This is a genomic window from Enterococcus raffinosus, assembly GCF_019175485.1.
Classification (GTDB): domain Bacteria; phylum Bacillota; class Bacilli; order Lactobacillales; family Enterococcaceae; genus Enterococcus_A; species Enterococcus_A raffinosus.
The window spans coordinates 1,615,413-1,730,755 of record NZ_CP072888.1 but is presented as its reverse complement, the minus strand read 5'-3'; the positions used below and the strand labels follow the sequence as shown (position 1 = coordinate 1,730,755).

General features: G+C 38.3%; 99 protein-coding genes, 1 pseudogene and 2 riboswitches (2 of these 102 cut by a window edge). Of the genes and pseudogenes, 86 read left to right on the top strand and 14 right to left on the bottom strand.

Going from position 1 to position 115,343, the window contains the following annotated elements; translation table 11 throughout:
- The 3 genes in view from J9537_RS08460 to J9537_RS08450 are tightly spaced (at most 52 nt apart) and all read right to left on the bottom strand, a layout consistent with a single transcriptional unit that may run on beyond the window.
- A protein-coding gene (locus tag J9537_RS08460) for a PTS fructose transporter subunit IIABC (protein WP_218255691.1) crosses the window boundary here: on the bottom strand, positions 1-329 show its start. The gene continues 1,594 nt to the left of window position 1, outside the view; only the first 329 of its 1,923 coding nucleotides appear in the window; its start codon is at positions 327-329; its stop codon lies off the left edge, out of view.
- 52 nt (positions 330-381) lie between these two features.
- Positions 382-1,302, bottom strand: coding sequence for a 1-phosphofructokinase (pfkB, locus tag J9537_RS08455; protein WP_218255689.1), 921 nt, complete (start codon positions 1,300-1,302; stop codon positions 382-384).
- A complete protein-coding gene (locus J9537_RS08450) occupies positions 1,299-2,051 on the bottom strand; it encodes a DeoR/GlpR family DNA-binding transcription regulator (RefSeq protein ID WP_218255687.1) in 753 nt (250 codons plus the stop codon). Before J9537_RS08450 ends, pfkB begins: the two co-directional genes overlap by 4 nt.
- Before the next feature lie 157 nt (positions 2,052-2,208).
- Here J9537_RS08450 and J9537_RS08445 point away from each other — a divergent pair, with 157 nt between their 5' ends.
- On the top strand, positions 2,209-3,669 hold the full coding sequence (locus J9537_RS08445; protein WP_218255685.1) for an alpha-amylase: 1,461 nt from the start codon (positions 2,209-2,211) through the stop codon (positions 3,667-3,669).
- An 8-nt stretch (positions 3,670-3,677) separates the two neighbouring features.
- Here the strand turns inward: J9537_RS08445 and J9537_RS08440 are convergent, their stop codons facing one another.
- A complete protein-coding gene (locus J9537_RS08440) occupies positions 3,678-5,252 on the bottom strand; it encodes a ClC family H(+)/Cl(-) exchange transporter (protein WP_218255684.1) in 1,575 nt (524 codons plus the stop codon).
- Between the two features lie 151 nt (positions 5,253-5,403).
- Between J9537_RS08440 and pcrA the strand changes: the two genes are divergently transcribed.
- The 19 genes from pcrA to murC all read left to right on the top strand — a co-directional run bounded on the left by pcrA (position 5,404) and on the right by murC (position 26,171).
- On the top strand, positions 5,404-7,653 hold the full coding sequence (gene pcrA, locus J9537_RS08435) for a DNA helicase PcrA (RefSeq protein ID WP_218255682.1): 2,250 nt from the start codon (positions 5,404-5,406) through the stop codon (positions 7,651-7,653).
- Between the two features lie 31 nt (positions 7,654-7,684).
- On the top strand, positions 7,685-9,703 hold the full coding sequence (gene ligA / locus J9537_RS08430; RefSeq protein ID WP_218257354.1) for an NAD-dependent DNA ligase LigA: 2,019 nt from the start codon (positions 7,685-7,687) through the stop codon (positions 9,701-9,703).
- 191 nt (positions 9,704-9,894) lie between these two features.
- A complete protein-coding gene (gene gatC, locus J9537_RS08425) occupies positions 9,895-10,200 on the top strand; it encodes an Asp-tRNA(Asn)/Glu-tRNA(Gln) amidotransferase subunit GatC (RefSeq protein ID WP_010744987.1) in 306 nt (101 codons plus the stop codon).
- On the top strand, positions 10,200-11,669 hold the full coding sequence (gene gatA / locus J9537_RS08420; protein ID WP_218255680.1) for an Asp-tRNA(Asn)/Glu-tRNA(Gln) amidotransferase subunit GatA: 1,470 nt from the start codon (positions 10,200-10,202) through the stop codon (positions 11,667-11,669). Before gatC ends, gatA begins: the two co-directional genes overlap by 1 nt.
- Positions 11,669-13,099 (top strand): Asp-tRNA(Asn)/Glu-tRNA(Gln) amidotransferase subunit GatB, encoded by a 1,431-nt coding sequence (gene gatB / locus J9537_RS08415; RefSeq protein WP_218255678.1) that lies wholly within the window; start codon positions 11,669-11,671, stop codon positions 13,097-13,099. Before gatA ends, gatB begins: the two co-directional genes overlap by 1 nt.
- A 12-nt stretch (positions 13,100-13,111) precedes the next feature.
- A complete protein-coding gene (locus tag J9537_RS08410; RefSeq protein ID WP_218255677.1) occupies positions 13,112-14,122 on the top strand; it encodes a diacylglycerol kinase in 1,011 nt (336 codons plus the stop codon).
- Between the two features lie 171 nt (positions 14,123-14,293).
- Positions 14,294-15,658, top strand: coding sequence for a 23S rRNA (uracil(1939)-C(5))-methyltransferase RlmD (rlmD, locus tag J9537_RS08405; RefSeq protein ID WP_218255675.1), 1,365 nt, complete (start codon positions 14,294-14,296; stop codon positions 15,656-15,658).
- Positions 15,659-15,660: 2 nt separating this feature from the next.
- Complete coding sequence (locus J9537_RS20790; RefSeq protein ID WP_010744982.1) at positions 15,661-15,789, top strand: hypothetical protein; 129 nt, start codon at positions 15,661-15,663, stop codon at positions 15,787-15,789.
- A 39-nt stretch (positions 15,790-15,828) separates the two neighbouring features.
- Positions 15,829-16,227 (top strand): hypothetical protein, encoded by a 399-nt coding sequence (locus J9537_RS08400; protein WP_218257353.1) that lies wholly within the window; start codon positions 15,829-15,831, stop codon positions 16,225-16,227.
- A 50-nt stretch (positions 16,228-16,277) separates the two neighbouring features.
- The gene (locus J9537_RS08395) at positions 16,278-16,946 is read left to right on the top strand and encodes a 2,3-bisphosphoglycerate-dependent phosphoglycerate mutase (RefSeq protein ID WP_218255673.1); all 669 of its coding nucleotides are present in this window, start codon (positions 16,278-16,280) and stop codon (positions 16,944-16,946) included.
- 21 nt (positions 16,947-16,967) lie between these two features.
- Positions 16,968-17,573 (top strand): HAD-IA family hydrolase, encoded by a 606-nt coding sequence (locus J9537_RS08390; protein WP_218255671.1) that lies wholly within the window; start codon positions 16,968-16,970, stop codon positions 17,571-17,573.
- 114 nt (positions 17,574-17,687) lie between these two features.
- Complete coding sequence (locus J9537_RS08385) at positions 17,688-18,071, top strand: DUF1149 family protein (RefSeq protein ID WP_207109222.1); 384 nt, start codon at positions 17,688-17,690, stop codon at positions 18,069-18,071.
- A gap of 277 nt (positions 18,072-18,348) precedes the next feature.
- Complete coding sequence (locus J9537_RS08380) at positions 18,349-19,740, top strand: L-cystine transporter (protein WP_218255669.1); 1,392 nt, start codon at positions 18,349-18,351, stop codon at positions 19,738-19,740.
- 126 nt (positions 19,741-19,866) lie between these two features.
- Positions 19,867-20,238, top strand: a complete 372-nt coding sequence (locus J9537_RS08375) for a VOC family protein (protein ID WP_218255668.1) — start codon at positions 19,867-19,869, stop codon at positions 20,236-20,238.
- A 31-nt stretch (positions 20,239-20,269) separates the two neighbouring features.
- Complete coding sequence (locus tag J9537_RS08370; protein ID WP_218255666.1) at positions 20,270-20,998, top strand: metallophosphoesterase family protein; 729 nt, start codon at positions 20,270-20,272, stop codon at positions 20,996-20,998.
- 135 nt (positions 20,999-21,133) lie between these two features.
- Positions 21,134-22,033, top strand: coding sequence for a DMT family transporter (locus tag J9537_RS08365; protein WP_218255664.1), 900 nt, complete (start codon positions 21,134-21,136; stop codon positions 22,031-22,033).
- Between the two features lie 79 nt (positions 22,034-22,112).
- Entirely contained in the window at positions 22,113-24,293 is a 2,181-nt protein-coding gene (locus J9537_RS08360) for a Tex family protein (RefSeq protein WP_218255662.1), read from the top strand.
- Positions 24,286-24,735 carry a SprT family protein gene (locus J9537_RS08355; protein ID WP_218255660.1) on the top strand — a complete coding sequence of 150 codons (450 nt, stop codon included), beginning with the start codon at positions 24,286-24,288 and terminating at the stop codon, positions 24,733-24,735. Before J9537_RS08360 ends, J9537_RS08355 begins: the two co-directional genes overlap by 8 nt.
- A 101-nt stretch (positions 24,736-24,836) precedes the next feature.
- Complete coding sequence (gene murC, locus J9537_RS08350) at positions 24,837-26,171, top strand: UDP-N-acetylmuramate--L-alanine ligase (protein ID WP_010744971.1); 1,335 nt, start codon at positions 24,837-24,839, stop codon at positions 26,169-26,171.
- 34 nt (positions 26,172-26,205) lie between these two features.
- Here murC and J9537_RS08345 read toward each other — a convergent pair.
- Positions 26,206-26,367, bottom strand: a pseudogene (locus J9537_RS08345) (IS5/IS1182 family transposase); the annotation flags it as partial.
- 157 nt (positions 26,368-26,524) lie between these two features.
- Here J9537_RS08345 and J9537_RS08340 point away from each other — a divergent pair.
- From J9537_RS08340 to J9537_RS08285, 12 genes are all read left to right on the top strand, one after another.
- Positions 26,525-26,989, top strand: coding sequence for a MaoC family dehydratase (locus J9537_RS08340; RefSeq protein ID WP_371086069.1), 465 nt, complete (start codon positions 26,525-26,527; stop codon positions 26,987-26,989).
- Positions 26,982-27,665 (top strand): Bax inhibitor-1/YccA family protein, encoded by a 684-nt coding sequence (locus tag J9537_RS08335; RefSeq protein ID WP_010744969.1) that lies wholly within the window; start codon positions 26,982-26,984, stop codon positions 27,663-27,665. Before J9537_RS08340 ends, J9537_RS08335 begins: the two co-directional genes overlap by 8 nt.
- 188 nt (positions 27,666-27,853) lie before the next feature.
- Positions 27,854-30,493: a DNA polymerase I gene (gene polA / locus J9537_RS08330; protein ID WP_218255658.1), complete on the top strand. Its 2,640-nt coding sequence runs from the start codon at positions 27,854-27,856 to the stop codon at positions 30,491-30,493.
- 246 nt (positions 30,494-30,739) lie between these two features.
- Positions 30,740-31,573 (top strand): DNA-formamidopyrimidine glycosylase, encoded by an 834-nt coding sequence (gene mutM, locus J9537_RS08325; RefSeq protein WP_218255656.1) that lies wholly within the window; start codon positions 30,740-30,742, stop codon positions 31,571-31,573.
- A gap of 2 nt (positions 31,574-31,575) precedes the next feature.
- A complete protein-coding gene (gene coaE, locus J9537_RS08320; protein WP_218255654.1) occupies positions 31,576-32,175 on the top strand; it encodes a dephospho-CoA kinase in 600 nt (199 codons plus the stop codon).
- A gap of 186 nt (positions 32,176-32,361) precedes the next feature.
- Entirely contained in the window at positions 32,362-32,835 is a 474-nt protein-coding gene (nrdR, locus tag J9537_RS08315; RefSeq protein ID WP_010744965.1) for a transcriptional regulator NrdR, read from the top strand.
- Between the two features lie 11 nt (positions 32,836-32,846).
- Positions 32,847-34,157: a DnaD domain protein gene (locus J9537_RS08310; protein ID WP_218255653.1), complete on the top strand. Its 1,311-nt coding sequence runs from the start codon at positions 32,847-32,849 to the stop codon at positions 34,155-34,157.
- The gene (gene dnaI / locus J9537_RS08305; RefSeq protein ID WP_010744963.1) at positions 34,157-35,083 is read left to right on the top strand and encodes a primosomal protein DnaI; all 927 of its coding nucleotides are present in this window, start codon (positions 34,157-34,159) and stop codon (positions 35,081-35,083) included. Before J9537_RS08310 ends, dnaI begins: the two co-directional genes overlap by 1 nt.
- Before the next feature lie 118 nt (positions 35,084-35,201).
- Entirely contained in the window at positions 35,202-35,915 is a 714-nt protein-coding gene (locus tag J9537_RS08300) for a tRNA (adenine(22)-N(1))-methyltransferase (RefSeq protein WP_218255651.1), read from the top strand.
- Complete coding sequence (locus tag J9537_RS08295) at positions 35,896-37,017, top strand: Nif3-like dinuclear metal center hexameric protein (protein WP_425333169.1); 1,122 nt, start codon at positions 35,896-35,898, stop codon at positions 37,015-37,017. Before J9537_RS08300 ends, J9537_RS08295 begins: the two co-directional genes overlap by 20 nt.
- Before the next feature lie 23 nt (positions 37,018-37,040).
- Positions 37,041-38,270, top strand: coding sequence for a peptidase T (gene pepT / locus J9537_RS08290; protein ID WP_218255649.1), 1,230 nt, complete (start codon positions 37,041-37,043; stop codon positions 38,268-38,270).
- Between the two features lie 99 nt (positions 38,271-38,369).
- Complete coding sequence (locus J9537_RS08285) at positions 38,370-39,404, top strand: lysylphosphatidylglycerol synthase transmembrane domain-containing protein (protein ID WP_218255647.1); 1,035 nt, start codon at positions 38,370-38,372, stop codon at positions 39,402-39,404.
- Positions 39,405-39,464: 60 nt separating this feature from the next.
- Here the strand turns inward: J9537_RS08285 and J9537_RS08280 are convergent, their stop codons facing one another.
- Entirely contained in the window at positions 39,465-40,475 is a 1,011-nt protein-coding gene (locus J9537_RS08280; RefSeq protein ID WP_218255645.1) for a zinc-binding alcohol dehydrogenase family protein, read from the bottom strand.
- 302 nt (positions 40,476-40,777) lie between these two features.
- Here J9537_RS08280 and clpB point away from each other — a divergent pair, with 302 nt between their 5' ends.
- The 6 genes from clpB to tdcB all read left to right on the top strand — a co-directional run bounded on the left by clpB (position 40,778) and on the right by tdcB (position 48,640).
- Positions 40,778-43,381, top strand: coding sequence for an ATP-dependent chaperone ClpB (gene clpB, locus J9537_RS08275; protein ID WP_218255643.1), 2,604 nt, complete (start codon positions 40,778-40,780; stop codon positions 43,379-43,381).
- A 265-nt stretch (positions 43,382-43,646) separates the two neighbouring features.
- Entirely contained in the window at positions 43,647-44,495 is an 849-nt protein-coding gene (locus J9537_RS08270; RefSeq protein ID WP_218255642.1) for a glucosaminidase domain-containing protein, read from the top strand.
- Between the two features lie 230 nt (positions 44,496-44,725).
- Positions 44,726-45,655, top strand: a complete 930-nt coding sequence (cysK, locus tag J9537_RS08265; protein ID WP_218255640.1) for a cysteine synthase A — start codon at positions 44,726-44,728, stop codon at positions 45,653-45,655.
- Positions 45,656-45,748: 93 nt separating this feature from the next.
- The gene (locus tag J9537_RS08260; protein WP_010744954.1) at positions 45,749-46,186 is read left to right on the top strand and encodes a Fur family transcriptional regulator; all 438 of its coding nucleotides are present in this window, start codon (positions 45,749-45,751) and stop codon (positions 46,184-46,186) included.
- 337 nt (positions 46,187-46,523) lie between these two features.
- Positions 46,524-47,633 (top strand): alanine dehydrogenase, encoded by a 1,110-nt coding sequence (ald, locus tag J9537_RS08255; RefSeq protein ID WP_218255638.1) that lies wholly within the window; start codon positions 46,524-46,526, stop codon positions 47,631-47,633.
- A complete protein-coding gene (tdcB, locus tag J9537_RS08250; RefSeq protein WP_218255636.1) occupies positions 47,633-48,640 on the top strand; it encodes a bifunctional threonine ammonia-lyase/L-serine ammonia-lyase TdcB in 1,008 nt (335 codons plus the stop codon). Before ald ends, tdcB begins: the two co-directional genes overlap by 1 nt.
- Positions 48,641-48,747: 107 nt before the next feature.
- Here the strand turns inward: tdcB and J9537_RS08245 are convergent, their stop codons facing one another.
- The gene (locus tag J9537_RS08245) at positions 48,748-49,665 is read right to left on the bottom strand and encodes a CorA family divalent cation transporter (protein ID WP_218255635.1); all 918 of its coding nucleotides are present in this window, start codon (positions 49,663-49,665) and stop codon (positions 48,748-48,750) included.
- A 246-nt stretch (positions 49,666-49,911) separates the two neighbouring features.
- Positions 49,912-50,009, top strand: a riboswitch (purine riboswitch).
- Positions 50,010-50,091: 82 nt separating this feature from the next.
- Here J9537_RS08245 and J9537_RS08240 point away from each other — a divergent pair.
- The 5 genes from J9537_RS08240 to purB all read left to right on the top strand — a co-directional run bounded on the left by J9537_RS08240 (position 50,092) and on the right by purB (position 55,110).
- On the top strand, positions 50,092-50,673 hold the full coding sequence (locus J9537_RS08240) for a xanthine phosphoribosyltransferase (RefSeq protein ID WP_218255633.1): 582 nt from the start codon (positions 50,092-50,094) through the stop codon (positions 50,671-50,673).
- Between the two features lies 1 nt (position 50,674).
- Positions 50,675-51,958: a nucleobase:cation symporter-2 family protein gene (locus J9537_RS08235; protein ID WP_218255631.1), complete on the top strand. Its 1,284-nt coding sequence runs from the start codon at positions 50,675-50,677 to the stop codon at positions 51,956-51,958.
- Positions 51,959-52,163: 205 nt separating this feature from the next.
- Positions 52,164-52,652 (top strand): 5-(carboxyamino)imidazole ribonucleotide mutase, encoded by a 489-nt coding sequence (purE, locus tag J9537_RS08230; RefSeq protein ID WP_218255629.1) that lies wholly within the window; start codon positions 52,164-52,166, stop codon positions 52,650-52,652.
- A complete protein-coding gene (gene purK, locus J9537_RS08225) occupies positions 52,645-53,766 on the top strand; it encodes a 5-(carboxyamino)imidazole ribonucleotide synthase (protein ID WP_218255627.1) in 1,122 nt (373 codons plus the stop codon). Before purE ends, purK begins: the two co-directional genes overlap by 8 nt.
- Before the next feature lie 48 nt (positions 53,767-53,814).
- The gene (gene purB / locus J9537_RS08220; RefSeq protein WP_218255625.1) at positions 53,815-55,110 is read left to right on the top strand and encodes an adenylosuccinate lyase; all 1,296 of its coding nucleotides are present in this window, start codon (positions 53,815-53,817) and stop codon (positions 55,108-55,110) included.
- Between the two features lie 38 nt (positions 55,111-55,148).
- On the opposite strand, the gene J9537_RS08215 is transcribed toward purB, so the two are convergent.
- Positions 55,149-55,520 carry a hypothetical protein gene (locus J9537_RS08215; protein ID WP_218255623.1) on the bottom strand — a complete coding sequence of 124 codons (372 nt, stop codon included), beginning with the start codon at positions 55,518-55,520 and terminating at the stop codon, positions 55,149-55,151.
- A gap of 256 nt (positions 55,521-55,776) precedes the next feature.
- On the opposite strand from J9537_RS08215, the gene purC reads away from it, so the two are divergent.
- From purC to guaC, 11 genes are all read left to right on the top strand, one after another.
- Positions 55,777-56,493 carry a phosphoribosylaminoimidazolesuccinocarboxamide synthase gene (gene purC, locus J9537_RS08210; protein ID WP_218255621.1) on the top strand — a complete coding sequence of 239 codons (717 nt, stop codon included), beginning with the start codon at positions 55,777-55,779 and terminating at the stop codon, positions 56,491-56,493.
- A gap of 2 nt (positions 56,494-56,495) precedes the next feature.
- Positions 56,496-56,750 (top strand): phosphoribosylformylglycinamidine synthase subunit PurS, encoded by a 255-nt coding sequence (gene purS, locus J9537_RS08205; protein WP_010744943.1) that lies wholly within the window; start codon positions 56,496-56,498, stop codon positions 56,748-56,750.
- A 1-nt stretch (position 56,751) separates the two neighbouring features.
- Positions 56,752-57,432: a phosphoribosylformylglycinamidine synthase subunit PurQ gene (gene purQ / locus J9537_RS08200; RefSeq protein ID WP_218255619.1), complete on the top strand. Its 681-nt coding sequence runs from the start codon at positions 56,752-56,754 to the stop codon at positions 57,430-57,432.
- Positions 57,432-59,651, top strand: coding sequence for a phosphoribosylformylglycinamidine synthase subunit PurL (purL, locus tag J9537_RS08195; RefSeq protein ID WP_218255617.1), 2,220 nt, complete (start codon positions 57,432-57,434; stop codon positions 59,649-59,651). The genes purQ and purL overlap by 1 nt, the downstream gene beginning before the upstream one ends.
- Positions 59,636-61,075 carry an amidophosphoribosyltransferase gene (purF, locus tag J9537_RS08190; protein WP_218255615.1) on the top strand — a complete coding sequence of 480 codons (1,440 nt, stop codon included), beginning with the start codon at positions 59,636-59,638 and terminating at the stop codon, positions 61,073-61,075. Before purL ends, purF begins: the two co-directional genes overlap by 16 nt.
- A gap of 147 nt (positions 61,076-61,222) precedes the next feature.
- Positions 61,223-62,266 (top strand): phosphoribosylformylglycinamidine cyclo-ligase, encoded by a 1,044-nt coding sequence (purM, locus tag J9537_RS08185; protein ID WP_218255614.1) that lies wholly within the window; start codon positions 61,223-61,225, stop codon positions 62,264-62,266.
- Positions 62,263-62,832: a phosphoribosylglycinamide formyltransferase gene (gene purN, locus J9537_RS08180; RefSeq protein ID WP_218255613.1), complete on the top strand. Its 570-nt coding sequence runs from the start codon at positions 62,263-62,265 to the stop codon at positions 62,830-62,832. Before purM ends, purN begins: the two co-directional genes overlap by 4 nt.
- Before the next feature lie 56 nt (positions 62,833-62,888).
- On the top strand, positions 62,889-64,421 hold the full coding sequence (gene purH / locus J9537_RS08175) for a bifunctional phosphoribosylaminoimidazolecarboxamide formyltransferase/IMP cyclohydrolase (protein ID WP_218255611.1): 1,533 nt from the start codon (positions 62,889-62,891) through the stop codon (positions 64,419-64,421).
- Positions 64,422-64,436: 15 nt separating this feature from the next.
- A complete protein-coding gene (gene purD / locus J9537_RS08170) occupies positions 64,437-65,687 on the top strand; it encodes a phosphoribosylamine--glycine ligase (RefSeq protein WP_218255609.1) in 1,251 nt (416 codons plus the stop codon).
- Between the two features lie 257 nt (positions 65,688-65,944).
- Entirely contained in the window at positions 65,945-66,373 is a 429-nt protein-coding gene (locus tag J9537_RS08165; protein ID WP_218255607.1) for a DUF3788 family protein, read from the top strand.
- A gap of 181 nt (positions 66,374-66,554) precedes the next feature.
- Positions 66,555-67,532, top strand: a complete 978-nt coding sequence (guaC, locus tag J9537_RS08160; RefSeq protein ID WP_010744934.1) for a GMP reductase — start codon at positions 66,555-66,557, stop codon at positions 67,530-67,532.
- Between the two features lie 110 nt (positions 67,533-67,642).
- Here the strand turns inward: guaC and J9537_RS08155 are convergent, their stop codons facing one another.
- A complete protein-coding gene (locus J9537_RS08155; protein ID WP_218255606.1) occupies positions 67,643-69,013 on the bottom strand; it encodes an IS1182 family transposase in 1,371 nt (456 codons plus the stop codon).
- Between the two features lie 189 nt (positions 69,014-69,202).
- Here J9537_RS08155 and J9537_RS08150 point away from each other — a divergent pair, with 189 nt between their 5' ends.
- From J9537_RS08150 to nifJ, 31 genes are all read left to right on the top strand, one after another.
- Positions 69,203-70,624 carry an aminotransferase-like domain-containing protein gene (locus J9537_RS08150; protein WP_218255604.1) on the top strand — a complete coding sequence of 474 codons (1,422 nt, stop codon included), beginning with the start codon at positions 69,203-69,205 and terminating at the stop codon, positions 70,622-70,624.
- Positions 70,625-71,356, top strand: a complete 732-nt coding sequence (locus J9537_RS08145; protein ID WP_218255602.1) for a nitroreductase family protein — start codon at positions 70,625-70,627, stop codon at positions 71,354-71,356.
- Positions 71,357-71,393: 37 nt separating this feature from the next.
- Positions 71,394-71,558: riboswitch (M-box (ykoK) riboswitch) on the top strand.
- 194 nt (positions 71,559-71,752) lie between these two features.
- Complete coding sequence (mgtA, locus tag J9537_RS08140; RefSeq protein ID WP_218257351.1) at positions 71,753-74,359, top strand: magnesium-translocating P-type ATPase; 2,607 nt, start codon at positions 71,753-71,755, stop codon at positions 74,357-74,359.
- A 391-nt stretch (positions 74,360-74,750) separates the two neighbouring features.
- A complete protein-coding gene (gene pdhA / locus J9537_RS08135; protein WP_218255601.1) occupies positions 74,751-75,860 on the top strand; it encodes a pyruvate dehydrogenase (acetyl-transferring) E1 component subunit alpha in 1,110 nt (369 codons plus the stop codon).
- A gap of 2 nt (positions 75,861-75,862) precedes the next feature.
- Positions 75,863-76,840: an alpha-ketoacid dehydrogenase subunit beta gene (locus J9537_RS08130; RefSeq protein ID WP_010744927.1), complete on the top strand. Its 978-nt coding sequence runs from the start codon at positions 75,863-75,865 to the stop codon at positions 76,838-76,840.
- A 21-nt stretch (positions 76,841-76,861) separates the two neighbouring features.
- Positions 76,862-78,517 carry a dihydrolipoyllysine-residue acetyltransferase gene (locus tag J9537_RS08125; RefSeq protein ID WP_218255600.1) on the top strand — a complete coding sequence of 552 codons (1,656 nt, stop codon included), beginning with the start codon at positions 76,862-76,864 and terminating at the stop codon, positions 78,515-78,517.
- Positions 78,518-78,524: 7 nt separating this feature from the next.
- A complete protein-coding gene (gene lpdA, locus J9537_RS08120) occupies positions 78,525-79,931 on the top strand; it encodes a dihydrolipoyl dehydrogenase (RefSeq protein ID WP_218255599.1) in 1,407 nt (468 codons plus the stop codon).
- A gap of 625 nt (positions 79,932-80,556) precedes the next feature.
- Positions 80,557-81,420, top strand: coding sequence for an Rgg/GadR/MutR family transcriptional regulator (locus tag J9537_RS08115; RefSeq protein WP_218255598.1), 864 nt, complete (start codon positions 80,557-80,559; stop codon positions 81,418-81,420).
- A gap of 82 nt (positions 81,421-81,502) precedes the next feature.
- Positions 81,503-81,772: a UPF0223 family protein gene (locus J9537_RS08110; protein ID WP_218255597.1), complete on the top strand. Its 270-nt coding sequence runs from the start codon at positions 81,503-81,505 to the stop codon at positions 81,770-81,772.
- 62 nt (positions 81,773-81,834) lie between these two features.
- Positions 81,835-82,599 carry an inositol monophosphatase family protein gene (locus J9537_RS08105; RefSeq protein ID WP_218255596.1) on the top strand — a complete coding sequence of 255 codons (765 nt, stop codon included), beginning with the start codon at positions 81,835-81,837 and terminating at the stop codon, positions 82,597-82,599.
- Positions 82,600-82,710: 111 nt separating this feature from the next.
- On the top strand, positions 82,711-84,552 hold the full coding sequence (gene typA, locus J9537_RS08100) for a translational GTPase TypA (RefSeq protein ID WP_218255595.1): 1,842 nt from the start codon (positions 82,711-82,713) through the stop codon (positions 84,550-84,552).
- Positions 84,553-84,819: 267 nt separating this feature from the next.
- Positions 84,820-85,206, top strand: a complete 387-nt coding sequence (locus tag J9537_RS08095; RefSeq protein ID WP_376713206.1) for a hypothetical protein — start codon at positions 84,820-84,822, stop codon at positions 85,204-85,206.
- Positions 85,207-85,254: 48 nt separating this feature from the next.
- Complete coding sequence (locus J9537_RS08090) at positions 85,255-85,881, top strand: DUF2922 domain-containing protein (protein ID WP_218255594.1); 627 nt, start codon at positions 85,255-85,257, stop codon at positions 85,879-85,881.
- A gap of 467 nt (positions 85,882-86,348) precedes the next feature.
- Positions 86,349-86,651 carry an Fpa/YlaN family protein gene (locus tag J9537_RS08085; protein WP_010744919.1) on the top strand — a complete coding sequence of 101 codons (303 nt, stop codon included), beginning with the start codon at positions 86,349-86,351 and terminating at the stop codon, positions 86,649-86,651.
- Between the two features lie 3 nt (positions 86,652-86,654).
- Positions 86,655-87,845 (top strand): FtsW/RodA/SpoVE family cell cycle protein, encoded by a 1,191-nt coding sequence (locus tag J9537_RS08080; protein WP_218255593.1) that lies wholly within the window; start codon positions 86,655-86,657, stop codon positions 87,843-87,845.
- Between the two features lie 5 nt (positions 87,846-87,850).
- The gene (locus tag J9537_RS08075; RefSeq protein ID WP_218255592.1) at positions 87,851-91,273 is read left to right on the top strand and encodes a pyruvate carboxylase; all 3,423 of its coding nucleotides are present in this window, start codon (positions 87,851-87,853) and stop codon (positions 91,271-91,273) included.
- Positions 91,274-91,310: 37 nt separating this feature from the next.
- Positions 91,311-92,417 carry a CAP-associated domain-containing protein gene (locus tag J9537_RS08070; protein WP_218255591.1) on the top strand — a complete coding sequence of 369 codons (1,107 nt, stop codon included), beginning with the start codon at positions 91,311-91,313 and terminating at the stop codon, positions 92,415-92,417.
- Between the two features lies 1 nt (position 92,418).
- Positions 92,419-92,844 (top strand): YlbF/YmcA family competence regulator, encoded by a 426-nt coding sequence (locus J9537_RS08065; protein WP_218255590.1) that lies wholly within the window; start codon positions 92,419-92,421, stop codon positions 92,842-92,844.
- The gene (locus J9537_RS08060) at positions 92,831-93,178 is read left to right on the top strand and encodes a YlbG family protein (RefSeq protein WP_028020682.1); all 348 of its coding nucleotides are present in this window, start codon (positions 92,831-92,833) and stop codon (positions 93,176-93,178) included. The genes J9537_RS08065 and J9537_RS08060 overlap by 14 nt, the downstream gene beginning before the upstream one ends.
- A gap of 159 nt (positions 93,179-93,337) precedes the next feature.
- Positions 93,338-93,892, top strand: coding sequence for a 16S rRNA (guanine(966)-N(2))-methyltransferase RsmD (gene rsmD / locus J9537_RS08055; protein WP_218255589.1), 555 nt, complete (start codon positions 93,338-93,340; stop codon positions 93,890-93,892).
- A gap of 1 nt (position 93,893) precedes the next feature.
- Positions 93,894-94,388: a pantetheine-phosphate adenylyltransferase gene (gene coaD, locus J9537_RS08050; RefSeq protein ID WP_010744912.1), complete on the top strand. Its 495-nt coding sequence runs from the start codon at positions 93,894-93,896 to the stop codon at positions 94,386-94,388.
- On the top strand, positions 94,378-95,421 hold the full coding sequence (locus J9537_RS08045) for a SepM family pheromone-processing serine protease (protein ID WP_218257349.1): 1,044 nt from the start codon (positions 94,378-94,380) through the stop codon (positions 95,419-95,421). Before coaD ends, J9537_RS08045 begins: the two co-directional genes overlap by 11 nt.
- A gap of 92 nt (positions 95,422-95,513) precedes the next feature.
- The gene (locus J9537_RS08040) at positions 95,514-96,119 is read left to right on the top strand and encodes a helix-hairpin-helix domain-containing protein (RefSeq protein WP_218255588.1); all 606 of its coding nucleotides are present in this window, start codon (positions 95,514-95,516) and stop codon (positions 96,117-96,119) included.
- A gap of 160 nt (positions 96,120-96,279) precedes the next feature.
- Positions 96,280-97,464, top strand: coding sequence for an MFS transporter (locus tag J9537_RS08035; protein WP_218255587.1), 1,185 nt, complete (start codon positions 96,280-96,282; stop codon positions 97,462-97,464).
- Positions 97,465-97,832: 368 nt separating this feature from the next.
- The gene (locus J9537_RS08030) at positions 97,833-98,324 is read left to right on the top strand and encodes a ComE operon protein 2 (protein WP_218255586.1); all 492 of its coding nucleotides are present in this window, start codon (positions 97,833-97,835) and stop codon (positions 98,322-98,324) included.
- Between the two features lie 137 nt (positions 98,325-98,461).
- The gene (locus J9537_RS08025) at positions 98,462-100,549 is read left to right on the top strand and encodes a DNA internalization-related competence protein ComEC/Rec2 (RefSeq protein ID WP_245001247.1); all 2,088 of its coding nucleotides are present in this window, start codon (positions 98,462-98,464) and stop codon (positions 100,547-100,549) included.
- 96 nt (positions 100,550-100,645) lie between these two features.
- Positions 100,646-101,674 carry a DNA polymerase III subunit delta gene (holA, locus tag J9537_RS08020; RefSeq protein WP_218255583.1) on the top strand — a complete coding sequence of 343 codons (1,029 nt, stop codon included), beginning with the start codon at positions 100,646-100,648 and terminating at the stop codon, positions 101,672-101,674.
- 467 nt (positions 101,675-102,141) lie between these two features.
- Positions 102,142-102,591 carry a flavodoxin gene (locus tag J9537_RS08015; RefSeq protein WP_010744904.1) on the top strand — a complete coding sequence of 150 codons (450 nt, stop codon included), beginning with the start codon at positions 102,142-102,144 and terminating at the stop codon, positions 102,589-102,591.
- A 29-nt stretch (positions 102,592-102,620) separates the two neighbouring features.
- Entirely contained in the window at positions 102,621-103,457 is an 837-nt protein-coding gene (locus J9537_RS08010) for a sulfide/dihydroorotate dehydrogenase-like FAD/NAD-binding protein (protein WP_218255581.1), read from the top strand.
- Positions 103,450-104,859, top strand: coding sequence for an NADPH-dependent glutamate synthase (gltA, locus tag J9537_RS08005; protein ID WP_218255579.1), 1,410 nt, complete (start codon positions 103,450-103,452; stop codon positions 104,857-104,859). The genes J9537_RS08010 and gltA overlap by 8 nt, the downstream gene beginning before the upstream one ends.
- Before the next feature lie 11 nt (positions 104,860-104,870).
- A complete protein-coding gene (gene nifJ, locus J9537_RS08000) occupies positions 104,871-108,404 on the top strand; it encodes a pyruvate:ferredoxin (flavodoxin) oxidoreductase (RefSeq protein ID WP_218255578.1) in 3,534 nt (1,177 codons plus the stop codon).
- A gap of 85 nt (positions 108,405-108,489) precedes the next feature.
- Here the strand turns inward: nifJ and rpsT are convergent, their stop codons facing one another.
- From rpsT to J9537_RS07975, 5 genes are all read right to left on the bottom strand, one after another.
- Positions 108,490-108,744 (bottom strand): 30S ribosomal protein S20, encoded by a 255-nt coding sequence (rpsT, locus tag J9537_RS07995; protein WP_010744899.1) that lies wholly within the window; start codon positions 108,742-108,744, stop codon positions 108,490-108,492.
- A 263-nt stretch (positions 108,745-109,007) separates the two neighbouring features.
- Entirely contained in the window at positions 109,008-110,891 is a 1,884-nt protein-coding gene (locus J9537_RS07990; RefSeq protein WP_218255576.1) for a heavy metal translocating P-type ATPase, read from the bottom strand.
- A gap of 289 nt (positions 110,892-111,180) precedes the next feature.
- Positions 111,181-112,014: an undecaprenyl-diphosphate phosphatase gene (locus tag J9537_RS07985; protein WP_010744897.1), complete on the bottom strand. Its 834-nt coding sequence runs from the start codon at positions 112,012-112,014 to the stop codon at positions 111,181-111,183.
- A 126-nt stretch (positions 112,015-112,140) separates the two neighbouring features.
- Positions 112,141-112,845 carry a histidine phosphatase family protein gene (locus J9537_RS07980; RefSeq protein WP_010744896.1) on the bottom strand — a complete coding sequence of 235 codons (705 nt, stop codon included), beginning with the start codon at positions 112,843-112,845 and terminating at the stop codon, positions 112,141-112,143.
- 23 nt (positions 112,846-112,868) lie between these two features.
- A complete protein-coding gene (locus J9537_RS07975) occupies positions 112,869-113,495 on the bottom strand; it encodes an MBL fold metallo-hydrolase (RefSeq protein WP_218255575.1) in 627 nt (208 codons plus the stop codon).
- Positions 113,496-113,793: 298 nt separating this feature from the next.
- On the opposite strand from J9537_RS07975, the gene J9537_RS07970 reads away from it, so the two are divergent.
- Positions 113,794-115,343, top strand: the 5' portion of a protein-coding gene (locus J9537_RS07970; protein WP_218255574.1) for a helicase C-terminal domain-containing protein. Its footprint extends 793 nt past the window's final position; only the first 1,550 of its 2,343 coding nucleotides appear in the window; it begins with the start codon at positions 113,794-113,796; its stop codon lies beyond the right edge, outside the window.

Here is a 115,343-nt window from a genome sequence, read left to right as displayed (position 1 = left end):
TTTGCACCTTCTGGAGCGGCAATCATAAAGAATAGGAACGTAGGTTGACCATCTAGAGATTCATAGTCAACACCTGTTTTGCTTTTAGCGAAAAGAACGGTTGCCTCTTTAACGGCACTGTTCTTAGCATGGGGCATTGCGATCCCGTCACCTAAGCCTGTTGATGTCTGGGCTTCGCGTGCCAAAATCCCATCTTTATAAACATCAATATCTGAGATTCGACCAGCATCATACATTTTTTGAACCATTTCATCAATTGCAGCTTTTTTAGTGGTTGCCTGCAAATCCATGATCATGGCATCTTTGATCAATAAATCTTTAATGTCCATTATAATTCCTCCAAATTTTAAATTAATACATATTTTTTAACAGAAGGGCAAATCAAGATTCCTTTACTTTTGTGATCTGTACTTCTGGTAATAATTCTTGGATAAATTCAGCAGTTGCTAAATCATCTGAAAAAGTAGTTGCACTGCCACATGCGACCCCCCACTTGAAGGCTTCGACAGGATCTTTCGTTTTAGTAAAGTTTCCTACAAAACCGGCGATCATCGAATCTCCTGCGCCAACAGAATTTTTGACTGGGCGTTTTAAGACATTGGAACGGTAAATCCCGTCCTTAGTAAATAATAAAGCCCCATCACCAGCCATTGAAACTAGTGCATGTTGAGCTCCTTCATCTAATAAGCGTTGACCGAATGGGAAAATATCTTCAACGGAACTAAAGGTTGTTTGATATAAATCCGCCAATTCGTGATTATTTGGCTTAACTAGTAAAGGTTGTTTCTCCAAAGCATCCATCAAGTCAGCACCAGTAGTATCAATGACAAATGAGGCACCTTGGGCCTTGATGATTTCAATTAATTCTTGATAAAAACCAGTTGGAATGCTTGCGGGTTTACTTCCAGATAACACCACAATATCTTCTGAAGTTAAATGCTCTAAAACTTTTTTCAATGCAGTCATCTCTTCAATAGAGACTTTTGGACCTTGACCGTTGATTTCAGTTTCTTCATTTGCTTTTAGTTTGATATTAATGCGCGTGTCATCAGCTACAGGTGTAAATTTCGTTTTAATTGTTTCGCGTTCCATCCACTCGTTGATAAAGCGTCCGGTAAATCCGCCAAGAAAACCCAGAGCCGTAGAATCATTGTTAATTCGTTTCAAAATTCGTGATACGTTGATTCCTTTACCTCCAGGTAATTTCAAGTCGCTTTTCATGCGATTGACGTCACCAATTGCCAGTTGATTGACATGGACAATATAATCGATTGATGGGTTTAGTGTTACTGTATAAATCATACAGAAACCTCCTTTAGGGTAGTTTGCTCTGTGATTTGATCATGAATAACCAAAGGACAGGTATCTGTGAGAATTGAAGCAGCTGACAAAGGTGCGACACTGACAAAACTAGTTTGGTTGAATTTGCTATGATCAACTAGTACGAATGCTTCTTCGGCTTGTTGGATAGCCGCTCTTTTAAGAATCGCTTCTTCTGGATCAGGTGTAGAGTATCCGCTATCAATGTGCACACCATTCATTCCCATGAAGGCCTTATTAAAACGATACTGTTTTAACTGTTCTAAAGCTTGTGAACCAACAACTGCATCCGTTGTTAATTTAATACGTCCACCTAATACAATTGTGGCTATCTTCGCTTCAACTAGGCGAGCAGCAAGACCAACGGAATTTGTCACAACAGTAACAGTACACTCTTTCAAAAAAGGAATCATTTCCGAAGTGGTAGTACCAGCGTCTAAATAAATGACGTCGCCTTCAGCGATGCATTCAACGGCATACTTAGCAACTAATTTTTTTTGTTGAACGTTTTTGGATGATTTTTCGAACATACCTAATTCTTGTTCTAAATGTTGAGGTCGTTTTGCTCCGCCATGTACACGTTCTAGGATTCCCAAATCTTCTAGCTCTTGCAAATCTCTTCGGACAGTCGATTCAGAAGAGTCTAACCACTGTACTAAATCCTGTGACTTTACTAATCCATCACGTTCAAGCCGCTCAATAATTTTTCTATGTCGTTCTTCTGTAAGCATTTTCAATCCCCCTTCATTTGAAATAATACCATAAGTATTTTTGTGTTTCAACCATAAACAGTCAAAATCAGTCAAAAACATTTAAAGAGTGTGTTTTGATTCGTCATATTATGAAAGAACTCTCATTTTTTGTATGATAGAAGTAGAGGTGAAGGTTATGGGAAAACAAACAATTTTACAAGGATTTGAATGGTATCTTCCGGCGGACGGAAACCATTGGAAAACATTGACTGAGCGAGCAGAAGAATTACGTCATTTGGGAATCAATGCGATCTGGATGCCACCGGCCTACAAAGGCTCTGAAGGGGCGAACGATGTCGGGTATGGCACTTATGATCTATACGATCTAGGTGAGTTTGATCAAAAAGGAAGCATTGCAACAAAGTATGGCACGAAAGAAGAGTATTTGAGCAGTATTACTGCATTGAAAAAGGCTGGTTTGAAGATTTACGCAGATATCGTTTTTGATCACTTCATGGGTGCGGATGAAACGGAAGTTGTTTCAGCTGTTGCTTATCAGTTTGACGACCGAACTAAACCAAGTTCGGGAGAGGAAGAAATAGAAGCTTGGACAAAATTTATTTTTCCCGGAAGACAAGGTAAATACAATGATTATCAGTGGACTTGGAAAAACTTTTCGGGTGTTGATTATGATGCGCGTGAAAAAGACCATGCAATCTTTAATTTTGCCGATAAAGGCTGGGAACCAAAAGTTGACGATGAAAATGGCAACTTTGACTATTTGATGGGATGTAACTTGGACATGGAAAACCCTGAAACCATTGATCAGTTAGATAAGTGGGGGAAGTGGTATCAGGCGTTAACAGATGTTGATGGATATCGGTTAGATGCAGTGAAGCACATTCGATTTGACCTATTTGTTGACTGGCTGTTACATCGCCGTGAAGAAAAAGGGGAGCAGCTTTTCGTTGTCGGTGAATATTGGTCTGATGAGTTGGATAAATTGCAGGAATATCTGGATTCATCCGGCAATTTGATTTCATTGTTCGATGTTCCCTTGCACTTTAATTTATTTCAAGCAGCTTCTACAATGGGCGAGTTTGATATGCGACAAATTTTTACTGGTACTTTGATTGAAACGCGTCCTGATTGGGCTGTTACATTTGTGGACAACCATGATACGCAGCATGGACAAAGCTTAGAATCGTGGGTAGAAGGTTGGTTTAAATTACATGCCTATAGCTTAATTTTAATGAGAAATGAAGGAACACCAGTAGTTTTTTGGGGAGATCTTTACGGAACAGAAAATGCAGATGCTGTTGGTGAAGGATTGAATGCGTTGATTAAATTAAGAGAAGAATTGAACTTTGGCAACCAAGCGGACTATTTTGATGACCCAAACGTTATTGGCTGGACTTTAACAGGTGGATTTGATGATACTGAGTCTGGAGCTGCAATCATTATGACCAATGCCAATGGTGGAGAAAAAGAAATGACTATTAGTGCCATTCATGAAGGGGAAACCTTTGTTGATCTACTCGGAAATAATGAAGCAAAAATTGTCCTTGATGAGAATGGTCAAGGAATATTTCCAGTAAATGATGGACAAGTATCTGTCTATGTAAACGAAAAATTAGCTAATAAAATACGAGGATGAGCTTAAGCTCATCCTCGTATTGCTTTGTCTTGTTTTTTTGCTATTGCTGCATCTGACCGTTCACGAATCTGTTTTTTAATTTTTTGTGTATAGCCTTCATCTGTTAAGATCATCAAAAGATCACCAACCTTCATCACAGTATCACCGTGTGTTAAGATTTCTGTTGATCCTCGTCTAATTGAAATCAACAACATTTCTTTCGGCCAATTAAAATCTCGAACCATTGTGCCATCCAACGTACTTTCAGCCGTAACAGGAAATTCAATGATTGTTTTGTTTCCAGTAATACTTGGAAGATGACCGTTAAGTAAACGTTCAAGTAAAGATTCGTAGATTGGATTGCCACCTAATAAATCGTTCACAACGTAGGCTGTCAGTGAGCAAACCGCTAACGGCATTAAGTGTGTAATATTTCCCACCATTTCAGTGACCAAAATAATGGCTGTTAACGGGGCTTTACCAATTGCGGTGAAATATCCAGCCATAGCAAAAATTGCAAAGTCTCGAATCAAGAGGGAATCTAAACCAAACCACTGATGTAAGATAGTTCCATAAATCCCACCGATCAATGCTCCTAAAGTCAAGATTGGTAAGAAAATTCCTCCTGGAAGGTTCGCTCCATAAGAGATCATAGAAAAAAGAAACCGTAAGAAAAATAGAAAGATCAATACAGTTATGGGAAAGCTATTTTCTCCAATAGCTAAAACAATTTGATTCCCGCCACCCAAATAATAGGGGAAAAAGTAAGCAATAGGAATAATCAATAGGAACGGGATAAGCCCGTAAAGATGCTCGGGCAAATGAGTTTTTTTGTAAATTTGAGGCAATGCCAAAAGTACAATTTGATACACATAACCAAGTACCCCTAATATAATTCCAAGAAGAATCAGCAGTCCGTAATATTTTAACGGCAATGAAGGAACGTCCGCGATGAATAAGACTGGTTTTAAACCAAAAAAGTTTAATGAAACTAAGTTTGCAGTCAATGCTGCTGTTAACGAGGTTAACCAAATCAAAGGGGAGAAGTGATGATGAACTTCCTCAATTACAAATAATAGGCCGGCGATAGGAGCATTGAAGGCAGCGCCTAGCCCAGCCGCTGCACCGCTAGAAATAAATATTTTCTTTTCAGAAGTAGAGGCTTTTGTATATTCACCGAACCCCTGACCTACCATTGCCCCTAACTGGATAGAAGGACCTTCTCGTCCAAGGAAAAGGCCTGATCCTACAGATAGGACGCCACCAACAAATTTTTTCCAAAGAATTGAAAACCAATTTAGTTTGATTTCTCCTTGCAAAGTTCCTTCAACCTGTGGGATTCCGCTCCCTTTAATATTTGGTTCTGATTTTATCAAGAATCCTACGACAACGGCGAATATAATCATTACAAGAGTCCAAGGAATCAACCCTATTGGATTGATACGGAACCACAAATAAAGAGCCACTAGATGATTCATCATTTCCTCAATGAGTAGACGGAATAAGCTAACAATAATTCCGGCAATCGCTCCGATTAGGATTCCTTTTAAGATGAAAATAACTTTCGTACTATCTAAACGTTTGATTTCATGTTCGTTCTTCATGTTTTCCCTCCATACCATTATTAAATTTAGCGCGAATCTATGAGAAAAACAAGGATGAATCAATGAATTCGCTTTTTTAAATGTTGCTGGTGTCGCGAAACTTTCTGAGATGCTATAATAAAAAAGATTGAATATAGAAAGGACGTTTTGCATGCCAAACAAACAAGAGTTGTTAGCAGGACTTAACCCTAAACAAAAAGAAGCGGTACTTCATACCGAAGGTCCATTACTGATTATGGCAGGAGCAGGAAGTGGTAAAACGAGAGTTTTAACCCACCGTATTGCTTATTTAATAGAAGAAAAAAATGTTAACCCGTGGAATATTTTAGCAATTACGTTTACGAATAAAGCCGCCAGAGAAATGAAGGAACGTGTCAATGGCATTTTAGGACAGGGTGGCAACGACGTGTGGGTTTCGACCTTCCATTCGATGTGTGTGCGGATTTTACGCCGTGATGTAGATGCGATTGGCTATGATCGAAATTTTACAATTTTGGATGGGTCAGATCAACTAACGCTAATGAAACGGATATTGAAAGAGTTAAACGTTGATCCAAAGAAATATGATCCTCGATCGATTCTAGGAACAATCAGCAATGCAAAAAATGAATTATTGACTCCGGAAACTTATGCAGAGCGTCAAGGGTCTTTTTTTGAGGAAATCGTTGCTCGCTGTTATGATGCCTACCAAAAAGCACTTCGAAACAATCAAAGTATGGATTTCGACGATTTGATCATGAACACGATTCGTTTATTTGAAGAGAACGAGGAAGTATTGACTTATTATCAAAATAAATTTCATTATCTGCATGTAGATGAATATCAAGATACCAACCATGCACAATACACTTTAGTAAATATGTTGGCAGCACGTTTCCGTAATTTATGTGTCGTGGGAGATGCAGATCAAAGTATTTACGGCTGGCGTGGAGCGGATATGCAGAATATCTTGGATTTTGAAAAAGACTATAACGATGCTACGGTTATTTTGTTAGAACAGAATTATCGTTCAACCAAAAGTATTCTAGACGCCGCCAATCAGGTTATTAAAAACAATAGCAATCGCCGAGATAAAAATCTTTGGACAGACAATCAGACGGGTGAACAAATTACTTACTATCGTGCAGATAGCGAGCGAGATGAAGCTCAGTTCGTTGTAGGAAAGATTAAAGAAGAAATTCAAAGCAATAATCGTAGCTATAATGATTTCGCAGTATTGTATCGAACCAATGCCCAATCACGCGTGATTGAAGACACTTTAGTTAAATCAAATGTTCCTTATACTATGGTAGGTGGCCATAAATTCTATGATCGTAAAGAAATCAAGGATATTATTGCTTACTTGAACATCATCAATAACCCAAGAGATGGCGTTAGTTTTGAACGTGTAATTAACACGCCAAAACGGGGAATTGGTGCAGCTTCAGTTGAGAAATTACGAAATTTTGCTGCAATGCATGATTGGTCTATGGTAGAAGCGGCACAAAATGTTGATCTAGCCAATATTTCTGGTAAAGCAAGTCGAATGATTGGTGAATTTGGAACTATGATTTCACAGTTTCAGGAGATGATTGCTTATCTTCCAGTAACTGATTTAGTTGATCAAGTTTTAGAAAGAACGGGGTACTTAGATGATCTAAAAAATCAGAGAACCTTAGAAGCGGAATCACGGTTAGAAAATTTAGAGGAATTCCGCACAGTTACGAAAGAGTTTGATAAAAGAAATGAAGCTCAAAATGAGGAGGAAGCTGATGCGCCAGAAGAAAAACTCGCTGTTTTCTTAAATGATTTGGCTTTGGTATCAGATTTAGATGATTATCAAGAAGAGAGCGCACAAGTAACGTTAATGACGTTACACGCTGCAAAAGGATTGGAATTTCCAATCGTTTTCTTGATTGGCATGGAAGAAAAGATATTCCCGCTCTCTCGTTCATTAATGGAAGAAGCAGAGTTAGAGGAAGAACGTCGTTTGGCTTATGTAGGTATTACGCGTGCAGAAGAGAATTTGTATTTAACGAATGCTTTCTCTCGAACACTTTATGGGAAAACGCAGTATAATCAACCTTCACGTTTTGTTGCAGAAATTGATGAAAGCCTGTTAAACTCAGTTGGTATGCAGCCACAAGCAAAAACGGCTTTCAATAATCCATTTACCTCAAATCCAAATACTATGAAGCCTAAATACCAACATGCTACTCGCGAACCAGTGATGAACAAAACGGCTTCTGGCGGTGAAAATGAAAACTGGAATCCTGGTGATAAGGTTCAACATAAAAAATGGGGTGTTGGGACTGTGGTAAAAGTTAGCGGCAACGCCAAAGATGTGGAGTTAGATATTGCTTTTCCTCAACAAGGAGTTAAGCGTTTATTAGCCGCCTTTGCACCAATAGAAAAAATTTAAGCAAAAATTAGGAGGGATTTTCTTGGAACCAATGACGTTTCAAGCGGCAGAAAAGCGTTCTGCAGAGCTCCGCAATGAGCTGAATCAATATTCGTATGAGTACTACGTACAAGATCAACCCTCGGTGGAAGATTTTGTTTATGATAAAAAATATCAAGAACTAGTTGAAATTGAGACGGAATATCCTGACTTAATTACGCCAGAATCACCTACCCAACGTGTTGGCGGAAAAGTGCTGGAGGGCTTTGAAAAGGTTGTACACGACATTCCTTTATATAGCTTAAACGACGTTTTCAGTAAAGAGGAATTAATCGCTTTTGATGAGCGGGTAAAAAAGGCGATAGGACATGCCGTTTCTTATTGTTGCGAATTAAAAATTGATGGATTGTCCATTTCCCTTAAATATGAAAATGGTGTTTTTGTTCAAGGGGCTACACGTGGAGACGGAACAGTCGGAGAGAATATTACTGAGAATTTGAAAACTGTTAAGTCAATCCCATTACGTTTAAAGGAGCCTCTTTCGATTGAAGTTCGCGGAGAATGCTATATGCCAAAATCTTCCTTTGTTAAGTTAAACCATCAAAGAGAAGAGGAAGGAAAAGAAGTTTTTGCTAATCCGAGGAATGCTGCAGCTGGAAGTTTACGTCAATTGGACACACGCATTGCGGCTAAGCGGAATTTGAGCACATTTTTGTATACGCTGGCTGATTTCGGTCCGTTGGAATCCACTACACAAGATCACGCACTCAATGAAATGTCACGATTAGGCTTTAGAACAAATCCTGAACATCGTGTTTGTGAGACGATTGATGAAGTGTGGGCCTACATCGAGACCTTTCATGAAACAAGAGATCAATTGCCTTATGAAATTGATGGTATTGTTGTTAAAGTAAATGAGTTTGAGTTACAAGATGAATTAGGCTTTACAGTGAAAGCTCCTCGCTGGGCGACCGCATATAAATTTCCTCCTGAAGAAGCTCAAACAACTCTCTTAGATATTGATTGGACAGTTGGGCGTACGGGTGTGTTGACCCCAACGGCGATTATGGAACCGGTTAGACTGGCAGGAACAACGGTTGGTCGCGCCAGTCTTCATAATAGCGATTATATTGAAAAGAAAGATATTCGCTTGAAAGATACAATCCTTGTATACAAAGCTGGAGATATTATTCCAGAAGTAGCACAGGTCATTCTGGAAAAAAGACCTGAGGATAGTGAGCCATATCCTGTGCCTACACATTGTCCAATTTGTGATAGCGAACTGGTTCATTTAGATGAAGAAGTTGCTCTTCGATGCATCAATCCCAAATGTCCAGCACAAATAAAAGAAGGATTAAGTCATTTTGTTTCTCGCAACGCAATGAATATTGATGGATTAGGTCCACGTGTGCTAGCTCAAATGTTCGATAAAGGACTGGTTTCTGATGTAGCGGATCTTTATGGATTAGAAAAGGACCAACTTGTAACGTTAGACAAAATTAAAGATAAATCTGCTGAAAATATCCTAAAGGCAATTGACGCGAGCCGTGAGAACTCCGTCGAACGACTAATTTTTGGTTTGGGAATTCGCCATGTAGGAGCAAAAGCAGCTGGAATTTTGGCAGAGCATTTTGGAAGTTTGGAAGCGATCAGCAAGGCTAGCAAAGAAGAAATCATTGATCTAAACACTATTGGAGAAACGATTGCTGACAGTTTGGTGACTTACTTCGAGAATGAAGAAGTTCATGTGCTAATGCAAGAATTAGCGGAACGTGGTGTGAATCTTGAGTACAAGGGAATTCGTGCAAGCCAATTGGCTGAAGTGGAGTCGCCATTCAAGGACAAAACCGTTGTTTTAACAGGGAAACTTATTGATTATACACGCGAAGATGCGAAAGAGAAGATTCAAAATCTTGGTGGGAAAGTTACTGGCAGTGTTTCGAAAAAAACGGACATTGTTGTTGCGGGAGAAGATGCTGGAAGTAAATTGACTAAAGCTCAAAATTTAGGGATCGAAGTCTGGGATGAAAAAAAAATGATCCAAGCAATTGAAGAAAGTCATACTGAGTAAGTCTACCCATATGATTGTTGACGACACTATTAACGAACGAGTATTATAAAAAGGCGTCAAGTCTGTTATAAAGCGTCTATTTTGGAATTGTTTGAATTGAATTATTTTTCAAAAAATTTCAAGAAAAAAACGTGAATTCTAACAGAGATATGATAAAATGATTGAAAATTGACAAAAGAAAGAGGGATATTATGGCAATCAATGAAGAACAAGTGAAACATGTCGCAAAACTTGCGAAGCTTTCTTTTTCAGATGATGAATTGACGGGCTTTACCGATCAATTAGGTAAAATAATCGACATGGTCGAACAACTTGGAGAAGTTGATACAGAAGGTGTGCCATTTACTTCCAATGTATTAGAGACGATCAACGTTATGCGTGAAGACGTGGCGGATGAAGGCTGGTCGCGTGATGAGTTAATGAAAAACGTTCCGGAAAGCGAAGATGGCTTTATTAAAGTTCCGGCAATCATTGACAACGGAGAGGCTGGTGCATAATGGAAAAATTATATGATAAATCAATTGAAGAATTACACAATTTATTAGTAACAAAAGAAATTACAGCAACTGATTTAACTGCTGAAACCTTCGACCGCATAAAAGAGACGGAAAAAGATATTGACGCTTTTATTACCTTAAATGAAGAAAAAGCAATGGAATTGGCAAAAGCAATCGATGCAAAAGGAATCACTGAAGAAAATGCTTTAGCTGGTATTCCAATTGGAATTAAGGATAACATTGTTACAAAAGGAATCTTAACGACTGCAGCATCCAAAATCTTATCAAACTTTGATCCTATTTACGATGCAACTGTTATGGAAAAAGTCTACAGTTCAGATTTAATTCCAGTTGGAAAATTAAATATGGACGAATTTGCTATGGGTAGTTCAAGTGAAACTTCATATTTCAAGAAAACAAAAAATGCTTGGGATCAAACGAAAGTCCCTGGCGGTTCTTCAGGAGGTTCTGCAGCAGCAGTTGCCGCAGGTGAAGTTCCGGTTTCTTTAGGTAGTGATACGGGGGGCAGTATTCGCCAACCGGCAGCATTTAACGGGGTTGTTGGTTTGAAACCCACGTATGGACGTGTATCTCGGTTTGGTTTGATTGCTTTTGCGTCATCTCTAGACCAAATTGGACCATTCACACGCACAGTAAAGGATAATGCGTTAGCCTTAAATGCAATTAGTGGTTTTGATCCTAAGGACGGGACTTCGGCTGGTGTTTCTGTACCAGATTTTGCTGCAGGTTTAACAGGCGATATAAAAGGCATGAAGATTGCATTACCAAAAGAGTTCATGGCTGAGGGGATTGAACCAGGTGTTAAAGCAGCAATTACAAAAGCTGTGGATACATTTAAAGCGTTGGGAGCGACAGTTGAAGAAGTGAGTTTACCACACTCTAAATATGGGGTAGAAGTGTATTACATTATTGCATCATCTGAAGCAAGTTCAAACCTGCAGCGTTTTGACGGTATTCGTTACGGGTTCCGTTCCGAAGATGTTCAAAACTTGGAAGACGTATACGTGAATACTCGTACTGAAGGATTTGGTGACGAAGTAAAACGCCGAATCATGTTAGGAACCTTTTCTCTTTCTGCGGGATATTATGATGCTTACTTCAAAAAGGCTGGACAGGTTCGCACGCTGATCAAACAAGATTTTGATAAGGTATTTGCTGATTACGATTTGATCATTGGTCCAACGTCGCCAACTGTTGCCTTTGGTATTGGTGAAAACATTGATGATCCAATTACGATGTATTTAAATGATATCTTAACGATTCCAGTGAACCTAGCTGGTTTACCAGGCATGTCTGTTCCTGCTGGCTTCTCAGAAGGATTACCAGTAGGCTTGCAAATTATTGGAAAGCATTTCGATGAGCCTACTATGTATAAAGCAGCGTATGCTTTTGAACAAGCAACGGATTTTCATAAGCAAAAACCTGTGATTTTAGGGGGGGGAAAATAATGAACTTAGAGACAGTCATCGGACTTGAAGTCCATGTTGAATTAAAAACAAACTCTAAAATCTTTTCACCTGCACCTGCCCATTTTGGTGCAGAAGCAAATACGAATACAAATATTATTGACTGGGGCTATCCAGGTGTCTTGCCAGTTATGAATAAAGCGGCAATTGAATTTGGGATGAAAGCTGCTCTTGCGCTAAACTGTGAAATTTCGAAAAATATGCATTTTGATCGTAAGAATTATTTCTATCCAGATAATCCGAAAGCTTATCAAATCTCTCAATTTGATGAACCGATTGGTCATGACGGTTGGATTGAAATTGATGTCAATGGCAAAAAGAAAAAGATACGCATTGAACGTGTTCACTTAGAAGAAGATGCAGGGAAAAATATGCATGGTATCGGCGGCTATTCATATGTCGATTTGAACCGTCAAGGAACACCTTTGATCGAGATCGTTTCTGAAGCAGACATGCGTTCGCCTGAAGAAGCGAATGCTTATCTAGAAGCATTACGATCAATTATCCAGTTCACAGGTGTCAGTGATGTGAAGATGGAAGAAGGCTCTATGCGTTGTGATGCGAACATTTCTTTACGACCTTATGGACAAGAAGAGTTCGGAACGAAAACCGAATTGAAAAACTTAAACTCTATTAGTTTTGTAAAAAAAGGATTGACCTTTGAAGTGCAACGTCAAACAAAAGTGTTGCTTTCTGGTGGAACAATCCAACAAGAAACACGTCGTTATGACGAAGGAACCAATAAAACGATCTTAATGCGTGTTAAAGAAGGTTCGAGCGATTATCGTTACTTCCCAGAGCCAGATATTCCTCGTTTTGAAATTGATGATGTTTGGATTGATAAGGTACGGCAAACATTACCTGAAATGCCTGCATATCGTCGTGAGCGGTATGTAAATGAACTTGGTTTGCCAGAATATGATTCAATGGTTCTAACCTTGAGTCGCGAAATGTCTGACTTTTTTGAAGATACATTAAAAGAAGGTGCAGATGCCAAACAGGCTTCTAACTGGCTAATGGGTGAGGTCTCCGCTTATTTGAATAGTGAAAAATTAGAATTGGCTGAGACGAAATTAACCCCAAATAATTTGGCGGGCATGATTACATTGATTGCAGATGGGACTATCAGTTCGAAAATTGCGAAAAAAGTTTTCCGTGAATTGATTCAAAACGGTGGAAATGCTAAAGAGGTTGTTGAAGCAAAAGGACTTGTCCAATTGTCAGATCCAGCACAATTGTTGCCAATGATCAACGAAGTACTTGATAATAATGAACAGTCTGTCGAAGACTTCAAAAATGGTAAAGATCGGGCGGTCGGCTTCTTAGTTGGTCAAATTATGAAAGCGACCAAAGGAAAAGCAAATCCAGGTGTTGTAAATAAACTACTTCAAGAGGAATTAGCGAAACGTTAGAGGAGCTCGATCATGAGAAAAGCACGACTGATTTATAATCCAGTATCTGGAAAAGAGATTATGCGTAATAATCTAGCAGATATTTTAGAAGCCATCGAAAAAGCAGGTTATGAAGCAAGTGCCTTCGCTACGACTCCTGAACCTGATTCAGCAAAAAATGAAGCAACCCGTGCGTCAAAGGCTGGTTTTGAACTAGTAGTTGCAGCGGGTGGCGATGGAACAATCAATGAAGTAGTAAATGGAATTGCAGGATTAAAGAAACGCCCTAAAATGGCGATTATTCCAGCGGGGACGACAAATGACTATGCTCGAGCATTGAAAATCCCACGCAATAACGTCAAAGCAGCTGCTGAGGTCATTCAGAAACAACAAACAGTCAAGATGGATATCGGTAAAGCTGCAGACACGTACTTTATCAACATCGCGGCTGGTGGTTCGTTAACTGAATTGACGTATGAGGTGCCTTCAGAATTGAAGAGCATTTTCGGGTATTTAGCCTATCTAGCCAAAGGGGCAGAAATGCTTCCACGAATCAAACCGACGAAAATGCGATTGATATATGAAGGTGGCGAGTATGAAGGCAATGCTTCAATGTTCTTCTTAGGTTTAACAAATTCTATTGGCGGTTTTGAAACTATCGCACCCGATGCTAAGTTAGATGACGGGAAATTTTCGTTGATAGTAGTTAAGACTGCGAATCTATTTGAAATTGTTCGGCTAATTACTTTAGTATTAAATGGTGGAAAGCATGTCAATGACTCAAAGGTTTTGTATGTGAAAACAAGCTTCTTGGATGCAAGCCTAATTGATACCGATAAGAAAATGATGATTAATTTAGATGGAGAATATGGTGGCGATGCTCCAATGCGTTTTGACAATCTTCATCAGCATATCGAATTCTATGCTAACACGGATGAAATCAATGATGATGCGATTTTGGGTCCAGATGATCAAAAGCGAGAAGCTGGAATAGAGTTAGTTAAGGAATACGAAAAAATCCAAGAAGAAGATTTAGAAGAGTAAAATAAAACGTTTCTGTTCGAGAACAGAAACGTTTTTTATGCGTCCGTTCAAAAATTGCATATAGCAAGTAGTTATTCTTATGGAACTCTTAAAAGTATAAAACTTAGTGTTACCTTGCTTTTTCAAGTAGAATTCATTAGAATAGATAAATCAGCCTTGAAGGAGAATAAAATGACCTCAGTAGAGAAAAACAAAACATATACAGTGACGATCGATGATTTGTCACATGAAGGATTGGGTGTTGCCCACATTGATGGCTATCCGCTATTTATTGAAAATGCTTTGCCAGAAGAAGAGATAAAAATTAAAGCAGTTAAAGTTGGAAAAAAATTTGGCTATGGAAAAGTCATGGAACGATTTAATTCCAATCCTGAACGGCAAGAAGTTAAAGACTTAGATCTTTTAAGAAGCGGTATTGCTCCTTTAAGTCATATGACTTATGAGTACCAACTGCGATTTAAACAGCAGCAAGTTGAAAAAGTTTTGAAGACAATTGCTAAATTACCAGATTTGTCTGTTGCTGCAACCTTGGGAATGGAGCACCCGTTTGAGTATCGTAATAAAGCACAAATTCCCGTTCAAAAAGTTGATAATCAGTTAATGACTGGTTTTTATCGTAAAAATTCACATGACTTGCTTCCAATTGAGGATTACTTGATCCAAGATCCTAAAATTGATCAAGCAATTACGACAGTTCGCGATATCTTACAACGCTTCAAGGTGAAAGCCTATAATGAAAGAGAAAATACAGGTTTTATCCGTCACATCGTTATTCGTCGTGGTCATTATAGCCATGAAATGATGATCATACTTGTTACTAGAGCAGAACGTTTCTTTAAGGGTGGCGAAATTGCTGAAACAATTAAGGCTGAATTACCAGAAGTTGTTTCAGTGATTCAGAATATTAATTCTGAAAAAACAAATGTAATTATGGGGCGAGATGAGAAAATTCTTTATGGTAAAGCAACAATTAATGACACTTTACTAGGGAAGACCTATCAAATTTCTCCTCAATCATTTTACCAGGTAAATACTGAACAAACAGAAGTACTTTATCAGACAGCAATAGAGTTTGCTGATTTGAATTCAGAGGATATCGTTGTAGATGCTTATTGTGGAATAGGAACTATTGGTTTGTCACTAGCGGAAAAAGTCAAGCACGTTTATGGAGTTGAGATAGTGCCTCAAGCAATCGAGGATGCTAAAGCAAATGCAAAAAATAATGGCATAAAAAATGCTAATTACGAGATAGGAAAAGCTGAAAAAATTATGCCTCGTTGGGCTCGTGAAGGCATTGAACCTTCAGTAGTTTTTGTTGATCCACCGAGAAAAGGGTTAGATGAAAAATTCATTGAGGCATCTGTAGTGGTAAATCCTAATAAAATTATTTACATTTCATGTAATCCAGCTACACTTGCCAGAGACTTGAGAAGATACGAGGACCTTGGCTATCGTGCAGTGAAAGTACAGCCGGTGGATTTATTCCCACAAACTCACCACGTTGAATCTGTAACCTTATTGGTAAAGGCGGTGTAATAGTGAATCAAAAAGAGAAAATGTTAGAGCTAATCAAGAAAAAACAAGGTGGCGGACGTTCGAAAAAAATGGAGACACCGAAAAATGATCGAAAGAATATGCGTAAAGGGCCAAAAATTTATAACAAGTAAAGTCATTGAAAGGGGATAATTTCAGTGGGAAACATTTGGATGCAACGATTGACCAAATTTTATCAAAAGTATACACATGTAATGCGTGGACGTTATGGCAGGCTAGATCAAGTGAATAAAGCATTATTGATTTTTTGGGCAGTGATGATGATTTTTGATCGTTGGATTCCATTTTATATTGGTAATATTTTGGCGATAGCAGCTTTCGTAATAGTTTTATATCGTTTTTGTTCGAAAAAAATTTATCCAAGAAGTAATGAAAACCAAAAGTTCATCCAATGGATCGCCCAAATCAAAGATTTTTTCAAGGGTAAAAAGGGAACATATCGTTACTTTAAATGCCCTGAATGTAAACAAAAGATGCGTGCCCCAAAAGGTCGAGGGAAAATCAAAGTGACTTGTAAGACTTGCCATAAGCAATTTATAAAAAAGGTCTAGTTTTTAAAACTAGGCTTTTTCTGATATTCTTACAACGAGAAGGTGAAAAGATGAAACTAATTTTAGTTCGACACGGCGAAAGTGAAGCCAATTTTCAAAATTATTGGACCGGTTGGCTCGATGTGGACTTAACTGAAAAAGGAATTCAACAAGCTAGGGATGCAGGGAATAAAATTAAGCAAGCAGGTTTGACGATTGATTTAGCATATGAGTCTGTACTTAAGCGTTCGATTAAAACGGCCAAGATGATTTTGCAAGAAGCAGGCGCATATTTTGTTCCTGAATATAAAACTTGGCGATTAAATGAGCGACATTATGGTGCATTAGTTGGAAAGAATAAGGAATTGATGACACAGCATTTTGGGGCTGATCAAGTTAAAAAATGGCGAAGAGGGTTTGATGAAGTTCCTCCTTTAACCAAAGATAATCATTTTGATCGTCGATATGATCAATTAGATTCGAGATTAATTCCCAAAGGAGAGAGCCTACATATGACTTCGCGGCGGGTTGTCCCGCTTTGGCAGGACCAGTTAGCACCAAACCTTCTAAATAGAAAAACTATTCTGGTATGTGGACATGGAAATAGTTTGCGAGCCTTGGTACAATTTCTTGAAGAAATTCCGATTGATCAAGTTGACAAAATTGACATTCCTAACGCGACTCCTATGGTTTACACTTTCAATTCACAATTAGAAATTATTAAAAAGGAAATTTTATAAAATTATTTGGAAAGGGTTAGCATGAATTTTATATGGGATTTTGATGGTACGTTATACGATACGTATCCAATTATGTTAATGTCGCTCATGAGAACTTTTGAAGAGTTTGGTATTGAGAAAGATGAAAAAGTTGTTTATAGGAAAATAAAAGAAGAGTCCATTCGTCAAATGATTACTGATTGGCAGTTGCCCACTCCAGAATTTGATGAAAAATATCATGTACTCGAGGCTTTGGACAACAAGGATTCCTATCCTTTTAATGAAACAAAAGAGACCTTGAAAATATTACGAGAAAGAGGCGGGCAACATTTTATTTTGACTCATCGTACTGTTGAATCAACCTGGAACTTGTTGAAGAGAGATGGTTTAGAAACGATGATTACAGATATTATTGGCAGTGATTCAAAGTTTCCAAGAAAACCGGATCCCTCAGCAATTCAGTATTTTATCGAAAAATATCATTTAGATGCTGAAAAAACGGTAATGATCGGGGATCGCAAGTTGGATATTGATGCTGGAAATAATGCAGGAGTTCAGACAGTATTCTTTGATTTGGATTACTTCAAACAGAATATTTGCGCTACTTATTTTATAAATAATTTAAAAGAAATGGTACAAATTTTCTGACCAGAAAGTTATAATTGGGATAAGGAAATAGTTGGAAGAATTGACAATAATAGAAATATTAAAAATTATATTTTAAATCTATTTAATTAAACGTTTATAATGAGGAGGTGCGAAATGGAATTACAACGCGATCAGGAAGTCGTGGAATCATTTAATTACGGACTTCCCCCGAAAGACCAAGTAGTAAAACAAAAATTGCTGATTAATTTCAGTCCGCTAGAAGCTGTGGATCCGGGATATCCAGCCGAAAATAGTATCATGGGTGTACGGATTGAGTTCGTGCTTCCTTTCGAAGAATTTATTATTGGCGGCGTTTTATCTCAGGTTATCCATGTGATTGGACGTCAGGTGAAACAGCAGAATGATTTGACTGAGGCTGAAGCAAACGAGATGATTCGTCCTATCTTAAGATTAATCGAACGAATGGTTTATGAAATCACAGAAATTGCGTTAGATAAGCCTGGGGTTAAAATCAATTTTTCTTCTAACACTATTTAAAATAACTATATATCCTCCATTTGATTTGCGAGCTGTTTCTTTTTTTCAGTGCGTATTCAGAATGGAGGATTTTTAATGAATAAAATTATGAAAGTTTCTTTGTAACAATGCAAATTATAAGACAGATTATTTTATCTGAGTTATAATTTATTAGTCACTAAAATTTAGGAGTAGCGCAGCTATATTTTAGGGTAGTTCGTTGAAGAACGAATACCGGGAACCTTTACTTCCTTTGACAGACTTGTCATTATAGAAAGTTATTTTAAGGAGGAATACAATGACAACTCTGTTCACTGTATTAGTGATCTTAGTGTTCGTTGCGTTGCTTGTAGCTTTCTACCAAATGCAAAGAAGACATGTGAAATTTTCAAATCGTGTATTTGCAGGATTAGGTGCCGGAATTATTTTCGGTGGAGTTTTACAGTTGCTTTTAGGCAATGGTAGCAAAGTCATTTCACAAGCGATGGAATGGATCGGGATCGTTGGTAATGGTTATATTTCATTATTACAAATGCTTGTTATGCCATTAGTATTTATTTCTATCGTCGGTGCCTTTACCAAAATGAAATCAAGCAAAAAGCTTGGTAAAATCAGCGCGAATGTTTTAGTTACTTTATTGGCTACGACAGCGATTGCGGCCTTAATCGGAATTTTGGCGGTTATGGTCTTTGGACTTGATGGTGCCACGTTTACTAAAGGGGCAGCCGAAACTGCTCGTATCAAAGAGTTAGCTGACCGTCAATCTATGGTTCAGAACTTTTCAATTCCGCAACAAATTTTATCCTTTATTCCTACCAATGTTTTTGCTGACTTTGCTGGAACACGTCCAACAAGTACAATTGGTGTGGTAATTTTTGCGGCCTTTGTTGGTATTGCCTTTTTAGGAGTGCGTCGCAAAGCACCGAAGGAAGCAGAATTTTTTGCTAATTTGGTTGAGAGTCTATACAAAATTATTATGCGCATTGTAACCTTGGTATTGCGTTTAACGCCATATGGTGTTTTTGCACTAATGACGAATGTATTAGCTACAAGTGATTTTGAGGCAATTGTTAACTTAGGAAAATTCATTTTAGCCTCATATAGTGCATTGATTGTTGTTCTTTTAGTGCATTCTGTAATTCTATTAGGTGTTAAAGTGAATCCAATCAATTTCTTCAAGAAAGCATTTCCAGCGTTAAGCTTTGCGTTTACATCACGTTCGAGTGCGGGAACTTTACCTATGAATATCGAGACACAAACCAAAGCGTTAGGTGTCGATGAAGCAACCGCAAACTTTGCTGGAAGCTTTGGAATCTCAATTGGGCAAAACGGCTGTGCGGGTGTTTATCCAGCGATGCTTGCCACAATTGTAGCGCCTACAGTAGGTATAAATGTTTTTGACTTAAAATTTATTGTTATGTTAATCGCTATTGTTACGATCAGCTCATTTGGTGTGGCTGGCGTCGGTGGCGGAGCGACATTTGCTTCATTGATCGTGTTAGGTGCCATGAACTTACCCGTTGCAATTGTTGGGTTAGTTATTTCCGTTGAACCGATGATTGATATGGCTCGTACAGCGGTGAATGTGAGTGGAAGTATGGTAGCTGGAGTTGTTACAAGCGAACGCATCCATGAATTGAATCGCGATATTCTACATGATGAGAATGCTTCAATCGAAGTGAACTCTTAATTATTTAAATGGCTTGACTAGCGCGGTCAAGCCTTTTTTGATACACTTTTTTTGATATATACAACTATAATCAGAATACAACACTGTGAATGCCACAAGAGAAAATTGATTAGGGAGCGAAATAATTTGTTTAACGAACAAGTAAAAGTAATTTTATATGCGAATGATGTGAAAAAGGCCAGTTCATTTTGGCAGGGGTTAGGTTTTGTGGAGCTTAGTTTTGAAGAATTAGATGGTTCACAAGTTTCTGAAGTAGCAATGAGTGAAAATAGTACGACTCATTTAGTCATCTATGATCGTGAATTTATTGAAAAAAATGATGATGAAGCAACCGAGCCATCGCCAGCTTTAATTTTTGGTAGTGATGATGTAGTGACGCTATATAAAAAATTACAAGAAGCAGCTGTACAATTAGGAGATTTAGCCCAAATAGGTGAAGAATATGTGTTCAATTTTGTTGATGAAGATGGAAATTACTTTGTGGTGTCAGGAAGATAGTCACGATCCTTAGTGAAAGGAGCGAAGGGAAATGGAGCAAGTTTTCGCGATTGGTGATATACATGGCGAGTACGAGATGTTTCTAAAGATATTAAAGAATTTTCGACCAGATACACAGCGGCTGATATTGATTGGCGATTTAAACGACCGCGGTCCTAAAAGTAAGGATTGCTGGTTTTTAGGAATGGAATTGGTTCAGAAATATCAAGCGATCTATTTGCGAGGAAATCATGAACAATATTTTCTAGAATTTATGGATAATCCAGAGGATTGGTTTCCTAGCTATTTATACAATGGTGGTAAAGAAACAATTGAAAGTTTACTTCACAAAGGTGCTACGGAAGAGTACTCTCCAACAGAAATTGCGATGATGATTCGAAGCCGTTATAAGGAACTATTAGATTTTTTAAAGGAGCGTCCTTTTTATTGTGAGTGGGGGGATTATCTATTCGTTCATGCTGGTGTAGACTTAACCAAAACTTGGCAGGATACTTCTTTACAGGATTTTTTATGGATAAGGGAACCTTTCCATGAAGGAAAGAATAATACAGGGAAGACGATTGTTTTTGGACATACCATTACCCCTATGTTGTATGGAGATATGCAGACTACTGCACTTTGGCGATCGGATGGTAAGATTGGGATTGATGGTGGTGCTGTATTTGGCGGAAGTTTACATGGCGTAGTTTTTGATAGGGATGGCATTGTCCACGATTACGAACTGCCTAATACAAACGGCCCTTGGCAGCCTGATTTTTAATTGTTTAGTGGGATTCATCTTGAATCTCACTTTTTTGTAGATTTTATTGCACAATTATTCACAGAGTGGCATAGTGATTTAGAAGCTTTCGATAGAATTGTTTATGAGAAAAGAAAAACATGAAAGGAGAGCCACATGTCTGATACTGTTAAAGGTCACTTGTCTGCGAGTCTAACTGTCCTTATTTGGGCGTTAACTTTTATTTCTACAAAGATACTATTAAAAGATTTTTTACCAATTGAGATATTATTTATACGTTTTTTAATAGGTTTTATTGTATTGTCTGCTATTTCACGAAAAATACTTCCCTTCAAGGGGTGGCATGAAGAAGGATACTATATAATAGCTGGTTTGTTTGGTGTATTTCTTTATTACTATTTGGAAAATGTAGCTTTGACTTTCACTCTAGCGATGAACGTTGGAATTATCGGCTCGGTTAGTCCTTTTATGACAGCGTTAATTAGTCGATTTATTTTAAAACAAGGAAAGATTCCAAGAGTATTTGTTTTAGGGTTTATTTGCTCCATGATCGGGATAGCTATGATAAGTTTTTCAGGAACATTGAATGTAAATCCAATTGGAGATGGATTAGCATTGATTGCTACAATATGTTGGGCCTCGTACTCCTTGACTATAAAAAAAATCAGCGATTTTGGGTTCAGTACAATTGCTACAACACAGCGAATCTTTTTCTATGGGTTGCTATTCATGATTCCTGTCTTATTCGTCACTCTAGACTCAGTTGATTTTTCTCGCTTTACACAGGTACAGAACGTTGGAAATTTCGTTTTCTTAGGTATCGGTGCGTCTGCCTTATGCTTTGTTACTTGGAATTTTTCAGTGAAAAATCTTGGAGCAGTTCGCGCAACGGTATACATTTATACGATCCCTATGTTGACCACTTTAGCCTCAGTTTTTATTCTAGGAGAAATGTTAACAATGAAAGCATCTATCGGTATTTTACTAACGCTAGCTGGTTTAATTTTATCGGAAATGCCAAATTTTTTATACAAACGGAAAATACATACTGATTAGTGTTTCTTTTAACACAAGAAGCAATCTTAGTGGAAGTGTGATAAAATAAATAGGATTTTGGATGAAATGAGGAATTAAAATGGCAGAAGGTTTAAATCAGGATATTATTCAATTGTTGAATAAGGAATTGACAGAATATCGTCCCCAGCAAATTAAAGTTGTACTTAACTTATTAACCGAAGGCAATACTGTTCCATTTATTGCTCGTTATCGTAAAGAAATGACTGGGACCTTAGATGAAGTTCAGATCCGTGAAATAGAGGAGCGCTACAATTATTTAGAAAATTTGGAAAAGCGTAAGCAAGAAGTTTTGCGCTTAATTGATGAGCAAGGAAAGCTTACTGAGGAACTAGCACAAAAAATTCAGCAGTCTGCAAAGGTACAAAAAGTAGAAGATCTTTATCGTCCATACAAACAAAAACGTCGAACCAAAGCTACAATCGCTAAAGAAAATGGTCTAGAGCCATTAGCAGATTATTTAATGAGTTTTCCGCAATCAGGAGATGTTTATGCGAAGGCTGAGGAATTTATTAGCGAAGCTGTAACAACTCCTGAAGAAGCATTACAGGGTGCGCATGAAATTGTGGCAGAACAAATCAGTGATAACCCAGACTTTAGGACATGGATTCGTACGTTTACAAAAAATAAAGGTGTCTATCAAAGTAAGGTGAAGGATGCTGAAAAAGATGAGAAAGACGTTTACGAGATGTATTATGACTTTGCCGAACCAATCAATAAAATGGTTTCACATCGTGTCTTAGCATCTAATCGTGGCGAAAAGGAAGAGATTCTAAAGGTTTCCATTGTAGTTGAGGAAGAAAAAATATTTGATTATCTGGAACGGCACTTGGTAACAAATAACCGTTCGATTACTGTGGAATTCATTCGTGAGGCGTATAAAGACAGCTACAAACGTTTTATAGGACCTGCGATTGAACGTGAAATTCGAAATGAATTGACTGAAGATGCGGATGAGCAGGCAATCAACATTTTTGGTGAAAATTTACGTAATCTGTTATTGCAGCCGCCATTGAAAGGAAAAGTTGTCTTAGGTTTTGATCCTGCTTATCGAACTGGTTGTAAGTTAGCCGTTGTAGATGAAACAGGCAAAGTGCTAGCAATTGAGGTAATCTATCCCCACAAGCCAGCACCACAAGCAAAACGACAAGCTGCAGGACCTGCTTTTCAGACATTGATTAAAAAATATAACGTAGAAATGGTTGCAATCGGAAATGGTACTGCTAGTCGTGAATCTGAATTATTTGTTGCCGAACAGTTAAAGCAAATTCACCAACAAGTTTTTTATGTGATTGTGAATGAAGCTGGAGCTTCTGTATATTCGGCTAGTGACATCGCCCGAAATGAATTTCCAGATTTACAAGTTGAAGAACGTAGTGCAGTCAGCATTGCTCGTCGGCTGCAAGATCCGTTATCTGAATTAGTAAAGATTGATCCAAAAGCTGTAGGTGTTGGTCAATATCAACATGACGTATCTCAGAAACGGCTATCTGAACGATTAGACTTTGTAGTGGAAACCGCCGTGAACCAAGTGGGTGTGAATGTCAATACAGCGAGTCCCCAGTTGCTGCAATATGCTTCAGGGTTGAATAAGACAACTGCACAAAATATCGTAAACTACCGAGAAGAGAATGGGGCCTTTACTTCTCGTCCTCAACTAAAAAAGGTTCCTCGTTTAGGACCAAAGGCTTATGAACAAGCGATCGGGTTTTTGCGGATACCTGGAGCGAAAAATATTCTGGACACAACAGCCATTCACCCAGAAAGCTATGTAAGTGCAAAAGAAATTTTGGCAATAGCAGGAGTCGATTTAAAGACACTGGGATATGAAGAAGCGACAGAAAAAATTAAAGCTTTAGAGCTGCAACAATTACAAAACGAACTTGAAATTGGAAAAGAAACGATCAAAGATATTATTCAAGCATTGCTTCAGCCTGGACGCGACATGCGTGATGAAATGCCTGCACCATTGTTAAGACAAGATGTATTAACAATGGAAGATTTGAAACCGGGTATGGAACTACAAGGAACAGTTAGAAATGTTATTGATTTTGGTGCTTTTGTAGATATCGGTGTTAAACAAGATGGACTTGTTCATATTTCTAAATTGAGTAAAAAATTCGTTAAACATCCAACAGATGTGGTTTCTGTAGGAGATGTTGTGACTGTTTGGGTCGAATCCGTAGATGTGAAAAAAGGACGTATTAGTCTAACGATGGTGCAAAGTGATAAAAATGACTGATCAAGAATTACAGCTTCTAGTCGAAAAGATTTCTCAAGAATCTTTTCGACGGCCATTTTGCCACAAAGCCACCTTCAATCCTCGCCTAAAAACAAGTGGTGGACGCTATCATTTGAGCAGTCACCATTTGGATTTTAATGAGAAGGTGTTTGAAAAATATGGACAAGAGGAATTAATTAAAGTGATCAAGCATGAGCTTTGTCATTATCATCTGCATTTAGCAGGTCGCGGCTATCAACATAAGGATTTGGAATTTAAGCAATTGTTGAAGAAAACAGGTGGCTCTCGTTATACGCCACCTTTAACAATACTAAAGTATCAAGTATATCAGTGCCAAGCATGTCAAAAAGAAATCAAACGGCGAAGAAAAATCAATACAGAACGATATGTATGTGGAAGCTGTCAAGGAAAATTAAAATTTTTGAAGACAATTGAAGTGTGAGAGTTGCCATACGATACGGAGAATAAAAGATTGCTATTTTTACGAATTTATATGATAATGTGAACCGCAAACAATTTTGTACATATAAGGAAGAGGATTAAATGAATAATAAAGAGACACTTTATCATTTTGTTGGAATCAAGGGTTCAGGTATGAGCTCATTAGCTTTAGTATTGCATGAAAAGGGCTATAATGTACAAGGTTCTGACGTTGAAAAATACTTTTTCACGCAACGTGATTTAGAAAAAGCAGGCATTACGATTCTGCCATTTAGCAAAGACAATATTAAGGAAGGCATGACAATCATTCAAGGAAATGCTTTTCCCGACACACATGAAGAAATCGCTCAAGCAAAAGAATTAGGGCTGGAAATTATCCGTTACCATGACTTTATTGGACAGTTTATCCAACCTTACACTAGTATTGCTGTTACTGGTTCACACGGTAAAACCAGCACAACGGGTTTATTAGCTCATGTATTAAATGGACTAGCACCAACAAGCTATTTGATTGGTGATGGAACCGGACATGGTGTTCCCGACGCGACGTTCTTTGCTTTTGAGGCGTGTGAGTATCAACGACACTTTTTGGCTTATGCGCCAGATTATTCAATTATGACGAATATTGATTTTGATCATCCTGATTATTTCAAGAGTATCGATGATGTGTTCGAAGCTTTCCAAACGTTGGCTTCACAAGTCAAAAAAGGAATTTTTGCTTATGGTGATGATGAATACTTGCGCAAATTAAAAGCGGATGTTCCAATATATTACTATGGCCTATCTGAAAATGATGATATTCAAGCGCGTAATATTGTTCGCACAACGAATGGTTCAGCTTTCGATGTTTACCACAAAGATAAGTTTATTGGTCGTTTTGCGGTACCATCATTTGGAAAACATAATATATTGAATGCTTTATCTGTGATTGCCGTGGCTTACTTTGAAGGTTTAGACATGGATAAGGTGAAAGAGGAAATGTTGACTTTTTCTGGTGTAAAACGTCGATTCACCGAAAAGAAAGTAGCAGACATGATCATTGTTGATGACTACGCACACCATCCTGCTGAAATAAAGGCGACAATTGATGCTGCTCGTCAAAAGTATCCTGAAAAAGAATTAGTTGCTGTTTTTCAACCACACACCTTTACTCGAACAATTGCATTAATGGATGAGTTTGCAGAAGCGCTGGATCGCGCAGACAAGGTTTATTTGTGTGATATCTTCTCATCAGCTCGCGAAACGGCAGGCGATGTGAAGATTGAAGACCTAGGCGACAAAATTCAAAAAGGCGGACAGGTCATCAAAGAAGAAAACATGTCTCCTTTATTAGACCATGAAAATGCTGTGGTAATCTTTATGGGGGCTGGCGATGTCCAGAAATTTGAGCGGGCCTACGAAAATCTTTTGAGCAACACAACACGTAACGTTTTGTAATAAGAAAAGAGTTCTGATATTTTTATCAGAACTCTCAGACTGTAGACAAAAGACGTCTCAAACTCGTAATTCGAGTTTGGGACGTCTTTTTATACATTTCCTTTCGAAATTCAGAGCAAAAAAATAAAGGCTCTTTGTCTTTCCATAGCCACGTGGCCAGCTTCTTCAAATTCATTGCAGCAAACACTAGCATCGTTTTTTAGCACTTGTATTCAGATAATAACCGTGTAGAAAACTTGCTAAAACAATGCTTTAGAAATCTTTATAGTAACGTATGTACAAACTTGTGTTTTACTTTCTTTCTGATAAAATAATTAATAGAACAAATTACGGAGGGAATGAATTTGTATAATATGAAGGCTCGGAAAATAGGCAAAACGATTGACGAAATTGAGGAAGGTGACTCGTTATCGTTAACGGAATCGATCGAAGATAATCAGATTCTTTTATACTTAGGTTTGACAAATGATGCGAATCCTTTGTACATCCAACACGACTACGCGAAAGAAACTGAATATGAGCAACCGCTTGTACCATCAATAATGTTGATGGGAATCATAACAAGTGCGATTTCAAAACATTTACCAGGGCCGGGGTCTCACGTTGTGAATTTCTCGATCAATTTTATTGATCCGGTTTTTCACTATGAAACATTGACCTTTGAGTTTGAAGTAATTAAAGTTGATAAAATGAAAGATGTCGTTACGATTTCTGTTGAAGCGGTAGAATCTGCTGATAACGAAGAGAAACGCATTTTAGATGCGGTGGTCATGGTTAAACCGCCACAAGTACAATTAGGAGATGATATAAGTGAATAATCAAGAAACACGGGTTTACGGATTGAACCGTTTCTATGGGAAAATCTATGCTTTCCTTGCTTTAGGAATTGGGATTAGTGCAGTAATTTCATATATGGCTTTAGGACCATGGATATCACAAGTTAGTAATTTTATTAACAATTTTCCCTTAGGTTTCTGGGGAATTTGGATCGCTGAGATTGCTCTTGTAATATTTCTTGGCGTCAAGGCACAAAAAAATCCAACCTTAGCGATTGGTGGCTTTATTGTATATTCTGCATTGAATGGTCTCACTTTAGCCGTTACATTAGCGATGTATGATATAGGGACAGTTACACAAGCGTTTGTAACTGCATCAGCGACTTTCTTAGTAATGTCGTTAGTAGGCTCTTTTACGAAGCGTGATCTTTCTGGAATCGGACGTGCAGCTTTAAGTTGCCTGCTGGGTATAATCATCGCGATGTTACTCAATGTTTTTGTATTACACAGTGGCGCGGTTGATTTCTTCATTTCTATCTTAATGGTTGTAATTATGTCTGCAATCACAGCTTATGACAATCAGATGATTCGAAAAATTTATCTCGGAACAAATGGCGAAGCAGGAAATGGTGTAGCTGTTTTTATGGCGTTGCAGCTTTACTTAGATTTCATTAATCTGTTTATTTCATTTTTACGAATTTTTGGTAGCAGTAAATAGGGGCGAATGATCGCCTCTTTTTTTGTTTTTAGTTTTGATAGAAGAATCCTGATAAATTTAGCGCATTCTTTTCATTTCATCCAATACTTTGTTAAAATGAAACGTGAAGGTTTAGCGGAATCGTTTAATTGTTGAATATCAGCTTTATTTTGAAAATAAATACCTTAATGGGATTAGGAGTCGAACTTATGAGTGAAAATAAATTATTGTTAGTAGACGGGAACAGTGTAGCTTTCCGAGCTTTTTTTGCCTTGCACAACTCTTTAGAGCGTTTTAAAAATAAAAATGGGTTACATACCAATGCTATCTATGCATTTAATAACATGTTTGAAAATGTAATGGATAAAGAAAAACCAACCCATGTTTTAGTCGCATTTGATGCAGGAAATACAACGTTTCGCACGGCCATGTATTCTGATTACAAAGGGGGACGTTCAAAAACGCCTGGTGAGTTTCGTGAGCAGATGCCGTACTTACGAGAATTATTAGTCGGATTAGGGGTAAAACACTATGAATTAGATAACTATGAGGCAGATGACATTATTGGCACGTTGGCTCATCGTGCGGCAGAAGAAGGCTTTGAGGTGGTTGTATTATCAGGAGATCGTGACTTAACACAATTAGCTACAGATAAAATAAAAGTCGACATTACAGTAAAAGGTGTTAGTGAAATCGAAACATATACTCCTGAGCATGTCGCTGAAAAATATGATGGATTAACACCAAATCAAATTATCGATATGAAGGGACTAGCTGGTGATACCTCTGATAATTACCCAGGTGTTACAAAAGTCGGTGAAAAAACAGCAATCAAATTATTAAAGCAATTTGGTAGTGTTGAAGGTGTATATGAGAACATTGATGAATTAAAGAAGAGTAAAATGAAAGAAAATTTGATCAATGACAAAGAACAAGCTTTTCTTTCAAAAGAATTAGCCACGATCAAGCTGGATGCACCAGTTGATATTTCCATAGAGGAATTGGCTTATCACGGAAAAGATCTAGACAAATTAGTTCCTTTCTTTAAAGAAATGGATTTCAAAGGATTTCTAAGCAAACTAAATGTTGAGGAAGAAGAAGTTGAGTTAGAAGATATTATGTTTGACGTTGTTGATGAATTTACTGAAGATATGTTCAGTCCTGATTCTGCTTTGTATGTTGAAATGTTAGAAGACAATTACCACCTTTCTGATATTGTCGGTATTGCTTGGGGGACGAAGGAAAAAATTTATGTAACAAACGAGCTAGCTTTGTTTGACAGCAGCGTATTTAAAAAATGGTTAGAAACAGCAAACGGAAAGAAAGTATACGATGCAAAACGCACTTATGTTGCGTTAAATCGCTATATTACAAAAACGGAAGGGATCAATTTTGACGTCCTTTTGGCAGCTTATCTATTAGATACCAATGACAATAGTAATGATATTGCAGGAGTGGCTCAATATTACGGCTACACAGAAATTCAAACAGATGAGCAGATTTATGGTAAGGGTGCTAAAAAGGGACTACCAGAAGATGATGAGGTATTTTTTGGACATCTGGCGCGTAAGATTAAAGCTATTCACTTTCTGAACGATAAATTAGAAAATGAATTAGAGGAAAAGAAACAAGACAAATTGTTCTATGAAATGGAATTACCGCTTTCTCGAATTCTTGCTGAAATGGAAATTGCTGGTATTACCGTAGATGCGCAAAGATTACAATCAATGCGTGGTGAGTTCTCAAAACGTCTGCAGGAAATCGAAGAGAAAATTTTTCAAGAAGCAGGTGAAGAGTTTAATATCAACTCACCAAAACAGCTTGGTGTTATCTTGTTTGAAAAAATGCAGCTTCCGATTATTAAGAAAACAAAGACAGGTTATTCAACAGCTGTTGATGTATTGGAGCAACTTCGTGAACAGGCACCAATTGTTGAGCACATTTTGAATTATCGACAAATCGCTAAAATTCAATCGACCTATGTAGAAGGCTTGTTGAAGGTAATCCAAAGCGATAATAAGATCCATACACGCTATATTCAGACCCTTACGCAAACTGGGCGTTTGAGTTCTGTTGATCCTAACTTGCAAAATATCCCCATTCGTTTGGAAGAGGGAAGAAAAATTCGCCAAGCGTTTGTACCTCGAGATGAAAACTGGGTGATCTATTCTTCTGATTATTCTCAGATTGAATTGCGTGTCTTAGCTCATATTTCTGGAGATGAACATCTGAAGCAAGCCTTCCGTGACGGTATGGATATCCATACTAGTACTGCAATGCGTGTTTTTGGTGTGAGTGAAGATGAGGTTACACCAAATATGCGTCGTAATGCTAAGGCTGTTAACTTTGGTATTGTGTATGGTATTTCAGATTATGGATTATCACAGAATTTAGGGATTACGCGTAAAGCGGCTCAGGAATATATCGATACTTATTTTGAGAACTATCCAGATGTGAAACGTTATATGGAGGAAAGTGTACGAGAAGCAAAAGATAAGGGCTATGCAGCTACTTTGTATAATCGTCGGCGTTATCTTCCTGACATTAATGCCCGAAATTTTAATTTGCGATCATTTGCAGAACGTACTGCAATTAATACACCGATTCAAGGAAGTGCGGCGGATATTCTAAAATTAGCGATGATTGAAATGGCTAGACGTTTAGAAGAAGAAAAACTGCAAGCAACGATGCTCCTACAAGTACACGATGAGCTAGTATTCGAGGTCCCTGAAAGTGAATTAGAACAACTTGACAAATTAGTTAAAGAAGTTATGGAAAATACAGTTCAATTAGATGTTCCATTACTGACTGATAGTAATTGGGGAAAAACATGGTACGAGGCAAAATAATGTAAGGCTGGAAGAAATTCCAGCTTTTTGTAGTGTGTCAAATGAATGTGTAGTTTTTTTATAGAAGTCAATACGAACCGGCTAGTCAAGTTTAGAGCAAACTATTTTTCGCTTGATCGGAAAAATGATAACTTAAAGATAAACTTGTTAAATGCTAGCTGAAGGTTTATGAACTTTTTCTTACTAAGAAATAGTAATGTGTTTGAGCGGGTTTGAAAGAAATTATTACTAGTTAGGATGATAGCTATGCCAGAATTACCTGAAGTTGAGACAGTCAGAAAAGGTTTGGTTTCTTTAGTCCAGGGAAAGACTATTGCAAAAATAGATGTTTATTGGCCGCGTATTGTTGAATTTCCGGAAGTAGAAATTTTTCAACAACAATTAATTGGAGAGACTATAGAAACAGTTGAACGTCGTGGAAAATACTTGATTTTTCAATTGACTCATTATGAGATGGTCTCACATTTGCGCATGGAAGGAAAATATGAATATTTTGATCAGCCGACTCCTTTAGATAAGCATAGTCATGTTCGCTTCATTTTTACAGATGGTACTGAACTTGTTTATCATGACGTACGAAAATTCGGACGGATGGCTTTATTGAAAAAAGGAACGGCGAAAGATTATAAAGGATTGACGCAGTTAGGACCGGAACCAACCGATGCAGATTTTAACTTAGTTGATTTCAAAAAACAGCTTAAAAAATCAACCACTATGATTAAGCCTCTATTGTTAAATCAAAAGGTCGTGGCAGGCTTAGGTAATATTTATGTTGATGAAGTTTTATGGTTGGCTAAAATCCATCCTGAACAGCCAGCAAACACATTAAATCCTCAAAATGTTCGTCGCCTACGTGAAGCAATTATTGAAGTGATTGATAAAGCGAAGAAAGCTGGAGGAACGACCATTCGAACCTATTTAAATGCTTTGGGAGAAGCAGGTCACTTCCAGCAAGAGCTGCATGTATACGGTCAGACAGGTAAGCCATGTACACGTTGCGGAACACCAATTATTAAAATCAAGGTTGCTCAAAGAGGAACGCATCTTTGTCCTCATTGTCAGAAATTGAAGAAGGTGTAAAAATGAGTTTTGTCTTAGGAATAACTGGAGGAATTGCCAGCGGAAAATCGACAGTGGTTGATATTTTTAGATCAGAGGGTTTTCCGATTGTGGATGGGGATATTGTGGCTCGGAAAGTGGTTGAATCTGGAACCGAAGGGCTGCTAGCTTTACAACAGGCTTTCGGATCAGCAATTATTGATGAACAGGGCAATTTAAATCGAGAAAAGTTAGGCAAGATGATTTTTCATGATGAAGATAAAAGAGCAAAATTAAATAAAACGCTTGATCCATTTATTCGAAGTGAGATTGAAGCGCAGGTGGAGAAGGCAAAAAAAAACAATCAATTAGTCATTGTTGATGTTCCATTATTGTATGAAGGAAATTATCAAGTTTTGATGGATAAAATAGCGGTTGTCTATGTTACTCCAGAAATTCAATTAAGTCGGCTAATGAAAAGAAATAACCTTCCCAAAGACGAAGCATTAGAACGAATTAGGAGTCAGCTTTCATTGGATGAAAAGAAAAAGAGAGCGGACATTCTTATTGATAATTGTGGTTCCCAAGAAACAACACGTCAACAAGTTATGGATTGGCTAAGAATAAACAAATTTGTTTCTTAAAGAATTCAGCGTCGTAGTATTACGACGCTTTTTTTAGCGCGCTGGTTATGGTAAACTCATGTTATATAAACAAATAAATTTTTTCAATCAACAAAATTTTGTTTTTAAAAAACGATGCAATATAACAAATAGATTTCACGTTTAATCAGTGAATTTAACCAATCATAAGAAAGTGTGGGTGAATTTATGCGTTGTCCAAGATGTAATCATAATAATTCCCGAGTAATTGATAGTCGACAGACTGATGATGGACGAGCGATTCGTCGTCGGAGAGAATGTGAAAGCTGCGGGTTTCGATTTACAACCTTTGAGCGTATTGAAGCGGCTCCTCTGCTAGTTGTTAAGCGTAACGGGGATCGAGAGGAATTTAGCCGTGACAAAATTTTACGAGGCTTAATTCGTTCTGCAGAAAAACGTCCAGTAGCGATGGAGCAGATGGAACAAATTGTCGATCATGTAGAAAATCGTGTGCGCAGCATGGGAGAAAATGAAATTCCAACCAGTCAAATTGGCGAATTTGTCATGGAAGATTTGATGGAAGTTGATGAAATTGCCTATATTCGTTTTGCGAGTGTTTATCGACAGTTTAAAGACATGTCTGTATTTTTAAAGGAATTACAGGAGATCGTTGACAAAGCGAAGTCAACGGATGAAGAGTAGGAGGCATTTTAGTGGCAGAACAACTGAAACCCAGCACCTTTTATACGGTCTATGGTGAGCCACAACTTGATCAAAGTAAACAAGATGCTTTGCTGTATTTATACCAGCCAATTATTGGTAGCTCTGCGTCAAGCTTATACCTGACCTTGATTAGCGATATTATGTTAGATGGGGAAAGTCAAAGCTTGATGCACACCGATTTATTAGCCGCTATTGATACAGGCTTAACAAACTTGATAAAAGCTCGTGAAAAGCTTGAAGGGATCGGTCTATTAGAAACCTTTGAAGTGATGAATGAAGAGATGGGGAGTAGCCTGATATATCAATTGCGCCCACCGCTTGTTCCTGAAAAATTCTTTCAAGACCCATTAATGGCTTACCTATTAATGGATAAAATTGGAAAACACCGATATGAACGTCTAGTCGAACGCTTTAAACCGAAAAACTTTGATACTGAAAATGCCAAAAATATAACAAAAAGATTTAGAGACGTATATCGTTTTGATGAGACTGCTTTTACTAGTCATAGTGATTCTTTAGAGAAAACACAGGAAGTTTTTGAAGATAAATCAGATTTTGATTGGACGTTGTTTACTCAGCAGATAAAACGGTTCAATTTGATTATGACTTTGGATGAGCGAGAGAAGCTACAAACTTTTCAACGACTATATGGATTGAACGAATTGGATTTGGCAGAATATGTTGCTAAAGCAAGTGCCGGTGAAGAAAAAGGGCTGAATTTTAATTACTTGCGTCAACTTATCAACAAAGAGAAACGACCGAATATACCCGCTGAATCGAAAAAAATACCATCAGAAAGTCTAACAACTACCGGAAACTTCTCATCGCAGGAGTTAGAAATTATCACTCAAAGTAAAAAAATTGCTCCGGTTACCTTTCTTCGAGCGATTAAGCGTGAAAAGGGCGGATTCGAAACCAATACGGAAGTTCGATTATTGGAAGAACTAATTGGGCGTAATTTACTACCTAAAAGTGTGATTAACATTATCATTAATTACATTTTAGTCATTCAAAATCAGGCTGTGATTAATGCCAATTATTTAAATGCTATTGCTAATGACTGGGCTCAGAAAAAAATTACCACACCAGAAGAGGCCATCAGTCATGTGCGGAAAAATAATCAGAAATTGGTTCGCAAACCACAAGCTACACGTCCAGCGTACCAAAAACGTAGTGGTCGAAAAGAGGCTTTGCCAGAGCATATTAAGCAGCCGCCGAAAGAGAAGAAGCTAACTCCCGAAAAAGAAGCAGAGTTGAACCGTAAACTAGCGGAATATTTAAGTAAAGAAGGTGACGATTGATGGAAGATGTAGGAAAAGAGTTGAATCGCATCATTAAGAGCCGTGGGGTCGATGGTCGTTACCGCCAAATGATGGAAGAAGTTTTGGCCGATCCGGATGTTCGTCAATTTATTGAAGAGCACAAAGAAAAATTATCGCAAGCAGATATTGAGAAGTCGTTTGCAAAGCTTTATGAGTTTGTTCAAGAAAAGAAAAAGTATTTAGCTTCTGATCCCACGATGATTGCACCAGGTTATGAACCTCAACTAAGTCTAAATTTTCATTTTATTGATGTAACATATGTACCAACCGATGAATTGCTTCGTTTAAAACGTGAAGAAGAGATTCGTAATCGTGTCAATTCATTAGACATGCCGAAGGATATCCGTAAGGCTTCAATACGAAGTTTTGAAGTTACTTCTGGACGAAGTGAGGCATTAGAAGCTTCACTGGATTTCATTAATCAATATGAGTCGAGCCCTAAAATGTTTCATAAAGCATTGTATTTAGTAGGAGATTTCGGAGTTGGCAAAACTTATTTGTTAGGGGCCGTTGCCCATGAACTCGCTGTAAAAGGCTTCGAAACAACACTGCTACATTTTCCAACCTTTGCTGGTGAAATGAAGCAGGCCATTTCCAATGACAGAGTGGGACCAAAGCTTGATGAGGTGAAGAGAGCCCCAATTTTAATGATTGATGATATCGGCGCCGATTCTATGAGTGCATGGATTCGTGACGAAGTTCTAGGAGTAATTTTGCAACATCGTATGCAAGAGCAATTGCCAACCTTCTTTTCTTCTAATTTTAATATGGATCAATTGGAAGAACATTTATCTGTCACGCAGCGGGGAGACGAAGAGCCATTGAAGGCAAAGCGTATCATGGAACGTGTTCGATATTTAAGTAAAGAAATTTGGGTGATTGGCGAAAATCGCCGAAATGGTTAAAAAACGAAAAAATTCTTAGAAAAAGAGAAACGCCCTATTAAAAAGCGCTATCATTTAGCTCTTTTTTAGGGGCGCTTTTTTTAAGGAGTGTTATAATCTATTTTAGGATGTGAAAGTAATGAATGCCAAAGATTTATCGCTTCGATTACAAAAAGCGGCTGAGTTTGTACCTCAAGATGCACGTTTAGCAGATATTGGTTCGGACCATGCTTATTTACCAGTAGCTTTAATGCTTCAAAATAAAATATCTTTTGGGATTGCTGGAGAAGTTGTTGTTGGTCCATACAAATCTGCAAAAAAACAGGTGGCTAAAAATGGCCTAGATAAAAATATCGATGTTCGTCTAGCCGATGGATTGGAAGCAGTAGAATTGGATGATCAGATTAATGCGATCACGATTTGTGGGATGGGTGGCGTATTGATTCGGGACATTTTACAGCGAGGAAAAGAGAAACATCGATTGTCTGGAAAAGAACGTCTTATCCTGCAACCGAATGTCGGTGAAAGACAATTACGCCAATGGCTATTTGACGAGAGCTATCTGATTATCGATGAAGCAATTATCGAAGAAAACAATAAGGTATATGAAATAATTGTAGCTGAAAAAGGAACAGAAAGACCTGAATATTCGGGAAAAGAACTTTTATTCGGTCCTATTTTGCGTAAAGAAAAAAATGCGATTTTTATGAAAAAATGGCAGCACAAGTTGGAAAAAAACGAAAAAATTTTAGCGAGTTTGCGGCAAAGCGATCAGGATGTAGCAGAAAAAATCCAAGAGGTTACGCAAGAAATAGAATGGATCAAGGAGGTACTTGATGATGCAGGGAAGTGAATTTATCCAGCGTTTTAAGCAGTATTGTCCAGAGTGGTTAGCAGAAGATGGAGATCCAGTAGGGCTTCATATAGGTACATTGAATAAGAATGTTGATCGAATTATGATGAGCTTAGATGTACGCCCTGCAGTTGTTGAAGAAGCGATCGCCAAGAAAGTTGACTTATTAATTGTGAAGCATCCACCGATTTTCCGAGCAATTACACGGTTAACGACAGATGATGTACAAACGAAAATGTATGCAGACCTAATCAAGCACGATATTGCTGTTTATGCGGCTCATACAAATATGGACATCATTTCTAATGGTCTGAATGATTGGTTTTGCGAAGGTTTAGAAGTCTTTGATACGGACTACCTTGTCCATACACATACCGTTAAAATGAAAAAGCTTGCTGTCTATATACCTCAATCGGATGCAAAAAAGATGCGTCAAGTATTAGCGGAAGCTGGAGCGGGGATACAAGGAAACTATCATGCTACATCTTTTACATTAAACGGCACGGGACGTTTCACACCAAATGATGACGCGCAACCGACAATTGGTACCGCGAATGTTCCTGAGCAAGTTCAGGAAAGTAAAATAGAAGTAATTTTTCCAGAAACAAGACAAACAGAAATCGTGGCTGCAATGGGAAAAGCCCATCCATATGAAGAACCAGCTTATGATATTTATCAATTGGATAATTTAACTGAAAAATTTGGAATTGGGCGCGTTGGCGAATTAAAAGAAGCACTACCGACAGAAGAGTTTATTCAAAAAGTGAAAAAAGTTTTCAACTTAGAAGGCTTGCGCGTGGTTTATCCCCGTACAGCCAAAGAGAGTATCAAACGAGTAGCTATCTGCGGCGGAAGTGGAGAGAAATTTTATCGTGAGGCCCTAGCTGCGAATGCAGATGTTTATATCACCGGTGATGTTTATTACCATACTGCACACGATATGCAGGAAACAGGTATGTTGGTGATAGATCCAGGGCATTATATTGAGTCGCTCTGCAAAGAAAAGATGGTGACTCTATTTAACCAATGGAAAAATGAAGAAGACTGGGATGTTGAATTTTTAGTATCAGAGACGTCCACAAATCCTTTTTCATTTAAATAAATAGCATTAAAGGAGAGAGTAAGATGTACGAAAATTTATTACCGCGCTTTTTAGATTATGTTAAGACAGAAACTCGTTCTGATGCGACAAGCACCACAACACCCACAACTCAAACACAGGTAGCCTTTGCCCATGAGCTGATGAAAGAATTAGAAAAAATTGGGATGAAGGACATTACTTATAATGAAAATAACGGCTATGTGATCGCTACTTTGCCAAGTAACCTTGACAAGGAAGCACGGACGATTGGCTTTATCTCTCACATGGATACAGCAGATTTCAATGCTGAAGGGGTAAATCCACAAATTGTTGAGAATTATGATGGTGAATCTACTATTAACTTGGATGCAGAAGGAAAATATACACTAAATGTAAAAGATTTTCCTAATTTGAAAAACTATGCCGGCCAGACATTGATTACGACTGACGGATCTACGTTGCTTGGTTCTGATGATAAATCAGGGATCGCTGAAATTATGACTGCGATGGAATATTTAATCAATCATCCAGAAATCAAACATGGGGAAGTTCGTGTTGGTTTTGGTCCTGATGAAGAAATCGGAATTGGTGCAGATAAATTCGACGTTAAAGAATTTAATACAGATTTTGCTTACACAATGGATGGTGGTCCAATTGGTGAATTGCAATATGAAACATTTAGTGCAGCACAAGCTGAAATTACTATGCATGGGAAAAATGTTCACCCAGGAACGGCCAAAAATACAATGATCAACGCTTTACAAATGGCCATTGATTTCCATAATCAATTACCAGAAGGTGACCGTCCTGAAAAAACAGATGGACGTGAAGGATTCTTCCACTTATTGGCCCTTGATGGGAATGTTGAAGAGGCAAAAATGACATACATCATTCGAGATCACGATCGTGAGAAGTTTGAAGAACGCAAGCAAATGATTTTAGAGCTTCAAACAAAAATGAATAGTCAGTTTGATCAAGAACGAGTAGAAATTAACATGTATGATCAATACTATAATATGGGTGAGATAATTGAAAAGGACATGAGCGTTATTGATCTAGCCAAGGGGGCGATGGAAGAAGTTGGTGTAACACCAATTATCGAACCCATTCGAGGCGGAACTGACGGGTCTAAAATTTCTTTCATGGGGATTCCAACACCTAATATCTTTGCTGGTGCTGAAAACATGCATGGACGCTTTGAGTTTGTCTCATTACAAACCATGGAAAAAGCAGTTGACGTGATTGTGAAGATCATAGAAAACAATGCAAAATAGTTTTTTTGAAAAAGCTTTGAGGAAACTTGAAGCTTTTTCTTTTTTTGCTCTTTCGCATGTGTTAGGCTATAGCAATAAAGATAAAAATGAGGCTAAAAAATGAAGTTATCGATCAATCGGAAATTGATTCTAAATATTTTGTTGTTTGTTGTTATGATTGGAATTATCATCTTTGTGGTCCGCGATTCGTTAAGTGATATTTTTACTGAACTAGGCAGAACTTCATTGCCGGTACTTATAGGTGTCACAGGATTAGGGTTGATTAGTCAACTTATCGAAGGGTATACAATTAAAAATATTGCAGGTGAATTTAATACGGCATTTACCGTTCGCGATGGTTTTTTTGCATCGGCTTATGCGACTTTTTATCGTGTCATTACTTTTGGTACTGGATCGATTGTGTCTGAAGTCATTTATTACCATAAAAAAGATTTACGGTACTCAGAAGGAACAGGTACCAGTGCTTTACGAATGGTGACTTACAAAATTGCTTTAATGATCTGGGCGTTGTTCTTTTTAATCGTAAAAAGTGATGCGATTCAGCAGCATATTGCGAATGGGATTTTTTGGGTTCTTGCTGGTATTCTTGTGACGTTATTGATTATTTCTACTTTACTAGTGCTAAGTTTAAATGTTAATGCGCAAGTTCTCTTGGTATTGATCTGTAATCGACTATTCAAAAGGCAGAAGTTGCGAGATATTGTGGATCAGGTGAACAATCAGGTTTACTCTTTGCGTGGTGCCATCCAAACTTTTATTCATGACAAAAATGCAATGATCCGTGTGTTTTGTTCAAATATGGCGAAATTAGCTGTCTGGTATATGCTTCCCTTTTTTATTTTAGTCCACGATCGTCCTTCGATTGATCTATGGTTGACCGTGGCGTTGATCAGTTTTACAGTAATCATTGGTGGCATACTGCCAGCTCCAGGAGGAATCGGAGGTTTTGAATTTGTCTATGTGCTCCTATTCCGCAACGTTGTTGGAAAAGTCGATGCAGTTTCGTCACTGCTGCTTTATCGTTATGCGACATATTTATTGCCATTTCTAATTGGAATGATTTATGTATTGATTAATAAGCAACGGCAAATTAATCATGAAATTAAAGAAGCAAAAAAAGAAGTTAACGATTAATACTTTTCGTTTAACTTCTTTTTTATATACTTTGAAACTAAAAACACAGCTTTTGAAATTTTAATAGTGGACGACGAGTTTCCCAATCATTTTATCTTCTTCAATAAATTGGTGGGCTTGATAAAAAACATCTGGAGAAAAACCAGGAATAATCTTCGTTAACGTACTTTTGATCTTTTTCTCATTCATCAGCTGAACAAGTAAAGCTAAAATTGCTCCTTGTGAAGCGATGTTGTAGTCATAATCGGTTTTAGCAAACATATATTCCCAATCAAAACTACCAGATTTATTTTTTAATTTCGTTAAATCTACATCTTTATTTGCTCCTACAATTGATCCGAGATGACCAAAGGGTTCCAGTAAATCACTCATTTCCTCAAAATAGCGATCTGTCGAATGAAGAATTAATATGTATGGCAAGGATGGATGTCCAATCTTTCTTAATTGTTTAGTTAGGTCTTTATGGTGATCAATCACGTGATCAGCTCCCATTTTTTCAGACCATTCTTTACTTTCTTTACGAGAGGCAGTGGTAATCACAGTTAGACCAGCCCATTTTGCTAATTGCGTCGCTAACGAACCAACACCTCCAGCGCCATTGATAATTAAGATTGTGCCATTATTTTGACCTTCCTCAGGTATCAATTCCATTTTTTCAAATAGCATTTCATAAGCAGTGATGAAGGTTAGCGGCAACGCTGCAGCTTCGTCGGTAGAAATGCCGCCTGACAGTTTTGCGACGATTCGGGAGTCAACGACTTGATTTTCGCTGTAGCTGCCAAATCTTTTGGTAGTACCGGCAAATAGCACTCGATCTCCAACCTCAAAATTTTTAACATCGCTACCTAGTTGGGTGACAATGCCAACACTATCAAATCCTAAGACATGGGGTTGAGGAGTTCCTTTGCCACTTTGTCTCAATTTTGTGTCAATAGGATTTATTGAAACAGCTAAGTTTTTTACAACCAGATCAAGCTTATTTAATTTAGGAAGCATTACTTCGTACGTTTCGAAATGGTTCCCTTCTGAAAGCAGAAAACCTTTTTCGAATCCGATTACGCGAGAAATCATCGAATCACTCTCCTTATCCAATTGTGTACCCATTTTTAATAAAAATGAGTTTGATTTTCACGTTGTATAGTCATACAGCTAATCTTATACTTAATGAAGCTCTCATTTAAAAAGATAAAATTAGCTAATTCATAAGTAAGACGGACAAGCTGTTTCCTATTTAGCAATGAAAGAATTGTAGCATTATTTTGATTTTCTTCATAATAATAAACTTTGAATTTAGTGAGTGAATAGTTTGACCTTTACTGACCAAAAGTATATACTATTATTTGTAAACCATTAATAATGTCGGAGGTATGTTTATGAATATCGAAAAAATGACGACAACTTTACAAGAAGCGATTGCTGAAGCTCAGCAGATTGCTGTTACGAGACATCATCAGGAAATTGATATTGCTCATGTATGGAAGATATTTTTGCAGCCTAATCACTTTGGCAGGAATTTTTATACGGATGCGGGTATTGATGTTGAACAATTTGAGCAAGTAGTAGACAAAGTATTGGATGAATACCCAACTATAAGTGGTGGAAACGTCCAGTATGGACAGAACCTTAGTCAAAATTTATTTAATTTATTAAATGAAGCAGATAAACTTAGAGACAAATTTCAAGATGATTTTTTATCAACAGAAATCGTCATATTAGCATTAATGAAATTAAAAAATTACTCCTTGACGAAATATTTGAATGAGCAAGGATTAAATGAAAAGGAAGTACAGAAAAATATTGAAGAGATGCGAGGAGGAGATCGTGTGACTTCACAAAATCAGGAAGAAACTTATAAAGCGTTAGAAAAATATGGAGTTGATTTGGTTCAGCAAGTTAAAAACGGCAAGCAAGACCCTATCATTGGTCGCGATGAAGAAATTCGCGATGTGATTCGTATTCTTTCGCGAAAAACCAAAAATAATCCTGTTTTGATCGGCGAACCTGGTGTAGGAAAAACAGCTATTGTAGAAGGATTAGCGCAGCGTATCGTTCGGAAGGATGTTCCAGAAAATCTTAAGGATAAAACAGTTTTTTCTTTGGACATGGGCTCCTTAATCGCTGGTGCGAAATTTCGTGGTGAATTTGAAGAACGATTAAAGGCCGTTCTAAAAGAAGTAAAAAAATCAGATGGGCGCATTTTACTCTTTATCGATGAAATTCATAATATTGTTGGCGCCGGAAAAACAGAAGGCAGTATGGACGCTGGAAATATTTTAAAACCAATGTTGGCGCGTGGCGAACTACATTTGATTGGTGCGACTACATTAGACGAATATCGTCAATACATGGAAAAGGATAAAGCTTTAGAACGCCGCTTTCAGAAGGTCTTAGTGAAAGAACCCACCGTTGAGGATACGATCAGTATATTGCGCGGTTTAAAAGAACGCTTCGAAATCCATCATGGTGTAAATATTCATGATAATGCATTAGTAGCTGCAGCAACATTGTCAGATCGATATATTACAGATCGTTTCTTACCAGATAAAGCGATTGATTTAGTGGATGAAGCGAGCGCTAGTATTCGTGTTGAAATGAACTCTATGCCGACTGAACTGGACCAAGTGACGCGACGTTTAATGCAACTAGAAATTGAAGAAGCGGCATTAAAAAAAGAAAGCGACGACGCAAGCAAAAAACGACTAGAAAACTTGCAGGAAGAATTGGCTGACCTTCGTGAAGAAACGAATGCGATGAAATTGCAATGGGAGACTGAAAAAGAAGAAGTCAATGTGGTTTCTAATAAACGTGCAGAAATCGATCAGGCAAAACATGAGTTGGAAGATGCAGAAAACAATTATGACTTAGAGCGTGCTGCAGTTCTACGTCATGGCACGATTCCAAATCTAGAAAAAGAATTAGCCGAATTGGAAGCGAAAAATCAGAAAAATGATATCAAAATGGTTCAGGAATCAGTAACAGAAAATGAAATTGCACAAGTAGTTGGACGTTTAACAGGTATTCCTGTTACCAAATTAGTAGAAGGTGAACGTGAAAAATTACTAAGTTTAAATAGTACACTGCACCGTCGTGTGATTGGCCAGGATGAAGCTGTGGATGCTGTGAGTGATGCTGTATTACGTTCACGTGCAGGGTTACAGGATCCAAATCGTCCGTTAGGCTCTTTCTTGTTCCTGGGACCAACAGGAGTCGGTAAAACAGAGCTTGCCAAAGCCTTGGCAGAAAACCTATTCGATTCAGAAGATCATATGGTTCGAATTGATATGAGCGAGTACATGGAAAAACATTCAGTGTCACGGCTCGTTGGAGCACCTCCAGGTTATATAGGTTACGAGGAAGGTGGTCAATTGACAGAAGCCGTTCGTCGAAACCCGTATACAATCATTTTATTAGATGAAATAGAAAAAGCTCATCCTGATGTATTTAATATTTTGCTGCAAGTACTGGATGATGGTCGATTAACAGACTCTAAAGGTCGATTAGTTGATTTTAAGAATACCGTATTGATTATGACCAGCAATATTGGTTCGCAAGTTCTTTTAGATGGCGTAACTGCAGAAGGGGATATTCCTGAAGCAACGAAAGAACAAGTATTAAGTATGCTACGAGGACACTTTAAGCCTGAATTTTTAAATCGAATTGATGATACTATTCTTTTTACACCATTAAGCTTGAATGACGTAAAAGGAATCGTGGAAAAAATCATTCAGCATTTATCTCATCGCTTGGAAGAGCAAGAGATTCAATTAGACATAACTGAGGATGCAAAAAGCTGGATCGCGGAGAAAGCCTATGAACCACAGTACGGGGCTCGGCCGTTGAAACGATTTATTACACGAGAGGTAGAGACGCCTTTGGCTAAAGAAATTATCGCAGGACGCGTGTTGCCGAAAACAAAAGTGTCTATCGAGCTACTTGATGATCAACTAGTCTTTCAGAATCAACCCATGGACATATAAAAAGATTATGTAAACAAAAAAGAAGTGAAGTAGAGATATAATTCGCTACTTCACTTCTTTTATAGAAATGAAAAGCTATAAGAAAAATACAAAAAAATCAAGCATTTCATTGCCGAAAAATAGCAACTTTTTCATTACACATATTACGAAGTAATGACAAATTAGTGAATTTGTAGTGTTTAAATTGTTTGTTAATTGTTAATGCTTTATACTTTTAAAGTAATCAAAAATGAAGAGTTATGCAAAGGTTACTTGGAGGTAAGCAATGAACCAATTTAAAACCCGCATTGAAAAGTACAATTATATAAAAACACAACAAAAAGAGAAACGCTTGAAGATGGCTAAAAGAACGGTGCCTTTATTGGGTACAGCAATGATTCTATCACCAGCTGTTTTGAATACAAACACGATAAAAGCTAGCGCAGCAGAAACCGGTCAAGTTCAAAATCAATCGACATTTATCGAACAATTAGGTGCTTCTGCTATGCAAGTTTCAGCTTCAAATGATCTATATGCATCTATTATGGTCGCTCAAGCATTAGTAGAAACTGGTTTTGGAAGTTCTCAATTATCTGCTGCTCCTTATTACAATTTATTCGGCGTGAAAGAATATAGTGGTGGTCCATCGGTAACTATGAGCACACAGGAATACTTAAATGGTCAATGGGTAACAATGAATGAACCTTTTGCAGTTTATAGTAGCTATGCTGAATCCTTTCAAGCACATGCGAGTCTCTTAGCTAGCTCATACTATGCTGGAGCATGGAAGAGCCACACAAATAGTTATCAAGATGCTGCAGTCTATTTAACTGGTCGTTATGCAACAGATCCAGGATATACTAGTAAATTGATCTCCTTAATTCAGACATATAATTTAACTCGTTTTGATACACCGGGATCAGGCACGGCTGTTCAAGCACAAACTACAAATGTTCAGACAACTGAGCAAACTAGTTCGTCTTCTCAAGCCAGCGGTCAATCGTATACGGTACAATCTGGTGATTCAATTTGGGGAATTGCTGAAAAATTCGGAATCAGCGTTGACCAACTATTAGCAGATAACGGTTGGAGTTCTGATTCAACAATTATGCCTGGAGATACAATCGTCATTTGATTTTAAGAACTTGAAAAATGGAGTAGAATACTCCATTTTTTTTTGGCTTAATTTTTATTATCTATTTTGTTTTATTTAAAAATTGATATAATGAGAGACGAACTACGACTTTAAAATAGATAGTTCATTAAGAAATAGTCTATAGAAAGTTTTTTAGAGTCGAAATTCTCGCATCTTTCTAAAATATTCGATAAGATAACTTACATAAGGTAAGGAATGGAGCGAGGAGAATGACAAAAATTTATAATTCTATTTTGGATACAATTGGTGACACACCCATTGTAAAACTTAGAAACTTGCCATCAGAGGATATGGCACAAGTTTATGTTAAGGTAGAATCCTTTAATCCTGGAGGCAGTGTAAAAGATCGAATTGCCTTAAGAATGATCGAGGATGCAGAAAAAAGCGGTAAATTAAAAGATGGTATGACAATTATCGAGCCAACCTCTGGAAATACAGGCATCGGTTTAGCTATGGTTGGGGCAGCCAAGGGTTATCCAGTTATTTTAGTAATGCCAGAAACAATGAGTATCGAACGAAGAAAGCTAATGCAAGCTTATGGAGCTGAGCTAGTTCTAACACCTGGAGCTGAGGGGATGAAGGGTGCAATCGCAAAAGCGAAGGAACTTGCTGAAGAAAATGATTGGTTTGTTCCTGCGCAATTCGATAATCCGTCAAATCCAAAAGTACATGAAGAAACAACGGCGAAAGAGATTGTAAATGCATTTGAAAAAAATGGATTAGATGCTTTTGTTGCCGGTGTAGGAACCGGTGGTACAATCACTGGTGTTGGAAATGAGCTTAAACGCATGTATACAGATATCAAGATTTATGCGGTAGAGCCCGAAGAATCACCAGTTTTAGAAGGTGGTCAGTCTGGACCACATAAAATCCAAGGAATTGGCGCTGGTTTCGTCCCAAGCATCTTAAACACGGAGATTTACGATCAAGTGTTACCTGTAAGCAGCAGTGAAGCTATGGAAACTGCTAGAGAAATCGCAAAAAAAGAAGGAATTCTTGTAGGAGTATCTTCAGGTGCGGCTTTATTTGCAGCAATAAAGGTAGCTAAAGAGATGAATCCTGATCAGAAAGTATTGGTTTTGTTACCAGACAATGGTGAGAGATACTTGTCTACTGAATTATTTCAATTTAACCAATAACTTTATGAAAAACATTAATTTTTGAATCCAACTAGTATTTCCCCTCAGATAATAGTATCATTTTAATATAGAATACAATTAGGAGGGGCTTATATGGTAAATGAGGCAGTCGATCGAGCGGTCAAAGAATTAAAGGCCGGCGGAGTCCGAATTACGCCACAACGTTATGCCATTTTAGAGTATTTGATCCAGTACCGTAATCATCCAACAGCTGATGAAATTTTTCGTTCACTAGAAAGCCGCTTCCCGAATATGAGCGTGGCTACTGTGTACAACAATTTGAGAAAATTCGTTGAGATCGGTATTGTCCAGGAGATGAATTATGGTGATGCGGCAAGTCGCTTTGATTTTACGAATCAGCAGCACTATCATGCAATCTGTACGGACTGCGGAAAAATCGTTGATTTCTTCTATCCAGGATTAGAAGATGTTGAAATGGCGTCTAGTAAACTGACAGGATATCAAATTAACAAACACCGCTTAGAAGTGTATGGTTTATGTCCAGATTGTCAAAAAAAAGCTGAGGAATAATTCCTCAGCTTTTTTATTTTTATTTAAGATAACAAAATTATTCATTTTAACTAATGAGAAAAATCACATAAAATTATGATAACGTTTGCTTGTTCTTTTCTTAAAAAAACTTTTTGAAGAGAATATAAAATACTAAAATGAAAAGATTCTTATCTGATAATGCTGTTTTATAAGCGTTGTTAGATAATTTTTTTTCGTTTAATGAATAGTAGTTCTAGATAAATGAGATATCAATAACACTTGAAGCTTGATCGTTGCTTCTAAAAAGTATTGTGATATATTAAACTTGTTCAGAAGTTAAAGAACTTCAATAATAATTCTTTAGGAGTGATTTACCATGAAAATCGGTGTAATTAAAGATCCAAAACAAGGTGAGGCACGTGTAGGCATGACACCAGAAAATGTAAAAATTTTAGTAGAAGCAGGAAATGAAGTGCTCGTTGATAATAGTGCTGGTGCGGGTTCAGGCTTTACGAATGAACAATACGTTGAAGCAGGTGGTAAGATTGTAGATACGGATACCGCTTGGACTGCAGAATTGATTGTAAAAGTAAAAGAACCGATGGAAAGTGAATATCACTATTTCAAAAAAGGTCAAATCATTTGGGGATTCTTACACTTAGCTGCAAATAAAGCTTGTGTTGAAAAAATGATGGAAGTCGGTGTGACTGCTTTATCAGGTGAAAATATCTCAATCAATGGTGTTCTAGAATTATTGAAACCAATGAGTGCTATTGCAGGGCGTCGCGCAGTCAATTTAGGGCAATATTATTTAGAAAAACAACACGGCGGCGAAGGAATTTTACTACCAGGAATCGACGGGGTTGAGGCTGGAACTGTTGTCATTTTAGGTGGAGGAAACGCTGCAGAAAATGCTGCAGATATGGCTGTTGGTATTGGTTGCCGCGTTGTCATTCTTGAGGTAAATGAAAATCGTATCAAACAATTACAAGATCGCTATAAAGAACATGATGTAGAAGTGATTGTTTCGAATACAGCAAACTTAGAAGAAAAAATCAAAGAGGCAGATGTTTTTATTTCAACAGTCTTAATTCCAGGCGCGAAACCACCGAAATTAGTGAAAGAATATATGGTTGAATCAATGAAACCAGGCTCAGTAATTGTTGATATTGCAATTGATCAAGGTGGAACTGTTGAAACAATCGACAAACCAACCAATCATGCAGACCCTGTCTTTATTAAACATAATGTTATTCACTATGCTGTACCAAATATGCCAGGGGCAACACCAAGAACAGCGACAATTGCTTTAGCAAAAGGAAACATCTCTTTCCTTAAAGACGTTAGCGTGAAAGGATTAGATGGGGCATTAAAATCTGATGACTCATTATTATCGGGTTTGAGTGTCTACAACGGAAAAGTTGTTTCTAAAGCTCTGGCTGATTCCATAGATGTTACTTATACAGAGGTAGGAGATGTTTTATAATGACAGACACAATGACAAAGTTACCTGTGTCAATTGAAGATATCCATGAGGCAAAAAATGTGGTCAAACAATATGGACGAGTGACACCGCTAATTCAGTCAATGTTCTTAACTGCGAAAACTGGTGGACAAGTATTTTTGAAATTAGAAAATATGCAGCTAACTGGTTCGTTTAAATTCCGTGGTGCATTCAATAAAATTGCTCACTTGACCCAAGAAGAAAAGGACAAAGGTGTTATCGCTGTATCTGCTGGCAATCATGCTCAAGGGGTTGCATTGACATCTAAATTGTTAGGAATCAAGAGTACGATTGTAATGCCCGAAACGGCACCAAAAGCAAAAGTCGAAGCAACTGAAGGGTATGGGTCAAAAGTCATCCTTCATGGGGCTGGTTTTGATGATGCGAAAGCGTATTGCGAAAAAATCGTTGAGGAAACAGGGGTAACTTATATCCCGCCGTACGATGATGAATTTGTGATGGCTGGACAAGGGACGATCGGACTTGAAATCTTGGATTCAATTTGGGATGTTGATACTGTGATCGTACCTGTTGGTGGTGGCGGCTTAATCGCTGGAATTGCTGTCGCGATGAAAACCTTTAATCCGAATATCAATATTATTGGGGTACAAGCAGATAATATTCATGGTATGACCGCCTCATTCCGTGCGGGACGCAAAGTTGGCTATAAAAAAGCCGCAACAATCGCTGATGGATGTGCAGTGGAATTTCCAGGAAATCTGACGTTCGAGGTTGTTGAAGAATTAGTTGATGATATGGTGACGGTTTCTGAGCAAGAAATTGAATTAGCAATGAAAGACCTGATTCAACGAACAAAAATTGTAGTTGAAGGAGCTGGTGCATTAGCTACAGCTGCGATTCTTTCTGGTAAAGTTGATGACTATGTCAATGGTAAAAAAGTTGTTGCTGTCGTTTCAGGTGGTAATGTGGATCTGAACCGTATCACTGACGTTATTGGTCACTTCTCAGTAGCAAATGAATTAAAATAGTTTAAAAAGATAAGTAGCGGCGGATTGACAGGCTTCCCTGAATTAGGACAAAGAAATACAAAAGTCCTAGTTAGGGTGAGCCCATCAGTTGGTCGTTACTTTTTTGATTAAGCATCGTAATCTTTTTTGAACAGATAGATACCGCTCACAATCGAAACAATCAATGCAAGCAATACAACCATAATAGAGCCAACCTCTGAATCTCGCCATAACAGTCCGCCTGTATTGATCCCCCAGAGACTGAATATTAATGTTGGCAGTGCGAGCAATAAGGAAGCTGTATTCAGAAATTTCATCAGTTGATTCAAGCGATTATCCATCATGCTGTCAATCAGTCCGCTAATGGAGCTAAGCATTTCTCGATAAATTTGGACGGATGTGGTAGCTTGCTTTGTCTGCAATTCAATTTCAATTGCCAAATCACGGTCAGAAGAAACCAAGCTAGAGTCTAGCAAATGTGTAATTGTTCGACGCTGCTCTTTTAAAAGATTGTCAATATACACCAATCTTTTCTCTGTATCAGTGGTTTTCTCCAAAATATTTCTATTTGATCCATTTGATGTGCCTTGACTGATTTCCTCAATCATCTTTCTTTGTTTTCGCAAAAAAATAAGATAGTGTTCATTAATGATCTGTAAGGTATGTAAAATCAGTCCTGCTTTAGTAAAAATCTCAGATTCATAATTTTCTAGAACTTCATCAATTAACGGTTTTTCACAAACAGTGATCAGAACATCTGATGTAAGGAAGATAGAAATAGAAGAAGATAGAGATTCTGGGTCATCAATAGATTTGATATCAGTAAAAAGCATAAGACATAGCGACTTTTTGTCTTCCGTTTGATATTTCTTAAAAAAAGAAACATTAGAATACTTTCTCCCAAGAGAAAAGAATTTTTTAGGCAGCTCGTAGACATTATGTAATTGTTCCTTCTCCTCGTCGGTCGGATTAGAAACAGATAACCAATTTCCATTATGAGCATTTGCCTGTATGCCATCATTTGAAATTGAAAAGTACTCAATCAATGATAAGAACCTCCTTAAAGTATAAGTATTTTTCTTCAATCATCTCAAATTGCTAATTGATTGCCAATTATTTTGGATCGTTAAATTTGTTTAAGAGCTATTCTCTCTTATATATATAGAAGAAATGTTGATAAAAGTGAGACAATCATTTAATTCAGCTATTATTCTTCTCATTTGAAACAATTCTAGTTTACAGTAACTCTGTATCTGCTATAATAATCTTCATATTTCATAAACTTCAATGAAAATTTTCATTGGAAATAAGCTTATATATCGTCATAATATGGATGACAGTTTCTACCTTGTGCCGTAAACGCAGGACTATAAGCAAAAAACGTACGGTTACGTACCTTTTTTGCTTTGCAGATGAGGTGCGTTTTTTGTATTAATCAAAAAACGAAAAGAAATGAAAAGGAGAAAATTATCATGAAAGAATTGACAAATCGTATCAAAGACAATGGGCGTGTTTTAGGTGAAGGCGTGCTAAAAGTTGATGAGTTCATCACACATCAAGTAGATCCTGAATTAATGGACGCAATGGGCAAACGATTAGCCGAAGTATTTGCGGATAAAAAAATCACAAAAGTCGTAACAATTGAAGCTTCAGGAATTGCTCCTGCAGTTTATGCTGCGCAAGCTTTGAAAGTGCCAATGATCTTTGCTCGTAAGTCAAAAAGCCTAACCATGGATGAAGAGCTATTGACTGCTTCTGTTTACTCCTTTACAAAACAAGTCACTAGTACGATTTCGATTTCTCGTAAATTCCTTTCTGCAGAGGACAATGTGTTATTAGTCGATGATTTTTTAGCGAACGGTCAAGCTGCTAAGGGATTAATTGAATTATGTCAGCAAGCTGGAGCCAATGTGGCAGGAATTGGAATTTTGATCGAGAAATCTTTCCAAGATGGACGCCAATTAATTGAAGACATGAGTATTCCAGTTGTTTCCTTAGCTAGAATCTCTTCCTTACATGATGGTAAAGTAACGTTTATCGAGGAGGACGCATAGAGTGACAAGTGAGACAGGAAACGGAAAATCAGCAGTATTAGGATTGCAGCATCTTTTAGCGATGTATGCAGGAGCAGTGGCTGTGCCGCTTTTGATAGGTACAGGATTGGGATTCAATGAAGCACAAATGACGTATTTGATTTCCATTGATATCTTCATGTGCGGGATTGCAACTTTACTGCAATTAACTGTCAACAAATTTTTTGGAATTGGTTTGCCTGTTGTGTTAGGCTGTGCAATTCAAGCGGTTGCTCCGTTGATTTTGATCGGGCAAACGCACGGTGTCGGTACGGTATACGGATCGATTATTGCTGCGGGAATTTTTGTTGTATTGATTTCAGGTTTCTTTTCTAAGGTAGAAAAACTATTTCCGCCTATCGTGACAGGGACGGTTATTACAACTATCGGATTAACATTAATTCCAGTAGCTATTACTAAAATGGGTGGTGGAGACGCTGCAGCAACAACGTTTGGTGATACGACAAATTTATTGCTAGCCTTTGTCACAATTCTATTGATTTTGGCAGTGCAGGTGTTTGGTCGGGGATTTTTACGATCTATCGCTGTATTAGTTGGACTAGTTGGTGGCACGGTTCTCGCTGCACTATTAGGACAAGTTGATTTAGCGGCGATTGGGCATGCACCAATGTTCCATGTTCCTCAACCTTTTTATTTTGGCACACCAAAGTTTGAGCCATTCTCTATTCTATTAATGATAATTATTTCTATCGTGAGCATGGTAGAATCAACTGGTGTATATTTTGCATTAGGTGATATTGTTGAAAAAAAAGTGCAGGAAGATGATTTAAAAAGAGGCTATCGTGCAGAAGGTTTGGCTGTTATTTTAGGTGGCTTATTCAATACATTTCCTTATACGGGATTTTCACAAAATGTTGGACTTGTACAATTATCTGGAATTAAAACACGGCGTCCAATTTATTTTTCAGCATTCTTTTTGATTGTTTTAGGTCTTTTTCCGAAAGTAGGTGCTTTAGCCCAGATTATCCCTGAGCCTGTTTTAGGTGGCGGAATGTTAGTAATGTTCGGAATGGTCGCAGTACAAGGAATGAAGATGCTTTCGAAGGTTGATTTTAATGATGAAAAGAATTTATTGATTATTGCGATTTCAATTGGGTTTGGATTAGGTTTCAACGCGATGCCAACGTTGTTTTCAAAATTACCAGAAACGGTTCAAATGTTTACCGGAAATGGGATTGTAATGAGCAGCTTATCTGCGATCATTTTAAATCTTTTGTTTCATGGATATAAAAAGGAAAAGAAGTAAAGGGTAAGCGCGGTATCAACCGCGTTTATTTTTTCTCGATAATAAACACGAACATTAGATTAAAAGTATCTTGTAATATTCGAATTTAACTTTGACTTACTAAAAGGGTATTGCTAAAATAAGTTTGAATTACGGTATTTGACTCAATAAATGAGTCGTTTTTCTTAAGAAAAAATGATTGTTCAATAGGAGAAAGGAGCAATTTATGAATCCAGAAGTTGCAGTTATTATGGGCAGTACGTCTGATTGGGAAACAATGAAGCACGCTTGTGAAAGTCTCGATGAAGTAGGGGTTACTTATGAAAAGCGAGTGGTTTCGGCCCATCGAACACCAGATTTAATGTTTGAATTTGCCGAAAAAGCTCGAGAAAGAGGAATAAAAGTAATTATCGCTGGTGCAGGCGGTGCCGCACATTTACCAGGAATGGTCGCAGCCAAAACGACGTTGCCGGTGATCGGAGTCCCTGTACAATCTAGGACCTTAAATGGGTTAGATTCTTTATTATCAATCGTACAAATGCCAGGAGGTGTTCCAGTTGCAACGACAGCTATCGGAAAAGCTGGTGCAACAAACGCTGGACTACTTGCGGCACAGATGCTTTCAATGTATGATAAAAAAGTAGCTGAACGCTTGGAAAAAAAGCGTCAGCAAATGACACAATCTGTATTGGAAAGTAGTGAACAACTTGGTTAAATCGTTACAACCAGGCTCTACGATAGGTATCGTAGGCGGAGGACAATTAGGCCGTATGATGGCTATCAGTGCAAAGGAAATGGGTTTTCGTACAGGTGTGATCGATCCGACCGAAGACTGTCCAGCTGCGCAAGTTTCGGATTGGCATATCGTTGCTGATTATGATGATCAAATGGCTTTGGAAGAAATGGCTCGCAGATCACAGGTAATCACTTACGAATTTGAGAACGTAGATGTTGATACCATTAATCACATTCAGCATTTTGCTAATATTCCTCAAGGCACAGATCTTTTGGCGATTAGTCAGGATCGCTTGATGGAAAAATCTTTCTTAGAAAACAATAATATCGTGATTGCTCCATATGCGACAATCATTAGTCCAACAGATATCCAAGATGCTATCGAAGGCATCGGCTATCCCTGTGTGTTGAAAACAACTCGCGGTGGGTACGATGGACACGGTCAATATGTATTGAAAAGTACCGCTGATTTGGCACCATCAATGAATTTGTTACGTCAAGGTACTTGTGTTTTAGAAGCATGGATTCCTTTTGAAAAAGAATTATCTGTTCAAGTAGCTGGCAATAATATTGGTGACTATGTCACATTTCCAGTAGTGGAAAATGTTCATCGGAATAATATATTGCATGAAACAATCGCGCCGGCAGGAATTGATTCAGCTGTTGCAAAGGAAGCTGCTCGTATTGCGAAAGTAATTGCACAAGGCGTTGATTTGGTCGGGACACTCTGTGTAGAATTTTTCCTGACAAAGGCAGGGGCATTGTACGTAAACGAAATTGCGCCACGCCCACATAATTCAGGGCATTATACGATTGAAGCCTGTACGATGAGTCAATTTGATGCTCATATCCGCGGGATTTGCGGCTGGCCTTTAAGTGAACCAAAATTATTATCGAATGCTGTAATGGTAAATGTTTTAGGTGAGAATTTACTGAAAACCTATGAATTGATCGACTTATGGCCAGACTGGCATTTCCATTATTATGGGAAAGCAATGCCAAAAAAAGGACGCAAGATGGGACATGTAACTATTCTGACTGAAAGCATTCAACGTACATTGGACGACATTAAAAAAACTGAAACATGGGATTAATAATGTAAAAAAATATGTCAATACATTAAATATGACAAGGAGATAATCATGATACCTCGATATACAAGAGCAGAAATGGGAAATATTTGGAGCGATGAAAATCGTTATAAGGCTTGGTTAGAAGTTGAAATTTTAGCGGATGAAGCCTGGGCTGAACTTGGTGAAATTCCTAAAGAAGATGTAGAAAAGATTCGTGCAAATGCAGGGTTTGATATTGATCGTATTTTAGAAATTGAACAATCAACAAAGCATGATGTCGTAGCTTTCACCCGTGCAGTTTCCGAAACTTTAGGTGAAGAACGAAAATGGGTTCATTATGGATTGACGAGTACAGACGTTGTTGATACTGCTTATGGTTATTTGTACAAACAGGCTAATGATATTTTACGCCAAGATCTGCAAGACTTTTTAGTAATTGTTGGAGAAAAAGCGAAAGAACATAAAAATACAGTGATGATGGGAAGAACTCACGGTGTCCATGCTGAACCAACAACTTTTGGGTTGAAGTTGGCTACTTGGTATTCGGAAATGAAACGAAATATCGAGCGTTTTGAACACGCAGCTAAAGGGGTTGAAGCAGGGAAAATTTCAGGAGCGGTAGGTACATTTGCGAATATTCCGCCGTTTGTTGAAGAATTTGTCTGCGAGAAATTAGGCATTCGTCCACAGGAAGTTTCAACGCAAGTATTGCCTAGGGATCTTCATGCGGAATACTTCTCAAGTCTAGCATTGATTGCTACTTCAATCGAACGCTTCGCTACAGAGATTCGAGGATTGCAAAAATCTGAAACGCGTGAGGTTGAAGAATTTTTCGCAAAAGGTCAAAAAGGTTCTTCTGCGATGCCTCATAAGCGAAACCCAATCGGTTCTGAAAATATGACCGGATTGGCTCGCGTAGTCCGTGGTCATCTCATTACCGCTTTTGAAGATGTGGCTCTATGGCACGAGCGTGATATATCTCACTCGTCAGCCGAGCGAATTATTACACCAGATACTACTATTTTGGTTGATTATATGTTGCATCGCTTCGGGAACATCGTCAAGAATTTGACAGTTTTCCCAGAAAATATGAAACGAAACATGCAGGCTACTTTTGGATTAATTTATAGTCAACGTGTAATGCTAAAATTGATTGATAAAGGTATGACGCGGGAAGAGGCCTATGATTTAGTCCAGCCGAAAACAGCGTATGCTTGGGATCATCAGACTCAATTCCGTCCGTTGCTTGAAGAAGATGAAAAAATTACTAACGTTTTGTCGGAAGCAGACTTAGACGATGCTTTCGATTATAACTATCACTTAAAAAACGTGGATCAAGTATTTGAACGTGTAGGAATCAAATAAAAGAAACCTCTTGCTAATAGCAAGAGGTTTTTACGTGTTTAGGCATAGGAATAGACATCTACGAAGCAGCTTTCATGTAGCTGTTCCAATAAGCAACTGATTAATCGATAATCATAATTCACAGAATTTAATAAAATTTCAATTCGATAGGAATTTTTTAAGAATGAGTGATCTTTGAATTGCCGAATAATCAAGCTATCTTGTACTTTATTCGAAAAATGTAAAGATTGCATAGCTTGAGATTGTCTTGGATGCAAAAGTTTTTTTAGATTACGGTAGGAATAAAAGCTTGTATCACGATTAAGATTGTGAGTCGCATCTAACCCCAACAAAGCATTCAATAAGTGCTGTTTATCTGATTCTTTCATTGAATTAAGAAATTTCTGAGCTGCTGCCGGCGCATCTAACATAGTGAATTCCCCCATATATTTCGTTCGAATTAAATATAGCACCATTTTCACAAAATGTAAACGCTATCTTTATGTAGAGCGATTATCCTGTGTTTACGGAATGTTATAAACACGAACAATAGAATAATTGTTTCACTATAATATACGATAAAATATTGAAATATCCTTTTTCTGTTGTTACACTAAAGATGAATTTGATTAACGAACGATTATTGCGATATGTTTTAGAATGTTCATAAAAAAGGAGCGCTATTACGTGAAAAAAGGAACTTTATTGTATGAAGGAAAAGCAAAACAATTGTTTGAAACAGATGATTCAGAGGTCATCTGGGTAGAATATCTGAATCAAGCGACCGCTCTAAATGGTGCAAAGAAAGATCAAATAAGCGGTAAAGGCGAACTAAATAATCAAATTACCGGTTTGATTTTTAATTTTTTAAAAAGTAAAAATATCAAAAACCACTTTATTAAACAGCTTTCGGAAACTGAGCAATTGATTCAAGCGGTGGATATCATTCCTTTAGAAGTAGTAGTACGCAATGTTGCAGCAGGGAGTTTCTCAAAACGATTAGCTATTCCAGAAGGAGTGCAGTTGAATAAACCGATTGTTGAATTTTATTACAAGAATGACGAGTTAGATGATCCAATGATTGTAGACGATCACATTCTTTTTTTAGAACTTGCGACAACTGAAGAGATTAAACAATTGCGACAAATGGCTCTGGAAGTAGACCAAGCGTTAATCGAATTGTTCGACTCGATGGATATTACATTGATTGATTTCAAACTTGAATTTGGACGTCAAAAAGACGGAACCATTCTACTAGCAGATGAAGTATCGCCGGATACGTGTCGCTTATGGGACAAAAAAACGAAGGAACATTTAGACAAAGATATTTATCGTCGTGACTTAGGAGACATTATTCCAGTATACCAAGAAGTATTAAATAGATTAGAAAAGCGAGGAGAATAAGGATGTATTTTGTAAAAGTTTATGTAACGTATAAGGACTCTGTGTTGGACCCACAAGGGGAAGCTGTGAAGGGTGCTGTCCATCGTTTGGGTTATGATGAGATCGAGGATGTTCGAATTGGAAAATATTTTGAAATTAAAGTCGCTAAAAGTGATCGCCCAGTTGAGGAAATGATCGAAGAAGTGTGTGATAAATTATTGGCTAACGTCAATATGGAAACCTATAGATATGAAATTTCAACATCGGAGGAAGTTTAACATGAAATTTGCGGTCATTGTTTTTCCTGGCTCAAATTGCGATTTAGATATGTACTGGGCGATGAAAGAAATCATGGGTGCTGATTGTGAGTATGTTCGCTATGACGCGGACAGTTTAGATGGCTTTGATGGTGTCTTGCTTCCAGGAGGCTTCTCTTACGGAGATTACTTACGCTGTGGTGCGATTGCTCGTTTTGCCAATATTATGGATGAGGTTATTCGGTTCGCTGAAGAAGGAAAGCCAGTTTTTGGTACGTGTAACGGGTTCCAAATTTTGACAGAAGCAGGCTTATTACCTGGCGCTTTACGTCGGAATGACTCACTGAAATTTATTAGCAAAATTACGCCATTAAAAGTTGTGAATAACCAAACAAAATTTACTTCAGAATACAAAGAAGATGAAGTGATTCAAATTCCTGTGGCTCACGGTGAAGGAAACTACTATTGTGATGAGAAAACGTTAGCTGAGTTGAAAGCTAACAATCAGATCGTCTTTACCTACGAAGGTGAAAACATCAACGGTAGTGTGGAAAGCATTGCGGGAATTACAAACAAAGCTGGAAATGTCCTAGGTATGATGCCACATCCAGAACGAGCAATGGAGAAATTGCTTGGTTCAGACGATGGAAAGAAATTTTTCGCTTCGATTTTAACTAATTTTGGAAAGGTGACTGCAAACTAATGATGAAATTAGAACCGACAGCTCAAGAGATTAAAGATCAGCGTATATATGCTGGATGGGGTTTGACTGATGAAGAATACCGATTAATTTCAGAAGATATTCTTGGTCGGCTTCCAAACTATACAGAAACTGGTCTTTTCTCAGTTATGTGGAGTGAACACTGTTCTTACAAAAATTCAAAACCAGTGTTACGTAAATTCCCTTCAGACGGACCGCAAGTGTTGCAAGGACCAGGAGAAGGTGCAGGGATCGTCGATATTGGAGACGGACAAGCAGTGGTTTTCAAAGCAGAAAGCCATAATCACCCATCAGCAGTTGAGCCATATGAAGGTGCCGCAACAGGAGTTGGCGGAATTATTCGGGATATCTTCAGTATGGGGGCTCGCCCAATTGCTATTTTAGATTCGCTTCGTTTTGGCGAATTGAATACACCTCGTACAAAATACTTGTTAGAAGAAATTGTTGCTGGAATCAGCGGATATGGAAACTGTATTGGAATTCCGACAGTTGGTGGAGAAGTAGCCTTCGATCCTTGTTATGAAGGAAATCCATTGGTTAATGCTATGTGTGTCGGTTTGATAGATCATAAAGACATTCAAAAAGGTCAGGCGAAAGGCGTCGGCAACTCAATCATGTACGTCGGTGCAAAAACAGGACGTGATGGGATTCATGGAGCGACCTTTGCCTCTGAAGAATTTGTGGAAGGCGAAGAACAACAGCGGTCTGCCGTTCAAGTTGGTGATCCGTTTATGGAAAAATTACTTTTGGAGGCCTGTCTGGAATTAATTTTAGATCACTCTGATATTTTGGTCGGTATTCAGGACATGGGGGCAGCTGGATTGGTTTCATCAAGTTCTGAGATGGCTTCTAAGGCAGGATCAGGTTTGAAACTTTATCTAGATGATGTGCCGCAGCGTGAAACGAATATGACCCCGTACGAAATGATGTTGTCTGAATCACAAGAGCGTATGCTGATCTGTGTTGAGCAAGGTCACGAGGCAGAGGTTGTGGAATTGTTTAAACGTTATGAGTTAGATGCAGTAACAATCGGCGAGGTAACCGATGATGGGATGTATCGCTTGTATCATCATGGTGAAGAAGTAGCAAACTTGCCAGTAGACGCATTGGCTGAAGACGCCCCTGTTTACGAGAATGAGAAGAAAGAACCTGCTCGCATACAAGAATTTGCTGACATGAACGATTTCAAGCCTGAAGTTAAGGATGCCACAGAGACATTATTGGGGTTATTGCAGCAGCCGACGATTGCTTCTAAAAGAATGATATATGAAACATACGACTCTCAAGTTCGTACAAACACTGTTGTCCGACCTGGAAGCGATGCAGCAGTCATGCGGGTTCGTGGAACCAACAAAGCATTAGCGATGACAACGGACTGTAATGCACGATACCTGTATTTAAACCCAGAAGTTGGCGGACAAATTGCGGTTGCCGAAGCGGCACGAAATATTGTTGCCTCTGGTGGACAACCCTTAGCAATCACAGACTGCTTAAATTATGGTTCTCCGGAAAAACCTGAAGGCTTCTGGGAACTATGGACATCAGCAGATGGTATTTCTGAAGCATGTCGTACATTGAATACACCAGTTATTTCTGGAAATGTTTCTATGTACAATGAAACAAATGGAAAAGCAATTTATCCAACACCGATGATTGGAATGGTTGGACTAATTGAAGATCTGTCACATATCACTACACAAGAGTTTAAACAAGCTGGTGATTTGATTTATGTTATCGGTGAAACAAACGCTGACTTTAATGGCACAGAGATTCAAAAAATGCAAAAGGGTTTAGTAGAAGGATCGTTAATGGACTTTGATTTAAGCGTTGAAAAAGAAAATCAAGAGTTGGTTCTTTCCGCCATCAAAGCTGGATTAGTAGCAAGCGCCCACGATTGTGCTGAAGGGGGCTTAGCAGTTGCTATTGCCGAAGCGGCCTTTAACAATCAATTAGGTGTTGAAGTAACTATCGCTATGCCGGTTGAAAATCTTTTTGCTGAGACACAATCACGTTTTGTTTTATCTATAAAACCTGAAAATCAGACTGCATTTGAAGCTTTAGCGGGCAACAAAGCGGTAAACATTGGAGAAACAACTAGCACGGGGGAACTTGTGATCACGGCTAACGGTGGCGTGATCAAAGTAGCAGTTAGTAAGGCAGAAGAATTATGGGAGGAAGCCATTCCATGTCTAATGAAGTAAAAAGTTTAAATGAAGAATGTGGCGTATTTGGTATCTGGGGACACCCAGATGCTGCTCGCGTCACTTATTTTGGCTTGCATAGTTTGCAGCACCGTGGACAAGAAGGTGCTGGAATTGTCAGTAATGATGGTGGAAATTTAATCAGTACTCGTGGATTAGGACTATTATCAGAAGTCTTTAAGGATGAACGTCAATTGAACCAATTGACGGGACAGGCAGCAATCGGGCATGTACGTTATGCAACAGCTGGGACAAGCAGTGTTGATAATATTCAACCTTTTCTATTCAATTTTTACGATGGAGATTTCGCTTTAGCTCACAATGGGAATTTAACAAATGCGAAAAGCTTGCGAAAAGAATTGGAAATTGATGGTGCAATTTTCCATTCTAATTCGGACACTGAAATTCTGATGCATTTAATTCGGCGCAGTCAAAAAGATACTTTGTGCGAACGGATGAAGGAAGCCTTGAACACAGTAAAAGGCGGTTTTGCATATTTGATGCTAACAGAAGAATCAATGGTTGCGGCTCTCGACCCGAATGGATTTCGGCCGTTATCAATTGGACAAATGGTTAACGGTGCATATGTTGTAGCTTCTGAAACATGTGCTTTGGAAGTTGTCGGTGCAACATTCATTCAAGATGTAAACCCTGGAGAAATCATTACGATTAATGATGATGGCTTGAAGGTAGAACGGTTTACTGATGATACGCAACACGCGATTTGTTCAATGGAATACATTTATTTTGCACGACCAGACTCGAATATTGCGGGTGTGAATGTTCATAGCGCTCGAAAAAACATGGGACGGATTTTGTCACAAGAAGCTGCTATTGATGCAGATATGGTAGTAGGGGTTCCAAACTCTTCTTTATCAGCAGCAAGCGGTTATGCTGAAGAATCAGGGATTCCTTATGAAATGGGTCTGGTTAAAAATCAATATGTTGCCCGAACCTTCATTCAACCAACGCAGGAATTACGGGAGCAGGGTGTACGAATGAAACTTTCTGCGGTACGTGGTGTAGTAGAAGGGAAGCGAGTGGTTATGGTAGATGATTCCATCGTTCGAGGAACGACAAGTCGTCGAATTGTAAACCTTCTAAAAGAAGCAGGCGCGAAGGAAGTTCATGTGAGGATCGCTTCACCTCCTTTGAGATATCCATGTTTTTACGGGATCGATATCCAAACACGAAAAGAATTGATTGCAGCCAATCATTCAATCGAAGAAATTCGAGAGATGATCGGAGCAGACTCACTATCCTTTCTAAGTGAAGATGGGCTAATTCGTGCGATTGGGTTAGATTTTGATGCCCCATACTCTGGGCTCTGTATGGCATACTTTAATGGTGATTATCCAACACCTTTATATGACTATGAAGCCCATTATCAAGCAACTTTAAAAGAGAAAACGTCGTTCTATTAAAAGATGTCATGCTTACTTTTCACAGTCAGCAAGGCGAGAAGGGTAAAATCCTCCATAGAAATTTAATAGAACAAATTGTTTGATTAAGAGGAACGTATAGTTTTGTTTAGTCAAAGAATACTTAATCACGAATAAGGAGAGAATCAAGTGGGAAATGCATATTCCAAAGCTGGCGTCGATGTGGAAGCTGGTTATGAAGTAGTTGAGCGCATCAAGAAACATGTAAAAAGAACAGAACGTTTAGGTGTCATGGGAGCAATCGGCGGATTTGGCGGCTGTTTCGATTTAAGTCAATTTCAATTGAAGGAACCTGTTTTAGTTTCCGGAACGGATGGTGTTGGAACAAAATTAATGGTTGCTATCCAAGCGGATAAACATGATACGATCGGGATTGATTGTGTCGCGATGTGTGTGAACGACATTGTAGCACAAGGTGCAGAACCCCTTTACTTTTTGGATTACATTGCAACTGGAAAAAATGTACCAGCTCGTTTAGAGCAAGTTGTAGCTGGCGTAGCAGAAGGATGTGTTCAAGCGGGAGCAGCTTTGATTGGCGGAGAGACCGCGGAAATGCCTGGAATGTACGGTGAAGAGGATTATGATTTAGCAGGATTTACAGTTGGTATCGCTGAGAAAAGCCAAATGATCACGGGCGAGAAAATTCAAGCAGGAGATGTTTTAATAGGATTGCCTTCATCAGGTATCCATTCAAACGGGTATTCTCTTGTTCGGAAAATTTTCTTTGAAAATCATCAATTCTCCATAGATGAAAAATTGCCTGAATTGGTTGATTCATTAGGTAATGAAATTCTGACTCCTACGAAAATTTATGTCGAAGCTGTTATGCCTTTAGTAAAACAGGGATTAATCAATGGTATTGCTCACGTAACTGGTGGGGGATTTGTTGAAAATTTGCCAAGAATGTTACCGGAAACGTTAGCTTGTGAAATTAAACTAGGTTCATGGCCGATCTTGCCGATTTTCGATGCATTGGCTAAATATGGTGAAATACCTGAAATGGAAATGTATGAGATTTTTAATATGGGAATCGGAATGGTTTTAGCCGTTTCACCAGATAAAGTTACAGAGTTGCAGAGCGATTTACAGAAGCGCAACGAAACATCATATATTATTGGTGAAGTGACAGAAAAACACGAATCATCGATTGTTTTCAAAGGGGAAAAGGCATGAAAATAGCTGTTTTGGCTTCGGGAAACGGATCAAACTTTGAGGTAATCGCTCAGGCAATCAAGGATAAAAAAATTGCGGCGGAGTTGGTTCTATTATTTTCGGATCACCATGATGCTTACGTGCTTGAGCGAGGAAAAAAGTTTGACATACCTTGTGAAAGTTTTGAGCTGAAGGAGTTTTCTGATAAACAGAGCTACGAGGATGCACTGTTGGATTTACTAAAAGAATACGATGTTGAGCTTGTTGTATTGGCAGGTTATATGCGTATCATTGGTAAAAATCTGTTGGCAGCTTTTCCTAATCGGATTGTGAATATTCATCCAGCCCTGTTACCTAACTTTCCTGGGCTACATGGAATCAAAGATGCCTATGAAGCCGGAGTAAAAGAAACGGGTGTAACAATTCATTATGTCGATAGTGGGGTAGACACTGGTCCTATCATTGCTCAAGGTAGAGTCGAAGTTTCAGATGAAGACAGTCTAAGTGATCTAGAAACGAAGATCCATCAAATCGAACATCAGCTTTATCCTGAGGTTTTAGCAAAGATTGTAAAAGAAAACAGCTGAAAATACAGACAAAAAGGTAGTTTTGTTTAAAAAATATAATTATAGGGAGAGTCATAATGACTAGAGCATTAATTAGTGTTTCAGATAAAACTGGAGTTGTAGAGTTTACTAAAGGTTTAATTGCGGCGGGAGTTGAAATTATCTCTACTGGTGGAACTAAAAAAGTTTTAGATGAAGCTGGTATTCCAACGTTAAGTATTGATGAAGTGACAGGTTTTCCAGAGATGATGGATGGTCGGGTAAAGACCTTGCATCCAAAAATTCATGGTGGATTGTTGGGAAGACGCGATTTAACAAGTCACATGGAAGCAATGACAGAGCATGATATTCAGCCAATCGATTATGTTTGTGTGAATCTGTATCCATTTAAGGAGACAATTTCAAAGTCAGACGTAACGGAAGAAGACGCGATCGAAAATATTGATATTGGTGGTCCAAGTATGTTGCGTTCGGCTGCAAAGAATTTCAGTTCAGTCACTGTGGTAGTTGATCCTAAAGATTACGCACTTGTCTTAGCGGAAGTGAAAAGCAACCAAGCTACTTCGTTAGAGACCCGTAAACGTTTGGCGGCAAAAGTGTTTCGTCATACCGCAGCTTATGATGCACTGATTGCTGATTACTTAACAGAGAAAGTCAGCGAGCTCGAGCCAGAGAAATTAACGTTGACGTATGACCTAAAACAAACGTTACGTTATGGAGAAAATAGTCATCAAACGGCAGCTTTCTATCAAAGTGCGTTGCCTGTTTCCTACTCGATTGCTAGTGCTCAACAACTTCACGGTAAAGAGCTGTCATACAACAACATTAAGGATGCTGATGCAGCAATTCGTATTGCTCGCGAATTCACTGAGCCGACAGTTGTAGCATTAAAGCATATGAATCCATGTGGTATAGGGAGTGGCCGTACTATCGCTGAGGCGTATCAATTTGCTTATGAAGCAGACCCCACATCAATTTTTGGTGGTATTTTAGTCGCAAATCGGGAGATTGATCTGGAGACAGCAGAAGAGATGCATAAACTATTTTTAGAAATTATTATCGCGCCAAGCTTCAGCAAAGAAGCCTTTGAAGTGTTATCAGGGAAGAAAAACCTACGACTGATGACATTAGATTTTGCGAATCAAAGAAACAATCAACCAGAAGTCGTTTCTGTTTTAGGGGGACTATTAGTACAGGATCAAGATGTTATTGAAGAGATTCCCGAAGAATGGGAAGTTGCGACAGATCGTAAGCCGACAAATGAAGAATTAAAAGCTTTAGCCTTCGCTTGGAAAGCAGTAAAGCATGTAAAATCAAATGCGATTGTAGTTGCGAATGCACATCAAACAGTTGGCGTTGGAGCTGGACAAATGAATCGAGTCGGTTCAGTCAAAATCGCACTAGATGAGGCTAAGGGACGAATGGATGGTGCAGTTTTAGCTAGTGATGCTTATTTCCCAATGGATGATAGCGTGGAATATGCTGCTCAGCATGGAATCAAGGCAATTGTTCAGCCTGGCGGAAGTATTCGTGACAAAGATTCGATTGCGATGGCAAATAAATATGGTGTAGCAATGGTCTTTACAGGCGTTCGTCATTTTAGACATTAATTTGAGGAGGATTCAATGAAGATATTAATTATTGGCAGCGGTGGACGAGAACACGCGATCGCAAGAAAGATATTGAACAGCCCGAAAGTGACGGAGGTTTACTGTGCGAAAGGAAATCCAGGCATGTTAAGCGATGGTATCCAAGTAGTGAATATCGCTGAAGATGATCATGAGGGATTGATTTCTTATGTTAAAGAAAAAAACATCGCTTGGACGTTTGTTGGACCTGAAATCCCACTGTTAAATGGGATTGTTGATGATTTTCAAGCAGCGGGACTAAAGATTTTTGGACCTAACAAGGCGGCGGCGATGATTGAAGGATCAAAGGAATTCGCCAAGAAAATAATGGTGGACAATGCGATTCCAACTGCTGATTATGAAGCTTTCACAAATTACGAGGCAGCTTGTGCATATGTAAAAGAAAAAGGAGCGCCTATCGTCATCAAAGCAGATGGTTTGGCAGCCGGCAAAGGCGTGACCGTCGCAATGACTTTAGAGGAAGCATTGCAAGCATTAAAAGAAATGATGACGGATCACCGCTTTGGTAAGAGCGGTGACAAGGTTGTTGTAGAGGAGTTTCTGGAAGGACAAGAATTCTCTTTGCTTGCTTTTGTGAGAAATGAGAATGTTTATCCAATGGTAATTGCTCAAGACCATAAACGCGCATTTGACGAAGACAAGGGACCAAATACTGGTGGCATGGGGGCCTACTCGCCAGTACCTCAGATACCAGAAGAAATGGTGGATGCTGCGGTGGAGAGAATACTGAAACCAGCAGCTTCAGGAATGATGAAAAATGATACGCCTTTTACTGGAATCTTGTATGCAGGATTAATAGCTACCAACACAGGTCCAAAAGTCATTGAGTTTAATGCTCGCTTTGGGGATCCTGAAACACAAGTCGTTTTACCACGTTTGACTAGTGATCTTGCAGAAATAATTGATGATCTGTTAAATAATAAAGAACCAGAATTGACATGGAGTAATCAAGCTTCAGTAGGAGTAGTTTTAGCGGCGGAGGGTTATCCTAATGATTACAAAAAGGGAATGTCTGTTCCTGAATTTAATGATCAAGTGACTGTATATTTTGCAGGAGTAACAGACGATCAAGGAACCATACGCGCATCAGGCGGACGTGTACTTTTAGTTGAGGCTGTGTCGGATTCAATAGAGTCTGCTCAAGCTAAAGTGTATGAAGCTTTAGAAGAGGTGAATACTACAGACTACTTCTATCGTAAGGATATCGGTGCAAAATCAATAAAATAAAGCTAGTTTCGTTTGTAAATCAGACTGTAGACAGAAGCCATTTTATCGTGGATGTCTGCAGTCTTTTTTTGCTCAAATTGTCTCGAGATTTAAAAAATGACAGAGTTAATTAAAAGTGGTAAACTTAATATGAAAAAAGCGTTAAAAAAAAACGTGAATTTGAAGAAAAATAAAAAGTATTTGACTCATACAAATAGTTGCGTAAAGTAAAACTATTTTTATTTCATAGTGTATTGATATCGAAAGAGGCGAGGACCATGGAAAGAAAACGATCCAAAACGGATGGTGAGAAGCAAGAGTTGCAGACGATCTTATCAGGATTACCTAATTCTCAGTATTTGAAAATATTGTTGGCTCAACTTATGAGGCATTATGATCCTAAAATCAAGTATATTTTCCAGAAACAGACTGGATGGCAGCTAGTTATTGAACAATACGATGGATTACTTTGTCGCATCAAAATCCATAAGAGTTACTTTTCAGTTAGTACTCCTTTCCCAGAATTCGGAATAAGTTATTTGACCCCTATGGTAAAAGTAATGTCAGATGAGTTCAAAGTAAAATTTGAAGACGTTTCAAAAAAAACTCAAAAAATCGAAATGAAAGTTACTAATGAGGAGGAAATGGAAGACGTTATTTTTTTAGTTAGTCTTCAGGCCAAAAAATTAAGAAATGCTTTAGTCTGAAAAGTTAATGTTCGTGTTTTTTGAGATAAAATTTAAAATCAGCTTGCTTTTTAAGTGAATATGTTGTAAATTACATAGGGCGATAACGCTCTATGTTTTTTTATTAGTCCTGCTTTTTGTAGTCTGAATAGTATAAAAACAAATTAAAATGAGATAGCGATCTTATTCATTGGAGGCCATTATGAAAGTATTTGATTATGAAGATATTCAGCTGATTCCTAATAAGTGTATTGTTAATAGTCGTTCAGAATGTGACACGACTGTTCAATTAGGAAAGTTTAGTTTTAAGATGCCCGTTGTACCAGCCAATATGCAAACGATTATTGATGAAAGTATTGCGGAATTTTTGGCAGAAAATGGTTACTTCTATATTATGCATCGTTTTTATGAGGACCAACGAATTCCATTCATAAAGAAAATGCAATCTCGTGGTTTATTTACATCTATTAGTGTCGGTGTAAAAGGATATGAATATGATTTTGTAAAACAATTAGCAGAAGAAAAATTAAACCCGGACTATATTACCATTGATATTGCGCATGGACATTCTGATCCGGTGATTAATATGATCAAGCATATCAAAAAATATTTGCCAGAAACATTTGTAATTGCTGGGAATGTTGGTACACCAGAAGCAGTAAGGGAATTAGAAAATGCTGGGGCAGATGCTACCAAGCTTGGGATTGGACCAGGTAAGGTATGTATTACTAAAATCAAAACAGGTTTTGGTACTGGCGGTTGGCAATTAGCGGCACTGAGTTGGTGTGCAAAAGCGGCACGTAAACCAATTATTGCAGATGGTGGTATTCGTACTCATGGAGACATCGCAAAATCCATTCGATTCGGAGCTACGATGGTTATGATTGGCTCCCTTTTTGCTGGACACGAGGAATCACCAGGGGAAACAATGGTCGAAGATGGAGTTGTTTATAAAGAGTACTTTGGAAGTGCTTCTGAGTTCCAAAAAGGTGAAAAGAAGAATGTAGAAGGAAAGAAAATCTGGATTCCTTATAAAGGTTCTTTAAAAGACACTCTTATTGAAATGCAGCAAGATTTGCAATCATCGATTTCTTACGCGGGTGGGAATGATTTAGAGGCGCTGCAAAAAGTTGATTATGTAGTTGTTAAGAACTCGATTTTCAATGGGGATACGATTTAATATTATTTGAACTCATACTAATAATTAGTATGAGTCAGACTGTAGACAAAAGACGACCCAAACTCGTAGTTCGAGTTTGGGTCGTCTTTTTATATGTTTCCTTTCGAAATTCAGAGCAAAAAAAATAAAGGCTCTTTGCCTTTCCATAGCCACGTGGCCAGTTTCTTCAAATTCATTGCAGCAAACACTAGCATCGTATGCGTCGCGACTTTTTCCAAGCCTCGATACTTGGTCCAACGCATCCCATGCTTCTCTTTTGCATCTGCAAATATTCGCTCGATCGTTTCTTTTCTCTTTTTGTAAATCTCTTTATTCAAATCTGTCAGGCGAAGCTGCTCAATTTCATCCATCAAATTCGCCCAAACGTGTCGTGTGATCACTTTTTGATGATTTTTACTTTTCGTGCAGCTTCTTAGCAACGGGCAACTTATGCATTTTTTCGGATTTGATTTGTATTCTCGATAGCCCTCTCGGTTGACTGTAGAAAATTTTAACATTTGATCGTTAGGACAAAGATAGCAATCGTGACACTCATCATAGACAAATTCCTTTTTTGGTAACAACCCTTTCTTTCCTCTCGGGCGTGAGTAGGGTAAAATTGGCCGAAGTTTCCAGTGTGTCAAAAAGTGAACAAACTTCGGGGTCTTATAGCCAGCATCCGCAACCACTCGTTTGATTTCTGGAAAAAGTCTCTTCGATTGTTTGACGAGTTGGAACGCGACTTGACTGTCATGGATATTTCCGGGAGTCACGATCGTGCTAAGAACAAATCCGTTGTCATCGCAGGATGTATGGGCAGAATAAGCAAACTGTTTTTCTCGTTCGCCTTTGACGTAGTAGCCACTTTCTGGATCGGCCTTACTTATTTTTCTTTCTTTCAGCTCCACTTCCTTTTCTAAGTCCAAAGTAAAAGGGCGTTTTCCCGCTTCGATTCGTTGACGATTGATTTCATCTTCTAATTCATCTTGATAGGCTTTCGCTTCGTCATGAGTCATTTCCTTCGTGAACTTATGTTTATTGGCATTGGCTTTGATGTGCGTCGAATCAAGGTATAAGTTATCTTCTGTCACAAAGCCTGCTTTGACTGCTTGTCCCAAAATATAAGCAAAAATGTCTTCAAACAACGTGGTTTCTCGAAACCTCCGGACATAATTTTTACCAAAAGTGGAAAAATGCGGGATGTCTTCTTCGAAGGAAAATCCTAAAAACCAACGATAAGCGACATTGGTATCGACTTCCTTAATTGTTTGTCGCATGGAGCGAATCCCAAAGAGGTATTGGATAAACACTAATTTGATAAGAATAACGGGGTCAATGCTTGGTCGTCCTAAAGTTGAATAAGTCTCTTCAACAATTGGATAAATGAACTCAAAATCAATCGCCGCATCAATCTTTCGAACAAGGTGATCATGAGGAACCAGATCGTCAATCGTGAGCATCGCGAATTGGTTTCTACCATTCGTATTGTTTTTGGACATCATAAACTATCCCTCCTGTATTCGGTTTCATAAATCCATTATAAAAGAAAAAACTGTAGACAGCATCCATAAAATGGACTTTGTCTACAGTCTGACTCATACTAATAATTAGTATGAGTTTTTTTAGTTATCTTGACTCTTTTATTGAATTGGGTTAGCGTTGAGTCATCCAATAATAAATGAGGGATTTCTATGTGGGAGCTATCAGAAAAAACAAAAATACCGATATATCAACAAATTATGGAACAAATTATTTCCTATATTCAAGAAGGCACTCTGCAACCAGGAGATCGGTTGCCGTCGGAGCGTAAATTGGCTACATATTATAATGTAAATCGATCGACAGTCGTTCACGCTTTGGATGAGTTGGTTAGTCTAGGCTGGGTATTGCGGCGACAGGGTAGTGGGACAATAGTTAATGAGGGAAATTGGGGAAGGAGTACGATGCCAAGGGTTGATTGGCGCAGTTTTTTTACACAGGAATCACATCCTAGAGAACCTTTTCTGGAAAAATTACAACTTTTATTGTCTGATTCTGAAGCACTTGATCTTTACTCAGGAGAACTCCCCTTAAATTTGATTCCTGATTTTCGCTTCCCTTCTTACACCTGGGAAGAATTACTTTTAGAAGAAAGAAAACAAAGCCCCTTGGGATATCGACCTTTGCAGCAGATTATTTGTCAGAAAATAAAAATAGAACAGAAAATTGATGTTTTTTCGGACCAAGTCTTGATCACCTCAGGCGCACAGCAGGCAATGTTCTTACTGCTTCAGGTAATGCTGCAGAGCGGAGACAGCGTAGCTATCGAGGACCCATCTTTTTTATACTCATTACCGATTTTCGCAACTGCAGGTATTAAGCTGTATGGTGTAGAGATGGATAATGAAGGAATGAAGATCGATAAGCTAGAGCAATTAATTCTCACAAAAAAAATAAAGCTAATTATCCTTAACCCAACTTTTCAAAATCCGACGGGGAAGACGATGTCAGAAAGTCGCAGAAGGCAATTGATTGAGCTCAGTCAAAAATACCAGCTACCAATTATCGAGGACGAAGTATTCAGTGAGATGAATTTTAACCTCATCCCTCCTTCGTTGAAGGAACTTGCACCACATCAAGTGATTCATCTAGGCTCATTATCTAAAATTTTTGGTTCTTCTATCAAAATTGGCTGGATTGTGGCTGATCGGGATTTAATTCAACGATTATCCGAGGCCAAGCAAATGATGGATTTTTCCATCAGCGTTTTCCCACAGGTGATCGCCCATACCGCTTTGACCGATTCACAGTTTGAACGGAATCAGAAAGAATTAGTAAGTAAATTAAAGAAACGTGCCAACTTATTTGTTTCATTAGCTGATAGTATTTCAGAGGATTGGATAATTTCTAAAATTGAAGGCGGAATCTATGTTTATTTTACTTGGCGGCATCAAAAATTGTTCAGAAAAGACTGGGAAATTTTCCTAAGAGAAAAAATATTAATTGCCCCCGCATTTCTTTTTAGTAGTGATACAATGGCAATGAGAGTGAATTATACTCGACTATCAGAAAAAGCACAGCAACTTTTTTTCGAAAAACTACAGAAGATTTCTAGAGAGCTAAGGAGGAATTAAATGGATGCATTAAAGAGTTTACAGACACACCGAACGTATCGTAATTTTGACGAAAACTATCAATTATCAGAGGAAGAATTACAAAAAATTTTGAACGCAAGTCGTCAAGCACCGAGTTGGATGAATGGTCAAATGTACAGCATTATCGTGGTACGAGATCGGAAAATTAGAGAAAAGCTTGTTGAGCTCAATCCAGGGAATCCACACATGCTTAAAAGTTCGGTTTTTCTTGTATTCGTAGCTGATTTAAAAAGGACAGAGAAGGTCGCTAAACATTATGAAGTGGGTTATCGCATTAATGAAGGTATAGATCCGTTGATCACAGCAGTAACCGATGCTGCTTTAGCCCTGGAAAATGCAGTAATCGCCACTGAATCTTTAGGATTGGGTTCTGTAGTCGTTGGATCGATTAGAAAAGATATTCCAGAAGTAAGCAATTTGTTGAATTTACCTGATTTCGTCTTTCCTGTTGCTGGCTTGAGCATTGGAAAGCCCAATGTGGAAATGAAAATCAAACCTCGTTTGCCAGAACAGGCAATTGTACACTATGACACGTACCAAGATTATAACTATCAGTTGATAGAAGAGTATGATGATACGATGGAAAAATTTGCAGAAGCTCGCGAAACGAAACTGTGGAGTAAAAAATTTGCAGATTACTTTAGCAGTTCCCCAAATAAAAAGGTCGATGAGTTTCTGAAAATGAAAAAGTTTTTTCAATCTAATGTTTGACACCGAGAGTTAACTGACATATAGTAAGGATGTAAATAAGAATAATTGTTAGGTGAGGCTCCTATACGGACACAGGCTACTGCCCAAAAATGTCGAGAGACGCCAATGGGTAAAACAGGAATCATCGTGAAGGTGATTCATAACGTAGCTGACAAATTTTGTCTACGCCCTATAGTGCTAAAGCTCGACGATGAACATGATTGGATTTTCGCGCGTGCTCATTTTCGAGTGTGCGCTTTTTTTCTGTCAGTTAAACCTGTAAGCATGTTAGGTTGCTTAATATCGCCAAAGAATAATGAAAGGATGTGAGGAAGATGGACCTTGAAGATAGTCGACCGAAAAGTAAGAATAACTGGGCGGCTTTGGCTGCCTTGAATTTTAGGAGGAAAAACTATGATGAACAAAAAAGGCCTTCTTGCTCGCAAAATCAATAAAGATCAAGAGTTAAAAAAATTAGCAATTTTATCTGATCGTGACTTATTCCTTAATTTGCGAACATCTCTTCAAGGACTATCAGAGGAGGATGCGCAAAGTCGTTTGGAGGAGTATGGACCTAATGAAGTTTCTGCGCAGAAGCCGACACCTGGTATTTTATTATTTTTGCAGGCTTTCAACGATCCATTTGTCTATGTTTTAGCACTTTTAGCCATCGTTTCATTGTTGACAAATGATATTGAGGCCTCAATTGTGATGACGATCATGATTTTGGCTAGTGTTTTGATTACGTTCATTCAAGAATATCGCTCACAAAAGGCGAGTATTGAATTAAAAGAAATGATTGAAAATACCGCTGCGATCACACGTAATGGAGAAACAAAGGAAATTCCGATGGACGAAGTAGTACCTGGTGACATTCTGACGTTAGCGACTGGAGACATGATTCCAGCAGATGCGGTGTTAATCTGGACGAAGGATCTCTTCGTCAATCAATCCTCGTTAACGGGAGAATCAATGCCTGTCGAAAAATATCTTTCAGATGAGACGGAAATAAACGAAGAAACAACCGCATTAGACTTAACCAATTTAGTGTTTATGGGAACTGACGTGTTAAGTGGTCAAGGAAAAGCTATTATTCTAAAGACAGGTCAGCAAACGTTCTTTGGTGATATCGCTAAAAATGCGACATCGAAACGTGGCAAGACTTCTTTTGATATTGGATTATCAAAAGTTAGTAAGTTGTTGCTGCGTATGGTTATGGTTCTGTTTCCCTTAGTGTTTTTAATTAACGGATTTACTAAGGGGGATTGGAGTAGTGCCTTTTTCTTTGCAATTGCAGTTGCAGTGGGCTTGACACCTGAAATGCTCCCAATGATAGTAAGCTCGAATTTGGCGAAGGGGGCATTAACTCTTTCGAAGCACAAAGTCATTGTGAAAGAATTAGCTTCGATTCAAAATCTAGGTAGTATGGATGTTTTATGTACAGATAAAACGGGAACTATTACGGAAGATCGCGTTGTATTAGTACAGCATTTAGACCCTTTAGGAAATGAAAATGAACAAGTTTTGGACTTGGCTTTTATGAATTCTACCTATCAGACAGGGTGGAAAAATTTGATGGACATCGCGGTAATTAATTATTTTGAAGAGCAAAATCGTCATTTGCCTTATCGAGCGGTTCAGAAAATTGATGAGATACCATTTGATTTTTCTCGTCGGCGTTTAACTGTCGTAATGAAGACGGACGAGCATCAACTAATGATCACTAAGGGTGCTGTTGAAGAAATGGCAGCAATCTGCAAATATGTTGAAATAAATGGGGAAATTTTAGAATTAACGCCAGATATCCGCCAACAGTTACAGATCGTTAACGAGAAAATGAATCGTCAAGGTATGCGAGTAATCACGGTTGCTGTGCGGAGAGATGCCCATGATGAACCTATTTATTCAACGGATGATGAAAAAGATATGACATTAATCGGTTTTATGGGGTTCCTTGATCCAGCAAAGGCATCAGCTAAACCAGCAATTAAATCGCTCCAACAACACGGTGTAACAGTGAAGGTTTTGACAGGAGATAATGCAATCGTTGCTCAAAAAGTATGCCAAGATGTTGGTATTCCTGCGGATGATTTTGTATTAGGGAATCAAATTGATGAAATGTCAGATGAAGAGCTGTATCAAGCAGCAGAAAAAATCAATCTGTTTGCCAAGTTAAACCCTATGCAAAAATCACGAATCATTGAATCGCTACAAACTAAGGGACACACGGTGGGTTTCATGGGGGATGGAATCAATGATGCGCCAGCCTTACGAAAAGCTGATGTCGGAATTTCGGTGGACACAGCGGCAGATATCACTAAGGATGCCAGTTCAATCATCCTACTAGAAAAAAGTCTAGGCGTTTTAGAAAGTGGTGTTATTGAAGGCCGCCGAGTATTTAGTAATATGATGAAATACATTAAAATCACTATTAGTTCAAATTTCGGAAACGTATTTTCTATTCTAATTGCTAGCGCGTTTTTACCATTTTTACCTATGCTGTCAATTCAATTACTATTGCAAAATTTAATCTATGATTTTGCACAACTAACAATTCCTTGGGACAATGTGGATGATGAGGAATTACAGGCTCCAACTAAATGGGAAACTACCGGTCTATTGAAATTCACTGTCTGTATTGGTCCGATCAGCTCAGTTTTCGACATAATTACTTTCTTAGTCATGTGGTTCATTTTTGGTGCCAATACAGGTGGTGCACAAAACCTTTTCCAAACCGGGTGGTTTATGATCGGTCTTACCACACAAGCATTGGTTGTTTTAATGGTAAGAACGAAGAAAATTCCATTTATCCAAAGTCGTCCAGCACCACAAGTTTTTGCCAGTTTACTGATGGCTGTTGTTGTCGGAGCATTAGTTGTTTTGACTCCAATTGCTGAACAATTTGATTTTGTTTATTTACCAAGCAGCTATTGGTTATGGTATCTTATTATCGTTGCTGCTTACATGTTGGCGACTCAGCTAGGAAAAGTAGTATATATAAAAATTGCAAAAGAATGGATCTGAACTATAACAGAATGGCCTGTGTTGCCATTCTGTTTCTTTTTTTGTGAAAAAAGGCAACAAAATTTAAGTTTTAAAGATTGTGCAGTCAATCGTTTTAGTTATAAATTATTCTAAAAACGATAGAGCTTTAATAAAACTAAATACCCTTTTGATTTAATCTTATTGTTTTGTCCGGTTGGTAAGAATTCCTTATTGAAAGGGTGCTGAACATGATTTCACAAGCCTAAAATGTGAAACGCTTCAATTCGCTCAAAATTAGTGAGCAAGTTTGTTGTCAATTGAATACAAAAATGCTAATTTAGAATGGAAGGAGCAATAGCAATAATACAGATTGACTTGCTGTTGCACTGATAACAAGACTTAATTTATTTAAGAGAGGAAAGTGTACACCATGGCAGAAAAAGAGTTAACGATTGATTTTGAAGCCTTACTAAAAGATGTAAACGCGGATTTTCCCGTGTACCAAGCGCTGGATGAGGACGGGAAAATTGTAAATGAAAACCTAGTTCCTGAGCTATCCGATGATGAACTTGTAGAATTAATGACTTCGATGGTTTGGTCTCGAGTGCTAGACCAACGTTCGACTGCATTAAATCGTCAAGGACGTTTAGGGTTTTTCGCGCCAACTGCTGGACAAGAAGCTAGCCAATTAGCTAGTCACTTTGCATTTGAAAAAGAAGACGTTTTATTACCAGGTTATCGTGATGTACCACAATTGATCAAACACGGACTACCATTAGCAGAGGCTTTCTTATGGTCTCGAGGTCATGTTGCAGGAAATAACTATCCAGCGGATTTGCAAGCATTGCCTCCACAAATCATTATAGGTGCGCAATATGTTCAAGCGGCTGGTGTTGCTTTAGGACTGAAGAAACGTAACAGCAAAAACGTTGTTTTCACTTATACAGGCGATGGCGGTTCATCACAGGGTGATTTCTATGAAGCAATTAACTTTGCCGGTGCTTATCATGCAAACGCTGTATTTTATATTCAAAATAACGGATTTGCGATTTCTACTCCTCGTGAAAAACAATCCGCAGCAAAAACGTTAGCCCAAAAATCAGTGGCAGCTGGAATTCCTGGTATTCAGGTTGACGGAATGGATCCATTAGCAGTCTATTACGTTTCTAAAAAAGCACGTGAGTGGGCAGCAAACGGCAATGGTCCAGTGTTAATTGAAACTTTGACTTACAGATATGGTCCACACACGCTATCTGGTGATGACCCAACACGTTACCGTTCAAAAGAAATGGATGATGAATGGACAAAGAAAGATCCATTGGTTCGATTCCGTAAATATCTGACAGAAAAAGGCTTATGGTCAGAAGAGCAAGAAGAAAAAGTGATCGAAGCAACAAAAGAAGAAATTAAACAAGCGATTACTGATGCCGACCGTGTACCAAAGCAGAAAGTTTCTGATTTCTTGAAAAACATGTATGAGGTACAGCCACAAAACATTAAAGAGCAAATTGAATTCTATGAAGCGAAGGAGTCGAAATAATCATGGCACAAAAAACAATGATACAAGCAATTACAGATGCCTTAGCTCTGATGCTTGAAAAAGATAAAGAAGTATTAATTTTCGGTGAAGACGTTGGGAAGAACGGAGGCGTTTTTCGTGCCACTGAGGGATTGCAAGAGAAATTCGGTGAAGATCAAGTTTTCGATACGCCATTAGCTGAATCTGGTATTGCGGGACTTGGTTTTGGCTTAGCATTGCAAGGCTTCCGTCCAGTTCCAGAGATTCAATTCTTTGGTTTTGTATTTGAAGCGATGGATGAAATTGTCGGACAAATGGCTCGGACTCGTTATCGCATGGGAAATACTCGGAATTTACCGATCACGATTCGTGCACCATTCGGTGGTGGTGTTCATACACCAGAACTCCACTCAGATAATTTAGAAGGTTTAATGGCACAATCACCAGGTCTGCGTGTAGTTATTCCATCAAACCCTTATGACGCAAAAGGACTATTGATCGCATCAATCAGAAATAATGACCCGGTAGTCTTCTTAGAACATATGAAGCTTTACCGTTCATTCCGTGAAGAAGTTCCAGAAGGAATTTATGAAGTACCTCTAGACAAAGCAGCTGTAACTAAGGAAGGATCAGATGTTTCAATTATTACTTATGGCGCGATGGTTCGTGAAGCAATTAAAGCTGCTGACAATTTAGCAAAAGAAAATATTAATGCAGAAATTATTGACTTACGGACAGTAGCTCCTCTTGATGTTGAAACAATCATTAAATCAGTAGAGAAGACTGGTCGTGTCGTTGTTGTTCAAGAAGCGCAAAAACAAGCAGGCGTTTCTGCACAAGTAATTTCAGAAATCTCAGAACGGGCGATTCTTTCATTAGAAGCACCAATCGGGCGGGTTTCTGCTCCAGATACGATTTTCCCATTTGGACAAGCGGAAGGTATCTGGTTGCCAAACGCAGCAGATATCGAAGCAAAAGTAAAAGAAATCGTAGAATTTTAAACTAAAGGAGCGAAAAAAAACATGGCTTACCAATTTAAACTGCCTGATATCGGTGAAGGCATTGCTGAAGGTGAGATCGTCAAATGGTTCGTCAAAGCTGGCGATACAATTAACGAAGATGACACTTTATTAGAAGTACAAAATGATAAATCAGTGGAAGAAATTCCATCTCCTGTAACAGGAACAATCAAAAAAATCATTGTTGATGAAGGAACAGTTGCGAATGTCGGTGATGTTTTAGTTGAAATCGATGCACCTGGTCATGAAGGTAATGAAGGGGACGCAGGTGTTGCAGCAGAATCGCAAACACCAGAAGCACCAGCGGCTGAACCAACGGTCGAAAGCGGATCAAGTGAGAGCAGCAGTTCTAATGAGGGCGGCGGAGTTTTCCAATTCAAATTACCTGATATTGGTGAAGGCATTGCGGAAGGCGAAATCGTTAAGTGGTTCGTTAAAGCTGGCGATAAGATCGAAGAAGACGATACTTTATTAGAAGTTCAAAACGACAAATCAGTGGAAGAAATTCCTTCTCCAGTAACAGGGACAATCAAGAACATCATTGTTGATGAAGGAACAGTTGCCAATGTTGGAGACGTTTTAGTCGAAATTGATGCACCTGGACACAATGATTCAAGTGCTTCTTCAAGCGAAGCATCTGTACCAACGGAGGCGCCAAAAGCTGAAGCGAAAGGAAACTCTTCAGTTGTAGAAGCAAGTAATCCAGATAAACGCATCTTAGCAATGCCGTCCGTTCGTCAATACGCACGTGAGAAAGATGTGGATATTAGCCAGGTAACTGCTACTGGAAAAGGTGGACGTGTCCTTAAGGAAGATATCGATACATTTATTTCCGGCGGTGGACAAACTGAACCAACCAAATCAGAAGTAAAATCAACTGAAACAGTTGCTTCATCAGCAAGTTCACCAGTGAAAGCTGAGAAACCTGCTCAACCATTTACATCAAATATGGGTGAAATGGAAACTCGTGAGAAATTGACACCAACCCGTAAAGCGATTGCTAAAGCAATGGTTAACAGCAAACATACTGCACCTCATGTAACTCTGCATGACGAAGTAGAAGTGTCTAAGCTTTGGGATCATCGTAAGAAATTCAAGCAAGTAGCTTTAGACAACGGAACAAAATTAACGTTCTTGCCTTACGTAGTGAAAGCTTTAACTGCAACAGTGAAAAAATACCCAGTCTTGAATGCATCAATCGATGATGCAGCTCAAGAAATTGTCTATAAAAATTACTACAATATTGGTATTGCGACAGATACTGATCATGGTTTATATGTACCAAACGTCAAAAATGCTGATACAAAAGGTATGTTCAAAATTGCCGATGAAATTAATGAAAAAGCAGCATTGGCACACGACGGTAAGTTATCTGCGGATGATATGCGGAATGGGACGATCACAATCTCAAATATTGGTTCTGTAGGCGGTGGCTGGTTTACTCCAGTAATCAACTACCCTGAAGTTGCGATTCTTGGCGTTGGTACGATTGCACAACAACCAATCGTTAACGATGAAGGCGAATTAGCGGTTGGCCGTGTAATGAAACTTTCATTAAGCTTCGACCATCGTATCGTTGATGGTGCGACAGCACAAAAAGCTATGAACAATATTAAACGTTTATTGGCTGATCCAGAATTATTATTAATGGAAGGATGATAAAATCATGGTAGTTGGAGATTTTGCCATTGAATTAGATACAGTTGTAATCGGTGCTGGACCTGGCGGCTATGTTGCCGCTATCCGCGCCGCTGAAATGGGACAGAAGGTAGCGATTATTGAGCGTGAATATATTGGAGGCGTGTGTTTAAACGTCGGTTGTGTTCCGTCAAAAGCGCTAATTTCTGCGGGACATCATTACCAAGACTCACTTGATTCATCAATGTTTGGTGTCACAAGTGAAAAAGTCAAATTGGATTTCACGAAAACACAAGAGTGGAAAGAAAATGAAGTCGTTAATAAATTAACTTCAGGTGTTAAATTTTTATTGAAAAAACACAAAGTAGAAATTATCGAAGGGGAAGCTTTCTTTGTAGATGACAAAACTTTACGAGTAATTCACCCTGATTCTGCTCAAACTTACTCATTTAATAATGCAATTGTCGCAACAGGTTCTCGTCCAATCGAGATCCCCGGCTTTAAATTCGGTGGTCGCGTATTAGATTCTACTGGCGGCTTAGCCTTAGCAGAAGTTCCAGAAAAACTTGTCATTATTGGCGGTGGCGTTATCGGTGCTGAACTAGGTGGCGCATATGCTAACCTTGGTGCTGAAGTAACAATTGTTGAAGGTACACCACAAATTTTGCCTACTTATGAAAAAGACATGGTGCAACTTGTTGAAAAAGATTTCAAACAAAAAGGAATCAAGGTCGTGACCTCTGCAATGGCTCGTGAAGCTGTTGATAATGGAGATAGTGTAACGGTTCGTTATGAAGTTGACGGCAAAGAAGAAACGGTTGATGCTGATTATGTGATGGTAACCGTTGGTCGTCGTCCGAATACAAATGACATGGGCTTAGAACAAGCGGGTGTTGAAATGACAGATCGAGGATTGATTCCAGTCGACAAACAAGGACGTACAAACGTGCCTAGCATCTATGCCATTGGCGACATCGTTCCTGGAGCTGCTTTAGCTCATAAAGCAAGCTACGAAGCGAAAATCGCAGCGGAAGCAATCTCTGGCAAGAAAGTTGCGGTGGACTATAAAGCAATGCCCGCAGTAGCTTTTACTGATCCAGAATTAGCTACTGTTGGAATGACGATCAAGGAAGCAAAAGAAGCTGGATTAGAAGCAAAAGCGTTCAAATTCCCATTCTCTGGAAATGGACGCGCGCTATCTTTAGGTAAAACAGAAGGATTCATTCGTTTAGTAACTACCGTAGAAGACAATGTCATCATTGGCGGTCAAATTGCTGGTGTTGGAGCGAGTGATATGATTTCTGAATTGGCGTTAGCCATCGAATCTGGTATGAATGCCGAAGATATTGCTTTAACCATTCACCCACATCCATCATTAGGTGAAATTGTTATGGATGCTTCTGAATTAGCTTTAGGTATGCCAATTCATATTTAAAAAGAAAGAGCCAAAATCCTAATTATTAGTGGATTTTGGCTTTTTTTACAGTCTGAAACGTTCCCCCTTATCAATATACTTTTTCAGGTAAGAAGATTTTTTTCAATAGAAGTACCAACTTAAACCCATCATAATCAAGAGTGCTTAATTAATCCATACACACTTGTTTAGTGATGCTTTTTTAATAAAACAACTGCTGTTCTAGGCAATAGTCACTTCATTCAAGAGGGATCAACGAAACTTGAATCTGTGCGACATGGTATTTCAACTCTTTTCTTAATAAAAGTCGTTTCAGAGATATTTTCGAATTTTAGCTACTCGTTTCTTCCTTAAATTAATAGATCTGGCGATAAGACAGTAGGGCAAATCAAATCATCAGGAAGTTCATCTGTCGATAAAATGATTTCGTTCTGATCCTGTTCGATGATCATTGTTTTCTTTTTTTTATTAGATATATTAGATAGAAAAAAGAATTTCTGAAATAAACTTTTCTAAAATTAGATTATCTCACTATTTTTTCATGGTATTTTAGTTTAGCAGAAATAAAAGTTTCGTAAGTCACTTTAAAATAGACCTAGCTAATTTATCTGAAAAGAGTATATGAAGATATCAGGAGTTGAAAACAATGACAGGAAAATTTTTCCAAGAAATTCGCGAGAAGAAAAATCGAACCATAACGAATGTTTCAGAAGGAATTGTGTCTCCTCAATTTTTAAGAAAATATGAACGGGAAAATGGCGATATTCGTTTTTCAAACTTGGTACAATTGTTAAATAGATTAAACACGACAGTTGACGAATTTGCTTTTGAAATTGAGGGAAGTTTAGATGCTTGGTTATATGAAATTGAAGAAGAAATTGATCAAGCCTATCATGCTGGAAACTCATTCTCGTTAAAAAAATTTGTTGAGAAACAGGAAGCCTTTTATAAAGAGACTAAAGAGGATAGATTTCTATTTGCAGCAATTATTGGTCAGAGATTCTATAATTATATTTTTTTACCTAGTTATACAGTCAATGTATCTCCAATAGCGAATTACTTAAGAGAAACTGAAACTTGGGGTAAATTTGAGTCTTTCTTGGTCACCTATAACGGAGATTTATTTAGTCCAGAAGAGGCTTTTTATTATGCTAATCGCTTAGTTAATCAGCAAGATGGGAATTACGAAATACGAAAATGGCGTTGTGATGCTGTCTTGCATTTAGCACGGTTTCTTGTTGAAGAAAATCAATTAATTTCTGCAGAGAAAATTTTAGTAGAGTATCTCAGCTATTTAACGCCCAATCGTGATTTGAAATATATTCACTATGATTTGTATGCAAAGTTCCTTTATGGTTTGCTTTTAGTAAAAAAGCATGATTCAAAAGGACAGGATCAATGTGAACGAATCATCGATATTTTTGTGAATGTTTGTGGCTATACAAATTATGGCAACCGTTTGAATATTCTCTATCTGTCAACTTTAGCAGAGTCTGAGCAAACCAACTAAATATAGTAGACGAACAGGATGGTCCATAAGCAAAAGTTTCGATGATTCTATGGTAAACTAATTTGGAATGGAGTGTGGATCAATGGCAAATTATAGTTATCCAATTGATGAAGATTGGACACATGAAGAAATCGTGATTGTTATCAACTTTCTGAATTTAGTAGAAGAAGCGAACGAAAGCGGTATTGATAAAGAAGTCTTTTTAGAAGGCTATAAAAAATTCAAAACAGTTGTTAAAAGTATCGGAGAAGAAAAACGAATAGGTCGTGATTTTCAAGAGGTTAGCGATTATTCTATTTATCGAACATTACAAAAAGCAAAAGCAACAACGACAAAACGCTTTAAAATGTAATATTTTCTATTTAATACTTATTCATGGTGGCAATCAAAACTTAGCTAGGAGAGATTATCAAGATGGAAAAAGAAATTATTAGTTGGATTTATGAGGCGGCTGAAAAAATTAAATCAGGATTAGGTGACGCACTAAAAGTAGACCAAAAAAATGGACGAACCGATTTAGTGACAAATGTTGATAAAGAGGTCCAAGATTTTATTGTTGAAAAAATTAATGCCTATGATCCACAGGCTCTGATTTTAGGAGAAGAAAACGGACAGGATCAGACACCAATCGATAAAGGACGTGTTTTTGTCATTGATCCAATTGACGGAACACTAAATTTTGTCATGCAGCGAGAAAATTTTTGTATCATGATTGCTGTCTACGAAGAGGGAAAGGGACAATTAGGATTTATTTATGATGTGATGCGAGATGAACTTTTTTGGGGTGGACCAAAAGTTGGGAAAGTCTTCTTTAATCAAGAAGAAATTTCAGCACCTGAAAATCAGTCGTTAAGAGAAGGGTTAATTGGTATGAATGCCGCGCTGTACCGTAAAAATAGTTACCATGCGCAAGAAATTGGACAAGCGTCTATGGGGATTCGTGTTTTAGGGTGCGCCGGGTTAGACTTCATCGCAATAATAAAGGGAACTCAAATTGGTTATGTCAGTATGTTAAGTCCGTGGGACTATGCAGCGGGGACGATTATGATGGAGCAGTTAGGAATGAGCTTTACAGGAAAAAATCAGCAGCCCTTAAGCTTCCAAGGTCGGGAGTTTTTTATTGGTGCAACTCAGGCCGCGATGGCTGAAATCCAAGCGTTTGATGAAGACAATCGTTAAGAAAATACTTTTTCTGAAAAAATGAAAATGTTTTACTAACACTCTTAATGATTTTCTGTTATAATTGTCAATCGAGTGAGTCTCGCGTTACAAGAAAAGGAGCAATTAAAATTGAATTACAGAGAAGATATCCGCAACGTGGCCATTATTGCCCACGTCGACCATGGTAAAACAACACTAGTTGATGAAATGCTTAAACAATCTGATACCCTTGACAGCCACGTTAGTCTACAAGAACGTGCAATGGATTCAAATGCATTAGAAAAAGAACGTGGAATCACGATCTTGGCGAAAAATACTGCTGTAAACTATAAAGACTACAAGATCAACATCATGGACACACCAGGACACGCCGATTTCGGTGGTGAAGTGGAACGTATCATGAAAATGGTTGATGGCGTACTATTAGTTGTAGATGCTTATGAAGGTACGATGCCGCAAACACGTTTCGTATTGAAAAAAGCATTGGAGCAACATTTAACACCAATCGTTGTTGTAAATAAAATTGACAAACCTTCTGCTCGTCCAGAAGAAGTTGTAGATGAAGTATTAGAATTATTTATCGAATTAGGTGCAGATGATGATCAATTAGATTTCCCAGTTATTTACGCTTCAGCGATTAACGGAACATCTAGTTTATCTGATGATCCTGCAGAACAAGAACCGACAATGGCTCCTGTTTTTGATACGATCGTTGAAAAAATTCCTGCTCCTGTTGATAATAGTGATGAGCCATTGCAATTCCAAGTTTCATTGTTGGATTACAATGACTACGTAGGCCGTATTGGTATCGGACGTATCTTCCGTGGAAAGATGAAAGTCGGCGACCAAGTTTCTGTTATGAAGCTTGATGGTTCAATTAAGAATTTCCGTGTTACAAAAATCTTTGGTTTCTTTGGCTTGCAGCGTTTAGAAGTTCAAGAAGCAAAAGCAGGAGATTTGATTGCTGTTTCTGGTATGGAGGACATTTTCGTTGGAGAAACAGTGACGCCTGTTGACCATCAAGAAGCATTACCAATTCTGCATATTGATGAACCAACTTTGCAAATGACTTTCTTAGTGAATAATTCACCATTTGCTGGTCGCGAGGGTAAATATGTGACTGCTCGTAAAATCGAGGAACGCTTAATGTCAGAATTGCATACAGACGTTTCACTTCGCGTTGAAAATACCGATTCACCAGATGCATGGACTGTTTCAGGGCGTGGGGAATTGCACTTATCAATCTTGATCGAAAATATGCGTCGTGAAGGATATGAATTACAAGTTTCTCGTCCAGAAGTTATCGAAAGAATCGTAGATGGTGTGAAATGTGAACCGTTTGAACGTGTACAAATCGATACTCCAGAAGAATATATGGGGAGTGTAATTGAAGCATTAGGGCAACGTAAAGCTGAAATGCAAGATATGATCCATTCAGGAAACGGTCAAGTCCGTTTGGTCTTCTTGGCACCAGCTCGTGGTTTGATTGGATTCACTACTGAATTCTTATCAATGACGCGTGGGTATGGTATTATGAACCACACATTTGACCAATACCTACCATTGATCCAAGGAGTGATTGGTGGACGTCGTAATGGTGCGTTAGTTTCTGTTGATAATGGAAAAGCTACAATGTACTCTATTATGAGTGTTGAAGAACGTGGAACAGTTTTTGTCGAACCAACGACAGAAGTATATGAGGGTATGATTGTTGGTGAAAACAGCCGTGATAAAGACTTAGGTGTTAACATTACAAAAGCCAAACAAATGACTAACGTTCGTTCCGCTACAAAAGACCAAACATCGGTTATCAAAAAACCACGAATTTTAACCTTGGAAGAGTCGTTAGAGTTCTTGAATGATGATGAATACTGTGAAATTACACCAGAATCGATTCGTTTACGTAAACAGATTTTAAATAAATCAGAACGTGAAAAAGCAGCGAAGAAACGCAAACTTGCTGTAGAATAATCTTACTATCGAGGATCGCACATTATGTGCGGTCTTTTTTGTTTTATTGATTAAGTAAGAATTATTTTATACTAAGAAGTTCCTTGATATCACTTGTTTTAAATAAGGTTGATTCTTATCTGTTAATTATTTTAAAAAAACTGGTATGACGTTTTGTGAGAAATAGTTTATGTTAATTTTGTGAAGTGTAGGGAAACGTTTTAGCTGGTGCGAAGAGTTGATTGTGGTGTTTAAATGAAAGATATGGATGAAATAAGGAGATAACGCATGATAGAGAAACATGGATTAAAAAGGGAGCAGCTTTTTTCATTAAAGCGCAGGACTTTAGAAAAAAGAATCAAGCACTTTTATAAAGATACGAAAGATGGAAATAGCGCGATCCAACTATTGGTAGCGCTTCAAGTGAGAGAAGAGTTGTGTGAAGAGGATTTTTCTTTTATGCTCGCTGATATGGTTCACTTTATCTTTTTACGAACTAGGTCCAATGCGACATTGCGCCGCTATTACATCTTTTTTACCGAATATTTTGAAAAAAGAGAATGGCGCTTATTGTTAATAAAGCTATTCCCTGCCAAAACATATATTGTTGACAAGCTTAAAAAAATATATACGCAGTTTATCGAACAGCCATTAGCTGGATTAGTTGGTTCATGACGATAAATCAAGAGGAAGAGAAAAATTAAAGTAGAAAGGAAAGAATGAATGTATACATTAGATGCTGAATTTGAGAACACGAACGGCAAGAGTCAACATCTACGCTTAAAAGGATTTGACCCAAGTAAAACAGCCGAAGAAATCAGAGCCTCTTTAGAAAAATTAACAAAGCTAAGTCTCTTTGAAAAAGATGGTATAGGCTTATTTGATAAAGTTTTACATGCAAAGATGATTGAAAAACGGGAAACACCGATCTTCGATCAAAAAGACCTTGAAGTATCAAAAACAGCTGATGCTAAAATCCAACAAACAGAAGCATTGCCGCAGGTGTCAGAAATTGAACAGAAACTAGCGGATATCTGCATTCCCGAAGACTTAGTAATTACGGAAGCAAAACCACAAGCAGATGTTCTAGTACAAGCAATTGAATTCCCTCGCGGCGTTGATCCAAGGGAGCTGACTGAAAGTCAAGCACTGGTGATAATCTCCGCTTGTATACCTGCTGGAGCTGCGTTGGAGGATATTCGTATCGATGACAGCACAAATCCTCCGCAACTTGTGTTAGTTGAAAGGATTACAGAGGAAAAGGCGAATGAGGAGCTCTTTCAAAAACCGTCTGAACGACCTAAAAAAAGACGAAAGCGTCTACTAGATCGTATTCGCAAACGAGAATAACTCATGGTAATTGCTTAATATAAAAATCCAACGGTGGTATATGGTAGATTCATAGTAAGCTGATCTTTATTAATTGAATAGTTGATTTTTTGCCTACTAAATTAGTAGGCTATTTGTCGTGCTTAGGATTAAAAAAATGTTCAGTGAATAAGTCGCGGTAAGGAACGAGTGTCATCGCTTCGATCAAAATCTAATCAACGTATTGTTAAACTGTAGAATTGGAAATTATAAAAAACTGTTATGTTTCATATGAAAGCTTTGTTTCACAGGGAGGGTTGCAAAAAGAATTGATTTTTCGCGCTTTCATATAAAGTTTCTGGGTTGTAATCTCTTTGTAATATTCTACAGGCTGTGTAAAAGTCAAAATCCGAACAAAGAGTTTAGAAAAAGCTTAGTCTCACGTATTTTTTCCCTTTTTAATTTTTTTCTATGTTATAATGTTGAAATCAAGATAGGAGGGAAGCAGAATGGAAAATATTTCTTCTGATTTTGCCATTAAAGTGTTGCAAGAAGATGCTGATCGAATCAAACTTTTGATTCGCAATCAAACGAATAGTTTGTGTATCTCTCAATGTAAAGCTTTTGAAGAAGTCGTTGATACACAAATGTATGGCTTCTCACGTCAAGTATTCTTTGCTGAAAAGGTAGGTATCTTGAAGCGCGGAGAAGGGCAGCAAATGCTTAGTGAACTGGAAGCAGAGTTAAATCGTTTATATACGGAATTGTACGAAACTCGTCAGGATCTGACGGATGCCGGCTGGGAGGCTTAACCCTTGCCAACGAAGATAAAGAAACGACATTTTTTAGATTATAGTATTTTGATTCCTTATTTGATTTTGACTGTGATCGGATTGATTTTTGTTTACAGTTCAACTTCCTATTTGCTGATTACAAATGATGTGAACCCAACAAGCCTGGTGATGAACCAAGGAATTTTTTGGGTTTTAAGTTTAATTATGATCAGTTTGATGTACAAGATGAAAACAGATGTATTGAAAAGTCAGCAGCTAATTATTATTGCGACTTATTTCATATTCATCTTGTTGATTGTTGTCTTTTTTATTGGTGATGAAGTGAATGGCGCTAAAGGTTGGATTCGGATCGGATCATTTAGTATGCAGCCGGCTGAGTATTTGAAAATTATGGTCGTTTGGTATTTGTCTTATATCTTGTCGAAGCGTCAAGATACGATTCAAGAAAATTTCGTGACAGATATGAAACGTCCACTAATGCTGGTTTTTGCAATGATTTTTTTAGTAGCCGTTCAACCAGATATGGGAAATGCCGCTATTATCACATTGCTTGCGTTGATCTTGCTTCTGGCTAGCGGAGTTAACTGGGTTTATAGTTTGATTGTTGGTGGTGTAGGAATTGTTGGAAGTTTTCTTGTTATTGAATTTTTAACGCATTTTGGTGAAGCAATTTTTCCAGGGAAGCTCCAATATATTGTCAGTCGATTTGAGAGTTTTAAAAACCCCTTCAAATATGAGCTAGATCAAGGACATCAAATGGTCAACGGTTATTACGCTATGTTTAATGGTGGCTGGTTTGGCCGTGGACTGGGAAATAGTATTGAGAAAAAAGGTTTTTTAAGTGAAGCTCATACGGACTTCATCTTTTCTATAGTAATAGAAGAAGTTGGTTTGATCGGCGCTTTAATTATATTAGCAATTTTAATTTTTATGATCGCACGAATTTACTTGGTTGGGATTCGTTCGAAAAAACCTTTCAATTCGCTGATTTGTATCGGTATTGGAAGTTTGTTGTTATTACAAGTTTTTATTAATCTTGGTGGTATTTTAGGAATTATTCCATTGACTGGGATCACGTTCCCATTCTTGAGTCAAGGAGGAAACAGCTTACTTGTATTGTCAGTGGGCGTAGCTTTTGCATTAAATATTAGTGCGGATGAAAAACGGACAAAACTCGCAATCGAGTATGAATACTTAAAAAGTCAGGAGTGAAGTGCATGAAAAAGGTATTGGTAGCAAATAGAGGAGAAATTGCAACGCGGGTGTTTCGTGCGTGTAGTGAGTTAAACATTAAAACGGTGGCGATCTTTGCTGAAGAGGATCAGTATTCCGTTCACCGCTTCAAATCAGATGAGGCATATTTAGTCGGAAAAGGGAAGAAACCGATTGATGCTTACTTGGATATTGAAGATATTATTCGGGTGGCGAAAGAAGCAAAAGTGGATGCGATTCATCCAGGTTACGGCTTCCTCTCTGAAAACCTTGAGTTCGCGAAGCGCTGTCGGGAAGAGGGACTAATTTTTGTTGGGCCCGAGTTGCACCATTTAGATATTTTCGGCGATAAAATCAAAGCAAAGACTGCCGCGTTAGAAGCAGGAATTCCGTCAATTCCAGGTTCTGATGGTCCGGTCGACACAGTTGAAGGTGTTTTAGAATTTGCTGAATCACACGGTTATCCAATCATGATCAAAGCCGCTTTAGGCGGTGGGGGTCGTGGAATGCGGGTAGCACATGATGAAAAAGAAGCACGTGAAGGGTATGATCGTGCCAAAAGTGAAGCGAAAGCGGCTTTCGGTAACGATGAAATCTACGTCGAAAAATATGTTGCCAATCCTAAGCATATTGAAGTACAAATTTTAGGTGACACAAAGGGAAATGTTCTTCATTTATTCGAACGTGATTGTTCTGTTCAACGAAGACATCAAAAAGTTGTTGAAGTCGCACCGTGTATTTCATTAACTGATGAACAACGAGAAATAATCTGTCAAGCGGCCGTTCAATTAATGAAACACGTGGGCTATGTAAATGCTGGTACCGTCGAATTCTTAGTTGAAGGTGATAATTTTTATTTCATCGAGGTAAATCCTCGTGTCCAGGTTGAGCACACAATTACTGAATTAATCACTGGAGTGGATATTGTTACTTCGCAATTACTAATCGCTCAAGGAAAAGACCTGCACAAAGAGATTGGTTTACCAGAACAAAAAGACATCCAAATGTCAGGTGCGGCAATCCAATGCCGAGTAACCACGGAAGATCCATTAAATGGCTTCATGCCTGATACTGGGAAAATTGATACTTACCGTTCACCAGGTGGTTTTGGTGTACGTCTGGATGTAGGAAATGCTTACGCAGGAGCAACTGTAACACCATACTTTGATTCTTTATTAGTAAAAGTATGTACCCATGCATTGAATTTTGATCAAGCCATTGAAAAAATGCAACGTTGCTTGATTGAGTTCCGAATTCGTGGAGTGAAAACCAATATTCCGTTTATGCACAATGTCATCAGTCATCCTGTGTTCCAAAGCGGAGATGCGAAAACGACGTTTATTGATAATACACCTGAATTATTTGAGTTTCCGCGTGTTCGCGACCGTGGAAATAAAACAATGCGCTATATTTCAGAAATCACAGTGAATGGTTTTCCAGGAATTGAAAAACAAGAAAAACGCTATTTTGAAACACCTCGAACACCAAAAATTGAGAAAAAAGAAATGGTTACTGCTAAGAATGTTTTAGACAAAGAAGGACCAGAGGCGGTAGCTAATTGGGTTAAAAAACAAGACTCTGTGTTGCTTACTGATACGACCTTCCGTGATGCCCATCAAAGTTTACTTGCAACGCGTGTCAGAACACATGATTTATTAAATGTTGCTCAAGCTACGGGTGAAGGAATTCCTGAATTGTTCTCAAGTGAAATGTGGGGGGGAGCGACCTTTGATGTAGCTTACCGCTTCTTAACAGAAGATCCTTGGAAACGTTTGAAATTATTACGTAAAGCAATGCCAAACACGTTATTGCAAATGCTGTTTCGTGGATCAAATGCAGTAGGGTACTCAAATTATCCAGATAATGTTTTGGAAGAATTCATTAAAGAAGCGGCATATCATGGAATCGATGTTTTCCGTATTTTTGACAGCTTGAATTGGATTCCTCAAATGGAAAAAAGTATTCAGTACGTACGTGATGCTGGAAAAATTGCTGAGGGAACGATTTGCTACACAGGAGATATTTTAGATCCAAGCCGCACAAAATATAATGTTCAATACTATAAAGATATGGCTAAAGAATTGGAAGCAATCGGTGCACATATGATTGCGATCAAGGACATGGCCGGATTGTTAAAACCTCAGGCAGCTTTCCGTTTAATTAGTGAACTGAAAGAAACAACCGATTTGCCGATTCATTTGCATACTCATGATACTGCTGGAAACGGAATTATTACATTGTCTGCCGCTGTTAAAGCTGGGGTAGATATCGTAGACGTTGCTACAAGTGCGATGAGTGGGGCAACGAGTCAGCCAAGTATGAGCAGTTTATATTATGCGCTTCAATATGGAGAGCGTACACCGGATCTGAATCTGAAGAATGTTCGTCAATTGAATCATTATTGGGAAGATGTTCGCCCATACTATTCAAGCTTTGAAAATGGAATTATGGCCGCTCAGACAGAGGTATATAACCACGAAATGCCTGGTGGACAATATTCGAATCTGCAGCAACAAGCTAAAGCTGTGGGTCTAGGTGATAAATGGGATGAAATCAAAGAAATGTATCAAACCGTTAATATGATGTTTGGTGACATTGTAAAAGTAACACCGTCTTCTAAAGTTGTTGGTGATATGGCTTTATTCATGGTACAAAATGAATTGACAGAGCAAGATATTTACGATCGTGGGGATGAGTTAAGTTATCCCGATTCAGTAGTCAGCTTCTTCCAAGGCGAGCTAGGACAGCCAGTTGGCGGATTCCCCGAGAAATTACAGCAGATCATTTTACAAGGACGTCCAGCGATGCAGGAACGTCCAGGTAAGTTTGCTGAACCAGTAAAATTTGATAAAGTGAAAAAAGAGTTACAAGAATTGATCGGCTTTGAACCTAGTAAAACGGATGTATTAAGCTACTTAATGTATCCACAAGTTTTCTTAGACTATCAAAAATCCTATGGACAGTTTGCGGACGTTACTTTGTTAGATACACCAACCTTCTTTAGTGGTATGCGATTAGGGGAAACAATTACCGTTCAAATCGAAAAGGGAAAAACTTTGATTATTCGCTTAGATGAAATCGGTGAAGCGGATGTTGAAGGAAACCGAACATTGTTCTTTAACTTGAATGGTCAACGTCGTGAAATACTTGTTAAGGATGCGTCAATCAAGAGTGCTGTCCAAACGAAACGTAAAGTAGAGCCGACAAATCGTGAACAGATTGGTGCGACAATGACAGGTTCAGTATTGAAAGTTCTTGTTGAGAAGGGCGATCATGTTGAAAAGGGACAGCCGTTATTGATTACAGAAGCGATGAAAATGGAAACCTCCATTGATGCTCGTTTCGCAGGAAAAGTCTCACACCTATATGTGGAGGAAGGGGAAAGTATTACCTCTGGAGATTTATTAATTGAAGTGAAAGAAAAATAGTTTGATTTTGTCTAGTATGAGTTAGGAGCGTTGTTGCGTGAAAAGAGTGATTGGTTTTCTTAGTATTCTGTTTTTCGTTATGATCGGCTACTATTTGCAGCCTGTCCTCTTTCCGCCTACGCAAAAAAAGATCCCTGCCGCACCTACGAATCAAGTTGTCCGACACAAGGCGTTAAAGCATCAAACGATTAAGGCTGAGGGGTATGCAAACTACATTTCAGAGCCCATCGAAACTTTTGAAGAGGAATTTGGGCGACCTATCAAGATAGAAGACAGTGGCTTCTTTTTTCAAACGCGAGAGTATCCCCTAGATCAAGGGATTCTGGAAGTGAATGTAGAGTCTGGGCAGGTTAGTACAATCAAAGTGATGGCAAAGAAGGCTGATGTCAAACCGTTCAAACTTGGAATGAGTAGCAGTCGACTGTCAGATCAGATCAATCTATCTGCGGATTTTGCATTAAGTTATGACGAAGAACCTGTGCAGATTGAATTGAGCGAAAACGATATGCGTTTTCGACCATTGATTGCTTTTGACAACAATACATTTGCAATGCTATTTTTCAATGGAGATAATGAAAAATTGATAGGAGCCGTTTATTTAGACATTGAAAATCTTTTACGCTTAATGCCCTATCAGATTAACAGTGGAAATCCTTTAGCGAATCGTGTTCAAGAAAGCAATCTTGATTGGACCCTTTTAAACCAGCAGAAGCAAGAACGTACAATCAATGCTATGAATGTTTATCGAACGCTACGCAAACTGGAAAAGCTGCCAACTGCTGACGGTTCGATGACTAACAGTAAAAAACTTTTAAAAAGTTTTTTAACTACACCTAAAAAGGTGCTGGAAACAGATCGTTTAGAGAAGTGGCAAACAGATCAGGGTGCTCATTTAAGCAATTTGTCTTTTGAATTAACACCAACCGAATTTAAAGATTTGGCAAAAAATGCCAAACTCGACTATGAAGATGGTTTTTTCTATTCGCCAATGATAGATCCGTTGTTTAATCTTTTGGATTGGATTAGCCATGAACATTTGACTGAAATAATGACGACCTCCGATTCAGAGCTAGGCGTTGCAATTAATCAAGAAAGTGTGCTAGTCTTGTTACAAGAACCAGAAAAAACAAAGGATAGTGAATAGGTTGATCATTAATGATGCTTTTTTTCAGCTAGAGGATCAGAATCAACGATTGATTCAAGAAATTTTAGCAAGTCGATGCTATAAAAACTATCTGCAAGCAAAGAGACAGATGAACGAATGCTCAGAGGTAGCACAGCTAAAAAAAACGTTTCAAGCAGAAAAGGATAAATATGAACAAATCGCTGCTTACGGCGAGTATGCACCAAATTATCGCCAACAGCAACGAAACGTTCGTTTAAGCAAGCGAGCTCTTGATCTGAATGAGAAAGTCGCCGCTTATCGCCTTGCTGAGACTGATTTTCAGCAACTTTTAGATGAAATCGGCATTTGTTTGGCAAAAACCATCTCATCAGAAATCAAAGTCAATGCGGGAAATCCTTTTTTTGAAACTGGAAATCCTAGTTGTAAGGGGAATTGTCATGGATAACATAGAATTTGTAATGCAGAAAAGACGAGGAATCATTGTTTGGGTATATTCTTTAAAGCAATTAAAAACCTTAAAACGATTTGGTTTGATTCATTTTGTCTCAAGAAAAATGAAATACGTCGTTTTGTATGTGAATGAAGAGGTCGTTGATGAAACAGAAGATAAGCTACAGGGCTTACATTTTGTACGTCAAGTTGAGCGGTCGTATCGACCAGATATTGAAATGAATTTTGCGGATCGAATTGGAACGAAGGCCGCTTATCAAGTTAAAGATGACGATGAGTTGGATGTCGTGGAAGCCAATACAAAGATTCGATTAGCTGAAACAGTCTAAGTAAGGTGAAAAATGTCTGATTTGTTCAAACATTTTTCATCTTTTTCTTTGATAATAAAGAGGTCAAATGAGCCTGAATGGACTTTGGATCATATCAAACAGAGATATCCTTAGCTGTGCATTTGACTGATGAATAGTAATGAGAGGGGCATGTAATTCATGCGAGTGGTTGCAGGTGAATTTGGTGGTCGTAAATTAAAAACTTTATCAGGAAATAATACACGACCTACGACGGATAAGGTAAAAGGTGCTATTTTTAATATGATCGGCCCGTATTTCGACGGAGGAAAAGCATTGGATCTATTTTCTGGTAGCGGCTCTCTAGGAATCGAGGCTGTTTCTCGTGGGATGGATCAAGCCGTTTTGGTAGAGAAAAACTTTCGCGCTATGGAGATCATTCGTGAAAATATTGCTGTGACGAAGAACGAATCAGCCTTTCAATTGATGAAAATGCCGGCAAATCAGGCAATTCAGCAGCTGATTGCGAATGAAGTGAAATTTGATTTAGTGCTATTGGATCCGCCTTATGCAAAACAAGAAATCGTGAAGCAGATCAATCTGTTGCTTGAGAATGACTTACTGACCAGAACATCAATCGTTGTATGTGAGACGGGGAAAGAAATCGTTCTGCCTGAAGCAATCGGCAATTTGAAAGAACGTAAACGTCAAGATTATGGGATTACTGCTGTAACGATTTACGATTGGGAGGATTAGGATGAAACGAATTGCGCTTTTCCCTGGTAGCTTTGATCCTTTGACTATGGGTCATCTTGATACAATTGAACGGGGAGCAAAATTATTTGACGAGTTAATCATTGGCGTTTTTGTGAATACAACGAAAAAAAGTTACTTCACGTCAGAAGAGAAGCTTGAGGTTGTGAAGGAGACCGTAGCACACATTCCTAATGTACGGGTGATTGGTCAGGAAAATGAGCTGACAGTTAATGTCGCAGAGAAGCTCGGAGCAAAATTTTTGCTGCGGGGCATTCGAAGTGTCAAAGATTATGAATATGAAAAAGAGATTGCTTATATGAATCATCATTTAGACCATAAATTAGAAACAGTTTTTTTGTTAGCAGAACCGAAATACAGTCATATTAGTTCTTCAATTTTGAAGGAAGTCTGGGCCTTTAACGGAGATATTAAAGAATATGTGCCTGATGCAGTCTATCGGGCGTTGGAAGAGAAGCGTGAAAATAGTGAAAAATAATAAACTCGTCAAACGATTATTACTTATATTTTTAGCATTAGCAGTGGTGGCTTGTGTGATTGTACCGATTCCTTATTACATCGAGGAGCCAGGAGAGACAATCAATTTAAAAGAGTTGATTACAGTCAATGATAAAAAGGATGAAAACAAAGGATCTTTTAGCTTAACCTCAGTTGGTATACGTCGAGCAACGGTTTTTACAGCTCTAAAAGCAAAAATTGAACCTTTTCATGAAATTATTTCTGCTGATGAACTGACTGGCGGTGCTAGTGATGATGAATATATGCAGATTCAAAAATTCAATATGGAAACGTCTCAAAATTTCGCAATTGAACAAGCTTTAAAATTAGCTAATAAACCTTATAAAATGGAGTACAAAGGGGTCTACGTACTAGGTGTAGAGAAAAATTCAAATTTTGCTGGAAAAATTAGTGTTGGTGATACGGTTACAAAAGCAGATGGAAAAACATTTACCAGCAGCGAAGATTTTATGAAGTACGTAAAATCCCAAAAAGTCGGTCAAAAAATGAAAGTGACCTATACACATGATGGCAAAACAAAAGAAGCTACCGAGAAGTTGATTAAATTACCAACAGATAAAAAGCCCGGGATTGGAATTACTTTAACTGATCACACGGAGATTGACTCGCAGGATAAAGTGAAGGTGGATGCTGGTGATATCGGTGGACCTTCTGCTGGCTTAATGTTTACACTAGAAATTTATGAACAGCTCGTTAACAAGGATCTGCGTCACGGTGAGAAGATCGCTGGGACTGGAACGATTAATTCTGAAGGAGAAGTCGGAAGAATTGGCGGGATTGATAAGAAGGTCGCTAGTGCAGCGGCGGATAAAAATAAGGTCTTTTTCGCTCCTGATGATGAGATTACAAAAGAAATGAAGGAAGCACAACCAGGTATTAAATCCAATTATGAAGAAGCCAAAGCAGCAGCTAAAAAGCTGGATACAGATATGAAGATCGTTCCAGTGAAGACAGTGAAGGATGCTTTAAAGTATTTGGAATCAATGAAATAGAAGTCATTAAGGATGTTAGATAATAAATCTAACATTCTTTTTTTTGAAAAAAATGAGGATCGTTTGCGTAACTTATTGGAAAGGAGGTAGTTATGAAAGAGTATTTAAAAAAGTATCCTTACTGGCTAGCAGTACCGGCTATTCTTGCAGTTATTCTTTTTTTCTTCTTTTCCAGAACATCTGAAGAAGAGCTAACAGATCCAGCCGTTTTTTCTTCAGAGAGCAGTAGGGTAGAGACAAGTGAATCTATCAATCAAGAGTGGTATGTCGATGTCAAAGGAGCGGTCAAAAAAACAGGAATGTATCGTATTTCAAAAGGTATGCGTTTAATGGATGCTATTGATCTTGCAGGTGGGTTTACAGCTGAGGCGGATCAGAATCAGATCAATTTTTCAAAGCTTTTGTCGGACCAAGAAATCATTTATGTACCTAAAGTTGGAGAGGAAATTCCTAGATTAAAAGAAGCAACAGTAGAGTCAGATGGATCAATTGGAGGGGAATCTCAAGAAAAGATCAACATCAACACAGCAGATGCGACAGAATTGCAGAAATTATCAGGAATTGGTGAGAAAAAGGCGGCGGATATAATCAAATATCGAGAGGAAAATGGCAGCTTCAACGCGATCGATGACCTGACAAAAGTATCCGGCATTGGTGAGAAAACGCTTGAAAATTTAAAGGACTCAATTACAATATAATAAAGAATATAACGTTTTCAAAAAGTGCTCGAAAAATTCCATAGTCAGGAGATGAGAAACCATGAAAATGATTCGATACCCTTGTTAAAACGAATCTCAAAAAAATGTTCGAGGCCCTCCCTGAAATAGTTTTGCTCAAAAACAAAAGGGAGGAGAAAAAATGATACCATTTAATGTTAAGTTATTGTATTGTTACAAATTTATGAGTCATTGTCTGCCAATTTATGCATTTTACACGCTCTTGTTTATTGAAAGAGGGATGAGTATATCTGAGATTGCTATCCTCGTTTCTCTCTGGAGTGGGTTCAGTATTTTATTTGAAATACCCTCTGGTATATTGGCCGATCGATGGAGCCGTAGAAATATGTTGGTTATTGCTTCATTTGTTGAAGGTTTATGTTTTTTTATCTGGTCTTTTTCTCAATCATTCAGTTTGTTTGCTGTTGGTTTTTTCTTTTGGGCCATTGGAAACGCTTTTGTTTCTGGCACAGAGGAAAGTCTAATCTATGATAATCTGAAGAGTAAAAATCGTGAAGACCAATTTAGCAAAATCTATGGCAGGAGCCGTTTTTTCGCAAACGTTGGAAATTTGACTGGCATTGTTATTAGCGGTGTTTTAGTGACTTTTATTAGCTTCGCGGAAATTTCTCTTTTGTCTGCATGTATCTGTCTCATCAACGCGTTGCTTGCCTCAAAACTTGAGGAGAAAAATTATTATGCAAGTCAATTAAATGACTCGACGATTGCTATTCATAGAACATTTAAGGATGCGGCCCAGCTCTTTAGGAACAGCACTCTTTCTCTGCTGACTGTCTTTTTTCTTATTCTGTTTTCTAGTCTTGTAAGTTATCTTGATGAGTTCGATGCGTTGATTGTACGCGACTTAAAGGCAGATTACTACTGGGTGAGTGTTTTGTTAACTGTGCGATTCATTTTTATTGCTTTAGGGGATTTGTTAGCCCCCAAAGTTGATAAAAAGTGCAGATCAATTCGATGGATATTTATTTTATATGGCTTTGCAGGCGGTTTCTTAGCGGTCTTCACTTTTCTTTGGCACACTTATGCTGTTGTGACTTTCGGTGCCTCAATGATGATCATGTCTATTTCCGAAGTGTTATTAATCAAGTCGCTACAAGAAACAATCACTGATGAAGGCAGAGCTACGGTAATGTCATTTTACGGATTGGGACAAAATGTAGTAATGATCCTCTTTAGCCTAATCTACGGCCTATTGGCAAAAATAATATCTATACAAACAATTTATTGTCTTATTTCAGGTTACGCATTGTTCGGAGCATTAGTTTTTTTCTTCATTTTTAGTAGAAAAAGAATAATCAACGATTAAAATAAGTGTATGTTTTTTAGACTAAATAGTTTAAAGTGATAACTTATCCTTGTGAGGTATGAGTTATCACTTTTTGTTGCCAATAAATGCGAAGGAATGTTTTTACATTAGTATGATAATCATTGCTAATACTTGTGAATAAGAAGCAAACAGGTTCGTTTGCGTACTTTGATATAAATGAATACCATAGGCGGCATTGGCTAAGAATCGGTAAAAGATAAAAAGTGTAATATTTAGTAACACTGGGAAAATGGCAGTTTTCCTAAGAGTGAGAGGGTGATGAAAGTAGTCAACATCGACGAAAAGATGCTTGAAAATTTAAAGGACTCGATTACAATATAAGAAAGATCGAAAGAGAGGGTAAAAATTTGACGACTGAAAGAATACCTTGGGACCAATATTTTATGGCGCAAGCTGTTTTATTATCATTGAGGAGTACATGTACCCGTTTAGAAGTGGGTGCTACAATCGTTCGTGATAAACGCATCATCGCAGGAGGTTATAATGGTTCTGTCAGTGGAGATGTACACTGTGTTGATGATGGTTGTTATGTCGTAGATGGTCATTGTCTTCGCACGATCCATGCGGAAATGAATGCATTGCTACAATGTGCCAAACTAGGTATTGCAACGGATCAAGCCGAGGTGTATGTAACTCATTTTCCTTGTCTACAATGTACAAAGGCGCTCCTGCAGGCCGGCATCAAGAAAATTCATTACTTGAAAGACTATCGTAATGATCCATATGCGATTGAGTTGATCGATCAAGTAGGAGCGAGTGCACATCAAGTACATCTAGAAAGTAAATATTTTACAAAACTTCAGCTAGGAGAAGATGCTGCCACATTACCAAACCCTTAGCTTCTTTTCGTAATTTTTTAATTGTACCGATTCTACTAGCGATTTTGCTTGCTAGTCTGATCTATCAGTTTAATGGTTGGTTATTTTTACTAGCAACTATTTTATTGATTCGACTTTGCTGCATGAAAAGCCACAAGATGCTTTTGTTGGCTTTTTTATGCAGCATTTTTATTGGTTTACGAACGTATTATTATGTAAACCAGTTTTCGGAATCTTCAGAATCTACATTAAATAAAACCGTCCATATTCAATCTGATTCGATCACTGTTGATGGCAGTTCCTTAAAAATGATCGGGAAAGTCGATGGTAAAAAGTACGTGCTTTATTACTCATTGAAGTCTCCAGTTGAAAAACAACGTTGGACTGCTAATCAGCCGCCAAATCTAGGACTAGTTAGCGGAGAATTGGAAACGTTTGATATAGCAAGAAATCTCAAAGGCTTTAATGCAAAAGCCCATTACCAAAGTCTTGGTTTCCAAGGAATTCTTCAAGTGAATTCATTAACGCAACTTGATCGAAGAGGATTTAACCTGAGTGATTTACGACAGCAGTTGATTTTTCGCATAGATCAAAGGTATTCTAACCGACTTGCCAGCTACCTTAAGGCTTTGGTAATTGGCTACAAGGATGCGGCATTCACAGAATATACATCAGGTTACAAAGCGTCTGGACTGTTACATTTATTTACTTTGTCAGGAATGCATATCCAATTTTATTTGGGAGGCGTTCATTTGCTGTTGAAGAGAGTGCGTTTAACAAGGAACTCGCGTTTCATTTTTTTAAGTTGTATCGGCGTACTATTCATTCTTTTGACAGGTGGCGGTTTTAGTACAATTCGAGCGGTTTTAAGCTTTATCATTGGTTTTGTCTGTCAGACTTTTGATATTTTACTTTCTAAACTAGATCAATGGAGCATAATGCTGTTCCTATTAGTTTTAAGCTTTCCATTAGTTCTTTGGTCTGTAGGTGCTCAGTTAAGTCTGTACTTTGCTTTAATACTATTATATTTAAACGATTTGCCTATTCACACGCGGAAGCAGACGCTCGTCTTCTCTGTTTTATCTTTGCCAATATTGATTTTTAGTTTTAGTGAATGGAGCATAATTGGCGGTGTACTAACTCTACTGCTATTTCCAATTTTTGAATGGATTATTTTACCTGGATGCTTACTACTTTTTCTAGGCTGTTTTGCTCCAATACCTAAAGTACTAAGTAATACGATAGAGTTTTTCTTTTTTCTTCTTGAGAAATTTTTGCAGGTCTTTACTTTCCCTAATTTCACGATTGGAAAACCATCATTTTTTCTATTTCTTCTTCTTCTAGTAGTAGTTCTTTTGATTATTGATCGGTTAAAATATCATCAGAGCATTTATCTTTTTTTGATCACAGCTTTTTTTCTTCTCGGCTCAATCTCTATATCAACCAACGGTATAGTAGCCTTTGTTGATGTGGGACAAGGGGATAGCATTTTTATCAAGCTTCCCTTTAAACGAGAAACTTTTTTGATAGATACTGGTGGAAAATTAACTTTTAAACAGGACAATTGGCAGAAAAGGCAATCAAAACATCTCTCTGACTATAATTTATTGCCATTTTTAAAATCGCAGGGGTGTCGCAAGATTGATCATTTGCTGGTGACTCATAATGATGCGGATCATATGGGTGAGTTAGTTCATGTACTCGATGAAATAAAAGTGAAAAATCTATATTTGGCTCGAGGGCCGCAAAAAGAATTACAGAGCATGATAAGAAAAATTAGAGGGACAAAGATTCATCTGATAAAGCAAGGAGATACTGTCGGAAACTACTTAAAGATTCAAATATTGTCACCGAAAAAAAGTGAAGGCGAGAATAATGATTCTCTTGTCACTTATTTTCAATTAAATAAGAAGCGCTTTTTATTAACAGGAGACTTAGAAATAACCGGTGAAAAGGACTTGCTGAAGAATTATCCGCAATTGAAAACAGACTTTCTCAAAGTTGGGCATCATGGCAGTAATACTTCGACGAGTGAAGAGCTGTTGGAAAAAATCTCTCCTAAATATGGTATTATTTCTGTAGGTAAAACGAACCGCTATGGTCATCCCACAGAGGAAACTTTAGAAAAGTTAAAGAAACATCACATTCGAATATTACGAACTGATCAACACGGGATGATCTACTATCAATGGTCAGCGGTGACGAAACGAGGAAGGGTTAAAGTCATGATAGATTTTCCGGAATAAACGTGGTAGCATGGAAAGTTGAAGCTTTTTCTCTTTGTGGGTAGAAGAATGATCAGCCTATTTTTATAGTTTTGAATACAAGTTAGGAGTAGTTACATGAACACACAGGAAGCTATTCAACAGATTAGAAATGAACCATTAAAACCGGTTTATTTGATTACTGGAACGGAAGATTATTTGATTCAGGAAATTCGGCAAGCTTTTATGGATCGAATGAAAAAAGATGATTTAGAAGAATTAAATTTTATGTCCTTTGATATGGAAGAAAATGGTTTAGGTGCGGTGATTGATGAGGCTGAAACCTTGCCTTTTTTTGGTGATTATCGATTGATTTTTGTTGAGAAACCTTACTTCTTAACAGGAGAGAAAAAAAGCAATGTGCCAGACCAAGACGTTGATGGATTAGTAGAATATCTGAAGCAGCCATTAGACACATCGATTGTTGTTTTTTGGGCGAACTATCCCAAACTGGATGCTCGGAAAAAAATTACAAAAGCACTGAAGAAAACCACTATTGTTGACGCAGCTCCTTTGCAAGAGCGAGATCTTCGCAGCTTCCTACAGCGCTATATTAGCAACGAACATGTGAAAATTTCAAAAGAAGCATTTGATCTATTTTTACGCTTAACAAACTTTGATCTTTCAAAGGCGATGAATGAAATTGAAAAATTACTTCTATTAGCTGGTGAGGGAGGCACTATCACTCTTCAACTAGTAGAGGATTTGGTACCAAAGACATTGGAACATAACATTTTTGAATTGACTGAACGAATTTTAAAGGGAGACACAGAAAAAGCTTATCAAACTTACGAGGAATTACATTTGCAAGGGGAAGAAACGATCAAGCTAACGGCAATATTAATTGGACAGATTCGATTGCTTTTGCAAACAAAAATTTTACAAAAAACCGGTTATCAGCAAGCTAATATTGCAGAAACGTTAGGTGTCCATCCTTATCGAGTGAAATTAGCAATGCAACAAGTCGCGAAATTTCCACTAGAATTACTTGTATCGATGTATGATGAGTTGGTTGAAAACGATTATGAAGTGAAGACAGGACAAGCAGATAAAGAAATTAACTTTCAATTGTTCATTTTAAAAACAACCGAAAAAATTAAAAAATAGAAAGAATTTGAACCGATTATTTTCCCATATTTATGGGTGATAAACGCGAAAAAGAGAGCTGATAAACAAAATGTTTTGTTTTATCAGCTCTTTTTTGTCATTCTTAGAAAGCGATACCTTTATGATAGTTTCAGAAAAAATACAACTTTTTTTCTTGTGAAGCATAAGGGAGATAAAAAAACACGAATAGGGAACTGTTTATCGAAAAAATTAGAATAAAAATCTCTCAGCAATGTTTAATAATTCACTATTTTAAGGTATGATAATACCAAGGTGTTAATTACCTAAAACAAAGAGATTGAAGAAACCTTGTGAGAATTACTCTCAATTAGAAAGCCATCAGTTGATGGATCTGATTTTGAAGTTAGAGGTACAAAAGTTCTTATTTCAAAGTGATAATAGTCAGCTCGTCTGACTTTATATATGCACCACAAATGTATAAACCCAAAAAAGAAAGGATGAACAAAATGACACTAGCAAAAATCGTTTATGCAACCAACACAGGAAACACAGAAGGAATTTCTGAAATTTTGGAGGATGCTTTTGAAGAAATTGGCGTCGACGTTGAACGCGTTGAAGCGGATGATGCAGAAGCAGATTTTTATGAAGATGCGGATATCTGTGTCCTAGCTACTTATACCGATGGAGATGGTGAACTGCCGTTTGACTTAGAAGATTTACATGAAGAATTACCTGACGAAGATCTATCAGGAAAAATTTATGGTGTAGTAGGAAGTGGAGATAGCGAACTGTATCCAGATTACTTCTGTCATGCAGCAGTTGCATTTGATGAGGCTTTTGCGAAAACTGGAGCGAAAAAAGCAGCGGAAACAGTGAAAATTGAAAATGAAGCTGATGATGAGGATGAAGAAGTATTGAAAGCATTTGTGAAAGCTTTGGTAGAAGCAGCGGAATAAGGGTCACCTGGGAAGAATGGAGTGAGATTTTGTTTAAAGTATTAGAACGCAAGGAACTGGCGCCAACTGAATATGAAATTTTAGTTGAGGCACCACGAATTGCCAAGAAAGCACAACCAGGGCAGTTTGTGATCTTGCGAATCGACGAACAAGGTGAGCGGATTCCGCTAACTGTCGTGGATACGGACAAAGAAGCGGGTTGGGTACGCTTAATCTTTCAAGTGATCGGCAAATCAACTGCCCAGCTCGCTACTGTTATGGCTGGAGAAGCCTTAATGGATATTGTTGGACCACTTGGTAAGGCAACGGATATCGAAAATTATGGGACCGTTCTCTTAGTTGGCGGTGGCGTTGGAATCGCGGCATTATTCCCAATCGTTAAAGGATTAAAAGAGGCGGGTAATCGTGTGATTACTGTTCTTGGAGCGAAAAATAAGGAGTTATTGATTCTGCAGGAGGAATGCGCACAGTATTCTGACGAACTGATTTTGATGACAGATGATGGCTCTGTGGGTCAAAAGGGTCTAGTAACTCAGGCAATGGAAGATGTCTTCAAACGGGAAGACATCTCAATGGCTTGGGCAATTGGACCAAGTATCATGATGAAGTTTTGTACACTCACAGCAAAAAAATATGATGTACCTATCTATGTCTCATTGAATCCGATCATGATTGATGGTACGGGGATGTGCGGAGGCTGTCGTGTAACAGTGGCAAACTCTATTAAATTTGCTTGCGTTGATGGACCAGAATTTTTAGGCGAAGAAGTCGATTGGGATGAATTCGTCAATCGGATGCAGCAATACCGTCCGGAAGAATTACTGGCGAATGAAAGCTATGAAAAGCAGGTGAATACAAATGGCTAAACGCAGTTATACAAAAACCCCGATGCGAGAACAAGCACCTGAGGTTCGAAATCAGAATTTCGACGAGGTTGCTTTAGGCTATACGTTAGAAGAGGGACAATTAGAGGCAAGTCGTTGCTTGCAATGTAAAAATGCGCCTTGTATTACAAATTGTCCCGTAATGATTGATATCCCTGGCTTTATTAAAGCGATCGAAGAAGGCGATATGCCATTAGCCTACGAGATTTTAAGTCGCTATACGAATTTACCAGCAATTTGTGGGCGTGTTTGTCCACAGGAAAAGCAATGTGAGATGGTATGTCGCTTAGGACGATCGAAAAAATTTGAACCAGTAGCAATCGGAAAACTGGAACGCTTAGTGGCGGACTGGGCTTTAGAGCAACCAGTAGAATATAAGGAAGTCACTGACGATAAGGGTAGAGTTGCAGTTATTGGGTCAGGACCTTCCGGGTTAACGGCGGCTGGAGATTTGGTGAAGCTGGGGTACGATGTGACTGTTTATGAAGCATTGCATGCACCAGGTGGCGTACTCACATATGGAATTCCAGAATTCCGTTTACCAAAAAGTACTGTGAAGAAAGAAATTGAACGAATCGTCGCTCAGGGTGTGAAAATCGAAACCAACGTGGTCGTTGGAAAAACAATTACAATGGATGAGATTCTTTCCGAATTTGATGCGTGCTATTTATCAGTGGGAGCAGGTGCTCCTAGATTCCAAGGAATCAAAGGAACATCATTAAATGGTGTCTACTCTTCAAGTGAGTACTTGACACGTGTAAATCTGATGCATGGTTATCAATTTCCAACCTATGATACACCTGTTCAGAAATCGAAAAATGTCGTTGTCATTGGCGGCGGAAATGTAGCGATGGATGCAGCACGTTCTGCTAAACGTTTAGGTGCTGACAAAGTTTCTATCGTGTATCGTCGGTCATTGGAAGAATTACCTGCTCGTGAGGAAGAATATCATCACTCAGTAGAAGAAGGAATAGAGTATCATTGGTTAAGCAATCCTGTTGAATACATGGATGATGGCGCTGGGCGATTAAAGGCGGTCAAGTGTGTTCGGATGGAATTGGGCGAACCGGATGAATCGGGACGTCGAAGACCAATCGTTATTCCAGGTAGTGAATTCATTATTGAAGCAGATACAGCAATCGAAGCAATCGGACAAGGAGCCAATAAAGTCTTATTGGACACTTTCCCTGAACTAGCACTAAATAAATGGGGATATATTGATGCGGATGAAGAAACTTGTGCGACGTCAATTCCAGGAGTTTTCGCCGGTGGTGACATCGTTACAGGTGCGGCAACCGTCATCTTAGCCATGGGTGCAGGGAAAATAGCAGCAAATGAAATTGATCAGTATATTCAAAAGACAAGACAGGAGCAATTGGTTTAAGCGAGGTGCAAATGATGAAAACTATGAAAACGATGGATGGAAACACTGCGGCAGCCCATATTTCTTATGCGTTTACGGAAGTTGCCGGAATCTATCCAATCACGCCTAGTTCAACAATGGCAGAAGTCGTTGACGAATGGGCAGAGCAAGGTCGCAAGAACATTTTTAATGAAACAGTAAAAGTGGTTGAAATGCAATCAGAAGCAGGAGCTGCCGGAACCGTTCACGGCTCTTTGAAAACAGGTGTCTTAACTACAACATATACCGCTTCACAAGGTTTGTTGCTGATGATTCCGAACATGTTTAAGATTGCTGGTGAATTGTTACCTACTGTGTTTCACGTAGCAGCACGTGCAGTTTCTACGAATGCATTAAGTATTTTTGGAGATCACAGTGATGTAATGGCAGCTCGGCAAACAGGTTTTTGTATGCTGGCTGAAGGTGGCGTTCAGGAAGTAATGGATTTGTCTGCAGTTGCCCATTTAGCGAGTATTGAGGGCAAACTGCCTTTCATGAACTTCTTTGACGGGTTTAGAACGAGTCACGAACTGCAAAAAATTGAAGTGATTGACTATGAAGATCTAAAGGCAATGATGAACTGGGAAGCGTTAGCTGATTTCAGACGTTTAGGGATGAATCCAAATCGCCCAAATGTATCTGGTACCGCACAAAATCCAGATATTCATTTCCAACAAAGAGAAACAGTGAATCGTTATTATGATGAAATGCCAGCAATTGTCCAAAAATACATGGGCAAGATCAATGCATTGCGCGGTACAAATTATGATTTGACGAATTATTACGGAGATCCCGAAGCGACAGAAGTAATCATTGCTATGGGATCAGCTTCACCAACGATTCAGCAAACAGTAGATTATTTGAATCAGAATGGTCGAAAGGTCGGCTTTTTGGATATTCATCTATATCGTCCATTTCCAGCAGAGAACTTATTGGAAAAATTGCCGACAACTGTAGAGAAAGTTGCAGTCTTGGATCGAACGAAGGAACCAGGTTCTGATGGAGAACCATTGCTCTTAGACGTCCAAAGTGTGCTATATCGTCATACAAACCGTCCAATCGTTATTGGCGGTCGCTACGGTATTGCTTCAAAAGACGTAACGCCAGATCAAATCGTAGCAGTTTTTGATCATTTATTATTACCAGTTGCTGATATGAAACAGCGCTTTACTGTGGGAATAAATGACGACGTAACAAATCTTTCTCTTCCAATGAGTAGTGTATTAGATCTGACACCAAAATCAACATTCCAAGCAAAATTCTGGGGACTTGGTTCAGATGGAACAGTTGGAGCAAATAAACAAGCAATCAAAATTATCGGGAATAATACCGATTATTATGCGCAGGCTTATTTCTCTTATGATTCTAAGAAATCAGGGGGCTTAACAAATTCTCATCTTCGTTTTGGGAAAGAACCAATTCTTTCTACCTATAATGTGGAAGCCGCTGATTTTGTCGGCTGTCATAATAGTGCTTATATTCATCAGTATGACCTAGTCAAAGGATTGAAAGATGGTGGAACCTTCTTACTGAACACAGTTTGGGATGAGGAAAAGGTCAAAAAATTATTACCAAGTCGAATCAAACGTTATTTAGCAGAGCATCATATTAATTTTTACATCATCAACGCAATGGAGATCGCTCAAAAAACGGGACTTGGCGGTCGGATCAATCAAGTAATGTCAACAGCTTTCTTTGAGTTAACAGATATTATGGATCACGAGACCTATCTGCCGCTGCTTAAAGCAGAAGTAGACGCAGCCTACGGGAAAAAATCAAGAACAATTGTTGAACGAAATTGGCAGGCGATTGATGCTACTGTAGCTGAACTGAAAAAAATCGAAATTCCAGCCGAGTGGGCAACGATTGAAGTGAAAACACTTGTTGATGACGAAGATCAAAATAAACCAGCCTATATTCGTAATATTTTAGAACCAATCAATCGTCAAGAAGGCAATCAGCTTTCAGTGGGTGATTTGATTGAAAATGGTATGTTGGGCGGTGTAATGCCTTCTGGTACTGCTGCTTATGAAAAACGTGGTATTGCTTTAGAGGTTCCAGAATGGATTCCTGAAGCTTGTACGATGTGTAATGAATGTGCCTTTGTTTGTCCTCACGCAGCGATTCGTCCGTTCCTTGCAGACGAGGAAGAGATGGAAGCGGCACCTGAAGGATTTATCACTCGGGATATGCGCGGAAAAGATGGCTTCAAATATCGTATTCAAGTGTCTTTAGAAGACTGTACCGGTTGCGGACTCTGTGTAGAGGCTTGTCCTGCAAAAGAAAAAGCATTGGTCATGAAGTCATACGAAGAACAAAGAGAACAAGCGGTAAATTGGGCATTTGCGATGACTCTTCGTCAAAAAGCAAATCCGGCCAAGAAATTTTCAGTAAAAGGTTCTCAATTTGAGCAGCCCCTACTTGAATTCTCAGGCGCTTGTGCTGGCTGTGGTGAGACTCCTTACGTGAAGTTGCTAACTCAGTTATTTGGTGATCGAATGATGATTGCTAACACCACTGGATGTTCTTCTATCTGGGGCGGTTCTGCACCAGCTACACCATATACGGTCAATCAAGAGGGCTGCGGTCCTGCATGGAGCAACTCGCTCTTTGAAGACAATGCTGAGTATGGTTTAGGTATGCATATGGCCAATGAAACGAAACGGAATCGCTTGGCGAACAAAATCTCCAAAGCGCTAGAAAACGGTATTGGGACAGAGGATACAAGAGCACAGCTACAAGATTGGTTGAATCACATGTTAGAAGGTGAAGGCAGCCAGCAACGTGCGGCTAAGTTGCGTGCTGTTCTAAGCGAAGAAGCAAATGATGAGTTACAATCCATCTTAGCTGATAAAGATATGTTTGCTAAACCTAGTCAATGGATCATTGGTGGAGACGGTTGGGCCTATGATATCGGCTTTAGCGGAATCGATCATGTTTTAGCATCTGGTGAGGATGTAAATATCCTTGTAATGGACAATGAAGTGTATGCTAATACTGGGGGACAGATGTCGAAGGCTACGCCATCAGCTGCTATTGCAAAATTTGCAGCGGGTGGTAAGAAGACGAAGAAGAAAGACCTTGGTATGATTGCTATGACTTATCGTGATGTGTATGTCGCACAGGTTGCAATTGAAGCAAATCCGACACAAACATTAAAAGCAATTCAAGAGGCTGAAGCTTATCCAGGACCATCATTGATTATCGGCTATACACCATGTATCAATCATGGAATACGTGGCGGAATGAGCCAGTCAATCGAAGAATCGGTTAAAGCTGTAGAATCCGGCTATTGGCCGCTTTATCGTTACGATCCAGTCCGCGCACAAAAGGGCAAAGACCCAATGCGCATCGACTTCAAGAAAACAGACTTCAGCAAGATGAATGCCTTCTTAGAAGGGCAAACACGCTTCTCTGCGTTGCATAACATCAAGAAGGATGATTCCGTAGTAGAAGAAATGTTGAATCAAACAGTTGAAGACATGGAAGAACGAGTGAAGAGCTACACTGAATTATCTAGCAAGTAAAAGAATAAGATCGATACTTATCAGTATCGATCTTATTTTTACAATCAAAAACAAATAAAAAAACCGATCAATTGATCGGTTTTTATTATTTAGCTAATTTTTTAGCAAGACGTGCTTTGTCACGGTTTGCTTTGTTTTTGTGGATCAAACCTTTTGATTCAGCCATATCAATTGCTTTAGCAGCTTCTTTATAAAGGTCATTCATATTTTCAGCGCCAGCAGCAGCAGCCTCTTCAAATTTCTTAACAGTAGTGCGCATTGCGCTCATTTGTGATGAGTTTTTAGCATTAGCAGCTTCACTAGTGCGAACACGTTTGATTGCAGATTCAATGTTTGGCATGGATTTCACCTCCGAATTCAGTCTTATACGGTTGTAACCGTACAATTCAACATTACTCATTATACATAAAGCCGCTTTTCAATGCAATAAAATCGTGACAAGTTTTTTTCCTTAACAGAAATTATATTGAAACGATAGACAAATCCTTCGTTTTCTCTTATTGCTTGTTAATCGTAGTACATCCATATAAATAAAAAGGTACTAGGATATCAAGAATAAAATGGATAAAAAGCTAGAATCTTTGTCATCCTAGCTTTTTTTGATCAATGAGATGCTTTATAAAGTGGACATGTGGAGCATTTCGTTTCATCGATATCAGCAAGCTCCTTCAAAGGTATCAGCATCCGGAGTCCATTGAGAATAACAAGAATGGTACTTCCTTCATGGCCTACGACTCCTAAGGGCAGTGTCAGAAATTGTAAAAAATTACTTGCGATTAAAAGAACGATTACGCATAGTGAGAATATGATGTTCTGACGAATAATCCGTTTCATTTTTTTCGATAAGCGATGACTATACATCAATTTCGTCAAATCGTTTTTCATCAGCACCATGTCTGAAACTTCCATGGCTACATCCGTTCCTTCGCCCATCGCGACACCAATGCTAGCAGTGGCTAGGGCAGGGGCATCGTTGATTCCGTCCCCAACCATCGCATTGACAGTATAGTCCTTTTTCTGTTGCTTCACCAAATCAGTTTTATCAGCTGGTAGACACCCACCATGAAAATCATTTAAGTGAAGCTGCTGAGCAACATAACTGGCCGCACCTACATTATCACCTGTAAGCATGACAGTTTGAACATTTTGCTCTTGGAAATAGGTGATTACTTCTTTTGTATACGGCTTAGGCAAGTCCATTAGGGCAAGCAGAGCAGTAATTTGATCATTCTTACTAAGAACCACGACTGTCTTTCCTTCTTCGTGCCATAGGTCAATCAACGGGTGTTTCTGCTTATCAGTTGGTTTGCCAAGTTGCCATGTTTGATCTTGATAAGTAGTCACTAATCCAAATCCTGCGCGTTCCTCCACATTTAATTCAAGAGCATTCTCATCCTTAAAAAACTTTGTGATTGCTACCGCTAGAGGGTGCGTTGATTGCCGCTCCATTGAAAAAAATAATTGAGGAATCACAGAGTCATCTGAAAAGGTTTTATAATCCGTAACTCGCGGTTTTCCTTGTGTCAATGTGCCCGTTTTATCGAAGGAGATTGCTCGTAAATCCGCCAGGTTTTCTAAAGTCTTTCCTGATTTAAAAAGGATTCCCTTTTTCGCGCCGTTTGATATTGCAGCCAAAGTAGCGGGTGTGGCAGAAGCAACTAAGGCACAAGGGGAGGCAACCACTAATAAAACCATTCCACGATAAAAACTTTCGGTAAAGCTCCAATCAAGTATGAAGTGTGTAAACAAAATCATTAGAGGAACTGCTAGCAAAACAATTTTGACATATACATTTTCAATTTTCTCAATGAAAGTCGCAGTTGCTGTTTGTTCATTTTGAGCGTTTTCAACCAAACGTAAAATATGCGCAAAAAGAGTATCATTACTTGTCTTAGTTACTTCCAATGAAAAAGGTTGCCCTAAATTAATTGTTCCGCCAAAAGCTTCATCATCAATATTTTTTTCAACAGGAACAGATTCTCCAGAGATTGCAGATTCGTCAATAGAGGAAGCTCCAAGCATTCGGCCATCAATAGGGACCGCTTTTCCTTTAGGAACAAAAACCATGTCGCCCAATTTTAATTCTTCAACAGGAACCGTGACATGCTCACCATCAATAATTTTCAAGGCTTCATTCGGAGCAACATTCATTAGTGCGGTAATTTCTTTCGTACTTTTATTTGTAGCATACTCCTCCAAGGCACCACTTAAGCAGAAAATAAAGGTCAGCATCGCCCCTTCAAACCAATTTCCAATCAAGCAGGCTCCGATAGCAGCTAACGCCATCAATAAATCGACATTCAAGGTGCGTTCTTGCACGAGTTCACTGATTCCTTCGTAGGTTTGCTTCCAACCGCCGCTAATGATCGCAACAATGAAAAAGAGAGGATAGATAGGCTGAGAAAGCCCAATTAAGATCCTACCAACAATTAAAAACAATAAACAGAAAAGGGTAGAGAGAAACGCATTGCGTTCTTTTTTACTCATCACTTTTCCTCCTTTCTCAATAGTCTTGACATGTATCTAATGGTAATAGCTCATCAAGATACTAACTATTCTTTCACTATTATAGTAACACATTAGTCCGGCTAAATGATAATGAAATTAGCTAATTGAGAACGAAAGTGATTATCAATTGGAATTGAGAATGACTATCATTAGTTCTTGTAACGGTGAAAGAGGAATATCTCGTTAAAAATCAAGATAATTTCTATTCGTTTTAATTTATAATTAATATAGTTTAAATAGAAAAAAAGACCTGCTAAAAAGGCAGGTCTTACATAGCAATCAGCCAATAGCCGATCAAAATTATCCCTAATACAATTCGATACCACCCGAACACAGTAAAATCGTTTCGTTTGATATAATCCAATAAAAACTTAATTGCGATAATCGATACGATAAAGGCTGTGACCATACCGACTAACAAAACAATAATTTCAGAACCCCCAAAGGTATTGCCGTTCATTAAGAATTTAACGATTTTCAACCCGCTGGCACCAAACATCACTGGAATCCCGAGGAAGAAAGAGAATTCCGTCGCTACAAAACGAGAACTTCCGATGATAATAGCTCCAAGGATCGTCGCGCCTGAACGAGAAGTTCCAGGGATTAGAGAGAGCAATTGAAAGGCTCCGACGATAAGAGCGGCTTTGTAAGTAAAGTCGTTCAAATTGGTGCATTTGGGCGTTTTAGTCTTATTGTGTCGTTCTACAACAATAAAAGCGATCCCGTAAACGATCAGCATGATTGCAACTGGCAAAAACTTATGAAAATGTTCCTCTAGAAAATCATCCAAAGGCAGTCCGATCACCGCTGCAGGCAAGCAAGCGATGATTACTTTAAACCATAACGTCCAGGTGTCCTGTTTTTCTTCATGTGTTTTGCTCGGTGCGAAAGGGTTCAACTTACTAAAATAAAGAACCACGACCGCTAGGATAGCTCCTAATTGAATCACAACATTGAACATTTCAATAAAAGCAGGACTCATATTTAATTTGATAAATTCATCTGCTAAAATCAAATGCCCTGTCGAAGAAATAGGCAACCATTCAGTGATTCCTTCGACAATTCCAAGAATAATTGCTTTAAAAATATTAGCGATAAGCATTAAGTGTACGTCCTTTCAAGTTAATAACAATAATCAGTATACCGTTTCACTCTTGAAAAGACCATCGAAAAAAGGCTAAGCTTTTTTTAAGAAAAAAACTGCCAGCAAAAGCTGACAGTTAAATTTCTATTCATCTGCATGATCTGAAATAGTTTTTCCTCGTTCCATGTAGCTGATGTCATTGATCGCACGAATAGAAAACTCGCCATTTTCATACCGTAAGCGATTGATACTGCCGTTTAGTAAGTTTGCGCGAACAGGTTGTTTTGAATCGATCAAGCTTAATAAAAAGGCGATGGTCAGGCCATGAGAAACGATTAAAACATTTCCTCCGCCTTGTTTTTCTCGGTTTTGAGCAATATCTTCGAATCCATTCCAAACACGGTCGCGTAATTGAGTATAAGGCTCTGCCCAGTTCGCAGTATCTGCACCTTCAACAGCATTCGCGATTTCTTCAAAACTAACATCAGTGGCAAATAGATCGTCTTCTGTTTTAAAGTTCAATACTCGTGGTAGAACACCCCACATCTCTGCATCATAGGCGCCCTCCAAGGAACCAAAGCACCATTCCCGGATTCGAGGATCAACGTGATAAGGAATATTTTTGCCTTCAGGATGTTCGTTTAGTAAAATACGCATGGTTTCGATTGCACGACCTGAGTCACTTGAATAAGCTTCTTCAAACTTCGTATCTTGCAAACCTAGTCCTACATAATGAATGCCTTCACGTCCGCTTTTTGTTAGTGGTGTATCACACCAACCTTGCACACGAGCCAATGTGTTGAACATCGTTTTACCATGTCGAACAATATAAAGATTTGTTTCTGTCATATTTAAAACCTCCAAAAAGTTGTTTAATTAAAGAACGGATTCGTATCGATCTCACGACCAATCGTCGTTGCTTCACCGTGTCCGGGATAAGCTGGAAGCTCACGAGGAAGAGTGAACAAATATGTTTTAATACTATAAAGCAGCTGTTGCATATCTCCAGTGTATAAATCAGTTCGCCCGATGCTTCCCCTAAAGAGTGCATCCCCAACTACAACAAAATCGTCAAAGATAAAGCTGACACTGCCAATTGAGTGTCCTGGTGTTGGTACGACCTGAAAAGTCATACCGCCAATGGTGTATTCTTTCATTTCAAATTCATACTCGGCTGGCTGTACGATCAAATCTGGCATATTGTCGTGGCGTCCTAGACCAGAAAGATTTAGGATTGGATCTCCTAACCACTTCTGTTCCAAAGGATTTACATAAACAGGAATACCATACTTTGTTCGAATTTGTTCCACCGCACCGATATGATCATAGTGGGTGTGGGTTAATAGAATAGCCTGCGGGTTTTTCCCCATACGTTCAATTTCTTTTATTAATCGGTCTCCTTCAGCTCCTGGATCCACGACCAATAAATTCTTTTCATTATGAATCAAATAGCAATTTTCTTGCGCGATTCCGGTAACAAAACCTTCGATTTGAATCATTCTTTTCCTCCCTGAAACACTAAAAAGTAATTTTGTTTGATTTGATTCACTTTACTGATAAATGATTCTGTCAGTAATAAAAACTCAATATCACAAAGTCCTTCTTTATTATACCTTAAAAGCAAAAAAAAAGCGGCTTCTCTGTACGATTTTGACAACTCGGGCAAACAAGTAAAAAAAAAATTCTGCCAAATAAATCAAGAACAATAAAATAGAATAAAACTTGACGAAGGCTAAAAAATCTTCTATGGTGAAACAGCCAAATGATTTAGTAGAAACGTAAAAATGAGGTGACAACTTGGCAGTAAAGAAAATCGCGATTCGTGAATTAGTTGAGTTTATCCTGCGTAGCGGAAGCATTGATGAGGGGAAAAACAGCAATCATACACCTCAAGAAGGTGCGAGAATTCATCGCCAGTTGCAAAAAGAAGGCGGATCAGGATATCAAAAAGAAGTCTGGTTGAAAAAACCCCTCGAGATCGCAGATACCGCTGTTCAAATTGAAGGTCGTGCTGACGGCATTTATATAGAAGAAGATCGAGTATTTATCGATGAAATAAAAACATCCGAAACCCCATTTGAAGAATTAGAACCTGGCATCATTGATTTGTATTTTTATCAAGCAATGGTTTATGCCTATATTTATAGTGAACAGGAAGAGCTGTCTGAAATCGGTACACGCTTGACCTATTTTCAAACGACTGAAGAGAAAATTACCCGCCAGATTCGAACCTTTACCTTTGATGAATTGACTGAGTTTTTCGAGGATTTAATCAAGCGATACGAAAATTGGTTGATTTTTCAAATGGAATGGCGAGAAACTCGTAATCGTTCTTTACAGGCCTTAAGCTTTCCTTTTGATACTTACCGTGCAGGACAAAGAGAGTTAGCTGCAGCGGTGTACAAGACGATTCACGCTCAGCAGAAACTATTTGTTGAGGCACCAACAGGAACGGGAAAGACGATGTCTACAATTTTTCCAGCATTTAAAGCAATGGGGGAAGGATTAGGAGAGCGAATTTTCTATTTAACAGCGAAGACAATCACCCGCCAGGTTGCAGAAGAAACTGTTACGAAAATTACAAAAAAAGAGGCGCGTGTAAAAAGCGTGACCTTAACTGCAAAAGATAAAATCTGTTTTTTAACAGAACGAAATTGTACACCTGAGCATTGTCCCTTCGCTAAAGGCTACTATGACCGCGTCAATGATGGTCTTTGGGATATGCTGAATAATGAAGATCAATATACAAGACCCGTTATCGAAGATTATGCACGCAAGCATGAATTGTGTCCTTTTGAGCTTTCATTGGATGTCAGTCGTTTTTGTGATCTCGTTGTAGGAGATTACAATTATTTGTTTGATCCGACGGTGTATTTACGTCGTTTTTTCGAAGAGGAAAATAAGACAAATTTGGTTTTAGTTGATGAAGCTCACAATCTAGTCAATCGCTCAAAGGAAATGTATTCAGCAAGCATTTCTCGAGAAAACATCGATCAAATGCAAAAAGACCTAGACAAGTCTTTTAAGAAACTAAATAAAGCTTTTATTCGGGTCGATAACGAATTCGAGTTGATTCATCAGTCGCTTAACGGCGAACCCTATCATCATCAACAAGCAGCACCTGAAAGTCTAATTAACAGCCTCTTCAAATTGCAGGAGCAAATTAAAGAATGGTTGGCTGAAAACCCCGATCATCCAGCTCAGCAAAAAATGCTTCCAGTTTATTTTGAGATTTTGCGTTTTACTAGAATGAGTGAATATTATGACGACCATTATCAAACCACAGTAGAGCATAAGAGTTATGATTTGATTGTTAAAGAGTATTGTATCGATCCATCCTGGTTTCT

Bases quoted from the DNA above. Each gene is read 5' to 3' on its own strand.
- pfkB (WP_218255689.1), bottom strand. From the start codon at position 1,302: ATGATTTATACAGTAACACTAAACCCATCAATCGATTATATTGTCCAT.
- J9537_RS08450 (WP_218255687.1), bottom strand. From the start codon at position 2,051: ATGCTTACAGAAGAACGACATAGAAAAATTATTGAGCGGCTTGAACGT.
- J9537_RS08445 (WP_218255685.1), top strand. From the start codon at position 2,209: ATGGGAAAACAAACAATTTTACAAGGATTTGAATGGTATCTTCCGGCG.
- J9537_RS08440 (WP_218255684.1), bottom strand. From the start codon at position 5,252: ATGAAGAACGAACATGAAATCAAACGTTTAGATAGTACGAAAGTTATT.
- pcrA (WP_218255682.1), top strand. From the start codon at position 5,404: ATGCCAAACAAACAAGAGTTGTTAGCAGGACTTAACCCTAAACAAAAA.
- ligA (WP_218257354.1), top strand. From the start codon at position 7,685: ATGACGTTTCAAGCGGCAGAAAAGCGTTCTGCAGAGCTCCGCAATGAG.
- gatC (WP_010744987.1), top strand. From the start codon at position 9,895: ATGGCAATCAATGAAGAACAAGTGAAACATGTCGCAAAACTTGCGAAG.
- gatA (WP_218255680.1), top strand. From the start codon at position 10,200: ATGGAAAAATTATATGATAAATCAATTGAAGAATTACACAATTTATTA.
- gatB (WP_218255678.1), top strand. From the start codon at position 11,669: ATGAACTTAGAGACAGTCATCGGACTTGAAGTCCATGTTGAATTAAAA.
- J9537_RS08410 (WP_218255677.1), top strand. From the start codon at position 13,112: ATGAGAAAAGCACGACTGATTTATAATCCAGTATCTGGAAAAGAGATT.
- rlmD (WP_218255675.1), top strand. From the start codon at position 14,294: ATGACCTCAGTAGAGAAAAACAAAACATATACAGTGACGATCGATGAT.
- J9537_RS08400 (WP_218257353.1), top strand. From the start codon at position 15,829: ATGCAACGATTGACCAAATTTTATCAAAAGTATACACATGTAATGCGT.
- J9537_RS08395 (WP_218255673.1), top strand. From the start codon at position 16,278: ATGAAACTAATTTTAGTTCGACACGGCGAAAGTGAAGCCAATTTTCAA.
- J9537_RS08390 (WP_218255671.1), top strand. From the start codon at position 16,968: ATGAATTTTATATGGGATTTTGATGGTACGTTATACGATACGTATCCA.
- J9537_RS08385 (WP_207109222.1), top strand. From the start codon at position 17,688: ATGGAATTACAACGCGATCAGGAAGTCGTGGAATCATTTAATTACGGA.
- J9537_RS08380 (WP_218255669.1), top strand. From the start codon at position 18,349: ATGACAACTCTGTTCACTGTATTAGTGATCTTAGTGTTCGTTGCGTTG.
- J9537_RS08370 (WP_218255666.1), top strand. From the start codon at position 20,270: ATGGAGCAAGTTTTCGCGATTGGTGATATACATGGCGAGTACGAGATG.
- J9537_RS08365 (WP_218255664.1), top strand. From the start codon at position 21,134: ATGTCTGATACTGTTAAAGGTCACTTGTCTGCGAGTCTAACTGTCCTT.
- J9537_RS08360 (WP_218255662.1), top strand. From the start codon at position 22,113: ATGGCAGAAGGTTTAAATCAGGATATTATTCAATTGTTGAATAAGGAA.
- J9537_RS08355 (WP_218255660.1), top strand. From the start codon at position 24,286: ATGACTGATCAAGAATTACAGCTTCTAGTCGAAAAGATTTCTCAAGAA.
- murC (WP_010744971.1), top strand. From the start codon at position 24,837: ATGAATAATAAAGAGACACTTTATCATTTTGTTGGAATCAAGGGTTCA.
- J9537_RS08340 (WP_371086069.1), top strand. From the start codon at position 26,525: ATGAAGGCTCGGAAAATAGGCAAAACGATTGACGAAATTGAGGAAGGT.
- polA (WP_218255658.1), top strand. From the start codon at position 27,854: ATGAGTGAAAATAAATTATTGTTAGTAGACGGGAACAGTGTAGCTTTC.
- mutM (WP_218255656.1), top strand. From the start codon at position 30,740: ATGCCAGAATTACCTGAAGTTGAGACAGTCAGAAAAGGTTTGGTTTCT.
- coaE (WP_218255654.1), top strand. From the start codon at position 31,576: ATGAGTTTTGTCTTAGGAATAACTGGAGGAATTGCCAGCGGAAAATCG.
- nrdR (WP_010744965.1), top strand. From the start codon at position 32,362: ATGCGTTGTCCAAGATGTAATCATAATAATTCCCGAGTAATTGATAGT.
- dnaI (WP_010744963.1), top strand. From the start codon at position 34,157: ATGGAAGATGTAGGAAAAGAGTTGAATCGCATCATTAAGAGCCGTGGG.
- J9537_RS08300 (WP_218255651.1), top strand. From the start codon at position 35,202: ATGAATGCCAAAGATTTATCGCTTCGATTACAAAAAGCGGCTGAGTTT.
- pepT (WP_218255649.1), top strand. From the start codon at position 37,041: ATGTACGAAAATTTATTACCGCGCTTTTTAGATTATGTTAAGACAGAA.
- J9537_RS08285 (WP_218255647.1), top strand. From the start codon at position 38,370: ATGAAGTTATCGATCAATCGGAAATTGATTCTAAATATTTTGTTGTTT.
- J9537_RS08280 (WP_218255645.1), bottom strand. From the start codon at position 40,475: ATGATTTCTCGCGTAATCGGATTCGAAAAAGGTTTTCTGCTTTCAGAA.
- clpB (WP_218255643.1), top strand. From the start codon at position 40,778: ATGAATATCGAAAAAATGACGACAACTTTACAAGAAGCGATTGCTGAA.
- J9537_RS08270 (WP_218255642.1), top strand. From the start codon at position 43,647: ATGAACCAATTTAAAACCCGCATTGAAAAGTACAATTATATAAAAACA.
- cysK (WP_218255640.1), top strand. From the start codon at position 44,726: ATGACAAAAATTTATAATTCTATTTTGGATACAATTGGTGACACACCC.
- J9537_RS08260 (WP_010744954.1), top strand. From the start codon at position 45,749: ATGGTAAATGAGGCAGTCGATCGAGCGGTCAAAGAATTAAAGGCCGGC.
- ald (WP_218255638.1), top strand. From the start codon at position 46,524: ATGAAAATCGGTGTAATTAAAGATCCAAAACAAGGTGAGGCACGTGTA.
- tdcB (WP_218255636.1), top strand. From the start codon at position 47,633: ATGACAGACACAATGACAAAGTTACCTGTGTCAATTGAAGATATCCAT.
- J9537_RS08240 (WP_218255633.1), top strand. From the start codon at position 50,092: ATGAAAGAATTGACAAATCGTATCAAAGACAATGGGCGTGTTTTAGGT.
- purE (WP_218255629.1), top strand. From the start codon at position 52,164: ATGAATCCAGAAGTTGCAGTTATTATGGGCAGTACGTCTGATTGGGAA.
- purB (WP_218255625.1), top strand. From the start codon at position 53,815: ATGATACCTCGATATACAAGAGCAGAAATGGGAAATATTTGGAGCGAT.
- J9537_RS08215 (WP_218255623.1), bottom strand. From the start codon at position 55,520: ATGTTAGATGCGCCGGCAGCAGCTCAGAAATTTCTTAATTCAATGAAA.
- purS (WP_010744943.1), top strand. From the start codon at position 56,496: ATGTATTTTGTAAAAGTTTATGTAACGTATAAGGACTCTGTGTTGGAC.
- purQ (WP_218255619.1), top strand. From the start codon at position 56,752: ATGAAATTTGCGGTCATTGTTTTTCCTGGCTCAAATTGCGATTTAGAT.
- purL (WP_218255617.1), top strand. From the start codon at position 57,432: ATGATGAAATTAGAACCGACAGCTCAAGAGATTAAAGATCAGCGTATA.
- purF (WP_218255615.1), top strand. From the start codon at position 59,636: ATGTCTAATGAAGTAAAAAGTTTAAATGAAGAATGTGGCGTATTTGGT.
- purN (WP_218255613.1), top strand. From the start codon at position 62,263: ATGAAAATAGCTGTTTTGGCTTCGGGAAACGGATCAAACTTTGAGGTA.
- purH (WP_218255611.1), top strand. From the start codon at position 62,889: ATGACTAGAGCATTAATTAGTGTTTCAGATAAAACTGGAGTTGTAGAG.
- purD (WP_218255609.1), top strand. From the start codon at position 64,437: ATGAAGATATTAATTATTGGCAGCGGTGGACGAGAACACGCGATCGCA.
- J9537_RS08165 (WP_218255607.1), top strand. From the start codon at position 65,945: ATGGAAAGAAAACGATCCAAAACGGATGGTGAGAAGCAAGAGTTGCAG.
- guaC (WP_010744934.1), top strand. From the start codon at position 66,555: ATGAAAGTATTTGATTATGAAGATATTCAGCTGATTCCTAATAAGTGT.
- J9537_RS08155 (WP_218255606.1), bottom strand. From the start codon at position 69,013: ATGATGTCCAAAAACAATACGAATGGTAGAAACCAATTCGCGATGCTC.
- J9537_RS08150 (WP_218255604.1), top strand. From the start codon at position 69,203: ATGTGGGAGCTATCAGAAAAAACAAAAATACCGATATATCAACAAATT.
- J9537_RS08145 (WP_218255602.1), top strand. From the start codon at position 70,625: ATGGATGCATTAAAGAGTTTACAGACACACCGAACGTATCGTAATTTT.
- mgtA (WP_218257351.1), top strand. From the start codon at position 71,753: ATGAACAAAAAAGGCCTTCTTGCTCGCAAAATCAATAAAGATCAAGAG.
- pdhA (WP_218255601.1), top strand. From the start codon at position 74,751: ATGGCAGAAAAAGAGTTAACGATTGATTTTGAAGCCTTACTAAAAGAT.
- J9537_RS08130 (WP_010744927.1), top strand. From the start codon at position 75,863: ATGGCACAAAAAACAATGATACAAGCAATTACAGATGCCTTAGCTCTG.
- J9537_RS08125 (WP_218255600.1), top strand. From the start codon at position 76,862: ATGGCTTACCAATTTAAACTGCCTGATATCGGTGAAGGCATTGCTGAA.
- lpdA (WP_218255599.1), top strand. From the start codon at position 78,525: ATGGTAGTTGGAGATTTTGCCATTGAATTAGATACAGTTGTAATCGGT.
- J9537_RS08115 (WP_218255598.1), top strand. From the start codon at position 80,557: ATGACAGGAAAATTTTTCCAAGAAATTCGCGAGAAGAAAAATCGAACC.
- J9537_RS08110 (WP_218255597.1), top strand. From the start codon at position 81,503: ATGGCAAATTATAGTTATCCAATTGATGAAGATTGGACACATGAAGAA.
- J9537_RS08105 (WP_218255596.1), top strand. From the start codon at position 81,835: ATGGAAAAAGAAATTATTAGTTGGATTTATGAGGCGGCTGAAAAAATT.
- J9537_RS08095 (WP_376713206.1), top strand. From the start codon at position 84,820: ATGATAGAGAAACATGGATTAAAAAGGGAGCAGCTTTTTTCATTAAAG.
- J9537_RS08090 (WP_218255594.1), top strand. From the start codon at position 85,255: ATGTATACATTAGATGCTGAATTTGAGAACACGAACGGCAAGAGTCAA.
- J9537_RS08085 (WP_010744919.1), top strand. From the start codon at position 86,349: ATGGAAAATATTTCTTCTGATTTTGCCATTAAAGTGTTGCAAGAAGAT.
- J9537_RS08075 (WP_218255592.1), top strand. From the start codon at position 87,851: ATGAAAAAGGTATTGGTAGCAAATAGAGGAGAAATTGCAACGCGGGTG.
- rsmD (WP_218255589.1), top strand. From the start codon at position 93,338: ATGCGAGTGGTTGCAGGTGAATTTGGTGGTCGTAAATTAAAAACTTTA.
- coaD (WP_010744912.1), top strand. From the start codon at position 93,894: ATGAAACGAATTGCGCTTTTCCCTGGTAGCTTTGATCCTTTGACTATG.
- J9537_RS08040 (WP_218255588.1), top strand. From the start codon at position 95,514: ATGAAAGAGTATTTAAAAAAGTATCCTTACTGGCTAGCAGTACCGGCT.
- J9537_RS08035 (WP_218255587.1), top strand. From the start codon at position 96,280: ATGATACCATTTAATGTTAAGTTATTGTATTGTTACAAATTTATGAGT.
- J9537_RS08025 (WP_245001247.1), top strand. From the start codon at position 98,462: ATGCTTTTGTTGGCTTTTTTATGCAGCATTTTTATTGGTTTACGAACG.
- holA (WP_218255583.1), top strand. From the start codon at position 100,646: ATGAACACACAGGAAGCTATTCAACAGATTAGAAATGAACCATTAAAA.
- J9537_RS08015 (WP_010744904.1), top strand. From the start codon at position 102,142: ATGACACTAGCAAAAATCGTTTATGCAACCAACACAGGAAACACAGAA.
- gltA (WP_218255579.1), top strand. From the start codon at position 103,450: ATGGCTAAACGCAGTTATACAAAAACCCCGATGCGAGAACAAGCACCT.
- nifJ (WP_218255578.1), top strand. From the start codon at position 104,871: ATGATGAAAACTATGAAAACGATGGATGGAAACACTGCGGCAGCCCAT.
- rpsT (WP_010744899.1), bottom strand. From the start codon at position 108,744: ATGCCAAACATTGAATCTGCAATCAAACGTGTTCGCACTAGTGAAGCT.
- J9537_RS07990 (WP_218255576.1), bottom strand. From the start codon at position 110,891: ATGAGTAAAAAAGAACGCAATGCGTTTCTCTCTACCCTTTTCTGTTTA.
- J9537_RS07985 (WP_010744897.1), bottom strand. From the start codon at position 112,014: ATGCTTATCGCTAATATTTTTAAAGCAATTATTCTTGGAATTGTCGAA.
- J9537_RS07980 (WP_010744896.1), bottom strand. From the start codon at position 112,845: ATGACAGAAACAAATCTTTATATTGTTCGACATGGTAAAACGATGTTC.
- J9537_RS07975 (WP_218255575.1), bottom strand. From the start codon at position 113,495: ATGATTCAAATCGAAGGTTTTGTTACCGGAATCGCGCAAGAAAATTGC.